This is a genomic window from Paenibacillus oryzae (assembly GCF_001675045.1).
GTDB classification, from domain to species: domain Bacteria; phylum Bacillota; class Bacilli; order Paenibacillales; family Paenibacillaceae; genus Pristimantibacillus; species Pristimantibacillus oryzae.
In genome coordinates this window covers 1-115,343 of sequence record NZ_LYPA01000080.1, presented here as the reverse complement: position 1 = coordinate 115,343, position 115,343 = coordinate 1, and the positions used below count along the sequence as shown (strand labels likewise).

Below are 115,343 nucleotides of genomic sequence, written 5' to 3'. Positions count from 1 at the left end.
CAACCACACCAACAATCTGGATCTGTTTGTTTTTGGCCATCAGGACCAAGCTCTTCTCATAGCCAGATTCGACAATCTTGGGAAAGGCGCATCAGGCGCCGCCATTCAAAATATGAACATCATGCTCGGTTTTGATGAAGGTGCGGGATTGGAGTAAGGGAGAGCGAGGAGGCATAAAGTGAGCAAGGTGAGCGATGTGAGCAAGGTGAGTAATTTGAGTAATTTGAGTAATGGAGTAATTTGAGTAATTTGAGTCTGTGAAACCTGCAATGAACGCTAACTCCTATAATGAACACCACTAATCTAAACAGCCGCTGCTTTATGCAACTAGCCAAGGGGCTTGCTGAATAGTTCCGGCCAATGGATCGACTATGTTGGAAAAGAAACAGCCCAAGAATGCTGATTTTATAGCACTCTTGGGCCTTTATTATAGGTCCAATGAACTCGATAGAACTGTTTGGACAGCTCTTTTGTATGATTTTATGAACAAAATAAAGCCTCATGAGCGCTAATTTGCTCGTTTTGTACGATTTATCGTACAAACTACCATAACTAAAGCAAGTTGGCTCTTGTTTTGTACGATTTATCGTACAAGCTACCAAAACTAAAACAAATTGGCTCTTGTTTTGTACGATTTATCGTACAAGCTACCATAATTAAAGCAAATTGGCTCTTGTTTTGTACGTTTCATCGTACAAAATCAAAATCACTTTAGCCCCTACCCGACAGAATAATGTCAAAGGTATGGCGGTACGGCGTCACCAGATTAACGAGAAGGGTTTGACAGCCCGCAGGATGCGGGGCGTTGCTGATTCCCTTCACATTATGCTGCTGCACGCCTCCTGTAACCTCAATCCAGTCCTCGCCAGCCGTATACCTGACGGAGCCTTCGCTCCAGAGCTGCACAGGAGAAAACTCCTTCCCTGCCGGTGAAGCTCCATTCTGTGTCTGTGAAGCTTCTTTCCGTGTCGATGAAGCTTCTTTCCGTGTCGATGAAGCCCCATTTTGTGCCTGGGAAGCTCCATTCCCTGCTTGTGAAGCTCCTCTCTGAGCAGGAGAAAGGCCTGCCCCCAAATGGCCAGCCTCCTGCTGAAGATCTTCATCGGACAACGTGCCTTCAGAACCAAACACAAAGGACACCGAGGTCAGAATCGGTGCGGCATATTCACTGGCAACCGTAATGCGCCAGCCGCGATCCATTTCCTTCAGCTGCACCTCCACATGATGACTCTGCTCATGCGTTACTTCCCTATGCTGATGAGGCAGCAAGTACCACGGACTGACAGACCCGCCTGCCGTCTCTGGCAGCTGTTCGCGCGAAACCGGTCCGTAATATCCCTTTTTCTCAACAGCGTTCAGTCGGTAACTTCCGTCGCCTTGCTCCTCCAGCTGCTGCATCCTTACATAACCCGGCCCAAAAAGGGAGGCAACCTGTACCGCAAGCAGCGAGGCCGCTCCGTTCCGCACCGCAAAAAAGGAGGTGTTTTCCGTCATCACCGTTGCGCTGACGGCTCCCGAGCGAATGCGAGCCACCGGCGCGCCAAAGTCGGGATGCAGCTTGCTGTGGTAAATAACGCCGTGATGCCCCGCATCCGCCATCCGGCTGACGTAGGCGCTGCGGTCAAAATTGGCGTTCAGCATGACCCGATAGTGTTCCGGCAGCGGCTCCGGCTCCACGGACAGCTCGCGCAGCTCGGGGTAACGGAGCAGCGCAATCGGCACATGGGTCGGCAAGCCGCCCGGCTGCTGCAGCTGACTGCCCGCCAGCTCCGACAGCGCAGCCAGCAGCGGGTCCTTGTCATGATGAGCCATCCAGCGCAGCGCCACAAAGTAAGAGCCCAGATTATGCCTGTCGCCAAAGTCCTGGCGGCCGGAATAGTCCGTCACGACATCGCCGTCGGGATGAACCAGATAAGCCATCATCCGCAAATTGCGGCGAACCGGCACCAGCAGCTCCGGCAGCTCCAATTGCTCTGCCGCGTAGATCAGCGCAATGTCGCTGACAGAGTTGTAAATGCCGTTGCTCCGCTCTGTCCACTCGCCGTCCGGCGTACAATCCATTCCTTCCGCCAGCCATGCCATAGCCCGCTCCTTCAGCTCCGGCTTTCCCGTCAGCTTGTACAGGAACCCGATTGCGGAGGTCAGAATCCACCGATGATTGGGCGTATGACAGCCGCCAGATAGCATCGCAGGAACGGCCTGCTCAAGGAATTGCCGCAGCAAACCCAGAGCTTCCCGGAACGGCTCCCACTCCCGCGCGGCGCCCTCCAGCACCTCGTAAGCCTGGGCCAGGCCGCCCACCACAAACGCCGTATCCGGCGGCGAATGCATGTTGGTCCAATGCGGCGAAATTGTGCCGTCGGGATGCTGGGAGCGAAGCATAAAACGAAGCCCCAGCTCCAAACCGCGCAGCAGTTCCACGTTGCGGTAAGAGGGAGAATCCGGATTGCAAAGCGCCGCAATCCAATGGGAGATATACATTGCCGTCCCCCAATGGCTTGGCGTTGCAATGCCAAGGCCTGGCTCAATTACCCCTCCGAAAAACCGGTTATCTTCGTCCTTGCTTTGCCGCGCCAGGCTTTCCAGGGCGAAGGCTTCATTTATTTGAATTAGCTTTTCGTAAATACCCGTTCCTCTATAATTGCTCATCTCCGCCACGCCTCCCGTCTAGGCTTCCAAAGCCTGCAGCTTCGACAGCATAATGTCGTGGCTGGCATGAATTTCGTCAGGCAAGCAAGCCGCTTTCAGCTCGTATACCTTAACTGGCGCTTCTGCGATCACCGGCAGAAAACGGTCGAAATAATTCATATCACCGCTATGAATATAAGGACAATAATGATCGGACAAACCTACCGTTTCATGGATGTGAATACCGGCTATTTTGCCCCGGATATACTCCATATCGGCCAAGGTGTCGTACAGTCCCATCCGCTCCATCATGGTGGCATGTCCAAAATCATACCACAGGCCAACCGGCGCTCCCTTCAGCCGGTCAATAATGCCGCTTGCCTCCCGCAGCGTCGGCAGCTGGTAGCAGCGCGAGCGGGTTTCAATGCCCAGGCTAACCTTCCAGCCCTTCGCCGCGATGGCCTCGCAAGCCTCCTCCAGACTTTGCTCGATACGCGCGATATAGCGCGGAGCCTGATCCTCTCTGCGATCCAGCATTTCCTTCCACAGCTTCTGATAAGCTTCGCTTTCCCGGCCTTGCTCATGGTAGATTTTTTTCAGCTCGTTATCAATATTGTAGTCAAAGGGAACCTCGCCGGGATGAACCACAACAGCTTGTGCGCCATAACGATGTGCGTAAGCCGCCGAATTGACCAACAGCTCGATCGCACGTTTACGCTTCACCTCATCTTCAAAGCCAAGCAGCACGGAGTCCGTCCCGTAATCGGGATCGGGGTCATGGGGAAACGTATTGTGGACGCTGGATACTCCGATGTCCCCTCTTTCGATCATCGGTTCAATGGTGGACAGCAGCTCCTGCGTGACGTTGTAGTTCAGCTCGACCCGTCTAAAGCCAAGGCTGGCTATCTCCTCGATCATGCCGTTGCCTGTCGTGTGGCGCCGTATATTCCAGCAGGTTGAAAATGAATATTCTCCTTTGTCTATCCTCGCGTCTGTCATCCTGTCCATCCTTTCTTCATTCAAAAAGTTTATAACACTCCAGTAAGCAGCACTACAGCCCATTAACCTAAAAAAGCAGACTCCAGGACCATAAGGCCTTCCTGGAGTTTGCTTTTAGTGAAAACAGCTCAAAAGAGCAATAAAGGTTATTCAAAGGTTCGTCTGGAACAGCAGCTTCTTTGGAAAGGAAGCTTCTCAATCCCTTGTAGGAAAGAGGACTACCAATCCGTTTAGCAAAGGCGCTTTTCAGCACCTTTCGGAGAAGCGCCTTCCAGCGCCTCTATTCCTGACTCAAGTATTTAGCGGAAATAGCGTCATATTGGCTTTTGGTTACAGGAATAACCGTACCATGGCGGGGACTGGCCGGCAAATCATAGTTGGCCGAAAGCGTCCATTTGCCGGAGTCCAGATTCTTCGTTTCAAGCGGCACATATCCTCGTCCGCCGAACTCGTCAACGAACAGGTACCATTTTTCCTCCGTGTTGGATTTAAAAATGGTGGGCCCCTCCACTCCCTTTATATCGCCTACGCCTTCCTTGTTCAGAACGGCATCCTTATCAAAAACGGATTTTAGCGTCTCCTGAAAAATCATTTTGCCAAAAGGCGAATTCGGCTCATTTTCCCGCTCATCCTTCGTAAACCGGTAGATCTTTCCGTTGTGGGCAAGCATCGTGGTGTCGATGGTGGAATAGCCCAAATCCATATACAGCTCCGGTTCGGTGAAGGTATGGAAATCGCGGGTTTTACTGTATAAAATCCGCTGATACCATTCTCCGCCAGAGCGTGTGCCTTTGTCAAACAGCCTGGATGCCCAGAAAACGACATAGCTTCCGCTTTCCTCATCATAAAATGCCTCTGGAGCCCACGTATTTCCAGCTTCGTATGGCGCAACCTCCACCATTCTCGGCTCGGACCATGTCAGCAAATCGTCGGATTCCCATACGATGATGGAACGGCTTCCGTCGGATTGCGCCTTGCCCCAGTCCCAATTGCCGTTGATTTTCAAGTCAGTGGCAATCAGGTAGAAGCGGTCACCGGCAGGCGAAGCAATGAGGAAGGGGTCGCGAACCCCTTTTTCGCCCATTGTCGACGTAAGGACGGGTTTTCCGCCGTTCAGCTCCCTCCAGCGCAGCGGGTCGTTGCCTTCGCTAAGCGCGAAATAGACCTGCTCGCCGTCCGGCGTTCCTTCTCCCGTAAAGTAGGAGAAGAGATAGCCGGCGTAGTCCTCCTTGACGGGCAGCTCGACAACGCGCGCGTCAAAAGCCTTGGTCGCCGATACCCCGTTTTTGGACACAAAAGCCGTCAGCTTAACTTCGGCATCGCCGGAGCCGTTGGCAGGACGCGCCACCTCGCCCGAAGCTGTAATAACAAGCGGGCTTCCTGTTTGCCAGGCAATTGAGGTTCCGTTTTGTCCCTGTACCGGCAGCGTCAAATTGCCCCGCACATTGTCGATATTCGGAATAGACAGCGACTCCAGATCGGAGGCAACCGCCTTTTCATCGCCGCTTTTTTCGTTTGCCTCCAGCGTGTCTGCCGCTGTTCCGCTCGTCAAGGTTACAACCGACTTGGCCGGAATAACCGCCTGGAACGAACCGTCCTCAAGAACGGATGCATCTTCGCCGCGCTCAAGATCATGCTCGGACGTTGTAACGTAGGATTGCAGCACGGAAACTCCTTTTTCAAGCCCGATTCCGTTCAGCGACAGCTTCACAACCTTGTCCTGATCGCTGTCGTTAACGAATACCGCAGAGAGGCTTTGTTCGCCTTGATGCACATAAGCAGAACCAAGCAGGCCGCTATTGGCATCCTCGGACAAGCCGCTCAGCTCGATTCGTTCAGCTCCCGGACGAATGAACTTACTGTAGTTGCCCAGCACCCACAATATTTTGGAGGTCAAAATATTTTGCTCGTTGCCCGGATTGTGGAAATCGGTATAAATCAGGCCGTCCTTATAGTCCACCTTGGACACGGCCGTCCACCATTGCCACGCGGCGGCGTTGGCCTCCGTCAGGTCAAAATGGATTGTGCGCGCCACATGCAGCGCAGGCTCGATGCCCAGATCGCGGCCAGGACCGTAATCGCCCATGATGCAATATTCGGTAACCCAATATTTCACATCGTCGCCGTAATGCTTCAGGTTTTCATGGAGCAGCTCTCTCAGCTTAACCAGGCGGTCGTCGCCGGGATTGCTGTAATCCGACCAGTAGGAGTGAGAAGCGATTTTGCTCCCTACCGCCTTCTTAAGCTCGGGATCGCCAAGCAGCTCCTTGATGTATTCCTTGTATTTGCCCGTTCCCAGGCTGTTGGCGCCGCTGGAGTACGTGCCTCCACCCGAAAATTTTTGGAAATATTCATCGTCCAGCAGGGACGTAATCTCCACGCCGTCCGGCGCGCTGATTTGCGCAGCAACACCGTTTTCTTGAAGCTGACGATACAGCTCGAGAATGACTTTCTTAAGATCGTCGTTGTTGTACCGATTGGCTTCCTGATAGGCATTATTCCAATCCCAGGTTGGCTCGTTGATCGGGCTGATGTAGTCAAATTCAAGCCCTTGCTCCTTGAAATGCTCCAATACATCGACCAGAAAAGTCGCAAATTGAACCTCATAACCATCCTTCAGGTTCGTGGAGCCACTTTCAGGGCCAGGCCTGGCCCTGCCGTCTTTGGTCATCCAGACGGGAGGGCTGTTCACAAAAGCGATCAGCGTATCCACGCCGCGATCCTTCGCCGCTTGCAGGAACCATTGCTGGCCGCTCTGCTTGCTCCAGTCGTAGTCGCCGTCTTCGGTCAGCTTAAATGCTTCGGCCCGGCGCCAAGGATCAGGGATGGATGGATCAGTTTCCGTTGACCCCGCGCCGATATTAAAGCGCCAGGCAGACAAGCCGATCCCTTTTTCTCTGGAAAAAAGCAGGTCTGCCACTTTATTTTTATTTTCTTCACTCCAATGCTTGCCCAGGGGGTCCATCGACCAGGCATCGGACGCGCCAAAGTTATCTATGGTTTGATAACGGACCGTTCCGTCAATCGACACCACAGCATCCGGCGGTGTCTGCTGCTGCACGGGGATTTCCTCCTCTTTCATGCTGTTTGCGCTATTGGTGCTATCGGAACCTCGGGTTAACATCGCAATTAATGCAACCAAAAGCAACACAAAAACAACAATGATAACAACCAGCCATTTTTTTCTCATGTCACACTCCTAACCGACAAGTCCGGAGCGCTCGACGCTCTCTACGAAATGCCTTTGAACAAACAGGTATAAAATAATAAGCGGCAAAATCGCCATCAGTACGCTTGTGTTCATCATCATGGACATAAAGAACGGATCTTGCGTCAAGGAAAGCGCCGCTGCTCCGCCGCCGCTGAGATGAGTAGCGATGGCGTAACCGGATGAGGACATCATGGACGACATAACCTTCGGTTCGTTCAGGTACATGTTCGTAAAGAACGAATCGTTCCACTGCCAGACAAACGAAAACAGCATAACCGTAACCATGGAAGGAATCGCATTGGGCAGGATAACCTTCCTGAACGTCGTAAAGTAGCCCGCTCCATCCACGTATGCAGCCTCTTCAATCTCCCGCGGAATCCCTCTGAAGAACTGACGGAAGATGTAGACATACAGACCTGTTTTGACGCCCATGCCAAGCATGGAGGAAATAATAAACGGCCAATACGTATTAATCAAATTGATTGGCGAGCCGCGGAACAGCTCGATGATGCCAAACAAATCGAAGTTTTTGAAATTGAGATACAGCGGAATCATAATCGTTTGCGATGGTACCAGGATGGTAAAAACAACGCCGGCAAACAACAGATTACTGCCTCTGAACTTGATCCGGGCAAAGCCGTATCCCGCCAGCACGCACGTGATGGTTTGCAGAATCATAACAACCGACGACAGGAACATCGTGTTCATGAGTATGCTTGGATAGTTCATCGCCGTAAAAACGAGCTTGAAGTTCTCCAGCGTTAACGTCCTCGGAACCCAGATCACGGTTGGATCGTACAGGTCATTCATGTTTTTGAACGAGATGGACAGCTTCAACAAAATCGGATACAAAATAACAAATGATATACCAAAAATGAGTACAAACCGGACAATGATCCAGAGCCATTTTTTCACAGCTTCAACCCAATAGGCAGACGAAGCAAGACGATGCTGTCTTTCCCCTTTTGCGGGATGCTGCTCTGCTGCGGTTTCCGTCTTCACAAAAGTTCCTCCTTCAAACCGCTAATCTTGGTAAAAGACTTTGCGCGATACAAGTGCGGTCGTTACCCATAGCACCAGCGCAATGACGGCAAAATACATCCACGACATCGCGGCGCTGAGGCCAAAGTTAAAGCTCTTGAATGCCGTATCGACAACCAGACGGCTTGTTTGGTCGCTGATGAAGCTGTCGATGATGGTGTAGACCAGATTGGTTAAAATCAACGGGCTGATCATCGGGAATGTAATTTTCCAGAACGCCTCGTAGCCTGTCGAGCCTTCGATTTTGGCAGCTTCGTACAGAGAAGGCGAAATGGATTGAAGACCTGCCAGGAAGATCAGAATCTGGACGCCGGATTGGCTGACAATCTCATAGATCCGGCTAACTGCTCCCATCAAATATTCAACGAGGATAGGACTCATGCCGGATTCGATAAGCATGATGGTCAGCTCCAGGTTTTTCATGACGGACAAGCCGCCGCCCGTTGTATCATTCGCGCTTTTGACAACGGATTGCATCAAGTCGCCGCTTTCGATGCTGGCGATAATGCCGGAGGCGAGAATGACCGGAAGGAAAAAGATGGCTCTGGCCAATACCCGCCCGCGGAACTTCTGATTCAGAATAACCGCAAAAAACAGACTGAATATAATAATAAGCGGCGTGTTTACGGCAATATCCATCACCGATTCGGTCAACGTTCTGACGTAGGACTCATGCGAGAATAACGCCTCGCGAAAGTTGGCGAACCCGATAAAATCCAGGGTAAAGCCTTCGTTGGTAACCTCAAGCTTGCTCATGCTGTACCGGAACGAAGCAATTAGCGGAACAAGGAAGAGAAGCAGGAAGCCTGCAAACCAGGGCAGGATAAAGTACAAGCCGTAATATCTGTTTTTTTGCTCAAGCGATAGCTTCTTGATTTTCATGGCTTCGCGTTCCCCCCCACCCAGTAGTCCTTGGCGCCTACCGTTACGCCATTTACGTTAGCCGCTTTTTCGTTATAGTTCACGATGATCGTTTTGCCTTTTTCGAAGGTCGTTTGATAAACGCCCGCTGCCAGCTTTGTATGCTCTTTGATGACCTGATTCTGCACATCATGCAAAATACCGTTCAGCTTCACATGCTGCTGTGCCGCTTCATCGATCCAGCGGCGATAATCGGCAGAATACAGATTATCGAATTCCGTCATTTTGATTGCAGACGGATCCGCATAGAACCAGGTATAATGAACGGCTGAACCTGTTTCCAGCGCCTTCAGGAAGTTGATTTCGGAATCCTGATCGTCCGCCATATTCCAGGCTGCTCCGGCATATTGGACATAGCCGTGGTAGACCAGCTGAAAAAACGGAACGCTTTCGTCGGTAATATTAAAGCCGCTATTAGTCATTGGCGCATCAACAATATGCCGGGCGTAAGGAGCAGCATAGGCGTTGCCGCCTTCCAGCATCAAATCAGACACGGATTCGCTCATTTGCTTCATCTGCTCAAGCGCAATCTCTTTGGCTTCCTCACGGTCGATAACGTTCGTCCGATTGAAGTCGGAATTAAGCTTATCGCCCATATCTCTCAAGGAAAGGCCGGAAAGGCCGAGCTTGCTGTAATCCTTCATAAAGCCGTCTACGATGCCTGGCAAAGCGCCAGGGCTGAGAACATAACCCGGATCCGCCTCATCGTCTTGTCTGAACGTGGAGATCCGGTAAGGATAAATGGCAGCCAGCTTGTTTGTAATCAGGCGGGAAGCCTGAGATTTTTTGAACCCTTTAGCGTTGGCATACACTTCCAGGAAGGTTGCGTCGGGATACAAGCCAACTCCGCTATTATCCGCATACTCCTGCAGCGCCCGCAACCCTTTGGCTCCGCCAAGCTTTTTGTCCACCGAAACAGACTTCGGCAAATTATGCTTGATTCCGTCGTTAAACCAGCCGGTATATCGAAGCTGAATGCCTTCAACGCCCATATCCTTCATCTGGCCCAAAATATCCTCGGCTTGCTGGAAGGTGGTGAGCGGCTGATAAGCGTTATAAGGGATTCCTAAGAAAAATTTCTTTTTTGGAATGCCGCCAATCAGCTCCACGTAAAATGGAATGCTGTCGGCCTCCTCCAGTTTGGCCATAGCGTTTTTCTCCGTCAGGAAATCACGGTAATGAGCGGCCATGCCGGAATAGCTGGCTTCGTCCGCCGCCAAAAATCCGTATGCAACGGCAATATCGCTCTGGAAGGGCTGTGCCTGGAACTTCTTGACCGTGCTGGAGCGCCATCCGTTGGATAACGTAACTTCCTCCATGTTATTCAGCGTAAAGCTTGGATACACGGTATTGTACTGGTTCAGCCTGCCGCTGACATCAGCCTCGATGGCTGACGCTGCATCTCCCTGCTCAATAATACCGAGAAAGCCGCGATCATCGTATTTCATGCCGAATACGGGCAGTCTGGCCGATTCTTCCTTCTGAATTTGCATCAATTGGTTAATGGCTGTATCCGAGCCGTACATAACGGCGCGGTATGGAGCCGCATATGTTTTTTCATTATTAAAATGAATTAGCGAGCCCGAACCATCAGGAACGAGGGTATATCCTTCGTCCTTCATTCCGCTTGCACCGAAGAAAGGCAGCAGCGACAACGTTTGAATTTTCATGGTATCGGGATATTCCAGACCGCCTGCCGGGATGCTTACCTTGAGATATTCGCCGTCCAGCCGGTAGTGAAGAGGAATGACAACGCTGGCGGCTCCTCCGCCTTCATCGCCGTATGCCGCCTTGTCGATAGCAACTTGCTCCTCGTCGTATCCGATCTCCTTGAAAATCCCCGTTACTTTGGAAAGGCCAACACCCTTTAGGGAGGAGTCTCTTCGCTCATATTGCTTCGTTTCTTCGTTAAACTTGAATCGTTTTTCAATTTCCTTTTTATCCGCATCGCTGGCGATTTTGCCGATAATCAGATTTTGAAAACGTTCTTCGCTAATATATTTCGGAATCGCCTCGATATCGCTTTTGACTTCGCCGAGGGTATACACAATATTCAAGCCGCCATCGGCCTTTTCGATCACAAACTGACCGTTCTGAATGCTGTGCGTATAATTGTCATATTTCAACGAGTTGCCCGCGCTGTCGTAGTAGGATAACTCCACCTGTACGTTCAGCTTGGATTTGTTATAGCCGGTGGCGATGGCATCGTCTTCCCGATCCTGAGGATTGGAATACCAGATGGCCCCGTTCCGTTTGTCCTTAACAGCAATTTCAGTCGTTGCCTCATTGACGTATAAAATCAGATGCTCGTTTTCAGCAGCTGCTTCCATGCCCTCGGACAAGCTTTGCGCCTGACGACCTGCCTCTGCATTAACCGGCTCACTCGCCGCTGTTTCCTCTTCCGTGCTGGCTGGCTGCTCGGCGGAATCGTCCGCCTGGCCAATCTGCTCTATTGGCTGCTCAGCCGACTGGTCGTCGGAAGCATTGGCAGCCGTTGCCGAAACCGGAGTTGGTCCGGCATAGTTAGGCATGCCTGAAACGAGCAAGCTGCCGATCATAACCGCAATTGCAATGATAGTAAGCTTCTTCAAGCCTGGCTCCTCCTTTCTCATCCGCGCAATGAAAGCTCCTGGTAGACGGTGTACGCAAAACTGACAATCTGCTGAATCAGACTGAAAAACAGCAGTCCCAGAAAAATAATGACGCCTATGACTAAAAGGGTCAGCAGCATTGTCGTTATCGTTTTGGTAACCGTGTACTGATGAACCGTCATTGTCCCGATAAACAGCAGCCAGATGAACCATAATAAGGCCAGGGTATCCAGCAAATAATAGAATGAAGATTCACGCAGCGTAATGACGTTGCTAAGCAAAATGTTAGGGATGTTCACCAGAATAAGCGGAAGCATCGCATAACCTGTCGCAATAACGATTTCGGTAAATTTGCCTTCGCCGTCCATTAGCGTCGTAAGGGACCAGTTCGCAATACACCAGAGCAGGAACGGAAGAACGATATATTTCAGCTCGTCAATACTGTTCAGGTCCAGCGGGAAATTGAAGTTGACGACATAACCGGCGAATTGCCGTTTTAGAATCATGGTCACGGTTACGGCGAACAACATCAGCACCGCAACGCGCAGCTTTCCTTTGTTCTCGTATTTCAGGTCCCAGAATCCGTCGAAGGGATGCATGGCTACATGCAGCGAGTATTTAATATCTTTAAGAAACTGCATCCTGTACCCTCCCTCCTTTTCTTGATCTGGCAAACCTGCGAATTCCAAAAATCAGGACAAGAAGCGCAATAACCCCGGTCATATACATGCCGAAATATTCACGCATGTATTCTCTGCGGTATTTGCCAAGCGCTTTGGAATAATACTCTCTGTCATTGCCCAGCTTCAGGTAGGTCATGGCATCCTTGTATTCGCCTTGGCGAAGCAAGGATTTGCCGATGCCAACGTAGGCCATCTCGTAGTTGGCGTCAAGTCTCAGCACTTCCTGCCACAGCCTGGCTGCTTCATCATGCTTGCCGGAGCTGTACAATTGGTTGGCGTGGTTCACAAGACTGCCAAACTGGGTAGCTTTGAACTCGGTAATCCGGCCAAGGTCGCGGTCCAGCACGTAAATTGCATCACCGTAGCTTTCAACGGCAACCGGGTTTTTGAACGTGCCGAGCTGATTGCCCAGCTGTCCGATTACATAAAGCAAATTGCCGTCCTCGTTGTAGGTGAATATGCGCCCGCGCGTGGAATCCAGCGCCCGGTATACGCCGCTGTCAACCACATCAATGTCGATGAAGGAGGAACGGTTAATGCTCAAATCGCCGATTGGCGGAATGTCCGCATTCATGCTAAGAACATCGATGCCGGACGGATTTAATTTTTTGACTGCCGACAATGTCGATTTGTCCATGGTAGTCGTGTAAATAAATCCATCTTCATCCACATCCGCGTTATTGAACTCCAGCGGGATAAAACGGATCAGCTTTTCGCGCTGCTCTTTGGTGGCCACCGTTTTCCAGAACAGGTCGATGGGATCGAACTGGACTCGGTTGGTGCCCATAAAGCCTGTAAAACGGCCGTCAATGTCGAACTCGATAAGCCCTTCGTATACGCCTCTGCCAACAACGTAGATGCGTCCGGCTTTGTCGACGATTACCTTGCGCGGAAAATATTCAAAGCTTTCGCTGATGACATCCGCCTTGGGAGCGCCCAGCTCTCTCACAAAGGAGCCGTCTCGGTTCAACTCGACTACGCGCCGGTTTTCAGTATCGGCTACGTAAATTTGTCCTTTTTTTGTAACGAAGATGCCCTCCGGATTTTTGAAGCCGTCTTCTTTGCCATTATTGTTGAAACCTTTAATTTCCTGAACGGTTTCCCATTGGCTGTTCAAAACGACGATGCGGCCGTTACCGGAGTCGAGAACATAAACAAGACCCTCGTCTGAGATAAAGATATCGGTTGGCGCATTCCATGCGCCTGTCCCCGCTTCTTGTCCCGTTATTGCTCTGGAGGGAAGAAACGCGATCGGCGATTTAACGGCTTGGCCCCAGTAGTTATAGGTATAGCCTTCGTACGGCGAAGCCTGGGCCGCGCTCGGGCTAAGACCGGCAAACAACAGAACAGCTGCCAGGATCAGTAGTAGTGACTTTATTTTCAAACCTAACGCCTCCATCGCTTTAGTCCTTCATGCCGGACGAAGCCATCGTTTGAATGACATTGCTCTGAGACAATACAAATGTCACAATCGGCACCGTCATCATGATGACCGCCACGGCGGCCCCGACCCCCGCACGCGCTATGCCGCCTGATACGATCTGGCTCATCGCGTAGTGCATGGTCTTGAGCTGCTCGCTGTAGATAAAGCTGCCGCCATCGGTGCCCCACAGCATTTGCATCATCAGAATCAGGAGCGTCAGCCATGCCGGCTTAACGAGCGGCATAACGATTTGCATGAAAATGCGATATTCGCTTGCGCCGTCAATCTTCGCCGCCTCCAGCAGCGCATCCGGAATCTGCTCCATAAACTGCTTCATCAGATACAGGCCAAGCGGATAGGCAAATGCTGGAACAATAACCGCCTGATAGGAGTCCATCCAGCCCAGAGCGGACATGATAATGTAGTTCGGTATTGCCGTTACATGAGGCGAAAACATCAGGGACAGGACAATAATCGTAAAGAGCACCTTGTGGCCGCGAAACTTGTGCTTGGCCAGCGGGTATGCCGCTGCGGATGCCAGAACGATATGGCCGAAGGTACCTGCCGCCGTAATAAATACCGTGTTAAAAATATATCTTGAAAACGGAACCCATGAGTTCTTCATAACCTGAAACAGATCCCCGAAGTTTTCGAACGTCGGGTTTCTTACAAATAGCGTTGGCGGGAAAACAAACAGCTCATCCAGCGGCTTGAACGCATTATTGATCACATAGATCAACGGAACCGCCATAAAGGCTCCGAATCCGCCGAGCACCAGGAAAAGCATGATATCGACCTGCCAGGAGCGATTCACTCTTTTTTTGAGTCGTATGGCCAGTTTCATCCGCTTATTCCCCCACTCTCTTCAGCAACTTTTGAACGATCAGGTTGGAGCCCAGCATCAGCATAAACAATACTGTTGCGATAGCCGATGCATAACCCATTTCAAACCGGATTGTACCGTAGTCCATCAAGTGGGTTACGATGGTATGCGCTCCGTACTGCACGCTCGGGAAGCCCGCCAGAGCCGTTGCAACATCCGCAACCGCAAGCGAGGACGTAATCTGAATAACGGCGCCAAACATCAATTGCGGTCTCATGGACGGCAAGGTAATGTACCACAGCTCCTGCCAGCGATTTTTGACGCCGTCCATCGCACCCGCTTCATATAGCGTGCGATCAACCGTCTGCAAGCCTGCGATAAAAGCCAGGAAGCTGGTGCCAAGACTGAGCCACAATTGAACCAGCATAATAATGGCCAGCATGTACTTCGGATTTTGCAGCCACAGAATCGGCTCGTAGATAATGCCAATTTTCATCAAAAATCCGTTCATGATGCCGTATGAATCGCCCGAGAATATAATTTGCCAAATAAAGAACACGTTGCCCGAAATGGACGGGGCGAAAAATACCAATGTCATAATCGCCCTGACCTTCGGATTCAGCTCGTTAATCAGCCAGGCAAACACAAAACAGGCAATGTAGCTGACCGGCCCCGTTACGACGGAGAAAATCAGCGTATTTTTAACACCAATCAAAAAAACATCATCGTTCCAGAGCAGCTTGGAGTAGTTCTCCCAGCCAACCCACCTTGGAAACTCCAGCATGTTGAAATGTGTAAAGCTGAAGAAGATGGAGATGACGACCGGAAGCACAGTAAACAGCGAGAACAACAACATATAAGGCGCCAGCAGGACGTACAAATGTTTATCCCGCTTCACATCTCTGGCGAACAGGCCCCACTTTCCCTGCAGTCCGGCAGGGCTGCCCGCGGGCTTGGTCGTGGTTTCGGCCGCAATTTTAGCTTTCTGCAAAAGAGTCCCTCCCTAGTGCCTTCAGTCCAAATTAAACTCTTTTCGCTTTTGTTCGATTTCGTAATCGATTTCCTGAACGTAATCGTAAAGGGCGTCGGTAGAGTTGGTACCGTTGTTGACAACTTCACGAAGCGCATTGTCCAGATGGCGACCCGTAAAGTAGCCGCCCGGCACTTCTGGAACTCCCCGTACCCATTCCCATTGAGATTCCAGGCTGCGATAGTCGCGTGTCGGCCAAGGCAGCTCCTTCAGCGCCTCAACGTTTGCGGTTGGATAACGGGCGGCAGCGCCCATCAGGCCTTCCATTTCACGGCCAAAACGAACCTGGGCATCCTTGCTGACCCACCATTTCATAAATTCCCAAGAAGCCTCTTTGTTTTTGGCTTCCTTAAGCATGATGGTTGCCGTTCCGCCGCTTGCTACATCCCGGCGAATCGTGCCGTCAGGCTGTTCCATTCCCGGAACCGGTATGAATTCCCACAGCCCCTTGATTTCAGGAGCCGAAACCGACAAATAGTTATAGAACGTATAATCCTGAACGCCTACCGGCATTTCGCCCGTTCTAAACCGCATCGGGAAGTCGAAGATAAGCGGCAGCTTGTAGCTGGTATAGAAGTTGGTCCATTGCTTAAATGCCGCAAGTCCCGTCTCCGTATCCATTCCGCTTTTTGCCCCATTGTTCAAGTAGAAGGCGCCATCCATCTGATAAAGCAGCAGTGCATAAGCCCGGTTAACCTCCAGCACCGGCACGCCGGTTGTTTGAGCCAGCGGCAGTGCAAAGTCCATATTATGCTTTTGCAAAACCGGAATCATCGCGTAGACATCTTCCCAGGTTTGCGGCGGCTCCACATTCAGCTGCTCCAAAATATCCTTCCGGTAAAACAGCATGTTGAAAATTTGCTGTTCTGGCAGGGCAAACACTTTATTATCGTACCGGTAAGGAACAAGCGCGCTGTCCCTGAATTGCTTGATTACTTCGTCATAGCCCGGATAACCGGACAGATCCTCGGCAGCTTGACGCATTCCGAAGTTAACTGGCACGTCATTACCGACCTGCATAGCTACATCGGGCCCTTCGCCAGCCAATGATGCGCGCAGCAGCACGTCCGCATTGACCAGCTTCAGATTTACGTTAATGCCGGTGAGCGGCGTAAACGTGTCGTCAATCATCGCTTTCAGCACTTGTGCCTGGTCACGGCCCGTACCGATCCATACGGTAACGGTTTGATCACTATCCTCCGAGCTTCCGATCGTGTTGTAATCCTCGAAGAAAGAGTGGAAGAAAGAAGAAATTTCATGTCCAATTTTTCTAAAGGTTGAGGAATTTGCTTTCGGAAGCTTCACATCCGTTGATGCAAGCATCAAATAATCAATTTCAAGCGGCTGCTCGCGCACCTCAAGAATCCACGATCCTACACTGCCCACGTTTGTTTTAAATTGGGACAACCGCTTCTGCACCGTTTCCGGCTTGGCCGCCAAGTCTTCCAGCTGATAAGCGGTTTTGTTCAAAACGGCAGTTTTATCGCTTTTTTCTCCCGTCAGCCGCACCAGTTCTTCAGAAACTGCGTATAAAATATCGCTTTGCTCCTTGAATACGGCGGACATATCAGGAATCTGTTTATCTAATTGATAATCCCGGTAAGGGTCTGGCACATTGCCGGTAATCATCAAGATTTTTCGATACATGGCGTTGATTTCAAGCACGCTGGCTTCCACCTGGCGGATAAGAGGCGCGATCGCTCCCAAACTTACCTCCATTTTCAGCTCGTGCTTGCCTTTGGTTAGGTAGAACAAATAAGGCTCGTCGTTGCTGCCAAGCACGTTCATTTGCCAATCCGAGTCGTAATAAAACGGAATTTGCATCATTTCCTGAAACGGAATTTCACCGTCAATTTGTAATGAGCGTGTAGAATAAATGCCCCGCAGCAGTTCTTGTCTGCCCTTGATGGCAATTCTGTACAGTCCGTCCTCCGGCGCATCCATTTCCCATGCAATCCATTGGCCCGGCACCCGCCAGTTGTTGCCTCCGATTGTATTCATCTTGATTTTGGAAACGTCATAAGGCTCAGTCGACGGGCTTGAACGATCCGTGATCGGGTACAGGGTTGGCGATGATTTGTAGACTGCATCTTCACCCTGGACTTTAATCAGATGGCCGCTCGTTTCCTTATAGCCTTTTGCTTCGTATTCTTTCTTGACTTCCTCATAGCTTGCCGGCGCATCATATTGATAAACCTTCAAATAGTCGATTGCCATTGGTTCCCTGGAAGACACCATGGTCAATGTATGTTTGCCAGCCGGCAAATAAAAGAGATACGGCTCCTCATAATAGCCCTCTGTGTCTCTCAGCAGCGTCTCTTGCCAGATTGGAGATTCCACCTGACGGGGACGCAGGTCATTGCCGCGGTTATCCAGTTCAATCTCGTCTTTCTCATTGACCCAAACGCGATGGAAGGAAAGATTGCGCGCGCTGCTGAACGGAAGTTTCCCGTCAATTAACAGCTCCCGCTCGATAGCAGAGCTTTTACCCTCAATTGGAAAATAACGAACCATGATATGGTACATTCCTGTCTTGGGTACTTCCATCTCCCAGCTTATGGAGCCGCTTTCTTCCGTTCTGACGAACTTGCCTGTTTCGCCGCCAAGCTCGGTAATCACTTCCGGGCTCATCTCTTCGGCGTTCACATAATCCGCCGCATGGATGACGACTTCCTCGCGAGGCCGCTCCTCATCTTTATACTGCTGCAAATAAAACTCGTAATTGTTTTCCGAGGATTGTCCGGAAGTCGTCTCGACGTCTGCTTGATTAGATGGTTGAGCCGCGTCTTGAGTACCGGTCGCACCGGAATGAGATGTAGGGAAAACCAATATAGAGACCAGCATGACGATTACTACTGTCCAGGTGACCGTCATTCGGGATAATGCGATTTTCACCCAATTCCCTCCTTTACCAGGCTAGCGAAGTTATGATGATTACGGCAGCCAGCCAGTTCCTCCGGTTAAGAAGGAACGGCTGGCTGCCGCTTGAGAGGTTGTTCAAACAGTCAATTCCAAAAGCCGGCTGTTTGAACTCGAACTTTTAGGTACAGTGGAAGATTGTGCTATTCCTTGTCTTGCTCGCCGCTCAATACTTTGTCGGCTGCGGCTTGCGCAGGCCCGATGACTTGTGCAACGCCGGTAGAAGGAGTAACCTCGCCCTTCACGAATTTTTCGGTAACGGAATCCAGCTGGTCTTTAATGCCCAGACCGCCGAAGCGTCCGCCGAACAAGCGTTGAACCTTGCCGTCGTCGTTCATAGCGTTAGCAATGGAAGTTTCGTCAGGCAATACGTTTTCCAGCCACAGTCGTTGGTTTTCTTTATAGTTGTCGAAGTCTTGCAGCTCTTCCCAAATTTTCACGATAACGTCGGCGTCTTTAACGCCTTTAGGAATAACATAAGCTGCTGTTTGGCCTACCGGATCGAAGTAGCTGGATGCTTGAGGACCCTTCGGCAGGTACACATAACCCCACTCGTCTTTCAGCTTGTCTTGGATACGGCCTTCGATTTCCCACTGACCGCCGGGATACATGGCGATTGTGCCTTCGGAAAAATATTTTGCAGGGTCTTCCCAGTCGTTGCCTTCGTTTGCTTTGATAACCTTATGCTCGTTGTACAAGCCGTACAGGAAATTGAGCGCTTCCATAGCTTCCGGAGAATCAAAGCTCACTTTTTTGTTTGCTTCATCGTAAATTTTGCCGCCGTTGCTTGCGATCAGCAATTCGGACAAAACATAATGCGCGCCGGCCAGACCGTATTGATCCATTTTGCCGTCGCCGTTATTGTCAACGGTCAGCTTTTTCGCTGCATCAAGCATCGAATTCCAGTTCCAGTTGTCCTCGTCCATCAATTGCTGCGGGTCCTTCAGACCTGCTTCCTTGAAAATGCGTTTGTTATAGAACAAGCCTGTATCATTAGCGTTGAACCAGCCCTCAAGGCCATATACTTCTTTGCCGCCGAAGCGCATGGAATCGATTACATCAGGCGCTATACGGGAGTTTTTCAGATAATCGTCAAGCGGCGTCAGGAAACCGCCTTGCATCAGGCCCCAGATAAAGCCATCGGGCAAACGAACGATTTCAGCGAAGGGCTCGTTGGCCAAAACAGAGGAGGACAGCTTCTCGGAAGTGGACCAATACTCTGTATTCAAATACGAAATTTTGACATTGTATTTTTCTTCGACCTTCTTAATGCGCTCGCGTGCCAGCTCATCCGCTTCGGAATCCCCGACTGGCGTTGCATCCCACCAGTGCGAAATTCGAATTTCGCGACCGTTCAGGTCAACGGCCAGCGGCTCTTCGGCAGCCTCCGTTTGCGCCGGAGCCTCCTCTGACGCTGTCGGCGACGGGCTTACCGATGCGCTTGGCGCATTGTTGCCGCCGCTGCATGCCGATAACATTGTAGCTACTGCGGTAAGCAAAATTAGTAAAGTCGATTTCTTGTGTTTCATTTCTCTCATTGCTCAACACCCTTTCCTGATCATTAATAAAAATTCATTATCCATAACACAAACCTATGCACCTTGTGAAGTCGCAATTCCCGCGCACCGTTTGTGAAAGAGCGCTTTCTAAATATTGACCTCAATAAGTGTAAAGGTTTTCATGAAACCCATTTCATTATATATCTTGCGCCTTTTCCGGTCAATACTAAAAGTGGGCTGTCTCTCGAAAAGATTACGTTTTCAAGACAGCCCATTTTTTTGTTTTTATAGTATGACTTGCAGCTCGTTATTCTTTTTTATCCGGCTCGCCTCTCAGCACCTTTTGAATGCCGGCTTGCGCGGAATCAATAACCTGGGCAACGCCTGTCGAAGGAGTAACCTCACCCTTAACAAATTTCTCGGTAACGCTTCCCAGAATGTTTTTGACGCCCAGTCCGCCTGCGCGGGCATCCGTAACTCTGATTACTTTTCCATTATCGTCCATAGCATTGGCGATCGAAGCTTCATCCGGCAATATGGTTTCCAGCCACAGTCTGTGGTTTTGCTTCCAATTGTCGAAATCCTGAAGCTCTTCCCAAATCTTCACAACGATATCCGCATCCTTAACCCCTTTTGGAATAACAAAGCTTTCTGTGCTGTTCACTGCATCATAATAAGCAGTAGCTTGAGGGCCTTTAGGCATGTAAACGTAGCCCCAATCATCCTTCAGCTTGCCTTGAATACGACCTTCAACTTCCCATAAGCCGCCGGGATACATAGCGATGTTGCCTTCCGAGAAGTACTTGGAAGGGTCCTCCCAGTCGTTGCCTTCGTTTGCCTTGATAACCTTATGCTCGTTATACAGGCTATACAGGAAGTTAAGCGCTTCCATAGCTTGCGGAGAGTCAAAAGCCGCTTTCTGGGTCGCTTCATCATAAAGCTTACCGCCATTGCTTGGGATCAGCATCTCATGGAATACATAATAAGCTCCTGAAAGTCCGTATTGATCCATTTTGCCATCGCCATTTGTGTCTACCGTCAGCTTTTTCGCTGCATCAAGCATGGTGTTCCAATTCCAGTTGTCTTCTTCCATAAGCTGCTGAGGGTCTTTAATGCCGGCTTCCTTAAAGATCCGCTTGTTATAGAACATGCCGTTGTCGTTTGGCGTATACCAGCCCATCAAGCCGTAAATTTTGTCTCCGCCAAAACGCATGGAGTCAATAACCTCCGGGGCAATTTTGGTATTTTTCAAATAATCGTCAAGCGGTGTCAAAAATCCGCCTTGCATCAAGCCCCAGATATCGCCGTCAGGCACTCGCACAATTTCAGCGAAGGGATCGTTGGCCAAAACGGTGGATGAAATTTTTTCGGAGGTGACGCCGTATTCTGTATTTACATAAGATATTTTTACATTATATTTTTCTTCGACGGCTTTAATGCGTTCACGGGCCAATTCATCCGCCTCGGAATCGCTGGCAGGAGTGGCGTCCCACCAGTTGGAGATCCGAATTTCCCGTCCGTTCAAATTCACTTCCTTGGGCTCCTCGGCCGCTTCTGTCGGCGCCGGAGTTTCCTCATTTGCCGCGGGCTGGCTGGCCGTTGGACTTGGCGCGCTGTTGCCCCCGCTGCAAGCTGCCAGAATGGTGGCGATTGCTGTTACCATAACGAGTAAAGTTGACTTCTTTTTCTGCATCTCATTCACTGTTAGACACGCTCCCCTAAGTAAGTATAAACCACGTGATCAAGCACAAAAGCTTTATTTGTTTCCGCCTATTTGCGCCCTCCTTTTATAATTGTAAGGGCTTTCATGAAACCCTTTTCATTATAGCCTGTAACGACTTTGCGGTCAATAACAAATTCAGGATAAATAAAAACGGGTTACGCTCGGCGATAGCGTAAACCCGTCATTTTAAGGAAAGCGGTACAAATGGCTTATGGCTGTACAGGAGCCGATGTGCTTTGCCGGACTACCAGGTGGGGCTCCAGTGTGGTCAGTTTTTTGACCTTTTCTTTATTCATCATAGCCTGAAGCACCTTAATCGCCGTCCGTCCCAGCTCATGCGCCTTCTGGGACACGGTGGTTAACTCAGGAATAAAGTGATGGGATAATGGGATGTCGTCAAATCCAACTATCGATATGTCGTCAGGCACGGAAAGCCTGGATTCCGTCGCCGCCTTAATGGCGCCGATCGCGGTATAGTCGTTGACGCAAAAGATGGCGGTTGGTTTTTCCTTCATGGAAAGCAGCTTCAGCATCTGCCGTTTGCCGGATTCGATAGAAAAGCTGTCCGGCAGAATCCAATCCTCGCAAACCTCCAGCCCTTCCTCCTTCATTGTTTTGCGGAAGGCCCGCAGCTTGATGGAGGTTGTTGTCATGTGGTTTTCGCCGCCGATAAAACCGATTTTCTTGTGCCCCAATTGCGCCAAATGGCGCACAGCCAGAGCAGTTCCGAACGATTCATCCGTTGCAACCCGAATCAGGCCCGAGTTTTTCAGCTCGCCGTTCACAAGCACTGTCGGAATGACACTAGCATGCTGAACAAGCTCCTGAACCAGATGCTCGTCGCAGTGCTTCAAGTTAATGCGCCCGCCTAAAAACATAATGCCGTCCACGCGCTTCTCGCGCATAATGCTGAGATATTCCGATTCTTTTCGCGTATCGCCGATTGAATTACTGAGCAGAAAGGTATGACCGGACGATTGCGCCTCCTCCTCCGCCCCGGCAAAAACCTCTGGGAAAAAGGGATTCGTCAAGTCAGGCACGATAACGCCAATGATACCGGTTTCTTTCTTTAGCAGACTTCTGGCCATGGCATTGGGCTGGAAGTTGTACTTGCTAATCAGCTCTTCAATTTTGGCGCGGGTACTTCCTTTAACTGGAGCGGTATCGTTGATTACGCGCGAAACAGTTGCGACCGATACTTTAGCCTCCTTGGCAATATCATATATCGTGACCTCTCTCAAGCTGAACGCTTCCTTCCTGCGACCAATTCTCGTATCATTATAACAAAATTACCCAAGCTATGACACAGGCTGATAGAGGCATATGACGGGCAGGTCCGCCAATCGGCTAAAATCCTGCCCTCAATCGCAACTGTTTAATTCCTCGTTAGAGAGCGCTCCAGCGCCAGTCCGACTGATCATCGAACAACAGGCGCACATGGCTTGGCTTTTTGCCTTGCTCATCAAACAGAGTCAGTTCATTGCCGCTTTCCTTCAGCCAGTCCATCGGAAGCTTGTAATCCTCTTGAGGCCCGATTTGCCAGTACCGGCCCAAATCGTGGCCGTTCAGCAGCACATAACCCTTGCTCATGCCTGTCAGCCTCAGCTTGAGCTTGGGATGAATGCATTTCGGAATTGCCGGCATGTCGAAGGTTGTGCTGAACCAGGCCGGAGCCGCTTCTACGGTCACGTTTTCCAAAGCTGCAGGAGATGCGCTTGGTTCCTCCAGCGGCAGTATCGACCAGCCAGTCACTTCCTTTTGCTTGCTGTATGTCAATAGGTCAAGTCGATTCATTGGCGTTTTAAAGCCCGGCATTTCAATCTTGTTGACGCCTTCTGCAACAAAATCGGAAATATCAACATAATGGAATGCAAACCAGTTATGGTAAGCCTCAAGCTGTACTTCCTTGCCGTTAATTTTCAAGCCGCTTGCAATTGCGCCAACCAGAATCGCGCCTTCATTTCCTTCGAGCTTGAAGGTCCGTGTAAGCGGAGCGGAAAAGCTGCCGTCCTGTACTTCATCCAAGTCGAAGCTTTCCCCGTTGCATAACCAGCCGCTTCTCAGATCAAGCGCAGCGCCATCCAGATAGACGGGGCCAAAAACGCCCTTTTCCTCACCCAGATAAGGGGAGAAGTTAAGGCTTCCCATATGCTGGACAAGCAATTGGAGCTTGCTTCGGCCTTGAGGGAGCTTGATTGTTGCATATGCGGCTCCAACCTGGCGGACCATGGCTTGCTCGACGCCGTTGACATATATACGCGTGGAGTCCTGAACCGCGGAAAATACAAGCGTGCTTTCCTGCTCCTGCGGCACATTGACTTCACTGCTGTAGATCAGATAGCCAAATTCTCTATCCAGCTCTGCGAAGCCGCGCGGCTGCGGCGAAATTTCTCCCGCCTTCAGCTCGTTCAGGTTCAGGCTTTTTATTTTCCAGTCCGAAAGAACCGGCGCCTGGATTGGCGGTTGCTCATACAAGGCAAGGTCAGCCGCAAGTGTGCCGGACTCTTTGCCGCCCCAATCGCCCAGAAGCAGCTTATCTCCATCGGGACGTCCCGAAACTCCGTCCACTCCGCCTTGTCCATTCAGGTCAAGGTCATCCCAGCCGATTGCCCAGGCTATGCTGTCGCCCGCGATTCTCCAGGCGCGGTCCGACATATAACCGTTCAGTACAATAACCTCTACCTGTTCGCCGCCGCTTTTTACTGTTATGCGCTGCGGGGTTTGGAAATGGAAAACATCCAGCGTCAGGCTGCGTCCCTCTGCACTGCTTTCTGCCAGCACTATGCCGTTACTGTTGTATTGTATGCTTTGATCCGATTCGAACTGGATATGGCTGCGTTGTCCATCGTCTCCGGCGAGAATGAGCGTACGGACGCCGCCGATCATATCGTTTCCAATCAGGAAGCCGCCGCAGGTTAGGCGAAGGCCGGAGCCGACTTCCAGCCGGTCGATAACGGGAACAATTTGTCCCGGCTTGATCGAAACCGGTATCGTACGGTCTTTTTCCAGCGTAATGGAGAAGCCTTCCTTCTCCTCTTTCTGGCTTTCCGCGAACCAAATCTTCTGGCCGTTCCACTCTCTGCCCTGAAGGCGGAGCCCCGAGCCGCCGCGAGCCTCGCCATTTTCAATCGGCTCCGACTCCAGCAGCAATTGCCCAAGCGCTGTAGCAAACAGCGAGATTTTTTTGGACATCCGGTATTTTGGCGTTACCCGGCCGTATTCGGATAGCGGAGCGTCATAATCGTAGGAGGTCACCATAAAGATGTCGCTGCTTCCTACCGTGCGTCCGCCGTATCCGCCAAAATTGGTGCCGCCAAAAAACATGTAGTGGCTGATTCCGTCAAAGCCGGCGCGAATGATTTCCATCATTCTTTTTTCATACAGCTCAGGCGTTTTCTGGGTGGCCGACGGCGCTCCCCAATGCTCGAACCAGCCCGTCCAGAACTCTGTCACGATCTTGGGCGCATCCGGCTGCTTAAGCATCAGCTTTTCGTAGTGCCCGTTGGCGCCCGACCAGAAGTTAGCGCCTTCAATAGTGCCCTCGGCTCCGCCCTCGCATGTAATGAGCGGGACGTCGATGCCGCGGTCCAGCAGACCGTCGCGAAGGCTGTTCATATATAGTTTGCCGGATGCGTCATCCGCCAAATAGCCATATTCATTTTCAACCTGCACCAGAATGACGCTTCCGCCCTTTGTAATCTGACGCGCGGAAATGATTGCACCAATCTGGTCAAAATAACGGTTGACGTAGTGCAGATACACCTCGTCGTTTATGCGGAAGCGGATATTCTCCTTTGTTTTGAGCCAATACGGGAAACCGCCGAAGTCCCATTCCGCACAAATAAACGGACCCGGACGGGCAATGACCCACAACCCCAGCTCTGCGCACAAATCCAGGAAAGCTCCGCAGTCGTTATCGCCTTCGAAGTTCCACTGGCCCTCCTGAGGCTCATGCACGTTCCATGCAAAATAAGTATCGATGCAGTTCATGCCTGCAAGCTTGGCCTTGACCAGCACTTCCCGCCATTCCTGCTTCGGCATGCGGAAATAATGAATCGAAGCAATATTTAAAAATACGCGTTTTTCTCCAATCGTAAAGCTTTTGGCGTCGTAGCTGATGTAAGCCTCATGACGCGATTGATCGGCCAACGTCAGATCTCTTTTTTTCTCCACCGTTTGAGTCATCCATCTCTTTCCTTTCTTTATAAAAAACAATAGTTGGTCGAGGCAGACGCGAATCTGTGAAATACTGTGATTTTGTCATTTATGAAATGGGTTTCATTAATTGCATATAAATTATAGAACTGTTTTGTAAACGTTGTCAACCATTTAACCTAAATCCCTTTGACTTGTTTGGAACATAACTCGTTTGGGCATATCCGCAGCGTTGTTTTTTGTTGTATGATGAAGGGGAAAACATCATTTATACGGATAATTGAGGGGTCCAATTGAACATAAACAAGCACGGTAAAAGAATCCTTTTTCTCCTGGCGGCGCTTATGGTTTTATTGGCCGGTCTGGCTTTTTTTATTCAGGATTTCGGCAAGGCGCAAAGTCCGCCAGCCCGGGATGGAAGCCTGGACCTGTCGAACTGGGATTTTCGCAAGGACGGACTTGTCAAGCTAAACGGCGAATGGGACTTCTATCCCGGCGTACTCGTTAAGCCAGCTTCTCTGGATGCGCTATCCGGCAAACAGACCATACAAGTGCCGGGTCGCTGGAGCGAAACGGCCAATGGCGGCGTCATGGGAGATCAGGGGGCAGGCACCTACCGTCTGCGCATAGGGGTTAATGAGCATACCTCCACCTTCGGCCTCAAAACCAAAAATATCCGCTCAGCTGCAAGGATTTTTGTAAACGGCATTGAAGTCGGCAACAGCGGCTCGCCCGCATTAAGCGCTAGCGAGGGACATGTCACCAACGTCGTTCCTTTAGTAGCCTTTTTTAACGATGAGGATAACCAGCTCGATCTGGTTATCCAGGTTGCCAATCCGGATTACTACAACGGCGGAATCATTCAGCCCATACTGCTGGGCAGCCAGAATGAAATCAACACCTACACCTTCCGGGTCAATACGCTGGAGATATTGGGAATTGCCTCGCTCCTGTTGTCCGGCATTTATTATTTCGGTATCTTCCTGAACAGACGGAAAGACCGGTTTATTCTCTATATCAGCCTGTTCTGCTTGACCTACGCCGGCATTACTTCAATGGATAATGAAAAAATATTTAACCGCTTATTCGACTCCTTGCCGTTTATGTGGATTCTGAAAGTCAAAGGCTCCATTATCTGCTTAAGCATCATTGTTACAGCCCTGCTGCTCAAAGAGATGGGCAAGGTTTTTATGCCGGCCGCCGCTTTGCGCGGAATCGCCGTTACCATGGGTCTGGTTGCCGTGACGCTTGTTTTCACTCCTACCCCCATGATCGCTGCGTTAGAGCAGCTGACCGGTCCGCTGTATCTGCTGGCTTATGCCGCTATGGCGTTTTTAGTGCTCAGGGCGCTCCGGTTAAAGCAATACGGCCGGATGAACAGACGGCAGACCATGCTGCTGCTCTGCGGAATATTGCTTATCATTTGCTCGTATATAAGCGCGTTTCTTTACTTTTTTTCTATTGTGCAGACCTACATCGTTCCTCTGTGGGTGCTCGTTGTTATGCTGCTCGGCATGGGCGCCACGTTCGCCAAGCAGTTCTCCAAAGCCTATGACGATCTGGAAAACGCCAGCCGTGAGCTGATCAAGGCGGACAAGCTGAAGGATGAATTCCTGATTCATACCTCTCATGAGTTCAAAACACCGCTGCACGGTATTATGAATATGGCTCAAAGCGCATTGGAGCGGCAAGGCGGGAGCAAAAGGGACCAGTCCGAAACGTTGGCCTATATTGTCTCTATCGCATCCAGATTATCCAGTCTTGTTAATGACATCATGGATGTGGAAAGCATGCGCAATGGACAATTGAGGCTAAATCCCGTTACGTTTGACATCAACGGGACTGTCCATGCTGTATTGCACATGTTGAAGGATATGCGAAAGGGTGATGGGATAACGCTGGTCAACCGGATTTCTCCCGGTCGTTTTTTTGTTTACGCCGACGAAAATCGTTTTCGCCAAATCATCGTCAATCTGGTTGGAAACGGACTTAAATATACGGAAAAGGGCAGCGTGGAGGTGCAAGCCCAAACCGACGGCAATCATGTCATCATTACAGTATCGGATACAGGTATTGGAATGGACGAAAACTTGAAGGCATCGTTGTTCCAGGGAGCGACGCAAGCCGGGGAGGTCAATTTCACCGGCACTCACTCGTCGGGCCTTGGCCTGGCCATCTCCAGAATGCTGGCAAACAGTATGAACGGAGAGCTTCGCCTGCGATATTCGGAGCCTAGGGCAGGCTCCTGCTTTGAGCTTGTTCTCCCCTGCTCTGCCGAAGCCGGAAGCTCTCAGGGCGGCTCCCGCCATACATCCCTTCAGGACAACGCAGCGATCCCGGACAACCTCGCCAGCGCTTCCCTGCTTGAGGGTGGAACGTATAAGGGCAGACCGCCTTATGAAGCTTATCGCGATGACGATGCAGCCTATGCATCCTTGCCGAAAACTGACGCTGATCTGGCGGTTTCGGGGCAAGAGGCTTCAAGCTGGGGCGGCACGGCCGTTAAGCGCCACAAAATACTCATCGTTGACGACGAGCCCTCCAACATCAGAGTTTTAAAGGAAGTGTTTCGCAACGAGCCCTACGAGCTTCTGGTCGCTTACAATGGCTATCAGGCGCTGGAATGGATCCAAGCCTCGCGCGATTTGTCCATCGTGCTGCTGGATGTGATGATGCCCGGCTTGTCCGGCTATGAGGTATGCCAAAAAATACGAGAGCAATACGAATGGTTCCAGCTGCCCGTTCTATTGCTGACGGTTCGCAATACGCCGGAGGACATTGCCGCCGGACTGGAGGCAGGCGCAAATGATTTTGTCGTCAAGCCGTTTGACGGCAAGGAGCTGAGGGCAAGGGTCCACACGCTGCAAAAAATGAAAGAAGCGGTGGAGCAGGCGATTCGCATGGAAAGCGTCTTTTTGCAATCGCAAATCAAGCCGCATTTTCTGTACAATGCCCTTAACATCATCATTTCCTTGTGCTACAGCAATCCAGAACGGGCGGGAGAGCTGCTTGAGGAGTTAAGCTATTACCTGCGCGGCAGCTTTAACATCGACCCGCACCAATCCATGGTCTCCCTTCAAAAGGAGCTGACGCTGGTGGACTCCTATCTGGCCCTGGAAAAGGCCCGCTTCGAGAAGCGTCTTGCCGTGGAGTTTGACATAGCCGAGGAGGCGCTGGACCTGCAAATACCGGCGCTGATCATTCAGCCGCTGGTCGAAAATGCGATTATTCACGGTTTGATGAAGCGCCTTTCGGGAGGTACGGTCGCAATTAAGGCGGAGCTTGAGAATGGCGGGCTGCTGCTGACTGTAGCAGATAACGGCCTTGGTATCCCCCCGGAAAAGCTGGAATCGCTGCTGGATCACCGCCAGCAAACGGACAGCATCGGACTGAAAAATGTCCACAAGAGGTTAACAAATGTATACGGACAAGGCCTTGTGATAGACAGCTCGCCGGGAGAAGGCACCAGAATCACCATGCGAATTCCAGTTTAAGAGGTGACAGGACATGACGATAAAGGCGCTTGTAGTTGACGATGAAGCATTAACGGCAGAGCATACCTGCAGGCTGCTTTCCGGCCTGGGGGTCGATGTTTTGGGGTTTGACGTCAATCCTTATGCAGCTCTGGACAACATTACGCTGAAGAAACCCGACGTTCTGTTTCTGGATGTGGAAATGCCGGAATTAAACGGCATGGCAGTAGCGGAAAAGGCGCAGGAGCTTGGTTATGAAGGTGAAATCGTGTTCGTGACAGCGTACAAGGAATACGCCGTTGAGGCGTTTACGGTTAATGCGCTGGATTATTTGCTGAAGCCCATGAAGAGATCGGAGCTTGAACGCGCCGTAGAGCGGGTCAAACGAAGAATTTGCGAAAAACGGGCGCTGCTGCCGCAGGCTGAAGCCAAGACGCTGCACGTTACGCTGCTTGGTCCGCTCGCCGTGCTGGTTGGCGAATCGAAAACGCCGATCCGATGGATGACGGCAAAATGCGCCGAAACCTTCGCCTATCTCCTGCTGCACGGCAGAGAGCGCAGCATCTCCAAGGATAGGCTGCTGGAGGCTATCTGGCCGGACAAAACAAGGGAAAAAGGGGATATCAACCTCAGAAGCACCTTAAGCCGTTTAAACAAAACGCTAAGAGAAGCCGGAGCCGGAGTATCCGCCGTATCCACAGGGAACGGCTACAAGCTTATTGGAAAATCAACAGAAATAAAAGCTGATGCGATCGAGCTGGAAAAGGCGGCTGATGGCAGCATGCCTCTTCACAGCGGCAATAGGGAAGTCATCCACGCCATTGTGGCGGGCTACAGCAACCTGCTGCTTGAGGATATGGACAGCGAATGGTGCCACACGTCCCGCTCAGCTTACCATAGCTATTTTGTCAGCGCCGCCAGTCGGTTGATCGCTTTTTATGAGGACAATGCATACGACGCCGCCCTGCCGCTTATCATTATACAGCAGCTGCTGACTCATGATCCTTATAACGACGGAGCCAGAGCGAAGGCGATGAAGCTTCACTATGAGCTTATGGGTCCCTTTCATGCCCAAAAATACTACAATGACTACGCACAGCTGCTTTACGCCGACCTTGGCCTGACGCCCGGCGAAAGCTTGAAGCAGGCGTATGAATCCCTTGGACTTGTCCAGCATGTTTATAAACAAGTATAAGGCGCATTCAGGCGGAAGTGTTCCCTTCCCCAAATGCGCCTTTTACCATATATCTTTAACAATTGTCCAACAACAACTAAGCTGGTTGTCCCGCCCCAGGCTTGCGTTTACGGAACAGGAAGTAGAAGCCGGCAATAATGCCAAGCGCTACAACAACGTCAATAATGATGGTGATGATCACCCATTGCGGCAGATCCGTGCTCAGACCGTTTTCCATGCCGTTGCTGTTCGCTACGGTGTATAGCACGTTATGCGCATTTTCTCTCATCGCCAATTGTGTATCAATGCTCTTGCTGTCGATTTCCGGCACGCCATACGGCGCAACGCCGGTAAGAAGAATGTCGTTCCCCGCACGGAAAGCCAGATCGGCAATCATGTACGGATAAGAAGCTTCGATGAAGAAGTCTGTATTGACCACGCCTTTGAAGCCCCACTCCTTGCGAAGCACTTCCTTCAGCAAGGCCGGACTTGCACCAGCCCATGTATTGCCGATGCTGTTGAAGCTGGACATAACGCCGTGAGCGTCACCCTCTTTTACCGCATATTCAAAGCCTTTCAAATAAATCTCGCGAATCGCCTGCTCGTTGCTCCAGGTCAAAACGCCTTTTACCCTGTTGTTTTCCTGATCGTTAAGCGCAAAATGCTTCATGTAGACGAAGCCGCCATGGCTTTGGTAGCCCTTGGTTGTCTCAGCCGCAAATTGGCCGGAGAGCAGAGCATCCTCGGAATAATATTCAAAGTTTCTGCCGCCAAATGCGCTGCGGTGAGTGTTAACGCCCGGCGCGTACCAGCCGGATACGCCATAGGCTACAGCCTCGGCGCCTACCGCGTCGCCCATTGCTGCCGCAAGCTCTACGTTCCACGTTTGAGCAAGCATAACCTCGGACGGGAAAGCAACGCCGGACATTGGGTCCTTGGAAAGAAGCGCGCTGATGCCCGCTGGTCCATCATAGTCAACCGTGGCAGGCTTGCCTACGGATTGCACTTCAAGCGTGCGATATCCGCCCAATGTGCCGATCGAAACCAGATCAGAAAGCGAAAGCTGATCCAACAGCTCGTTCCAGCTAGCGTCGTTGTAGTCTACGCCAACATAGTCGCTCAGCTTTTTGCCGTTATCTTTGCCCATCGTTGGGCCATTTTGCTCCACATCGGCAGGAATGTCGTAACGTTTTCCATTGACGAAATCGACGAATGCGTTATCCACAAGCATACCTCTTACTTGCTTTTTGGCACCATCGGCATCCGTTACTTCATAGTTGCTGCTGCGGTTAATAACATCGATATTAGCAAAGCCGTTTGCCCGGGAAAGATACTCCTCAATGCTTCCCAAGCCGGTTACGAGATCATCAAACTGATTAACGGCAACCTGATCGTCGCTTGGACGTCCAGTTTCGTTATATACCACTTCGGCAAGCGTTTTGGAGCTTACGTCAGCGATTTTGTCATGTGAATTGTTCATCAGGTACAGTTGATAGTCGCCTGGCTCCAGCACATAGGAGCCCGCGCTGCTGTATGCACCCTTGTAATCGTAAGCGGCCATGTCTTCCACTTTAAACGAAAGAGTAACCGTCTCCGATTCTCCCGCTTTGAGAAGCCCGGTTTTGGCGAATGCCGCAAGCTCGATCGAGGACTTCTCAATTTTGCCCGTGTATGGCGCGGAATAGTAGAGCTGAACCACTTCTTTGCCGTCTGTTTTACCGGTATTCGTAACCTTTACATCCACCTTAATCTCGGTATCGTTCCATACCAGGCTGTCTGCTACAACCTCTTGACTAAACGTCGTGTAGCTAAGGCCATAACCAAACGGGAAGGAAACCTTTTCGTCGTAGTTGATAGCGCCTTCCGCTGCCGCTGTTTCATAGTAACGGTAGCCTACATAAATGCCTTCCGCGTAATCGACGTAAGTCAATGCAACCTTGTTTTTGTCGGCAGCTACGGAATATGAGCCGTCTCCATTATCCAGAACGTAGCTGAAGTCGCCAAAGTTTTTGGCGGCTGGCGCATCCAGAAGATCGGTCGCAAACACGTCAACGGTTCTGCCGGATGGATTAAGGTCGCCCGAAAGCACCTTGCCCAAGGAAGCAAAGCCGGTTTGACCCGGTCCAGCAACCGTCACAATACCTTTAATTTGATTGTAGTTATTCACCCAATCCAGTTCGAACGTGTTGGATGCATTAACGATCAAAACAATGTTGTCAAAGTTTTTCGTAACCGCGTCAATCATGCCAAGCTCGCGCGTGCTCAGCTCCAGGTAATGCTTGTCAGAGTTCAAATCATCCGCATTACCGAAGCGCTCGCCGCTTGGTCCCATTGTCGAGCCGTTAGGATCATACGTATCTTCGCCGTCCAGTACGGTTGGCAGGTCTCTGCCTTCGCCGCCTGCGCGAGCGATAAAAATAATGGCAGTATCCGAAAATTCGGTAGCTTGCTTCATTCTTTCATCTGTGTAGAAATCAGCTGCTACAGGCTCAGGAATCGTCCAGTCGTAGCCTTCAATTCCCGATACCGGTCTTTGAATGCCAGTTGCCACGTAGTCATCATACAATTGCTGGTTAACCTCGAAGCCGGCTGCTTCAAGACCCGATTTTGGCGTTACAGCCGTGGAAGCATCCGCTGCGCCGGAGCCGGAGCCCAGGTATACTGGCGCCGTAAAGCTCCAGCCGAACACGTTAACCTTCTTGTTGTCCGTCATCGGCAGCATGTTGTCTTTGTTCTGAAGAAGGACGATGCCTTCGTCCGTAATCAGCTGTGATACATTGATCGACTTTGCGCGAGCATCCTTTGCTTCAGGCGTCGTAATGTCGATTTTGCTGAAATAGGATGTAATGACATCCGAGTAATAAGCAAGCGCTATGTTTGTCCCTACGCCAAGAAGCAGCAAGAGAGACAACAATGAGCTTATTATAATCTTAAATTTCTTTCCTTTTTTCCCCGCCATCTTTGTTCCCCCAGTAAACATAATTTTGAATCGCTTTCATGTCGGTACAATGAAAAGTTTTGCGCGCGTTTTCAATTGCACTGTAAGTTTAACGCATAAGGTGCCCAAGTTAAATCAACCAAAAGTTAAGGGGGGTAACTTTTAGTTTAGTGGCATAAACTAGGCGTGAGAATGTAGCAGAAAATGCCAGCCTGGCCACTTCTCCAAAGGCTGCCGGCTATCCCAAAACGAATGATCGAAAATCCAGCTTGCCCGACCCTTTGAAGCAAAAATATAGAGCCTGCTTGCCGCTTTTGCTGCCCGACATGCTCGTCGTCCTGTCTTTCATCGTTCTATCTTGCGTCGTTCTATAATAGGTAAAATCTTTGCTTGGCTCTATTTGTATTTGGGCAAAAGGAGCTTCCCCCAAGGCATTGGATACATTCATTATTCCGCTTGCGCTGCCGCGTACGCAAACCGCGATTTCCTTAACATCCTCTATCCAAAAATATTTATACCCCGCAACTGCCCCATCTCTCATGTTGGCTATATACTGGTCCGGCTTGTCCTCTCTGTCCCTACCGCTTTGAGTGAAATAGGGATGTGTGCGGAAGGAGACGCCGCCAAAATAGACGCCATACCTGCCCGCGCCCTGGCCCGACATGAGATGGCAGGCGATATGAGATGAATATTCCCCTTTTCCCTGAAGCGGACCATCGTTCAGGCCGCAGCTTGTCAGTTCAGCCTGGGGAATGCTTCCGTCCTCCCGAATGGTGATCTTTTCCGCTAGTCCCTGCCTGGAATAATGATGCCGGTTCGTTTGCCGATGATAGAACACATACCACTGCTCCTTAACCTGGACGAGACTGCCGTGGTTGTTGCCGATATAATTCAAGGCGTCCCGGTCGGAGACGGCTCCGTTTAGAAACAAATCTCCGTTGCTGACCAGCGTTCCGCCATAAGTGAAATCACCCATGGGACTATTGCTTGTAGCGTAACAAAGCTCATGTCCGTTAACCGACGAATAAATGAAATAATAGGTTAGCCCTATTTTTCGCATGGAGCTGGCTTCAAAAAACTCATGTCCTTCAAACCCGGTCCCCTCTGCTTCCCCCGCTGTTGGAAAAAGCAGCTTTGGTTCGCCAATAACCGTTACCATGTCCCGCTCCAGCCGAATGACATATCCGCCTTTGTTGGTGCGTCTCCTCCATCCCGTCAGCGGAAATGGGACGCTGCGTTTGGGGGCAAAACCGGAATAGAGATAGACGCAGCCGTCATCATCGACAAAAATGCCGGGATCAAACAACATGGGGTCCCCGCTTTTATTCCAGAGCAGCTCGCCGTCCGGGCGGCTTACATATCCGTAGAACTGGTATTGGCCAGCCGGCGTGTCGCAAACGGCGACCGACATCACGCTGCTGAACGCTACGGTGTAATACAGATAATATCTGCCGTCCGCCCCTCTCGCCACATCCGGCGCAAACATCTGCTGTAGTCCCATCTTGTTTCGGGGGTCCTGTTTCTTCCTATAAATAACGCCCTCGTATCTCCAATCGCTAAGATCATCAACCGGCGCGGACCAGCATACGTAATCGTTCATGCAAAAAAGCTTGCCGTTAAACCGGTCATGCGAGCCGAAAACATACAGCCTGTCCCCAAAAACATACGGCTCTCCGTCCGGTATATACTCGTAGCTTGGTAAATACGGATTATAGGCTTGGTTTTTCATCGCGCTTAAATCACCCCGTGTCCACAATATCAACGCATCAACGCAAAAAGATACTACCCGTTCATCGAGAACTCATTTGACAATCTCTAGCACTCCGTTATCTTCAGTTTACTTAAAAGATGAGCTTGGGTGATATCAATGAAACGCAGGATGTGTCAACTTTTAGTTTAGGGGCTATACACACTAATTTTCAGTTTTGCAGCTTGGTGTTTCCATTCACCCACTACTTGCGTCGGAGATGTCATGTCCAAGCCATCGCTCTCGTAGAATAGAAGAAGGAAAAACGCGGGCAGGTCAAATCGTTGTGGAGGGATTACAATGAAAATTACGTCAGGAAGCTTCGAGGTCGTCTATCACGGCAGAGTATTCGCCTATGAGATGAACCCGATCGAAATCGTGTTATCGGAGGAAAACGATCCTCTTGTGTTTGTTTTTTGTATCGAATACGATCAGGAGAGAAATGATTTCACGACAGATATCAGTCTCGTTAAACATAATGAAGTACGCATTACATGCATCAACTTCCCGAGAGGCAAGCCGATCGGCAGCTCAGACATGATTCATCTTGGGGTTATGAACAACCGGAAACTTTCGCTTCGTTACGAGATTACCGTTAATTCCGATGCCTCTTCCTGGGCTCTGGTCTTTACCTTTTATGCGGGAGAGGGGGTTCCGTCTCATGAATAAACTCGAAATCCAGGACCCAAAGGTCGCAAGCAAAATTATAGCGGCAAATGCCGAAAGCGAGAAACGAAGAGCAGAACTCGGTTTTCTCGGCAAATTTTTCGGATCGGGCGACAATGTTCGCCTATATATCGTAGGCACGATCGCATTATTCGTCCTTCTCATTGCGCTTATCTATACATTGACGCCGGAGACATACCGTTCCCCCAGCTTCGGCTTAAAGGAGATGTGGACGTTAGTCGTGCTTCCAGTCGAATCAACCATTATCGGCTACTTGATCGGATCGAGATCGAAGGAGAACGGCGGTTAGTTCGGGCATGAAAGCAACAAATTCCCAACAGGTGGTATTTCCCCGCTTATTCCTTTACAGCGAAGAAAACTATCGCGGACGCAGGTTCGTATGGCGTGGCAACGTAGGCATTCGCAATTTAGAGAGGCTTTACGATGACCATTTAATTCCGCTATTTTTGAACGTGTACAGACGGATGTTGTAAAAACAAGTGGGCTAGTTCGCCGATATCCTGATGGAATCGCCAACTAGCCCATTTGCTGGTTCAGCATTATGAAAGAAGTATTATCCCCGGCGGCGATCATCGTCATGCCAATGATCATCGTCATGGTCGTCGTCATAGTCATCATCGTCAAAATCGTCATCATCATCGTCGTCGAAATCGTCGTAATCAATATCAAGCACCTTGCCGGTTGCTGCCGCTATCTCCACCTCGGCATAGCCGCTGGCCAATTTCAGCTTGACTTCATACTCCAGTATGCCGTCATCCCGATCAGTCGAGACACGGATAACCTCGCCGCCCTTCACAGCCTCCTGTGCCAGCTTCGCGGCCTGCTCCTTGGTTATCCCTTTTGCCGCTGCCGAGGAAGTGCCAGCGGACGCCGCTGTTGGCGACGGTTTTACCGTCGATGGCTTAGCGCTGGATGGCTTGGCATTGCTTGTGCCTGACGCCGAAGATGCCGATGGAGCAGCAGTTGACGACGGCGAATTAGCTGCTGAAGGCGCGCTCGTTGGCTGAGCGGCTGTTGCAGACGGGGATGCCTTTGAAGGCGAAGCTGGAGCGGCCGCCGATGCTGCAGACGAAACATTCCGTGGAGCGTCGTCATCGTCGTTGACCACTCTCAGCACCTTGCCGGTGTAGGCATCGACATATACATCCGCCTCCTGATAGCTATTCTCGCGATCAATGTCCACCTCATAATAAACACCGTCCCGATGGCGCTCCAACTCAATGTCGGTTACGGTTCCCGGAACCTCCTTCAAGGCAATTTGCTTGGCCTTTGCTTTGCCTATATAGGAGCCTGCCGCATCCGCAGCCACCGCCGCGCTTGTCCCTCCCAATGCAACAACTAATCCCAAGCCGATAATCCAGCCCTTTTTTTTGCTTATCATCTTCATCATCTCCTGTTTTTATGATTCATCTTACGAGCTGCGTTTGCTTCTGTTCTTTTCCATACCTCTACTTTAGCTCCGCATTCTAAGAGAACCATTACAGAAAGATTAGAATTTGATGATAAAATGCTTCATCCCTTAATCGTCGTCATCGTCATCATCCCAGGTTACGGATACAATGGCCCCGGACGCTGCATTTACCTGCACATCTGCTTCGCGTCCGTCCTTCGTTTCAATCTCCACAAAATAATACCATCGTCCGCCCTCGTTCTCCTTGTCCACATCCTTGACGGTGCCCGGAACTTTCTTCAACGCCAAAGCAACGGCCTTCTCCTCCGAAATGAGAATTGCGGGATTGGAGGTAGGCTTGGCTGACGGCGAAGACGGTTCAGGCGTTGCGGAAGGTTTTGCGGTTGCGGCCTGAGATGGAACCGGCGGCGAAGAAGGCGGGCTGGAGACAGGTGTTTCCGTACCGCTATCCGGTGTCGGGGACGGCGCCGCCGTTGGGCTTGCCGTACCCGGCACTTCATCGGTAGGCTGCGGCGGTTGACTGCCTGCCGGTTCCTTTGAAGGATACGTCTCCAGTGAGCGAATGCCGGTAATTTGGGCCGGCGTTCCTTCAACGGTCAGCTCGTACAGCCCTTGCTCCGATTTAAGCTGGAGGATATAAGCTGAGCCTTTTGGAGTCATTTCCACAATACTTCCGTCATATTGACTCAGCACCTTGCGCTCGGCCTCAACAAGCGTAAGCCGGGTCCCGGGTCCCGGCTGCAGGATTGCAAGCGCCGCCCACAAAGCTAAACCAGCCGCAGCTATTAAAACAGCCAGCAGCCTGCCTCTCCTTAACCTCATGTCCCCATCACCCCCTGTCAGCTTTATGCTTAAGCCAGTCCTTAATTCTCCTTGCCAGCTTTACGTTAAAGTCGGTTTTCAAGCGATTTTCAAGCCTCCCGGCTGTTATGGCGTTCGGGCAGCTCTCCCGCCTGTCCCAGAATAATCGTAGCGGCTGTACCTGCGCCAAGCTCGCTTTCCAACACAAGCCTTGCTCCAAAAGCATCAGCCAGAACCTTGCCAAGCGACAGTCCCAGCCCCGCTCCGCCTTCTTGTTCTCCATCTCGGCCGCGCGCCTTGTCAACCCGGTAAAAGCGCTGGAACACCTTGGGCAATTCCTCCGCCGATATGCCAACGCCCTTGTCCTTCACGGACAAATAGCTTTCGCCCCGAAGCTCGCCAACCTCCAAGATGATTGTTTCCCGACTATACTTGCGGGCATTATCCAGCAGGATGAAGAGCACCTGCTTCAGCATATCTACATCGGCCATGCCTTCACAGCGCTCATCGGGCGGACCTTCTACGATAACCTCCCGATCATATACATTGGAAAATACAGCGGCGGCCTGCCGCGCAAAGGGCAGCAGCTCCACCACCTCCATATTCGCCTTCCATTCCCTTCTGGATGTAGCAAGCAAAAGCAGCTGCTCCGTCATCGTCTTCATTCGGACGGCCTCGGAATGAATCGCCTCGATGGATTCCTGAAGCAGCTCAGGCCGTTCTCCTCCTCTGCGCTTCAACAGGCTGGAATAGCTTTCGATAATCGTGAGCGGCGTCTTCAACTCATGCGAGGCATTGGATACAAACTGCTCCTGCCGGACAAAGCTGTCCTCCAGCAAAGCAATCATTTCGTTGAAGGTTTCCCCCATAGCCGCCAGCTCATCGCGCGATTTACCCTTATTTTGGAGCTGTACGAACTCTCCGCTGCGAATAATACGGCGCATCGTGCCCGTCATATCTCTAATTGGCCGCATTAGCACCCTGCCCAGCACCCCGCTAGATATGACCACCGGCACCAGCACGGCAACGGATACGCTGATCAGCACCAGCCGGAGAATATGCAGCAGCTCCATCAGCTCCTCCAGGCTGGATGTGGCCTGCACATTGGCTACCGCTCCATCTGAGGCGATAACGGGAATCGATACAAAACCGTACCGGCTGCCGTCGATGCTGACCTGCTCCTTGAGGCGTTCATTGTAAAAGGCCTCCTTATGCAGGCTTAATTCAGTTTCGCTCCCCGATGTCACGAACACTCCTGAGCCCCCGCCAGCTTTGACCCAGCCCAACATCCCATTCAGCGGCACGTATGCCCGAAGCAATTCGTTGACGGCAACGTTGTTGTTCGCCGACCTTAACGCTTCCGCCGCTTGCTCCGTCTCCGCCAGGAGCTGGTTCATTTCGCGGCTCAGCATCATGCTGGAAAAAACCATATAAACCGTGACGTTTGCAGCCAGCAGGAGCGCGGCAAACAGCACCGATGAATATAAATGAATTTTGCTGCCCAGCTTCATGTGGCCTCCCGCAGCACGTAGCCGATCCCGCGTACCGTATGAATTAATTCAGCGGCATGGCCTTCATCCACCTTTTTGCGAACATAACGAATGTATACGTCCACGACGTTAGTATTCCCGGCATAATCGTAGCCCCACACTTCCGCAAGCAGCTGATCCCGGCTTAATACAAGACGTTTGTGACGGAGAAGGTACGCCAGCAAATCGAATTCGCGCTGGGTTAGCTCAATGGCTTTCCCCGCCCGCTCGACTTCGCGCGTGCTTGGGTTCAGTCTAAGATCCGACGCTGTCAGCCACTCTCCGGGCTCTCCCTCAACGCCAGCCGGCGCTGCTGCGGGCTGCTTGCGCAGCAAAACCCGAATCCGGGCGAGCAGCTCCTCCATTTCAAACGGCTTGGTCACATAATCGTTGGCGCCTAAATCAAGTCCGTTCACTTTATCGGACAGCGAGCTTTTGGCTGTCAGCATAATAATCGGCGTTGCGCCATCCACAGCCCGTATGCGCTCCAGCAGCTCCAGCCCTGTGATGCCCGGCAGCATGACATCCAGGAGCGCAAGCGAAACGCCGCCTTCCCGGTAGGCGGCCCAGCCCTCTACTCCGTCCGGCGCAAGCCTGACCTCGTAGCCTTCGCTTTCCAGCTCGATTTGCAGGAGCCTGGCAATTTTCCGTTCATCCTCGACCACCAATATCGTTTCGTTCATGCCTGATCCGCCTCCCGCAAAAAGCCCTTTTGTTTTATATTTAGCATAACGCAAGAAATAAACAGAGTCTAATTTCGGTTGCCCTACTTGAAGGCAGCATATGAAATGTTTTGAATACGGGATCATTTTTCTGGTGAAACTGCTACATATTAGAATGTGCGGAATCCACCGATTGTTACTAAATGAAACAGTATAACGCCTCATTTGTTGAATATAGGCTTTTATCAATGAAAGCGTTTCAAAATGAAACAAAATTAAACATTGATTTTCTTATTTAGTGGATCAAAAACGATTATTATTTTGAATATAAAGCGCTTTCATTTTGTAGCTACCTAAGCCCATACAGAGAGGATAATCTAAAATGACACTGGAAATGATTCTGGCCCTTGGTATTTTGGTCTTGATGATTGTCATGATCATGTCAGACAAATTCGCCTTTGGCGCACCGCCATTGCTCGCTTGCCTTTTATTGGTTGTCACTGGTTTGTCTTCTGTTCAAGAGGCTTTTGCCGGTTTCGTTAATTCAAGCGTTATCATGATTGCCGGCTTCATGGTTGTTATGGCAAGCCTTATGAAAACAAATTTTATCGGCAAGGTTCAGTCGGCTATGGTTACTTTGGCAAATAAGGGCGGCTATAAGAGCTATGTTCTTTTAGTTGTAGTCGTTATGCTCGGAGCGAGCTTGGCAGGTGCGGGTTCTACCGGTTACTACGTACTTATTTTGTCCATCGTAGCCGCTATGCCTTACAATAAAAAAATGCCTACATCCAAGCTGATGCTGCCTTTGGGATTTGCAACGAATCACCCCTTAGTTCCATTTAACGTAGCTTTCTTTTACGGGCTTACGGTAAGCGTACTTGAGACATCTGGATTTACTGGCGGGCTTTCTATGTCCAAATTTGCGATTGTGAATTTTATCCTGGCACTTGGATTTTTAGCCTGGGCCTTGATCGCTTATCGTCTTCTGCCAGATTATCCTGCTGCAAAAGAGGATTTGGATGGACTGAAAGAGACAGCCGCTGCGGCTACGGTTGAAACTATGCCCGCATGGAAAGAATATGCCACCATCGCTGCTTTTGTCATAAGCGTTGCAGGTATGATGCTGATGAATGTATTAGGAGATGCTGCTTATGTTATTCCTGGTCTTGCAGGCGCATTTTTATTATTCATCAATGTACTTGGTTTTAAGGAAGTACGAGATAATATGGGAGCGCCCGTCATTCTTCTGATGGCTGGTGTAATCGGTGTAGCCAATGCTTTGGCCGAAACTGGTTTTACCGCTATGGTCGGCGACTATGTAGCCAATTCATTTGGCACAAATATCAGCCCGTTTTTCCTTATTCTGATTTTCGCGCTTTTAACGAGTACTTGCGCTACATTTACCGGAGCATCAATAGGTTCTGTATTTATTTTTGCGCCTATTGCCATAGCGACCAGCATAAGCCTGGGACTTGATCCTACTGCAGCGGCAATTGTAGTTGTGGTATCTGCATGGAACGGCGGGTATATGCCAGTTGACGGAATGCCGGCAATGATTTTGGGAATGGGCAAATACAAGCTTTCGCATTTCTGGATGTTTTCGATTCCGATGTATTTCATTCGACTGTTGGCGCTCACGATCGGTGCGATGTTATTGTTCCCTGTAAGTTAATAAAGCGATAGCAAAAACGGATGAAGTAATAGGAACATGTGCGATAGGAAGAACTTTTCACACGCTGGCCCGCACCGCTGAAACTCCTTTGTTCAGCTTATATAGACAGGAGATGAAATTACAATGAAGCAGACCCCAAAAAAGCCATTATGTCCACCGGGACGCCCGCCGCGATTCAAAGATGTTCCCTTTGCGGATGTGACCCTGGACAATGGAGAAACCTACACGCTGAGGATGGATATTTATCAGGATCTTAATCAAACTAAGCCCGGCCCCTGCATCGTTTATTATTTTGGAGGCGGCTGGATGTATGGAGAATATCAGCAGGTCACTCAAAAAGCCGTCTATTTTAGAGAGCTTGTAAAATTAGTAGAGCAAGGATATACAGTCGTATCGCCATCCTACCGGTTGTCCACTCAGTCTGCTTTCCCAGCTTGTATCCATGATTGCAAGGGCGTCATACGGTATTTGAAAGCGAATTCAGAAAAATATCATATTGATCCCGAACGGATTGGCGTATTGGGGAACTCCGCAGGCGGACATTTGGCCGCAATGGTCGCTATGAGCGCAAACTGCAGCGAAATGGAGGGCGACGTAGGCGGCAATCTCGACTACACGAGCGCGGTAAAGGCAGCAACGATTTTTTACGCTCCAACTGATCTGATCGAGTTCATCAAAAGCAATGTACATGCAGCCGCAAATAATCTGTCTGGAACAGAGGTAGACAATACCAGCCAATCTGCCGATGATGTATTATCCAGCATTTTGGGGTTGTCTAAATCGAAAAAGTCAATAAAAGAGCTGTATCAATTACTTGAAAGCGGCAATGCAGATGACGAGGATTGGAAATACGTGGAGCTGGCGAAAAAATGCAGTCCTATCACCTACGTAGATCGCAATTGTCCGCCAATCCTGATCCTGCATGGGGGACAAGACCCGCTTGTGCCTATGGAGCAAAGTGAAATACTGTATAAAGCTTTACTGTCTGCCGATGCTGAAGCAATGTATATATCGGTTTCCCAAGCTAACCATGGGCCAACTATGGGAAGCGAAGCCGACCAAATGGCTTACCGGTTTTTATTAAACAGACTGTAAAAAACGAAACAAGCTGGAGCCTGCATTAGCGGGGCCAGCTTGTTTTTTTGAGGGTATTCATTTGAGATAACGCCATAGGGTGGTTCTGCTGATCCCTAGCTGCGCAGCCGTTTTTGTCTGATTGCCCTTGTTCTGATCAAGGATGGCCAAAACAATTTCCCTTGTATAGTCAAACAGCGTTTTGTCTTCAACCAGATTTTGCGTCAGATTCGTTGAAATATTGACGGACGGCAATTCGGCCCTTTCATGCTTCAACAATTCCAGCACTTGATGCTCCGAAATGTAATAGGAATTTGAATACAGGACCAGCTTTTTAATGCATTGCTCTAATTGATTAAGATTTCCCGGCCAATCAAAGCTAAGCAATTCCTTGATCGCTTTAGGATCAAAGCCGATTACTTTTTTGTTGCATTCAATATTGGTTTTGTTGAGCAGAAGGGTGATAATACCGGACAGCTCGTTTTTTCGTTCGTTAATGGACGGTGAATAAATAGTGCCGCAATCTACATTTGTTTTAATAAGATTAAAAATGTGTTTCGTTTTATCCGCGCCTTTTACACTGTACGTAAATAAAATATTGTTCTTTTGCAGCAGCTTGGTATTGCTAATAATGGCAAGCAGCTTTTCTACATCGTGAATACTCATTTGTTCGATATCTTTAAACAGCAAGGTATTTCCCATCTCCACTAAAGGGCCGTTTGAGGAGTTGAGCAAATATTTCCAGGTCCGTTCATTAACCAGCTCGGATTGAACCACAATCAAATTATTCGTATGGTTTTTTTGCTCCAGATAGGCTTTATAGGCCAAGCTCGTTTTAGCGGTGCCGCTTTCTCCAAAAATCAACATGGCATTGTAGTAGGAGCCTAATTTCTCGATCTGGCTTTTGGAGGATTCCTGTATAAATGATGTGAACAAAAGCTTTTTATTTATAATTTCTTCGATTTCAGCTTTATTGTAGTATTTCACTCCAAAGCTATTGTTGATAAGCGGAGGCGTCGAATTTTTCACCTCGCAAAGATAATAGTCCTCCTCTAGTAGGAGTTGTTTTATTTTCAGCTGATAAACCTGGGTATTATGCGTGTGATAAAATTGCTGCTCTCCGTTAAAGTCTTTTTTTGTTGTAAGAAAATGACTAATGGATTGCTCTAATTTGGGATCAATGTTCGAAAAAACGCAGCTTCGCTGATTATCAAAAATGGCTATTTTTTGCGATTGGGCTTGAAAGCCTGCCGTTAAAAGCTCGTTTTTTTGTTTGATTTTTTTCCTGTCATTCACCAATGAAATAGCTTGCTGATAGGCATTTTTAATGCTTTCGATTCCGGAAGTAATCAATATGGCATTTATTGATTTGCTCAGCGCCATTTTATGAGTAACGGCATCGCATAACACCATCTCGCAGCCTTCGTACTTTAATTGGCTGATCAATTCTCCGGCGTCCGAGGAATTATCCATAGTTATAATTTTAATATTGTATTGCAAAATATCGCAGATTAGGTGAGCCGTTTCCGTAATGCTTGGATAGCCTATAATGGCAAAATTGTCCGTATAGTTATTGGCAAGCTTGATGGCGCCCAATATGTCATAAACCGAGATGGAGACGTCAATGACAGGGATGGAGACGGATTTATGAATCAAACTAGCCGTGCCGCCTCTGGATATAATGGCATCGTAGTTCTCTAGCGGTAATTCAGATACTAATTGCCGGCCTTCTTCCAAATCGGCCGTATAAATTATAACATCAATTTCATCCGCGAATTGATTGCCAACAATCGTCATGGAATGATTCAGTTCTTCATAAGGCGCTATACCAAGCAGCTTCATTTTTTTACCCATATCCCTGCTCCCCTTTCCCAAAACTGTTTCATATATGAACAATTATAATGCACGGCTGAATTTAAAGATATTATTTTTAATGATTGTTTCAAAAAGAAACATATTGTTTTTGTATATGGTTAATTAATTTTTGGTATGGCTATACAATAAAAGCAAGAGGTAGAGGGGGTGAGTGGATGCTCAAACTGCTGATCATCGCTGATGATTTCACTGGAGCTTTAGATACGGGCGTTCAGTTTGCAAATCTTGGCGTAAAAACCTTAGTCACAGCAGAGCTTGATATGGACTACAAATCGCTAGAGGACGATTTGGAAGTTTTGGTGATGGATACGGAAAGCCGATATCTGTCATTTGATGCTTCCCGGCAAACCATCCGATTGATTCTGGAACAAGCCAAAAGCATTCAAGTGCCGTTCATTTATAAAAAAGTTGATTCTGCTTTAAGAGGAAATATCAGCAGTGAAATCAAGGCGGTTCTGGATCACTTTCCTAATCAGAAAATTCCTTTTATCCCTGCCTTTCCGGAAATCCATCGCATCGTCCGAGATGGCAATCTTTATATCGACGGACAATTGGTTTCCGAAAGCGTGTTTGGCCATGATCCCTATGAGCCGGTTACAGAAAGCCATATTCCAAAAAGGCTTAAGGCCGAAGCGAACATAGAGGTTCAACTAACTCATTATGCCGGAATCGACAAAGCAACCGATGGATTGTTGCTGTTTGATAGCGAATCAGACCAAAGCTTGCTTCAAATTAGAAATGCCCTGAAGGAAAGGAATCTTTTAAACATAACGATTGGATGCGCCGGGTTTGCAAAGGTGCTGGCAAGTGCCATTTTTCCGCAAACAAGGCCTCAAAAAGAGTCCGTTTACGCACCGTTAATTGTGATTAGCGGATCTGTTAACCCTATTACCAGACAGCAAATCGAATATGCCGAATCACATAAATGTAAGCGCTTTTCCTTGACTCCCCGCCAGCTGCTGGAATCCGGTTATTGGGAGAGCGAAGAAGGCCAGCAATGTCTTAACGCCTATCTTGGGGCGGTTTCGGGAAATGAAGTAATCATTTTTGAAACGCTGAGCCATTATACAATGAATAATTTAACGGACTACGGACAATCCAAGGACATTCCGCCTTCCGAATTTCGTGTTAGAATCGCGCAATCCCTTGGCAATTTGTCCAAGCAGCTGCTAATCCGACAGGTTAACCGGACCTTGCTGTTTACAGGCGGCGATACTTTGTTTCAATCCATGCAAGTATTAGAGATTAATCAAATTAAACCCATCTGCGAGATACGGCAAGGCGTCGTTTTGTCGGAAATGCTGTGGAAGGATAAACCCATTCAGGTCATAACAAAATCGGGCGGATTCGGAAACAAGGAATTATTTGTCGATATGAATAAAAACCTACTAGAGCAGGAGGAACAACGATGCTGATAGATTATAGCTTGAGAATGCCCAAAAACATTTTTGCAGGTGAAAATGCGTTGGAGCAATTGGACTCCATTCTTGCAGGTTCTATTAAAAAGGTTGTTATTTTTACGGACAAGGGCGTTTTGAATGCCGGCTTGACCGAAATCCCTAAACAAATTCTTGCCCATAAAGGTATTGAATATACGATTATTTCCGAAATACCCGCAGAGCCTAACTACCATCAGGCTCAGGAAATTGTCAATCAGTTTAAAGAAGAAAAAGCTGATTTCATCATTGCAGTTGGCGGCGGCAGTGTGATGGATGTTGCTAAATTGGCCTCTATCCTGGCAACCGATGACTACACGGTAAAGGATTTGCTGGACTCCCCGCTGCTTGCCAAAAAGCAGGTCGCAACCTTGATGATCCCAACGACCGCCGGAACAGGCGCGGAGGCAACGCCAAACAGCATAGTTGCAATCCCGGAAAAGGAGCTTAAGGTCGGAATCGTTAACCCGGAGATGATTGCGGATTACGTTATTTTGGACGGCCGTTTAATTAAAAAATTGCCAAAGCCGATTGCAGCAGCAACAGGAGTAGATGCCTTATGCCACGCTATTGAATGCTATACGTCCACAAAAGCAAATCCTTTTAGCAATACGTTTGCCTTGGAAGCCCTTGATTTAATTATGAACAATATTATAGAGGCTTGTACGAATCCGGAGGCGCTTAAAGCTAAAAACAATATGCTGCTTGGCTCTTTCTACGCAGGCGTAGCCATCACTTCCTCCGGCACAACAGCCGTCCACGCTCTTTCTTATCCGCTTGGGGGCAAATATCATATTCCGCACGGCGTTTCAAATGCCATCTTGCTGACCCCGGTTATGCGCTTTAATGAGCCGGTCATCAAGGAGCAGCTTGCCGTTGTATACGATCGTGTTGTAAGGGGCGGAAATCCCCAATTGGCGGCGGATGAAAAATCTAAAGCAATCCTTGCCGAGCTCGAACGAATCGTTGAGGTGCTTGAAATTCCAACAAGCCTGAAATCCTTTAATGTGCCGGAGCATGATCTTGAGGGCCTCGTAGAAGCCGGCATGCAGGTGACTCGTCTTTTGGTTAACAATAGGCGCGAGGTAACGCCGGAGGACGCAAGAAATATTTATTTAGAGGTATTGTAGACAGGAGGAACTGCATATGGCCGATATTAAAGGCATTATTGCCCCCATCATTACGCCAATGAATGACGATGAAAGCGTTAATTACGATGAGTTAAAGGTACAAATTGAACGTTTGATTCAAAATGGCGTTCACGGGATTTTTGTTTTTGGCACAAACGGCGAAGGCTATATTTTATCGGAGGATGAAAAATGTGCCATTATGAAAACAGCCGTTGATCAAGTGGCCGGCCGTATTCCTGTTTATGCTTCAACAGGCTTAAACGGCACACGGGATACTATTCGTCTTTCGGCTAAGGCTAAGGAAATCGGCGTTGACGTCTTGTCCATTATTACGCCCGGATTTGCGGCTGCTTCACAGGATGAGCTTTACACTCATTTCAAAACCGTGGCTGATCAAGTGGACCTGCCTATCGTTTTATACAATATTCCGGCGCGAACGGGCAATGCCATAGCTCCGGCGACAGCGGGCAAGCTGAGCAAACTAAACAACATTGTCGGCATTAAGGACTCAAGCGGCAATTTTGACAACATCCTTCAATATATCGAGCAAACACGGAATCAGGAAGGGTTTGCGGTATTGTCAGGCAATGATTCTCTCATTTTGTGGACCTTGCTGGCTGGCGGAACGGGCGGTGTTGCGGGCTGCTCCAATGTCTATCCGTTCACCATGTCGCAAATTTACGAGCAGTTTGTTGCAGGCGATCTTTCATCGTCGCGGCTTTATCAAGACTCCATCCGTTCCTTTAGAGACTGCTTCAAATACGGCAATCCAAATACGATCGTTAAATATGCCGTTGCCGAATTAGGATATCCCGTTGGAGCATGCCGCGCGCCATTCAATCAGCTTTCCGGGCAAGGCTTTGAAGCGCTTCGCCAGGTGATTGCACAAAACAAAACCAATGGCATGAAATAAAGGAGGCAAGCCCATGAAAAAAATAATCGGGATTACTATGGGAGATCCGGCTGGCATCGGCCCTGAACTATCGCTCAAGGCCTTTTCCAAGCCCGAATTGTACAACCAATGCAGACCGCTTCTCGTAGGCGATCAATCGGTCATCGACTTTTATCTTGCCAAACATCCTGAATTGAATTTGAAAATAAACGTAATTCAACAACCCGGAGACGGTCTCTATCAATACGGCACCATTGATTTAATTGACCTCGGCATTGTCGATATGGAGCATTTCCAAATTGCTGAAGTTTCGGTGACGGGCGGCGACGCTGCCTTCCACTATGTCAAAAAAGTAATTGAGCTTGCGCTTGCGAAGGAAATTGATGCTACCGTTACAAATCCGCTAAATAAAGAAGCAATGAATGCTGCGGGTCATCACTATGCGGGCCACACCGAAATTTATGGCGATCTGACCAATACGGAGAAATATACGATGATGCTGGCTGACGGCAATTTGCGCGTCGTCCATGTTTCAACTCATGTATCCTTGCGCGAAGCCTGTGACAGGGCAACAAAAGAACGGGTATTGGATGTCATTCGCATTGCCGACAAAGCCTGCAAAAACCTGGGGATCAGCAAGCCGCGAATTGCAGTAGCCGGACTTAACCCTCATTGCGGCGAAAACGGTCTTTTTGGCACGGAGGAAATTGAACATATCAATCCGGCGGTTGAAGCAGCTAAAGCAGAAGGCATTCATGCGTTTGGTTCATTGCCTGCGGACACCTTGTTTTCCAAAGCTAGAGGCGGAATGTTCGATATTGTTGTTGCCATGTATCACGATCAGGGCCATATCCCCTTGAAATTGCTAGGATTTATCTATGATCAAGAAACGAGCTCATGGAAGGCGGTCGAGGGTGTAAATATTACATTGGGCCTGCCTATCATCCGTACATCTGTAGACCATGGCACAGCCTTTGACCAGGCGGGCAAATGGACGGCAAGCGAGCTGAGTCTGGAAAATGCCATTGATTACGCCGTCAGGCTTGCCGAAAATACCCGATAGCCTTTACGAAAACCATCCATACCTTGGAAGTCCTATCATGTCTAAAAGTCGGAGGAGATTATAAAATGACAAGCTTGCCAAGTGTAAGAGCTTCTGAACCCAATGGCGTTGTTTATCGTGATGAGTTTCTGATGGTTGATTTTGGCTTAATCCCGACAGGCGGCAATAAAACGGCGCATGCCCCCTCTTTAATTGAAACGGCAGACGGAGGCTTGCTCTGCGCATGGTTTGCGGGCAGCTTTGAAGGCAGCGGAGATATTTCGGTCGTTGTGTCCAAGCTTGATCCGGTAGAGCAAGTATGGTCCGTTCCTGAAACCGTATCAAAGGGCGTGGATCGCAGCGAGCAAAATCCGGCGTTTTTCAGATCGCCTGAAGGCTCCATCTGGCTAATTTACACCTCGCAGCTAAGCCGCCAGGAAGGCAAGGACAACATGCAGTTTACGTCCATCATTATGGTTCAGAAATCGAATGACGAAGGCCGGACATGGGGAGAGCCCGAGGTGCTTTTTTCAGAGGAAGGTACGTTTTCACGCCAGGAAATTCAAATTTTGAGCAATGGGCGTTGGTTATTTGCAACCTGGCTATGCGAGGATTCGGCCGAAGGGTTAACCAATGATCCTACTGAATTCCGCATCTCCGACGACCAGGGGCAAACATGGAAAAAGGTAAGAATGCCCGAAAGCAACGGACGCGTTCATGCCAATGTAATCGAAGTGCAGCCAGGCCATCTGGTCGCATTTATGCGCAGCCGTTTCGCAGACTATATCTATTCAAGCAAATCGCTTGATTATGGCGATACGTGGTCCGTGCCGCAAAAAACCGTTTTGCCCAATAATAACGCAAGCATCAGTGCAATCAAGCTTCAAACCGGCGAAATTGCGCTTGCCTACAATGTAAACGCGGCACGTAATCCGGAGTTTGGCAAAGTGGCCTGGCCTGGCTTGAGAAATCCGGTGGCCGTTTCGATTTCCGAGGATTTTGGGCAAACATGGCCGATTGGCCGTGTATTTGAAGCAGCCGAAGGATTTATCGGCGCGGAAAACAAAACAAACAATGCCCAATACGAATACCCGACGCTGTATCAGACGAAGGATGGACTCTTGCATCTTGTTTATGCTTACAAAAATAGAATTTGCGTCAAATATGTACGCTTTTCGGTAAGTGACGTATTTGGCGAAAAGCGCGAGGCGGACGGTCTGTACAATCCAACGTCCGGCGAAGGGGTCGAAGCTTCAGAGTAAGCGTCAGCCCGATTATGCTATGACTGGGCATGTGCCGCTTGCTGCGCTCCGCAAAAGGTCAAGGGGTTGTCCCTCAGGTCTATTTAGACCTTTTTGGGACAACCCCTTTTTGTTACAAAACAGCAGCGGAGCCGCCGTCGATGTTGACGGAGGTGCCGGTAACAAAGGAAGCCGCATCCGATACAAGAAAGCCGATTACATTGGCGGCTTCTCGGGCTTCGCCGATACGGCCAAGCGGAATGTTGTGCCGCGGATCGCGGGCGAATTCCTCCCACGTTTTGTCCGGCGCGGTATTGCGCCATTTGTTCTCAATCTGGTCGCTGCGAATCAAGCCAATGCAAACCGCATTGACGCGAATGCCATTGGCCGCCAGGTCCTTGCTCATCGCTTTGGTCAAGGCCAAGCCCGCTGCGCGGCTGACTGAAGTAGGCAGCGAGGAAGCCGATGGCGTTTTGCCGCCTACTGCTGTTACGTTAACGATTGCGCCCCCGCCAGCCTCCCGCATATGCGGCAAGGCTTCCCTTGTAAAATGTATGGCACCGTACAGCTTCAGGTCCAGATCGGCATCCCAGGCTTCGCTGCTTACCTCCGCAAAAGGCTTCGCAGCCGACGTACCGGCATTATTGACCAGAATGTCCAAACCACCCATATGTTGAACGGCTTCCGCGACGGCCCGCTTGACATCAGCTTCCTTCGAGACATCGGCGGTTATCGCCAGGGGCAATTGGCCCGTTTCCGACTCGATACGGACCGACGCCTCCCGCAAATGCTCCTCATTACGGGCAACAATGGCAACCTGAGCGCCCTCCTTGGCCAGCAGCAAAGCTGTAGCAAACCCGATGCCTTTGCTTCCGCCCGTTATAATCGCTCTTTTGTTCCGCAAGCCCAATTCCATGTTTATTCCGCCTCCCTGAATGGATTACGTTCATTTCCACAGCCGATATATGCACGTCCAACTCTTTCAAGGCTATTTTACCATAGATGCTTCCCCGGCTCATGAATCAGACCTGCCCAATGCAACATAAAAGCAAAATTTTGCAACAAAACGACGATTTGTAGAAATGTGAAATAAAACAGAGAGGGGCGCTTACCGTATCAGGGCAAGCTGCCGCCTCTCTTGGGCTTTGTTTCTATTATTATTTGCCAGTATGGAAAGCGATCAGCTTAAGCTGCGTCATTTCATGAACGGCATACATGACGCCTTCTGTTCCTTTGCCGCTGTCCTTCACGCCGCCGTAAGGCATCTGGTCAATGCGGAAGGTCGGGATGTCGTTGATGACGACGCCCCCGGCATGCAGACAACGCGCCGCCTCCAGCGCATGGTGGATGTTCGGCGTGTAGATGCCCGCCAATAACCCGTAACGGGATTCATTCACGATAGCTACTGCCTCGTCCAGCGTATCAAAAGGCAAAACGGACACAACAGGCCCAAACACTTCTTCGCTCCACACGTTGGAGGACGGCGAAACCTCCGCCAAAACCGTCGGCGCATACACATTGCGCCCTCCGGCCTCTGCATCAAGCCGTTTCCCGCCTGTTACAATACGGGCACCCTCGGCAGCGGCCTGCTCCACCCATGACGTTACCCGCTCCGCTGCTTTATCGGATATAAGCGAGGTAATCGCCGTGTTTTCTTTGTCTGGAGCTCCAACCGGCAAAGCGGCGGCAGCAGCGCTTAACCGCTCCACAAAAGCGCTGTACAAGGAGCGATGCACCACTACGCGCTGAAGCGAAATGCAGATTTGTCCGTTATACCCGAATGCGCCTGCCGCGCAGCGGTCTATGACGGCGTCCAGATCGGTGCCTTCATCTACAATAAGAGCCGCATTGGAGCCCAGCTCCAGCGTCGTGCGCCGCAAACCGGCTTGCCGCTGAATGATTTCGCCTATGGCATGGCTGCCTGTAAAGCTCACCTTCTGCACAAGGGGATGTGACGTCAATGTCTCGCCCAGCACAGCCCCGCTGCCGGTTACCACATTCAAAACGCCGTCCGGCAAGCCCGCCTCCCGAAACAGCTCGCCAAGCAGCAGCGCGCTCAGAGGCGTGTATTCAGAGGGCTTGACGACAATGGTATTGCCTGCCGCTATAGCTGGCCCAACCTTATGCGCTACCAGATTAAACGGAAAATTAAATGGAGTAATGGCCGTGACAACGCCTATCGGCTCGCGGATCGTAAACCCGAGCCGGTTCTGACCGCCCTCCGCCGCATCCATGACCACCTGCTCGCCGGTAATCGCCTTTGCCGCTTCGGCAGAGAAGCGGTACGTTTCAATCGTCCGGTTAATTTCCGCGCGGGCTGCCTGAATCGGCTTGGCCGCTTCCAGCTCCACAACGGCCGCTAGCTCCTCGCGTCTTTCCGCTATAAGCTCCGCCACGCGATACAAAATAGCACTGCGGCGAAACGCCGGCAAACGCCGGTACTCCTGGAAAGCGGCATGCGCCGCCTTGATCGCGGCAGCAGCCTCTTCGGGAGAAGCCTCCGCAATGATTGCTATTTCTTCCCCGCTGTAGGGCGAATACAAGGCTGCGTGCTGTTGAGCCGCAGCCCATTGACCGTTAATCCATAGCTCCCGCCTTGTTGTCGTCATGTGTCCATCCCTCCTGTACCTTTACCCCATCGTACTACAGATTCCACCGTTTCCAAATATCTTCGATATCCTCAGCCGTAACCGCCTCGACCCCCAGCCCGGCCGCCAGCTTGTGAACCTCCTGCTTGCGGTTCCACCGGAGCGACGGCGGCAGCTCCTGCAGCAGCACGGCCAATGCATCGCTGGCTTCAGGCGTAAAGCGGCGTTCGTACCGCTCGCGCGCTTCTCCAAACTGCCAAAGCGGCTGTACAATCCCTGCTATTTGCCGATGCCGGTCCGCGCGAAGCTCCTCCGTCGCCAGACGATCCCACGTAAACAGATTGCCGGCGGGATCGTTGGCAAGCTCGGCAATGACGACCCCGTATTGTTCAGCAGCTTGCGCCGCGCTGAGCAGGCCGTCGGCAACCTCTCGCACAACCAGCTCAGGCGAGCGGTCCAGCGGATTGCCCCAGCCGCCGCCTCCAGGCGATCTAATGCTGATGATATCTCCCCGCTCCGGCTTCAGAACGCTGATTTTGGATATCGGCTTGCTTTCGCCGTCCGGATTAAGCACGATATGGCCCAGCGCACCCGCCTTGCCGCCAGTCAAGCCCCAAGGCTGAAAGCTCATCCGCTCCAGGCCCCTTGCGGTCACGATGGACTCCGCTTTCCTGATCTCAAAATCCAGACCGATAGCATGGCCTCCGCGATGCAGGCCCGCGCCGCCGGTATCCGGCAGAAGCTCATAGCGGTGAACCAGCACATCGATATGCTGCTCCAGACTTTCGATTGGCGTATTTTGCAGGAAGCCGGAGGCATGGTCGATGCCGTCGACGCCGTCCATATCGCTTTGGCCGCCGCCTCCTCCGCCCATGGGCTCAACAACCGCCATGTCGCGGGATTTGCCGTCTTCGCCCGGCGTGGACAAAACGACGATTGCGGCTTGTCCCGCTCCCGCCGCAGGCACCAGCTCCGGCACGGCCTGCGACAATGCGCCCAGCACGGCGCTGTACAGCCGCATCGTAATAGCATGGCGCACCCCGACAGAGGCGGGATACTCCGGGTTAACTATGCTGCCGCACGGAGCGATAACGCTGATCGGCGCAATGATGCCCCCGTTGACGGGGATGTAGGGATCGGAGCTGATAATATAGTTGATCAGCCCTTGCAGCATAAAGGAATGCGGCTTGCCGTTTGTCACCAGATTAAAAGCGGTGCTGACCTGAGAATCGCATTTGGTGAAGTCCAGCACCATCTCCGAACCTTCCACCGTCAACGTTAACGCAAGCCGAATCGGCACATCGGACACCATATCATCGTCCAGATAATCCGCGAATGCATAGCTGCCGTCCGGAATGGCGGAGATGACCTGGCGCGAGCGCTGCTCTCCCTGCTCCAGCAAATCCAGCATGGCGTCCTTCACCGCTTGACTGCCAAATTTGCGGGCCATAGTATGAAGCCGGGTTTCTGCCGTATTAACCGCAGCCACCATTGCGTTGATGTCGCCCATATTGAGGCCGGGCACACGGCTGTTATTGTCCAGAAACGACAACACGTCCCGGTTTGGGTTACCTGCCCGGAAAAGCTTGACCGGCGGAATGCGCAGGCCTTCCTGGTGGATATCGGTAGCCAGCGGCGATATACTCGCCGGAACCAGACCCCCGACGTCGCTGCAATGAACGAAGGACCAGGCATAGCTAATTAATTCTCCGTCCACAAAAATCGGCTTGAACACATGCACATCGGGAAGATGCGTAGCAAGTCCGTCGGTGCTGTAGGGATCGTTCGTAATAATAATGTCGCCCGGCTCCAGCTCCTCCCGGCAGGACTGGATCGCCTGTTGCAGACTAAGGCCCATAAAGATAGTTACCCCGATGGATTGCGGATAAACAAAAAACTGCCCGGAAGGAGCCGCAAGAGCGGTCGCAAAATCCGCCGATTCCTTAACGAAAGTAGTCATGGAGGTTCTTTCGATAATATGGCCCATTCCGCTTGCTATGGCATTAAAATAACTCCGCATAATTTCCAGTGTTACCGGGTCCGTTCTCATGCCGTCTCCTCCCCTCTGCGAAGAACCAGATTGCCGTGACCGTCTATCCGGCCTTGCCATCCATCCAGCACCAGCACAGTCGTATCGTCCTGCTCCACAATGGCCGGACCACAAATGACATGGCCCTCAAGCAGCTCCGAACGCCAATATATAGACGCTTCATAAGAGCGTCCGTTGCAAATAATGCGTCGTTGCCCCTTCACCTCTGCCGGCACTTCCGCCTTTCCGATTTTCCTGATTCCAGGCTTGATCGTGTGTCCCAAAATACGGACGCGCAGTTGAATAACCTCCAGCGACGCATTTTCGTCATGATGGCCGTATTGCCGCTGATGCAGCTCGTGGAACGCCTTGATGATGCTGCGGTGATCCTTGCGACGAAGCTGCTTCTCTTCGATGGGCAGCTCCAGCTCGAAGGCCTGTCCCGCATACCGGATGTCCATAAAATAAAGGATGCTATGGCCCTCAAGGCCGTTGATTTGCTGCTCGTTCAGCCAAGCCTCCGCTTGTGCCGAAAGCTTGCGGAACTCGCCCCGCAGCAGGGACAGCGGAATTTGCTCCAGCTGCTCGTAACGGGCTTGCACCGCGTCGTAAGCAAAGTCGGCCAGCAGCGAGCCAAGCGCGCAGAGCGTGCCGGGACTAGGGGGAATCAACACTGAATCTGCTCCAATTTCCTCGGCCAAAAAGCTGACGACGACCGGACCGGCGCCGCCAAAGCCCATCAGGCTAAAATCTCGCGGGTCCAGCCCATGCTGCTCGATAATGCCGCTAAGCTCGGCGTACATATTGGCGACCGCGACCTGAATCATTTTGTCCGCCGTTTCCCAAATGTCGCATTCCAGATAGTCGGCAATCGGCTGAAGCGCCTTGGCCGACAGCTCGGGATGCAGTCTGACGTGGCCCGCCGCAAACCGGTCGGGATTAATATAGCCGCAGAGCAGAAACGCGTCCGTCATCGCCGCTTTATCGCCGGAGCCGTAGCAGGCCGGACCGGGGTTTGAGCCAACGGACTCGGGACCTACCTTCAGCAAGCCTCCCTTGTCGATCCAGGCGAAGGAGCCGCCGCCCGCGCCTACCGAAAAAATCGACACCGCAGGCAAAATAATCGGAAAACCGGCGAGATGATTGCTCTGTACAAAAGACGGCTGCAAATTTTCGATGATGGATATATCCGCGCTGGTGCCGCCCATATCCAGCGTAATGACATTGCGCAAGCCAGCGGACTCCGCCGCCCGAACCGCGCCGACAATGCCTCCGGCCGGACCCGAAAACAGCGTCCGTACCGGTGCTTCCGCAGCCGTTCCAATATCCATCAGTCCGCCGTTGGACTGCGTAATAAAAGGCTTCGCCGTCACGCCTTCCAGCAGCAAGCGTTCCGCCAAGGTTTGAAAATACCGTTTGCAAGTCGGCAATATATATAAATTTACGGCAGCCATGACGGCGCGTTCGTATTCGCGCATCTGCGGCCACAGCTCGGCGGACGTCGTTACTTCCAGACGGCCTCCCGAACGTTCCTTGACCCGTCTCGCTGCCGCAAGCTCATGTTCAGCGTTTTTATAGCTATGAAGAAAACATACAACAATCCCTTCGACCTTGGCCGCGATTGCGGAGTCAATTGCTTCATCGAGCTGCTCAAGATCGAGCGCCCGGGCAACGGTGCCGTCCTGGCGCATCCGCTCCGCGATGGGGTAGACGAGACTCCGGGGAACCAGCGGCTCCGGCAGTCTGGAACGAAAATCATAAGGCACGGGCAGTCGTAAACGCTGCAGGTGCAAAATATCCCTGAAACCTTCCGTTACGAACAGCGCTGTTTTGGCGCCTTTTCTTTGCAGCAATGTATTTAAACCAATGGTTGTTCCGTGTACGAAATAATGGATTTGATCCGCCGTCAATCCCTTTTCTCTCAGAAGAAGCAGACCGTTTGCGATTCCCTGCACAGGGTCACCCGCCACTGTCGGCGTTTTGAGGCTGACGGTTGCTCCGCTTTCTTCTTCATATACGGTGAGATCCGTAAAGGTCCCCCCGATATCGATACCTAGGCGGATTTTGGATGTGCTCAAGTACATTTGCCCCCTTTTTTTGTCGTATGGAAAGAAAAGAGGCCGCCCGGGCAGAGAACTCAGGCAGCCTCCCTTTAACTGTTACGCACCGTCACAGCAAAAGCAGCTTTCCACTTATAAAACGGCCGTCCTTCACCACCTGCTTGTCTCCCCTAAGAACATTCAAGTTCTGAAGAGGATTATCCTGCACGATCAGCAAATCGGCTTTTTTGCCGGCTTCGATTGTGCCGCGGTCATGAAGATCAATACAATCCGCGGCTACCCGCGTGGAAGCATGGATAACCTCCATCGGCGTCATGCCCGCTTCTTGCATAATGATCAGCTCGTCAAAATAAAACCTGGGCGGCGTGGCGGGAGAGCCGCAGTCGGTTCCCGTCGCGATCTTGACCTTCAGCGACACGGCCTGCTCCAGCATGCTGCGATGCGGCTCCAGCACATGCTGCACCTTTTTGTGCGCCCACGGCGGAATGCCGCTGTCCGATGCTAGATTGCGGAATACAATCATGGTCGGCACAAGATATGCTCCTTGGTCCTTCATGCGGATAAGCGTTTCGCGGTCCGCGTAAATGCCATGCTCGATCGTTTCGATGCCGGCATCGAGACAATTGATGATGCCCTGCAAGCCTTGCGCGTGAGCTGCGGTTTTTTTGTTCTTTTTGACCGCTTCCTCGCGGGCTGCCTTCAGCTCGGGCAGCGTCATCTGGACCGAGCCCGGCTCTTCGCCGTTTGTATAGATGCCGCCTGTCGCCATCACCTTGATGACGTCGGCGCCTTGCTTCAGCAAACCCCGCGCCGCCTTGCGAACCTCGTCCTCGCCGTCGGCTTCCACGCCGATATAGTGGATATGCCCGCCCGTCATGCTGATTGACGGACCGGACGCCACAATAGTTGGGCCAACAAGAAGATTGGCGTTAATGGCGTTGCGGAGCTGCAGCACCGTTTTGAACGGAGAAGCAAGATCGCGAACGGATGTAATGCCCAGAGACAACGTCTGCAGCGCATGACGATAGGCATAAAGCGTGACGGTTTCGGGGTCGGCCCCGGAAATCAGCGTCTGCGGATGGGACGAGCCGTTCCAGATCAGATGGACATGCGTGTCGATCAAGCCAGGTAATACATAAGCGCCCTGGCAGTCGATTACTTCGCCAGAGGCCGCGGGATAGTCTCCCCGTCCTACGCTTGCGATTGAATCGCCGTCAATGACGACGTAAGCATTATCCAGTGGCTCTTGGGACAGGCCGTCGATCAAGATGCAATTTTTCAGTATTTTCATGCTGCTGCCTCCTGTCAGGTAGTCGTTATCGGTTGACCAAAACGGCTTAGCAGCAAGGCGATATGGGCGATGCCTTGCTTCAAGTCGCCGATCCGAACATTTTCGTTCGGCGCGTGGTAGCGTGAGCCGATCCAGCCGATGCCTGTGCTCACAATCGGCAGCTCAAGCACCGAGCCGAGATCATACATAGGCCCACAGCCCGGATGGCTTGGCGTTAACGTAACGCCGTCCGGGTACAATTCCTCCGCTGTGCGCTGGACCAGCTTAACGAAGGGGTCCGACAAATTCGAACGAAAGCCCCGCTGCCGGTCGTTCAGCACGTTGATATGGATGTCGCCGAAACCGTGCCTGTCCAGATGGGCGCGGAGCAGGCGAAGGATAGTTTGCGGCTCCTGCCCCGCAGCAAGCCTTACCTCTACCTTGGCAATGGCTTCGCTTGGTATAAGCGTTTTGGCCCCGCTGCCGGTATATCCGCCATGGATGCCGCAGACGGTGAGCAGCGATTCAAAGGCAGTGACGACGCGCGGGTCCTTGCCGGAACGCTCCGTCAGCAAGGGAAGGCGCAAGCCATACAGCTTCTTGATTGCTTCGCCGTCAAACGGAAGCTTCCTGACCGCTTCCAGTTCCTCGGGGGTTGGCTCCTTTGCATCGTCGTGAAAGCCTTCCACCGTCACTTCGCCATTCTGATCCTTCAGGCTCGACAACGCATGCGCCAGACGGAGCGCAGGATTGTCTATGTAGCCGCTGGACAGCGAGTGCTGGTCCTGATCGGCCCCCTTGCAGATCAGCTCCATATAGAGCAGCCCTCTTAAACCCGCAACCAGGCCCTGGCGCTCGCCTTCATCCTTATAGCCAAATTCCCAGATACAAGCGTCTGCCGCAAAATAATCACTGTATTTGGCCACATAAGGAGCCAAATTCGGACTGCCGATTTCCTCCTCGCCCTCCACCATAAACTTGACGTTGCAGGGCAAGCCGCCCGGCTGCCGCCGGAGCAGGTCAACCGCCGCAAGACGCGCGGCGATATCGCCTTTGTTGTCGCCAACGCCGCGGCCAAACAGCTTCCCTTCCCGCTCTGTCAGCGCAAAAGGCGGCGTTTCCCACTCCTCTGCCGGCTCCTCCGGCTGCACGTCGTAATGGTTGTAGAACAACAGCGTCTTGCCGGAATCGCCGCCCGTGCCTGCAGGGAAAAAGCCGTACACGACGGGATTGCCGGGAAGGTCGTCGAAGATCAACGCCTCGCCGCCCAATTCCTCCACGCTCCGCAACACACAGGATGCCGCCTCCGGGATGCCCCGGTGCTGCGCCGCAACGGAAGGGATGGACACCATCTCCCCGAGCAGCCTGACCGCAAGAGGATACGCCTCTTCTGCACCTTGCAGCCAGCGGTCCGCTTCTTTTTTGGACATGTTATTCTCCTCCTTCCGCTGCATCAGCAGGCCGGCCAATAAACGACGAAACCTGCATAAATCAGCATATTAATGAATCATCAAGTTATCGAATGCTCAAGTTGTCGGAGCTTATTCGGCAATATCCCAGTTTTGCAGCTCTGCGAAGGTGCCGAATACTTTAGGTCCGCCTTTGATGACTTTTTTGGATACCGGGATAAAGTCCGGGTCTGAATACAGCGTGATCAGCGGCAGATCCTTCTGCCAAAGCTCTTGCAGCTGGTTGTAAATCTCTTTGCGCTTGGCCGGATCGGCTTCGTTTTTGCCTGCCAGCAGCAAACGGTCGTTTTCCGCGCTTTCGTATTTCATAAAGTTGTACGGCTCATTGCTGCCGTAAAGCGACGTATAGTCAGGGTCCATCGTAAAGGTGAAGCCCATCAGCAGCAGGTCGTATTCGCCCGCGCGCGCTTTTTGCATAACGGTCGGGAAGTCGAAGGTGGAGATTTGGGCCTTCACGCCGACTTGACGCAAATTTTCGACGATAATGTTGGCTACCTGCTCCCGGATCTGGTTGCCCGTCGGCACGATCAGCTCCAGCGTGTCGTCAAAGTTCCATCCCGCTTGCTGGAACAGCGCTTTGGATTTCTCCGGATCGTAGTCATACGATTGGACGTCTGGATTACTGTACGCATGCAGAGAGGTATAAGGGCTGTTGATGATTTCTCCAGTGCCCGCCAGCAGCTCGTCCACGATAAATTGGCGGTTGATGCCGTATGCAATCGCTTGGCGCAATTCCACATTAGTGAGCTTGGCTTGATTGATCAGCACAGTCTGGAAGTTCAGCGTTGGTTCGATGCTGCTTGTTACATCCGGCAGGTTTTGAATCGTTTCATAATCCTGAACCGGAATTTTGGCAGGGGAGCCGCCGGAGGTCATATGAATCTCTCCGCTCTGCAGCTGAGCCACCAGATTCGGCACGGTCAAAATTTTGATATAGACATTGCCCAGCTTAGGCGCGCCTTGATAGTAGTCGGTATTGGCAGCAAGCTGCACGTATTGATCCTTTTCGTACTTCACGAATTTGAATGCCCCGCTTGTCACGGTCGGGTTTAGCATAAACGGGTCTTGCGCTAGTTGATCTTTGGCGACATTTTCAAGAATATGCTTCGGCAGGATCAAAATTTTGGAGCCGATTTGCTCCTTCACCAGATTGGGGTCAACCGGCTGCTTCGTCGTCAACGTGACGGTATGGTCATCGACCTTTTTGACGGACGGAATTTCGCTTTGTCCCTCCGGCAGCTTGCCTGTCGCTTCCACGCCTTCCAGAATGGAAACGTAAGCGCCGTAAACGGAATTTACTTGCGGATCAGCCGCACGGTTCAGCGTAAAGATTACATCGTCAGCCGTAAGCGGAGTGCCGTCGGACCAGGCCGCTTTTTCGTCCAGCTTGATCGTATAATTCTGGTTGTCCTCCGACTCGATCGATGCAGCCAGCTTGGGCACGAAGCTTAGCGGACCATCCATAACGAGCAGCGGATCAAACAGGAAGCCTTGTACATAGGTGGATGCGATATCGCCGTTCGCCAGCGGATTAAACGCAACAGGCGGAATGGACATGCCGATAAATAGCGTTTTGTCGGCGGCAGACTTGTCCCCGCCCTCCGATGCGTTGCTCGCGGCTGGAGAAGCCGTACCGGAGGTGCCGGCGTTATTGTTGCTGCTGCAAGCCGCAATGACCGTAATAGCCAAAACGATAACGAGCAGGCGAAGCAGAGATGTAGATTTTTTCAACATGCGTGAAACCCTCCATATTCGTGTTTGTAGGTGATGCTCTTTTCTGATTCCGTCTCTAACGCCGGCTGCCTCGCAGCGTCACCAGCAGCTTGCATTCCATCGCCAATTGCGACGGCTCGCCGAGCTTGCGCAAAACCTGTGAAAGACTTTTATCCGGCTTTATCCATCGCCGCTATTCAGCGCCTGCCTTTGGGGTCCATTACGTCGCGCAATCCGTCGCCCATAAAGTTAATGGAAATAACCGCGATAATGATCATGCAGGACGGCGGTACCCACAGCCATGGGCGGCCGGAAAGCGTAGAGAAGGACTGAGCCTCGATCAGCATATTTCCCCAGCTCGCGGTCGGAGGCTGGACGCCCATGCCAAGAAAGCTGAGCGATGCTTCCGTAATGATCGCCACGGCAATGCCGAAGGTGGCATTGACGAGAACGGGCGCAAGCACATTGGGCAAAATGTGCAAAAACAGAAGTCTGGGCGTACTATAGCCAAGCGCAATCCCGGCCTTGACGTATTCCTTTTCCTTTACTGACAGCACCCCGCCCCTGATCAGGCGTGCCACAGACGGCCAGCCAAGAAGGCCTAGCGCCAAAATAATGTTGCCCAGACTTGGTCCCAGCACGCTGACCATGACCAGAATGACCATCAGATAGGGGAAGGACATAAACACATCCGTAGCCCGCATCGCCAGACTGTCGATCCAGCCGCCGAAATATCCCGCCACAGCGCCAACCAACGTGCCGATAGCGACATAGATGGCTACTGCCCCCACTCCGACCGACAGCGAAACCCGCGAAGCATAAATCAGCCGGCTGAGCACATCGCGGCCGCTCTGATCCGTGCCTAGCAAATGTCCGCCCGTCCACGAAGGCGGCTGGTAAGAGCGTCCGATGGCATAAGGATCAAAGGGAGCGATCAGCGGCGCAAACAGCGCCATTAACGCCAGCAAAGCGAACAGGATCAACCCCGCCCCGGCCAGCCTGTGGCGAAAAAAACGTCTGGCCAGCTGCTTCCACCCGCCGTCCAGCTCTGCCGGAGCGGCCGGCGATGACGAGCTCCGGCTGTTCTCGCCGTCCGTCAGAACCGTTTTGTCACTCATGATCTGTCTCCCTTCATCGTTTGCCGTATTTGATCGCAGGGTCCGCCGCCGCATAAGCGATATCCGTCAAAAGATTAGCGGCCAGCACGGCGACCGCCGCAATCAGATTAATTGCCATCAACGTCGGATAATCGCGCGAGCCAATGGATTGAATCATCAATTGCCCCATGCCCGGCCAGCCGAATACCTGCTCCGTAATGACCGCCCCGCCGAACAGAAGCGGCACGTCGAGTCCCACCACCGTTATGATCGGGATCATCGCGTTCCGAAGCGCGTGTTTGTTGATGACGACGAATTCCGATAGTCCTTTTGCCCTCGCCGTCCGCAGGTAATCCTGCCCCAGCACCTCCAGCACGCTGGAACGAACGTACCGCACCATGCTTCCCGCCGAAGCGGTAGCCAGAATCAGCGCCGGCATGATCAGATGATGAAGAAGATCGCCAAATGTCTTTTCCTTGCCTAGCGTGTACATCCCGCCTGTCGGGAACAGCTTCCAGGTGAGCGCAAACAAATAAATGCCGCCTAGTCCCAGAATAAAGTTGGGGATGGATACGCCGAGAAAGGAAAAGGATGTTGCGGAATAATCCAGCCATGAATATTGCTTTCTTGCGCTGAGAATGCCGATTGGAACGGCAATGATATAGGCCAGCAGCAGAGACGAGCCCATCAATATAAGCGTAGGCCCGATCCGCGCGCCAACTACCTTGGCTACCGGCTCGTAGCTGGAATAGGAATAGCCGAAGTCTCCCTGCAGCATATTGCCCAACCAGCGAAAATATTGAATAAACACCGGGTCGTCGATGCCGAGCTGCTCCTTCCGCAAATCAATATCCGCCTGGCTCATGGAGGGGTTGATAAACATTTCCACAGGATTGCCCGGCGCCATATTGATAATGAGAAAATTGAACAGCGTTATCCCCGCAAGGACCGGAATCGCGATCAGGATGCGGCGCAGCAAATAATTAAGCATGCTCTTCCTCCTAGTCAGGTCTTGTCAGGGAGCTTGGTCAATGCAGCGGATAATGGCATGCAACCTTATGGCTGCCCTCGCCAGTCAATACTGGCTCCTCCGTGCCACAGCGCTTCTGCGCATAGGGGCATCGCGTATGGAAACGGCAGCCTGCGGGGGGATGAAGAGGGCTTGGAATATCTCCCTGCAGCACGCTTTCTTCGCGGCGCCGGTCATGCGGACTTCCCGGCGGATTGGAAGCCAGCAAGGCGGCGGTATAGGGATGTCTGGGGGAACCGAACAGCCTCGCGCTGTCCCCGATTTCAACCAGCTTGCCCAAATACATAACCCCGATCTCATCGCTGATGTAATCCACAGCTCCTAATCCATGCGCGATGAACAGGTAGGTCAAACCAAGCTCTCCCTGTAAATCCTTGAGCAAGTTTAAAATTTGCGCCTGAATGGAAACATCCAGCGCCGATACCGGCTCGTCGCATACGATCAGCTTGGGATTCAGCGCCAAGGCTCGAGCAATGCCGATACGCTGGCGCTGGCCTCCCGAAAACTCATGGGGAAACCGATTCCGATAGTGTCCGGACAAACCAACAATCTCCAGCAATTCTTGTACCCGCTTCTCCACCGCCGCGCCTTCCAGCAGCCGATGAACCCGAATGGGCTCGCCAAGCTGGTCGCCAACCCGTTTGCGGGGATTCAACGAGGAATAGGGGTCCTGGAATACAATTTGCATATCGGTCCGCATGGGACGAAGCTGCCGCTCAGTCATTCCCGTCAGCTCCCGGCCCTGGAAGGTCACGCCGCCTTCAGTCGGCTTCTCCAGTTGCAGGATAAGCCTTCCCATCGTCGACTTTCCGCTTCCCGACTCTCCGATGATGCCAAGTGTACGGCCTTGCTCAAGACGAAACGAAACGCCGTCTACCGCCTTGACTTGTCCGGTATTTCTGCCAAACAAGCCGGAACGGACGGGATAATGCTTTTTTAGTCCATCAACCTTCAGCAAAGGGCCGCCATTGCGTTCGCTGTCATGGTGTCCCCCCATTTTCCTCCCCCTCCTTTCCTTCACAGGTCAGCCAGCAGCGCACCTTATGCCCTTTGCCGGCATCCTTTAGCGGCGGATGCTGCTCTCTGCATTTGTCCATCACATGGGCGCAGCGATCCTGAAAGCGGCAGCCCCGGGGCATATGCTGCGGCAGCGGCACTGATCCCGGAATCGCTGCCAGTCGTTCTCCTTTTCCGCTGCCAATCTGGGGAATGCATTCCAGAAGCCCTTTTGTATAGGGATGCCGATGATGATCGAACAACTGGAACACATCCGCCTCCTCCACCACTTCTCCTCCATACATAACAATGACCCGATCAGCCATCTCGGCTACGACGTTCATATCATGAGTGATCAGCAGAATAGAGGTGCCAAACTCCTTCTTCAGCTCCTTCATCAGCCGCAGAATTTGCGCTTGTATGGTGACATCAAGCGCCGTAGTAGGCTCGTCGGCAATCAGCACCTTGGGATTGCAGGACATAGCCATTGCAATCATGACCCGCTGCAGCATGCCTCCGGAGAGGGCAAAAGGATACTCCCGCATAATGGACTCCGCCCGTGCTATGCCAACCCTCCTCAGCATCGCCTCTCCTTCAGCGCGGGCCTCCTTGCGACCTAGCCCCCTATGCTTGCGGATTTGCTCGGAAAGCTGATGCCCGATGGTCAATACCGGATTCAGTGCGCTCATCGGCTCCTGAAAAATCATGGAAATGTCATTGCCGCGTATCCGGTTCAGCTCTTTTGCCGAAAGCCCCGTAAGCTCCCGTCCATGTAATGAAATATAACCGCGGCTTACTCTGCCCGCTTTTCCAAGCAGGCCCATAATGGACAAGGTGGTTACGCTTTTGCCGCTGCCAGATTCGCCGACAATGGCAATCGTTTCCCCTTTGCCCAATTGAAAGTCGACATTTTCAACAGGCGCGATCTCGCCTTTTTCCGTTTTGAATGTGACTTGAACCTGTCGAACCTCAAGCACCGCTTCCAAAGCGCCTCCCCCTTTCCTGTCGCCATTCCCTCTACCCGCTTACTGTCGTCTGGAGAGGGGCTAAGCCTGTCCGTTTTGCAAGCTTTCCTTTTTTACGCTTTCTCCACTGCCGCCCTCAGCGCCCGCAGCGACTCTGCATCCGATTTCAGAGGCAAGCCGCAGCCCGGCGCCAGCACAAAGGGCCGTCCGGCCAAGCTCTGAATCGCCTTCTTGGCCTGTCTCGCCACTTCCTCCGCCGATCCCGCAGACGCAAACAACCGCTCGTCCACTCCACCCACCGCAACAGGACTATCCGGCCAAATAAAGCTTTCCGTCAAAGCCGGGTTGCCAGGTGCGGTATCTGCCCAATGAAGCGCCGATATCGGATAGTCCGCAAACCGTTCGGGATGCGCCTCCGGTCCGCAGGTATGCAGAATAACGGGTGCAGGTGCAATTTCCTTAAGCAGAAGCAGGTCATACGGACGTCCAAACTCTTCGTATTCCTCCTCTGTCAAATAACCGTCGCGCGCCAAACCCAGCACCGCGTAAAAGATGCCGTCCGCCCCTGCTTGCAGCGCTGCTTTGGCATAACCCGCCAGCGTTTCGGTGATGTTTCGCAAAGCGGCATGGACCTCGTCCGGATTGGCCGCCAGCAATCCCGGCAGAGGCGATGCCTCGCGGATCGCGGGCCGATAGGATGCCAGCGTGCGATGACCGCCCAAATATTCCAGCACGGCTAGCGGCGAAAATAAGGTCTGAACAATCGGCACCTCCGGTCCAAGCTCGCGGCGCACGCCTGCAATCGTATGAAGCTGCTCCAGAAACGGCTTTGCGTCTGCCGGGCGGGTTGTAATCCGGCGCAGATCGTCAATCGTCGCAAGCTGCGCCTTGGCTACAGCCGGCACCACGCCGTCATAGCTGTCATAGTCGTATTCGTTGCCCCAAACCTCTGCATAATACGTCGTCCGGGGATTGATTTTGACAAAATCCCAATCGTGCTCCCGTTGAAAAGCAACCGTGGCCGCAGCCAGCAATTCGCTGTCCCGCTCGGCTTCGATAAAATGCCGCCAAGCCGACACCAGCGGACGGTCCGCAGCCTGACCGTCTCTCAAAATATGAAGAAAACGCGCTTTTTTTGTCCATTCGATTGTCATTTCGAGCATCCTTCCTATATTTCGGAATGGTTTTTTTAAACCGCTCATACTATAATTCTTAATATCCGATAGGCTAACTATGATATCTTATACTTGTATTATAAACGACATTTTTTTCATTTCTTCATACGAAATGTCCAATCTATTGCCGATTTGATTTTACGTTTTGTATGACGATTTTGATAAAAAAGGCTTTCAGAATGAGGAGAGGAGGGATTCATCATGGAGATAGAGCATAATCTGGGCAAGCTTGCCGACTTTTCGCATCGCCTGCAGCAAGCCGTTATAAAAACGGCAGAGGTCCATACGATTGTCGAGTGCCTGAGATCCTTCACTTCCCTAACGTCGCTGTACAGCTCCATAACGGAACCCTCCTTCTGTCTTCCTGCAGTGGGAGAGCACGGCAAGGACATGCTGAAGGAAGCCGAGGAGCTGCTGGAACGCCAGCCTCCAACCGGCAGAAAGCAAATCCGCCTGACGCTGTCGGGAGGACATACCGTTTTTCTTCAGCCTGTGTCGGGTCTTGGACATGTGTTGTCCTATATCGGCATTGCGGCAAAGAAGAACGAAACCTGCGGAGAAAATGAAATTTTTATCGGCCTTCTGCTGGATTATGCGGGCAAAACCGCAGAGCAGCTGCTGCTGCGCAAGCTGGTGCTGGACGACCGGACAAGTGATGTCCATGCTTCGTTAGTCCATGGCATCCTGTTCGGCGAAATTCCACATGAGGATCAAATGCTGGCCCAGATTGGTTTGCCTTCCTTGTCGGCGGGTCATTATTTGTTTGTTTCCGGCGCCGTTATTTTGGACCGCTCGGGGCAGCAGGATGAAGGATTTTCTTCTAAAGGACCCAATCAGGATATCGCGATGCTCCTTCGTACGCTTCTATCCACACACGGCATCTATAATTTGCTGCTTTTGCACAATAACGTCATCCATTTGCTATGTATCCGGGAAACCTTCGGCAACAGGCAGGCACAATGGGAAAAGGTAAAGCAGTCGCTGCGCAAAGTAACGGAGCTGCTTATGAAATCCGGCCAGCTCCGTCCCCAGGAATCTCTGCGTATCCAGGCGGGCTTTGGTCATATGAAAGCTTCGCTTCGCGATGCTGCCCAAAGCTACCGGGAAGCGCTGGACGCTGTGGCGATTACGCGCATGCTGCAGGAACGGCCTGCGGGGAGTGTTTTTTACGAGGATATGGGAATTTATCAAATACTGAAAAGCATAGGCGATACCGCCCGGTTGATCCAGTTCGTTCAGAGCCACCTTGGCCCGCTGCTCGCTTATGAGCAAGCTGGAGGGACATCGCTGCTCCAAACACTGGATCACTATTTATCCTGCATGGGCTCCAAGCAGGAAACCGCCGAACGCCTGTTCATCCACAGGCAAACGCTCTATCATCGGCTGGACAAGCTGGATGAGCTGCTTGGCAGCGATTATTTAAAACCGGAACGGAGGTTATGCCTGGAGGTCGCTATTCGGGCATATGATTTGGTGAAGGAGGAAATGCAGACGGAGCAAGCGATGTAAAAGGCTCCGCCCTTCAATTTCCGGCTTTATTCCAGCTTCCGGATATTGAGGCCAGGACGCTTTGAGCATGAAGCTCAAGCAAAACCGACCTTCCGTGTTTGGTCGGCGCTCATCCAGTCATTGCTGCGCTCCTTGCTGCGGTCGGCTTTCATTTCCGCGATCAGGCTATCCAGATCCGCCTTGCCTTCATAATGCATCTGAAGCGCCGCCGAGGCGTACAGCTCGCCCAGTTGAGCCAGCGAAAAGCCTTCCGAATTGCGGGCCGCTCTCTCTACCGCAGCCTCATCCGCCAAACGAGGCAGTCCCTTGTACTTCATGTAGGAAAGACGCAAAGCGGCGTCGGGCGGCTTGACCTCGTAAGCGCGATCGAAGCGGCCGGCCCGGTTAATAAGCGCGGGGTCTATTTTTTCCGGATAGTTGGTTGTGCCGATCAGATAAACGCCTTCCTTCGACGTTGCGCCGTCCAGCGTGTTCAGAAAGTAGGAGCGGCAGGATTCCGGCATGGAGTCGATGTCCTCGATCACCAGCACCATCGGAGCCATCTGGGTCGCCGCCGCAAATACCTCCTGAATGGAGCCGCTGCTCGTATATTCGGTAATTTGCCAATAAGCCACCGGCGCTTTTGTGGAGGTGGAGATGGATTTGACCAAGGTCGTTTTTCCGTTGCCTGGTTTGCCGTAGAGCAAAATCCCTCTTTTGTAAGGAATGCCGTAGGTTTGGAAGAATGAACGATCCTTGGAAAAAAACTCGTCCAGCGAACGGTAAATTTGCGTTTTCAGCTCATCCTCCATAAACACATCATCCCGGCTGACCACCTGGGAAATCGGCTCGCGGCTATGCTCCAGGCCATCCCTTGTATCCGTGAACACCTTCACCGTCGGGTCGGACAGCTGCCGTTCCCTCATCTCCGCCAAAAAGTCCATCAAACATTCGTCCGACTCGCAAAAGATCAAATCCTCAAACCCGATTCCATGCTGAACCAGCTTGGGCACACGCGCAAGCGCGATCCAGTGCCTTGGATAAATAAACAGGTTGTTGCGGATCGCAGGACGAATCGTATAAGCGCCATGCTCCGTCGTAGTATCAGCATCGTATTGGAATACGTTCGTTTCCACCAGATCGTAAAGGCCCGCCGCATGCTCCACGCCTTCATACCCGCGATTTACGTCCTCCTCGAGCCCGTTCCAGATTTCATTTCCGTCATCCTGGTAATACAGCCGCAGCCCGCTTCCAAGCCGCCGCTCCAAATAATCACGAATGCGCTGAACAGCTTCTATATAGTCAAAATAATGCCGCTCCCCCTGCACGCGATCCCCTGCTTCGCCTCCCCGCACAATAAAGGGCGGTGCGCTAGCTGCAGCCGCGAATGGCTTGATGTCTGCCTCCGATACAAAGTCCACCTGTAAACCAGCGTCCAAGTGGGGTAGGGCATACAGGTCAGGCTGGTGCTGGTCAGGTAGATCAGGTTGGTCAGCTAGGTCAGGCAAGTCAGGTTGGTCAGGCTGGTCAGGCAGGGCAAGTTGGTCAGGTTGGCCGGGTTGGTCAGGCAAGTCAGGCTGGTCAGGTAGATCAGGTTGGTCAGGTTGGTCGGTTGTCGGTATCCCTACCAGTTGATTCATTTCTACTTTGCTCTTCATCCTATCATCCATTCTGTTTTCTCTTGTCATAGTATCCTTTGTATTTTCTCTCGTCATAGTATCCATTCCATCTTCTCTTATCCTATTATTCTCAGGATTGCTATCTATTTTAATTACTTTCATAGGTTAAACTCCTTTTACTGCCGCCAACGGGCGGCATTTTGCCACAACATCGGCAAGCCTTGCCTGCACCACGCTGTCTATAATTTGATCCACATCCTTGTAGGCCTGCGGCGACTCGTCCACCAGCGCCTCCAGAGCGCGGGTATTCAACACTATTTCATCCTCCTGCCCAATCCGCATGGAGGACGCAAACTCATCCACCGTCACCAGTTGCTTGGTCGCATTGCGGGAACGGACTCTGCCTGCCCCGTGGCAGATGGAATGATAGTTGGCAGCCCCCTCCGGCACGCCGACCATCAAATACGACGCCGTTCCCATGGAGCCGGGAATAAGCGCGGGATGCCCCGTTTCGCGGTAAGGGGCCGGGTTGCCGGAATGACCGGCCGGAAGCGCCCGGGTTGTGCCCTTGTGGTGGATGAGCAGTTCCTCTCCTCCATGGGTTTCCTCGCTGCAATAATTGTGCATGAGGTCGTACAGAGTAGTTAGCTCCGTTTTGGAGCCCATCACTTCCTTGAAGGCGTCTCGCACCGCATAAGCCATCAAATGACGGTTGACGACCGCATAGTTCAGCGCGGAATACATCAGGTTGGCGTAGCTTTGGCCCGCATCGCTTTGCAGCGGCGCAAATGCCAGCTTGGGATCAGCCGTGCCAAGGCCCAGCTTGCTCATCGTTTTGGCCACCTGGGAACCTCCGTATTGATTGACGGCCCCGCCCCAGGAGCGCGAGCCGGAATGAATCATAACGGCGATTTGACCATCCTTCAGTCCCCATTGCCCGGCAAGATCACGTTTATTTTCTTCTATCGCAATTTCCTGAATCTCGATAAAATGATTGCCGTTGCCCAGCGTTCCAAGCTGACGATGGGCGCGGTGATACAGATTTTCCGGTATCCGGTCCAGCTCGGTTTCCCTGAAGCTGAAGCGGCTGTTTTCGACATGCGTCAGAGAGGTCGCTTTTCGCGGGGTGTAGGAATCCGGCACATATTTGCCCGGCAGCCCGTGCAGCCCCTTGCGCAGCACATCCTCCAGCCAAATGTCGGAGAAATAACCCCTTGCGTGATTCTCCACCGGAATTCTTTTTTCAATCGCTTTGACGAGCCTGCGGCGCAAACGGACGTCCTTGAGGTCGCTCCCCTGCAAGTTGGTCAGATGCATTCTCATGCCGCAGCCGATGTCGCTGCCTACGATGGAGGGTGAGATATAACCGTCCTCCGTCCCCCACACCGCCGTTGTGCCGATGCAGGTGCCCACGCCCACATGGGCGTCAGGCGTATAGCTCATATGGCGAATGCCGGGAATTTGCAAGTTATTGTTCGCCATCTCCAGCACCTTGTTCCCCATTGCGTAGAAGAGATCGTCATGCGCATACACATGCAGTTCTCCCGCCGGGAGATCGATCACCCTGTAATAACTGTTTTGCTTATTCATCTCTTTTGTTCAATCCTCTCTGTTTGTAAACAATGAATGGTCAAGCCTGCTGCAAGCCGAGTACAGTATTAGCCAGATTAGTTGCTTGTTGTTTATTGCTTGCTGTTTATTGCTTGTTGTTTGTTGCCTGGAGTTAAAAATCTCAAACGAAAATACAGATTGTACGATATTTCGTATAAAAGCTGGGATTACTAATGCCATATTAGCCTTTTTGTACGATTTATCGTACAAACTGCAAGTTTTTCTGGGAACTAATTGGTATTTTGTACGATCTATCATATAAAACACCTTTCTTTTACTTTAAATCACATTTTTTTGTGTGAAAAATCGTACAAAATCGCTCTTTTTGCTCTGGATACTCTCTATGTCTTCTTGTTGCTCTCTACATACTTGTTACTCTCTGCTTCCTTGTTGCTCTTTTCATTCTTGTTGCTCTCTCTCTGCTTCCTTGTTGTTCTTTACATTCTTGTTGCTCTCTCTGTTTCCTTGTTGTTCTTTACATTCTTGTTACTCTCTACATTCTTGTTGCTCTCTACATTCTTGTTACTCTCTATATTCTTGTTGCTCTATGCGTTTTAGCTTTTTGCGTTTCTGGTGCTTCAATCCTTGGGATGTCACCTACATTAATTTCATGAAAAACCGCTTCATGCGAGGCTCCGCCTCTTAAAAAACACAAAAACCGCAAGTCCATGGACTTACGGTTTTTGTGCAAACAGCTTTCTCCAACACATATTTGCATATATGTTGTCACGTACATGGTATCACGTACAATGTTGTTCCATACATATTGCCTATGTACAAAATAGTCTTTTACAAACTGAACTAAACTGAAAACCGTTTTAGTTCGGCCGTTTTATTGACTGTTTTGTACAAGACAAGCTGATTTAATCCCGTGATTAGGATCATGCAGAAACGTAAATGCTTGCGCAGGCCCGTAGAGGCCGATGAACAATTAAAACGATATGTTGTTGAACCCCTGCGTCGTTGCGGCAACTAGCGGTCATGTCACGTCGGCCTCCTTTTCTTTAAGATAGTCCTATCATACAGATAACCGTAAACCAAGATCAAGGTAATAAACACTTATAGTCATTGTAGGTTTGCGTCACTTTACAGCCGCGGGTCAATCTTCGCTTTCCTCGCTACCTCGAACAGCAGGTCAGCCGCGATCTGGTTGTAGCTTTCGTTGTCCGGGCCAATATCCTCCAGCTTCATCGCCATCAATTGGCAATATGCCCCCCTTGCCTGCACGCCCTAATTGACGGACCAAACCTCCTGAAGCGCAGACCGGAACAATGCGTCCAGCTTTTCATCTATGCTTTCAGGGGCAGGAGGGACAGCTGCGGCTTTATGCTCCAATTGTGCAAGCTGCTCCTCCAAGTAACGGTTGATGACCGTAAGCTGCGGTTCTTCATCCAGCTCATCGCCGCGTTTTTTGCGTACAAGCAAATCCTCCACCGTCTCGCGCAGCTCCCCTGTTTGCGGCAGCAGCGTTTTTACCAGCACATCAAACTGGATCGGAGGCATGGTGCCGCGCTCCATAATCCATTGACAGGCCAGAACGGGGCGCAATACGTAAAAGTATTTTTTGAGGCGAACCCGCTCCCCCTGGAGGTACGTACGAAAGTTGCCACGCGCCATGTTCAGATAGTGATACAGGCATGATTTTGGCGCAAAAGCCAGCGGGGACATGTCTCGGAGCGATTGCGCCACGCTGAAGCTTTCCAGGTAGGACATCGGCGATTGCAGCCACTCCAGCAGCGGCGGGTTCGATTTGCGGTACAGCATCAGCGCCTTGCGCAAATCCCATCCGCTATAATCCAGCTTGCCGGTTATGGGGCGTTCGATCACATCCCGCTTGTCAAAAATGGACAAGTACCACTCCGGCCGCCGGATATAGATAAATCGCACATCGTAGTCGCTATCCTGCGACGGAAACCCCCAAGCCCGGCTGCCGGATTCGCATGCGTACAAAATCCTTATATCCTCCTCCTGCTCCAGCCTCTTCAGCTCGCTGCGGATGATTTCGGGCATTTCTTTAGCATCCCGTGCATTCCTTGCATCCATGGCTTTGCTTGCCTCTGCCATTTCATTTCGTTCTTTGTGCTGTATTTGTTCTTTGTGCTGTATTCGTTCTTTTGATTGTCTTAGTTCTTTTTGTTGTTCCATTGGTTTCACTTCTCTCTTTTCTCTCATGCCAACCGGCATTGCCGAGATTGCTGTTGGTTTCATTTTGACGCATGGCATCCTGTCTGAACATGGTGAAAGTATAGCGAAGAGCACATGAACTCACTTAATGTTTATGTTCTAGGCTCCGATAGCCAAAATCGGTTACCTAACTGGCAGGGTGGCGTGGGGGCCACGTAAGTATGGTTTTGGCCACAAGACGTTCTACCGCAAAAAGGCATCTCGCAAGGTTCACGAGATGCCTTTAACGCGATCTAGCCGGAACAAGCTGGCCCCTCCCGCGAGCGGTTAGCTGGAGAGCGTGGTATGAACCCGCTTCTCTCTGCGGTATGGGCTTTTTGTAAACCGGTTGGAGACGGCGGACGCCACTACGGCTTCCGGCTTCACTCGGGCCTCCATGCCCATCGCCTCTACCCGGCCCACCATCTCGCTGACATACGCCGCGGTTCGGTTGCGCTTGGCATCCGTGCCCGCGTCAATATCAATAAACAGCTGAAGACCGGCGCCGAGATACACATGCGGCAAAACAATGTCCTCCAGCTCCGCCCTTTTTTCATGGTCAAAATACATGGCGATTTCCTGACTAAAGGTTGTTTCCAGCCCAAGCTTCTCCTGGATAGAGGCAATCTCGCGAGGCATAATGACCTGCCGGTAGCAGAACCAGGCCCCTTTGCCCGGCCTGAATATGACGATGGAGGTTATAAATTTGGTGTGGCCGGCATGCACCTGCGCATCGGTTCCAATGACTAGCTGGTAAGCCGCTCTTGGGTCAGCCTTCATAAATGCCGCGATGCGGCGGAATACCTCATCCAGTGTCAGCTCCTGTTCGGATACGTTTCGGAATACATTTTCATGAATCATGGGAATATTCTGATTTTTCATGGTAGTCACCTGCAAGGCCTGCCGGCTTCCTTTCCTTCGATTTAGAGTGTGCATACACACCTTAGTTAACGCTCGGAACTAAAAAAGACTTCTCGCTGCCTCGCTCTTTCCCTACTCCCAGTCAACAGGACATTAGCCTGCTTCGGGCATAGAAAAAGACCGCTTGGCAACAAGCAGTCTTTACAAAAACGCATATCAAGATGATCGCTCCGGCAATCAGGCGTTGTTAAGAATGACTCGCCTGCGGAGTCCTAAATTGCGCTTGTAAAGATTGCAGCTATGCAATTGAGATACGGATTCGGAGCGACCCTCCCATGGCGAAACAACGGGCAGGAGCTGTGTTTCGTTAAAAAGTGCATGGTAATTGAGCTCGCTATGGCTAAACGTTGCCTCGTACATGTCAGTCTCTCCTTTCACTGGAATAATATTGTTCCCCATCCTAGCACTTTCTTATTGCCTTTGTCAACTGGCGAACAAACCAATTAAAGCAAAAAAATAATCATGCAGGCAGCTATACAAGTTGAACAACACAATGTCACCACCAAAGAAACCGCCATGTAAAACGTTCTTCCTATTGCAATTGTTCCCCGTTCCCCCTGAATCATATGCTGATTTTTTACAGTAAATAACATGAATTTAGCTGCAGAACAACATGGGTGATGACAGGAAATAACTGTAATATGTAAGGTTGTTTCCTTATGATTGACACAATACTATTTAAATTGTAATAAATACATCATTTATCCAATTACTGCAGTTTACGGAATCTCATAAAAAGAGAGGGTTGTGATTCGTGATTGTATCGTACTTTGTATTTATGTTGGCGGGCATTTTTATGGCTGCGGCCGTACAGAAATTGCTTTCGCCAGCCGAATTTATGAAAACGCTTTACGGGATTGGCATCCCGCGTCGTTACCGCCGATTCACGGCTGCAGCCATTCCGGTTGCCGAAGCGGCAAGCGTGATTTTGCTCCTTATTCCGAAGTCGCGATTTGTCGGGGGAGCATCCCTTTTAGCCCTTCTATTTTCTTTTACGATTATAACAATACGGGCCATCGTTCAAAAGAAAAGGATCGACTGCAACTGCTTTGGAAGCATCATGCCCGGCACATTGGGCTGGAGCGGGCTTGCCCGATTAATCGTGCTCATTGCAATGACTAGTTATGGAATGATCGGTTCGGACGCTGGTTTATATTCAAGGCCGTCTACGGAAATTTTTTATCAAATTGTTGCCTCGGTCGGTATTCTTGTCCTTTACGTAGTCGTCGCCAGAGTCATTGCCAACTGGAATGCCATAAGGAAAGGGGAGGTCTAGCATGAATGATCCGCAATTGATAGCACAAATCGTTTTATGGCTGCTGGTGCTTGCGTTGACGGCCGCGTTTTTTACATCACACGGCCAGCAGAAAAACGACAAACGGCTGGTCATGCAAAAATTCGGACTGCCCCTTATGGAAGCCTTCCCCGATTTTCACGCTGCTCCGATTCAGGGCGGGGACTGGAGAGAGTCAAACGAGCAAAAAGGGAACATTTTGTTGTTTACATCGGCCACCTGTCAATCCTGCCAGGGCATTTATCCTATCGTTACTGAATATGCCAAAAGGAATGATGTCAGCATCGCCTTGTATATGGATGGAGACCCGGAGCTTATCCGCAAGAAGATAGACGAAAATAACGTGCAGGTGCCCGTGTATCATTTTACGCCGGATTTGTTTCCCATTTCCAAGGTTCCCGCTTTCCCTTACGCTTATTATTTATCGCCATCCGGAATCGTGTTCAACAAAGGCGGCACGCAAAAGGAAGAGGATCTCGATATTTTGCTTAACGAGGGAAGGTATATGGAGAACGCTATGGGTAAAGCGGGCTAATGCCAACTTTTGAAAGGAGGTGAAAACGATGGGATGTGTAATTGTTAGCGCGTACTGCAGCGCCAATTCTTGCGGAACGTCAAAATGGCTGGTCTATTACGATAGTCTTGATAGGGTATGCAGAAAAGAATGTGTTTGTTAATTAAGAAACAACGGGGCTGTCCAAAAAGTCTGTGACGGTAAATAATTAATCAGCAAAACCGGTCCCTTCCGGAAAAGGGTGTCTTGGAAGCTCAAACATTTTTGTCCGCTTTATTTTAATCCTGTTTGTAGTGGATAAAAGCAGACAAAAAAACTCGCCCTCAAGACACCCTTTCCCCTCCGGTCCCTCTGCTGAATAATTATTCGTTTCACTTGACTTTTCAGACAGTCCCTCTGTTTATGGAGGTTTAAGATGAACGGGGCGTCTTCCGGTAAACTAAATTTGATTATTTCAGTCATTGGCAAAATCCTCCCGCTGCTGATCAGGATTGCGCCGTTCCTTCTTGCAGCGATTGTTCTCATCAAGATTATAGTGGCTTTTATTCCGGCAGGGCAGGCCTTCTTATTATTAAAATCAACCGATTCGGCGGCGGCAGCGCTAACAGGCTCCGCTCCCTGGATTGATCCAGTGAAATGGTTATTGTTGATTGCGGTATTAAGCGCTGTCCGGATCGGACTGGAGGCTGTTTCTGAATATATGAGCGTGCTGCTCAAACAACGGTTCGAATATCGTCTGGAGGAGATGCTGGCTCATAAAGCCGCAAACATCCCATTGATTTTATTCGATCAGGCGGACTATTACGATACGTTGCAACGGGCAAAGTCGAACATTTCCGTTCGCGGCTTCCGGCTATTGGAGCTTATACTTACGATAGTGGAATGCCTCTTTACACTGGCTGGTTACATCGTTCTTCTTACACAGTTTAGCTGGTTGTTAATTATTGCTTTAATTGCCGGCACAATCCCGACCTTGCTTGTTCATTTGAAAATCGGCGAGTGGAATTTTTGGCTTCAGCGTTATCAAACGCCGTATGTAAGACGGCTTGTCTATTTGTTCGAGCTGCTCACCCAACGTTTTGCGGCCAAGGAGCTTCGCATTTATCGTTTGGCGCCTGCTTTTCTGAAGGAATGGGGCGACTATTATTGGAAAAACGCGCGCGAGCAAAGAAAGGTAGACAAAAAGTCGATTAGCACTCGCTCGGGTATCGACGGCTGGAATACGGTGACTTTGCTTGCTTACTCCGTTTACGTGCTCTGGGTGTGCTTCTCCAGGAAGCTGTCGCTCGGCACTTTTGTGGCCGTATCACAAATTCTTTCGTCGACGCAAGCGCAAATGAAAAATGTAGCCTACAGCTTATCGCAATTTTACGAGGAAAGCATGATTATTCAAGAGTTTTTTACATTCATGGATACAGAAGAAGAGCATAAAAATGAGGATAAGCCGGCGTTTACCGGGAAGGTGCAGGAGGGTATTTCGGTGAATAACCTCAGCTTTACCTATCCTGGCAGCACAAAGCCTGCACTAAACAATATTTCGTTTCGCATCAACAAAAACGAGACCGTTGCAATCGTCGGGGAAAACGGGGCAGGTAAAAGCACGCTTATTCATTGCCTGATCGGTCTTCATCAAAGCTACGAGGGCAGCATTACCTATGATCATACCGATTTAAAGGATATAAATGTTGCATCATTCCGAAATCACGTATCCGCGGTTTTTCAAGATTATGTCCATTATCACGGAAGCGTTAAAGAAAATATCGGGTTTGGCAACGTGGAGCGTATTGATAATCTAGCCGCAATTGAGGCGGCTGCAGGCTTATCGGGCGCGGCGGAATTTATAGATCGTTTGCCAAATAGCTACAATACGCAGGTAGGGGCGGGCTTTCAGAATGCGCAGGAGCTGTCGATTGGCCAATGGCAGAAGCTTGCGCTCGGCAGGGCTTATTTTAATGACGGCTCCATTGTCGTATTGGATGAACCGACGGCATCGCTGGACCCCACTACCGAATCGGAGCTATATCGCCAGTTTCATCAATTGTCCGAAGGGAAGGTTACGTTTCTCGTATCCCATAGGTTAGGCAGCTGCCGTATAGCAGACCGGATTGTGGTATTAAAGCAAGGAGAGCTGGTTGAGCAGGGCACACATGATGAGCTTATGAAGCTAGGCGGCGAATATAAGCAGATGTATGAATCTCAGGCCGAATGGTATTTACAAGAAGCAAGCTATAAGGGGGCGTAATCCTGATGAGAAGAATAAGAAGAACCATTGTCAGTATGTTGATTGTCTCTCTCCTCTTCCTCCTCTCGGCATGCCAAAATAGAATAGACCCGCTGAAGGAGGATGAGGAGGAGCTTTCAGGAAAGCTGCGGATTGCGATAGGCCAGCCATTTGCATCTGGGCGTGTGCATCCTCTTGACTCATCCGTAAAAGGACCGATTTACGATAAATTGAAGGCTTTTGAAAATCAGCATCCTGACCTCGAGATCGAGCTGATTGATATTAGCTTCACAACAGGAGAGCCTTCTACGATTCCTCAAGACCCATTACCCGACCTTATGGAGGTGGCGCCGTATCAGATTCGTTGGGTTGCCAACGGGAACGACTTCGAGGATCTTGATCCTTTTGTCCAGATATCAAGGTGGAAGGATGGGTTTGCAAAGCTGGTTGACGGGACGAGGTTGAATGGAGTCGCCTACATGCTTCCCATCAAAAGCGAGCCTATGATTATGTATTATGATGCAAAGGTATTTGGCGAGCTGTATATAACAGCGCCTACAGAAGAGTGGACATGGGACGATTTCATCATGGCGTCGCAGCAGTTGAAAGCGGAAGGTTATGTTGTGAATATCCCTGATAAATTCGATGCTATCGAGCCTATCATTAAGGGTCTTGGAGGTACTTATACATCGGAGGACGGCATGCAGTTTATCAACTATTTGGATAACGATTCGACGATAGCCGCTTTTGATCAATATAGCTCCGATATGCGGCTTCATACCTCAGGCGAGGCAAACAAGGCCGGACATAAAGCGCTTGGAATGGGAAGGCCCTCCGATTTATATTCCTTGCTGGATGAAAACACCAATCTTCGAATCGCCCGCATGCCGATTTTCCCAGATGGAAATCGGCATAATACGGCGCTGACGACAGGACTCGCAATTGCGGCCAACTCGCCGAACAAAACAGCGGCAATGGAGCTGCTGAAGACGCTGACCAGCGAGGGTGAAGAGGAGACTGTGCGCTTTGCCAATTTTAACGCGCTGGCGATGAAAAACGACAAGTTTAGCACCAAGCCGCTGGCGCAGCAGGATGAGCTGCTAACCGTTATGAAGCTGGAATCAGAGATTTCCGCGCCTGCAACGTTCCAATTGAATCCAGGGATGATTAATCACTATGGCATTCTTAACGAACGGTCTGAAGAGTTCGCAAACCTATTGCCGACGTTGTTCCAGCAAGATTCCCCCGAGACTGCGCTTAAGCAGCTTGCAGGCATGGTAGAAACGCTGTTTTCTACTCAAAGAGGGATGTGGTAATAATATCTGACTATTTTTATCGGAAAAGAATTATTAATAAAGAAGGAAATGCGGCCCGGGATAGCGAATGACAGATGTAAGTCATCTAAAATTCATTCCAGTTCCTTAAGGAGGCAGCAATTATGGCAGTAGAGGGCGGACGTTATATTGCAGTAGAGCCAGGGGTTGAGCTGTTTATTCAAGATGTAGGGCAAGGAGAGCCCCTTGTATTGATCCCCGGATGGACGTTTACAACGGAGGTTTTTGCGAAGCAGGTAGAGTTTTTCAAGCAGACAAATCGCGTTATCGTGATTGATCCCCGCAGCCAGGGCCGTTCTTCCGTGACCCTTCATGGAAACAATTATAGTACGCACGGCTCCGACCTGGCGAAGGTGCTGGATGCGCTTGAGCTGGGCAAAGTAACATTGGCGGCATGGTCGTTTGGAGCGCTCACCGCTTGGGAATATATTCGACAGCATGGGACCGATCGGGTGAAGTCGCTGATCACCATCGATTTGTCGCCAAAGCCGCTATCCCTCAATCATGAAACGGACTGGGTGGAAGGACCGCTTGACGATATTGCCGGAGCGTATCTCTTTGCTACGCAGGATGCCGAAAAACAGCGCGAATTTGTAAAGGAATACGTAACCGGCGTCATGTTCCAGGGCGAGGTCCCGGCCGACGAGTTAACCTGGCTCATCGAGCAATCCGCTCGCACGCCACATTATATTGCTTCCAACCTGTTTGCGGCAGGCATGTTCTCCGATTATCGGGCGGAAGCCAAGCTAGCCAGCGAATCCATCCCTACGCTCACTATCATATCGGAGCATTGGGCTGAAACCGCCGCTGCATTTACCAAAAGTTTAACGCCAAAAACCAAAGTGGAAGTGCTTGGCGGACATTTGTCGTTCTGGGAGCATCCAGAGAAATTTAATGAAATTGTGACCCGCTTCCTTGGCGGAAGCAAAGGCGAGGCCGAGGTTGCTGCCAGCTCTGAAGGCTAGGGTCTAGACCGCACAGGCGAAATAAACCATTTTACCGAAGAAATAGTCGGCCTAGAAAAGGCAAGGAGAGGAGTCGTGAGAGCGGCCCCTCTACTTGTTTTGTCTTTTTTTTACACCCAAAATCATTGCCTATGGTCAATAAAATCACATGATCTTTAAAATTCGGACGCTGCCACTATCAGAATATGCGGGTCATCTGTCCGAAAGGTTCCAATAACGGCCATAGGGGGCCGTAATCTCCTGCTCCCCTTTGTGCATTCTGTTCGGTCACCAGCTTTTATTCTTCACAAATCACTTGTAAGTCCCTGATCCCAACCCATTCGATATTGTTTCAGATCATTCTTACTCACATAAATGATTGATTGCTCATCAAAATAAAACTCGAGAACGGGCACATCCGTAATTTTTCGAAATGTCAAATTACTTAAATTCATTGCATAGATTTTTTGCCGATCCTTTCGGTTTAAAAAATATATTTCGTTATAAGTCAGTATAAAGTATTGTGTAACCATGTCATGAATGACTTCTTCTGTATCCGTTCTTGTATCATACTTAACCACTTGCGACTTCTCATCGATGTAATAGATTGTTTGGCCGTCGAATGCGAGATGTCTTAGTATCGAAAATCGAATAATGACGCTCATCTTCCCTGTCGATTGATGAACTCGTCGGATTTCGTTATGTCCTACAAAATAAATGTTTTCCTCATCTAGAAAAAAGCCGCTTATGCTATGAAAGAATGCCATATCCTTATTAGTATTTTTCAATAAATTTATTGAAGTCTTTGCCGTATTTAAGTTTTTTTCGAAAATGATTTTTTCGTCAAAGGTGATCGAATTTACTTCGATAATTGAGAGACGATTCATTTGCTCACGAATTTCCGACTTATCTAAGTCATACTTCATAAAGTACACATATATTCCGTTCCCGAAGACCGTCTTCTCCACTCTCGTCAAGGCAGACAAAGGGTCTCGGACAAAATTTTGCTTTTCTCCTGTTTGTTTATCCAAAAACACAATCTGAGTTTCAATCGTTTCCGATTCTTCCACATAAAAATGATAGTATTCATTTTCATAGGATTGGTTAAAGGAATAGTTGTAGATATTTCTTTCTCCGGTCCTTGTACTCGATGTGCAGGCGGATAGAAAGGATAAACTAATAACGAGCATCAAATGTAACGGCCTGAGCCTATATCTTGGTGCTATTTCGCACCATTTATTTGTATTCCTGATTAAAATAACGAGGAACATTCCGATACCAAGGCAAAGCGTGGTAACAAACAGATATAACCATAACCTGTTTGAGACTTCCTTAAACACGAATATCATTTGACCATTCATCATGTTGCGAACGTATTCATTCCCTCTAAAATAGCCCGATGAAACCATAAAGCCGAGGGGACCCGACAAAAAATATTTCGATGACTCCAGAGGCAGTCCGTAATAAGGAAGAAGAATGAGCGTGGTACAAGTAAATAGAGTAAATGCATATTTTTTAATTAGGACGGATACAAACATGATCAAAATCGCAAAACATACACTCCCAAAAATCTTACTGGCAGTTAACCACAAAAAAGTTTCAAACAAAGTGCTACTCTTATTTGACGTTGCAAAATAGGGTAGGCTTTGCAGTGGATAGTTCCCATTCTCCAACCCGTATTTAAGCCAATAGAATCCATATTTTGATCCAGCATTGAGTAAACAGAGCATAACAATGGTTATACAAGTCAAGCCTACTTTACAAACAGCCTGATTTCTGGCCCCCTTTTTTACAGTAAGGTTCAGTGAAGTCATCTTGCTATCAAATTCAAAACAAAACACTGGTGTAACGAGGACCAGCAACAATAATATATACAAGAAGTCCAAATTATCATTTGATATCAAGCCGTCCCAGCCATTGGTATACAAAAAATATCGATGCTCCGGTTCTTCCCGAATATATATAAATTGATCATAAATAATCTTATAGCCTATTTCATATTGCAAAATTTCCCCGAGTGGAGTTGAAATCGAAATATATTCCGATTCATTAATATTCCCATCGTAATAATCATCACTCGCTTCTTTTAGTTTGACCTTGGCTTCGGAAATCTTTGCAGATTCATTCGCAAAGAACTGTTGCGTTTCCTCAGAATATGCGCCTTTTACTTGATTAAGATAAGACGCATATTGCGAAGCATTCAATTCTATATCTGGGTTCGCTGGTTTATCGAATAGGACCATAGACGAAATGCTGAAGATAAAAAACAGACCAATATAGAGCAATCCCTTTTGATATAAGAGCATTTTTTTCAATTCACAGATCCATAATGGCATGCCTTTTTGCCCCTTTACTCAAACCATTCTTCTTTACGAACACAGTTATGCCGAGAGTAAGCAGCAATCCCCATGCAACCGCTAGTAAAATCGCAGCCATATAGTGAATCATTGGATATCCAAATAAATCAACAAACTCCATTTTGCGAAACAATTCCCGATTCACGACAAGTACAAACGGATTAATAATTTTTAGCAATGTGCGTCCTGACCCCATATACACTTCATTCATAAAAATTAGGCTAATCATAAAAGATAAGCTTACAATAAAAGCAACTAAAGCATTTTTAAAAAAACAGGATACTAGTAAAAACAGCAAGCTAAACACGAATATCCCAAATGTTTTAATTAGGCCGGATAGAAGCGCATATTGACTTAAGCTAACATTGATCGAGGAATTCACAAAATCCTCAAGCGCGTATAACGGAGTAGAAGCAGATTCAAAAGACCCGAATAGCAAGGAAAAAGCAACAAAATCAACGATCCAGAACCACGAGCAGAGCATGTAGACAAATACGGCAGAGGCTATGAGTTTAGCAAAAACCGTCTTGTTATTTCCTGATTTCGTTGTTAATAGCAACATTTCCATATCTGTTTCTTTTTCGGATATAAAAACATGCATTAAGCTGTATAAACAAATCAATAACACCAAAAACGCAGAAAAATCGTACTGAACATAGTAATGATACATTTCCTTATAAGAGAAAATAGTTATCGATCTTTCTTGAAATCGCTCTTTAATAACAGCATTCTTCTTGTATTCATAGGTATTTCCAATCGATTCAAAGAAATCCATATTGCTCTCTGCCGCGGATACGACTTGATTAGCATATATTTTATAATCGTAAGCATATTTCATAGGATTCACATAATTCCACATGAAAAAGTTGCGATCCATGTATATGTTCCCACCGGTATAGGAGTCCGGGTTATGGTCTGAACTTGCGGTACGATCGGCTGTTTGATTTTCAAGCGGGCGATAAATGGCCATCAACTTCTCGATTTTTTCGTTAGTAATCGGGCCTCCGAATTCCTCATATAGATTCCAATAAAGTCCCTTCCAAGTCGGGGTGGTATTGCTGCTCGAAAACAAAGAATTCGCATTCTGAATGCTGTGTATTTTAGCTATGCTCAATATGGAGAAGAGCAGCACAGCCACAATTATTGACGGTTTAAGAAAGTGTTTTTGAAATTCAAAAACAATTAACTTAATCACTGTTCTCCTCCTCAGAAATAATACAAAAATACATCTTCTAAGTTCGCTTGTACATTAACAGCGTGCGCATCAGGTTTTTCTTCATGAATGACTCTTATATGAATCTTGCCATGATCCCGCATCATATTGCTTATTTTATACTGCTGTAACGTTTCAACCATTTTTTCATTTGTAGCGGTGACCATCCACACCTTCTCTTTCAAACCATCAATGAGAACTTGGGGCGAGCCCTGTTTCATGAGCCTCCCTTCTTTTAGCAAAAGGACCTGGTTTGCAATATATTCAATATCAGAAACAATATGTGTGGCTAATAATACGATACGATTTTCAGAAAATTGGGCTATTAGATTACGAAAACGGATTCGTTCTTGCGGATCAAGTCCGGCTGTCGGTTCATCCAAAATAAGGATGTTTGGATCATTGAGCATTGCTTGTACGATGCCGACGCGCTGGCGCATTCCTCCCGATAGCGCACCAATCTTTTTGTTGCATGCATCGCTTAAATTGACAACTTCCAATAATTCTTTCGCCCTTTTTTCTCCTTGTTTTTTGGGTATATCCTTAAGGACGCACATATATCTTAAAAAATCTATCACTTCAAAATTTTTATAGAATTGCGGGTATTGGGGTAAGTAACCAATGTGGGATAAAAAATGTTTTCCCATACTCTTGGTATCCTTATCATTTATATAGACATGTCCATTATCGCTTTTCAAAATGCCGACAAAGATATTAATTAATGTTGTTTTCCCCGCGCCGTTCGCCCCCAAAATTCCACAAACGCCGTTTTCTAGTTTTGCAGAAAAATCTTTTAATGCATACTTCCCTTTATATTGCTTTGAAATATTGCTAAACATTACTTTCACAATCAGTTTCCTCTCTCTTCGTGAAGTTTATAAAATGATTCCTGTCATTTATAAAGCAAGAGAGAGGGCGTTTTGCTCAACAGGATAGCATCATTCGGAAAATCGTCCGCATTCAGTGGGACAGAAACAACATAAAACGTACTGAAATCCTTCAAGTTATCTAGTTTGATTTCTGCTTTGACTACAGACACATTTCCTTCAGTTATTGCGGTTTCAAAGGAAGAACTATCACTATGGGTCAATGCATTATGGTTTATATATAACGTATTTTTATACTGGACACCAGGATGGCCAAACATTTTAAAAGTTACATGGAGAACTCCATTTTTGTTCACCTGAAAATTTTGATATCTTACTTCATTATCCACAAGCAGCTCAGTAAATACATTTTTCCCTAAAGCAGTTGTATCCAGCCCCTTTGAGGAACTATACTTCTCCAATAACTCATTCGTGACCGGCTCTGTAGATATCTCTACCTTGCTTATAACTTCTTGTTGTACGATCGATGTAAAATCGGTTTCCTCTGCATCTTGATTAAAGATCAACGATATTCCGGATTCTAAGGTCTCATGGTAACCGCCATACGAGCTTGATTCTTTCATATCCGGTCTAAAGCCTGGATTGTAAATACTTGAAACGCTTACGTGCAATGTCTCTCCTTTTTTTCCCGCTACAGGAGTAAACACGAATGTAAAAGGCATTTCTTTATCATCCTCTATTAATTCAAAGATATGCATATATTCATAGGGAGCGTCGGTTGTATTTAATTTGTACGGCTGCGGGATTCCGTCAACAAAAATAAAGAAACCAACATTCTTTGCTTTTCCTGAAGCAGTGACAGAATAATCGACGCTTAATTCTCCGCCGTTATACTGTAAAGGCTGTACCTGTCCTTTTTCATTAAAATGAACATTCTTAAAACTATGGCTCATGGTGCCCATTACTACGGTATTCTTTTCATCTGTTTTAAATGGGCTATGATCATCAGTATCTGTTGCAATATCGATAGAATCATCTACATTAATAGAATGATTCGTAACGGAGCAACCTGCCGCCAATGCAACTACGACTATAAACGCAAGTATTTTATGAACCCAAAATTTCCCCACTCTGCTATCCCCTTTTTTTAGAATAAACAAAACAATTTATACCCAAACAGAAAGAGCCAGTGCAAAGCCCTATCTGTTGGGTATAGATGTGTTTAAGCACTAGTATTGGTATAACTTTTGCTCCGTTTTAAAGGACTGTGAAAGTAAAAGCTGCAGCTGATTGATGAGTGTTCCCGCCTTGTACGCCATGCGTCCCAAACGCTTGGTGGGGTAAAGAACCATAAAACGTCCAAAATTCAAATAGTTTTTTCTCCCCTCTTTTACTAGGCTCAAAAGTTACAGTACCTGTGGTTTGTCCCAGTTTGTTTTGCCATTCAACTTTTCCTGTTAAATACGCATTGTCATTGTTTTTTTCTACGGTGGTAGTAAGATAAAAGTCCCCAAGACTATAGTTCATTGATATAGCTCCAATAAGTTTTCCATAGCCAGTTGTATTTTCGGTGGAGGAAGCTGCAAATGCGCCTGTAGATACCATTGAAACAGAAAGGGCCGCAACGACTAAAGAACTAAAGAGTTTCTTACCAAACTTCATTTTCACAAAAACCACTCCTTCAATAATTTGTTTTGAGTTTAAGAATAGTACCTAGCATTCTCACCACCTCTTTCTAGTATCCTCAAACTCATTTCCAAATATATATCAAATAGAACATTTTAAAAATAAATATGACATAAATTTTCCATAAAAACTTTTTTGTGAATCCGTTAATGTTACTACTTATATTACTTGTATAAGATTAAGAAAACCTTATTATAGGACAAAAATTTTTTTTTGGATTTTATTGAAACTAAAACCTCAATTTATACGTTTAGTCTTTTATAAACATAAATAAGATAAGAGAGGTAATATTTATGAAACAAAATAGAAAGAGAACTAAAACGATAGGGAAAAAGAAGAAGATAATTATACGCTTAATAATTGTCTTAATGAGTGTTATAGCACTCTCAACAGCCGTGTTTATTTATCAACTAAAATCGAACCTTGATAACATGATTTTACCGGGCACAAATATTGCCACAGAACATCAATCAGGAGATGACAGCGAAATTGATCAAAATCATTTAGATGCAAATGAAGATTTCTATGCTTTGGTGATTGGCTTGGATTATCGCGGAAACCATAACGCTCTTCTGACTGATACACTGATGGTGTTGCATGTTATCCCTAAAGAATCAGTCGTTAACATGCTTTCGGTACCTAGGGATCTACTGGTCGAAAATAGACGGGGAAACACAGTAAAAATTAACTCCTTATTTAGTGAAGGGTATTCACTCTATCGACAAAAGACTAAGGAAGATCCTTCGATCTTAACGGGAGATAACGTTCAATTGGGATCAATAAAACTTGATAAAGCCATACTTAGCGGTTCAATGTCCACCACTCGAAATAAAATTGAGGAAATATTGGAGATTGATATCGATTACATGGTTTTAGCCAATTTCAGTACTGTAACATCTTTGGTCGATGAAGTTGGAGGAATAGAAATTGATGTTAAAAGATCTATGAAATACAGAGCAACGAATCTCTATTTAGAGCCAGGGTTGCAAGTATTAAACGGAGAGAATGCCTTAGGATACGCTCGTTTCAGAGAGGACGACCGCGGAAATCGATATTACGCCAGCGATTTTGAACGCGGACAGCACCAACAGGAAGTCGTAAAAGCGTTGGCTGAAAAGATTCTATCCTGGGGAAATATCACAAAAGCCCATAAACTGCTAGATATCGTTTCTGACAACGTGAAGACAGATATTAATTACACGGATATGTACATGATGATTACGAAATACTATGACAAATTTAAGGGCGATTCCTTTAAATCGCTTTCATTTCCAGAGTACTATTCTCCAGAGGGGGATGTTATCCTTAATGAAGTAGCATTAGAAAAATTAAAAGTTGATTTTCACGCTTTAGAGAATATAGAAGTGATTGAATCGGAAGTAGATACTGACTGATTAGGACGTCGACATAAATTGATTTACAATGGTAGTGGATTTTATGAAAATGGAGGTAAGCATGAATATACTATTACTCTCTCAATGTTTGACCTCATCATGTAATTTATTATCAGAATTATTACATAGAAAGAATCATGTTATCACAATAACAGATAAAAGTTGTTTACAACATATCTCCACAGAATTAATCGACCTAATCTTGTTGTACTATCCCAAATTTGGAGAAAAGGAACTAGAAATGAGCTTATCAATCCGTGAACAGTGTAAGGCACCAATTCATATTATTAATAAGTACTGCGATAACGTAAATGTATCTATTTTAATTCAAAAGAATATTACAATAAATCTTGATCCAATCGCCTACCTTATGCAATTTCTTCCACTGCAAAAATCTAAAGCAGAAGAAGAGGTCATCCATTTTCAATTAGATCCTCCTAATAGAATTGTAATTATTAATAATAGAGAAATCGAATTAAGCCCTAGAGAATGTGAAGTTTTACAGTTTTTGTATGATTTTAAAGGGGGAATCGTTAAACGAGAAGATCTGATTAATTCGATTTGGGGAGGGATTTGCTCTGATGCCAACGTTTATATCACTATTCAGAAATTACGTGAAAAGATCGAAGATAATCCACAAAAGCCAGAGTACATTGTAACAAAAAAAGGCGGGGGGTATTTACTGTCAATTTAAAGACTGTAGGGCTCTTTTATACAATGAGGCTAGCCAGTAGGGGAGGACAATAAAATTCGGGTAAAAACCATGATTAAGTTGGTTCGTAGTATCCTGAAAAGAATATCATGAATCTATTAATTTCCTATTTGTAAAAGAGGATGCCTAGCAGTTGAAATCAACATGCCGGCATCCTTATGTGTTACAACAGATTTACTTTGTAAAAATACCAAACGGCTTGCCCACCGGCAAAAAGACGCGGCCGAAGTGAGCGTTAAGCACTGATGCGCCGGAGCCGTAGAGGCTGAGGAGCGCAATACACAATTCCGAAACAGCGGCAACGTTATGCATGTAATGCTCCGCAATGCCGAAATTGCTGAGGGTCAGTCCCAGGAACAAAAAGTCGATACATACAAAAATGAGAAACAAAACTTTATGTGTCTCCATTGCGCCAATTGTCATAAACAGGGTGAAAATCAGGTATCCTGCAAAAGCAAAGCCCAGCTGGTGCGTATCTGCGCCTGCCTCCAGCGATTCACCAAAAACGCCGTGCTGAATCAGCCAGGAAGCCGCAACGCCAAACCAGAAAAAGGCGTATGCGCCAAAGGCCGTTGTGCCAAAGGTATTTCCCTTCTTGGCATCGTGGATGCAAGCGAACAATTGAGCAAATGCGCCCAGAAAAATCGCCCAAGGAATAACAAATGCCGTTCCTTCTGTCCAGCCAAGCTTCTGCGACGAAGCGACGAGCGTTACAATCGCCAGGCCAAACAAACCAATTGCGCTAGGGTCTGCTGTTGAAATCTTCATATACTGCGGTTCTGTCTTCACGTTACTCCAAACACTCCCTCTAGGTGTATCCTGCTGCTTGAAACGCCGCTATAAGCACGTCTTAATAGTCTGCTTTGAGCAAACGTCGGCTCCTATCGTATCACGGTTGAAGGGGGAGATGTTTGTCCATTTCATGAATTTTTACAGCCTTTTATATAACAAATAACCTTTTCCAAGCATTGCTTTGTCATACATAACCATGCCTCTGTATTCACATAACCATACCTCTGTATTCATTAATGATGTTTTGTCCCTCGCAGCTCCATAATCCTCAACACAACATCATCCAGCTTGTCCTTGATCAATATTTTCTCCGAATAAGCCTTCGGTATTCCGTTGTAGCCATAGTGAATACCGGCCAAGCCGCCTGCAATTGCCGCAATGGTATCAGAGTCGCCGCCTTGATTCGCCGCTCTCTGCACAACCTCTTCATAGGATTCCGAGGTTAACAGAAGATGCAGCACCCATCTCGTTGTATGCACTATGTAACCGCTTGGCTCGCAGCCTGGCTCTCCGTTCAGCAGAAACTCATATTCCGTGCCTGTAATTTCTCGCTGTATCGCATCTCGAAGCGCTACATTTTCATTCAGTATAGCAAAAGCAATCCGATTATACATCAGGCAATCGCGGTCGCAGCGCTGGTCATAATGCGTCATGCGGGACTGTATCACCGTTACTTTAGCCATTTCTTCCGGCTCCGTATAACACAACGCAACCGGAAGACAGCGCATCAAGGAGCCGTTGCCCGCGCTTTGCCCCATCGACATATGGGCGATATACGCCGCTTCAAACCAGTGGCCGTCATAGCCGCCCAGCACATGGCGAATAATATTTCCGATATCCTTGGGATCGGACTTGTACCAGGCCAAAAACCGCTCTCCGATTGCTTCCATGGGAGAGTCCGAGGAGTCCAAAATCCCTTCCGCCACGCACAACGTCATCATTGTATCGTCCGTGACTTCTCCCGGCTCCAGCCTCCAAACGCCGCCGCCAATAATGTCCGTCAAATATCCATAAGCAGCGGAAACCTCGCCGGCGCTCATAAATTCCGTCGTGCCCCCAAGCGCGTCTCCTACCGCGACCCCATATAAAGCGCCTTTTATTTGGTCCAGCTTTATTTTGTCCAGCATCATGTGAACCTCCTCCGTTCTATTCGGCCTTCCGCCGCCTGCCTCCACTACAGCGAGCTCATCTATCCCAATGGCAGACAATCCAACATGCCCATTTTGCACCGTATACGCAAATCGCCGTTTGCGTTAATTCCGTCTTAACAAAACCTCTATATACTGATGCTTATCCACACTATAATGACAAAGGAAAGGAAAACGCACAATGGGAATTCATACTTATTTTCAGTCGCTTAACGATCTGGAACGGATCATTCGCTGCCCCGGCAAATTCAAATTCGAGGAGCACAGCGTGTCGGCCCACTCCTGGAAGGTCGTGCAATATGCCAAGACGCTGGCGGATATCGAGGAGCAGCACGGCGTCACCGTAGATTGGAAAAAGCTTTATGAAATTACGAGCAGCCATGATTATGGCGAAATTTTTATCGGGGACATCAAAACGCCCGTCAAGCATTATTCACTGGAGCTGCGCTCCATGCTGCAAAAGGTCGAAGAGGGCATGGTGGAGCATTTTATCGAGGAGCATATTCCCGAGGAGCTGCAGCCGATCTTTCGCAGACAGCTGCGCGAGGGAAAGGATGATTCCATTGAAGGCTTGATTCTTGAAGTCGCGGACAAAATGGACCAGGTTTATGAAGCGTTCGCCGAGCTGCGCCGAGGCAACACGGAAAAAGAGTTTATTACGATGTACCGCGAAGCGCTTATTAAAATCAAAAAAATCCGGTTGCATTGCGTCGATTATTTCCTAAACAACATCCTGCCCGACATCGTAATCGAAGGCGCTCAAAGCCCCATCGATATCCGCAAAATTACCAATGAAGCGTTGGCGCTGTAGCTAAACGCTTCGTTTTGCGTTATTCCCCCATTCACTTCATTTCGCTCCATTTCCCTCTTACATCAGAACACCCCAGGATGAATATCCTAGCGAGCCAGCATAATGCTGTTAAATGCAGAGCGTGTATGCAAACGCGCTTACGCTTAGAGCAGCTAACACAGCCCTTTTTGCTCCCTGCGCAGTTTACATACACACCCTGATTGAAATTAAGCTGAATTGGTTTGGCTATTGTAGAGCTCGTTATAAAATCCTCCTTGCTCCAGCAATTCCTCATGTGTCCCCTGCTCACGGATTTCTCCGTCCACAATACACAATATTTGATCCGCCTCACGAATGGTACTGAGCCGATGAGCGATAATGAAGCTGGTCCGCCCCTTCATCAGCTCACGCATTGCTGCTTGAATCTGCATTTCGGTTACCGTATCAATGCTGCTTGTCGCTTCATCAAGAATAAGAATAGAAGGATTGGCAAGAATAGCGCGTGCGATTGTAAGCAGCTGGCGCTGTCCATGACTCAGATTGGTTCCGCCTGCGCTTAATACCGTATCATAGCCGTTCTGAAGCTTGCTGATGAAGGAATGGGCATTAGCCAGCTTTGCTGCCTGCTCGACCTCTGCATCAGTAGCGTCGGCGCGGCCATACCTCAGATTCTCCCTGATGGTATCCGAAAAGACGTAAGCGTCCTGCAAAACAATGCCGAGCTGACGGCGCACGCTATTGCGATCCAGCTCCCGCAAATCAAAACCATCAATCGTTATTTTCCCTTGCTCGATATCGTAGAATCGGGTCAACAGATTAATAATCGTTGTTTTGCCGGCACCGGTTGGCCCAACCAAAGCAAAGGTTTGGCCTGGTTTCGCTTCCAGCGATACATCCTTCAATATCGGCTGGTCTTTGCGATAGCCGAACGTTACCCCGTGAAAGCGGACATGACCCGAGCATTCCGTAAGCGGCTTCCTTCCATCTCCTTCATATTCCGTTTCGGTATCTATAATCTCGAATACGCGCTCCGCGCTGGCGACAGCGGACTGCAGCAGGTTGAACTGGTTGGCCAGCTCGTTTAGAGGCCGCTGAAATTGCTTGGAATAGTTGAGAAAGCTGACGATAACGCCAACCGTCGTGAAACCGTTAAAAGCCATCCATCCGCCAATGGCTGCAATCAGGGCAAAGCTAAGGTTGTTGAACACATTCATAAACGGGCCGGTAACGCCGGAATAGATTTGAGCCTTGATGCTTGTATCCGTCAAACGTTTGTTCATGACGTCGAACTCTTCCGTCGAACGCTTCTCCCTGCGGTAAACGCGAATGACCTTTTGACCGGATACCGTCTCTTCGATAAACCCGTTCAGTTCTCCCAAATGCTGCTGCTGGCTAGAAAAAAAACGACGGGTGAAGCCTGCTACCTTTTTGGTGAACAGCAAGACAAGCGGGATCGTAACCATGCTGAGCAGCGTCAGCCATACGTTAAGCGACAGCATAATTGCCAATGAGCCTATCAGCATAATGACGCTGGACAGCAGCTGCGTCACGCTTTGATTCAGCGTACCGGATACGTTTTCTACATCGTTTGTTGTCCGGCTCATAAGCTCCCCGTTTGTTTTGCTGTCAAAAAAACGAATAGGCAGCATTTGAAGCCGGGCAAACAAATCGCTCCGCATCTCCTTTACCGTAAGCTGAGATACGCTGACAACCAGTCGTTGCTGGAGCCAGGTCAGCACTGCGCTCCCGGCATAAGCAATAAACAATAACATGCAAACGGTCAAAAGCCCCCTGTGACTTCCGCTCGTCATGAATTTATCAATGGCAACCCCGATCAAATAAGGCGCGGCCAGCGTGAGCAGAGAGGCGCCCGCCGTTGCCAGCAAAACGTTGATCAGCTTCCCGCGAAAGCGGAGCAGGTATTGCCCGATGCGCCTTAACGTCAAGCCGATATTTTTTGGCTTCTCTTTCTTTGTAGGCGCAGGCTGCGGGCCGCCTCTCATGCCCATGCCGACATTAGGCATTGCGGATGGCGCGGCTGTTCCGCCGCTTGCTGCCGCTTTAGACGATCCCATGGGCTGCTCCCTCCTTGCCTGCTTGAGATTGGTAAATTTGCTGGTATAACGGCGAGGAACGAAGCAGCTCATCATGGGTTCCGGCGGCTTCTATTTTGCCGTCCTCCAGCACCAGAATTTGATCCGCATCCCTGACGGAATGAATCCTTTGCGCGATGATGATGCTTGTGCAATCCAGCATGAGCTCCCGCAATGAGGCTTGAATGCGGGCTTCCGTCTTGGCGTCAACGGCGCTGGTGCTGTCATCCATAACAAGCACGGCAGGCTTTAGCAACAGCGCGCGGGCAATAGATAAACGCTGCTTCTGCCCGCCAGACAAATTAATGCCGCGTTGCCCAAGCCGCGTATTGTACCCTTCCGGCAGCTTCACGATAAAATCATGGGCGGCGGCAGCCTTGGCAGCGGCGATGATTTCCGCCTCCGTTGCATCGGCTTTCCCAAACGTAATATTTTCGGAAATGGTGCCGCTAAATAAAATGGCTTCCTGAAGCACAATCCCGACATGACCGCGCAGGGTATGCAGGTCCATATTGCGAATGTCGATCCCATCCAAAGTCACGCGTCCCTTGGCCGGTTCGTACAACCGCGAAATCAAATGGACGAGAGTAGACTTTCCGGCTCCGGTAGCTCCAATGATGGCGAGCTTTTGCCCAGGCTTCGCTGTAAAATGAATATCCTTCAATACATTGGCCGAATCTGCCGCATTCTCCGCATATGCAAAGGAAACATGATCAAAGGTTATCTCGCCTTTTACATCACGGCTTCGCAAAACCGGCTTAGCACTGTTCATTTCGTTGTATGACTCATGATGGTTCAGCTCCAGCACTTCCTGCACGCGCTCAGCGGAAACCTTTGCGGTAGAAAAACGAACAAGCATCATACCAATCATCGACAGGGAAAACATAACCTGCGTAACATAATTAATAAAAGCAATCAATTCCCCAACGGGCAACCTTCCATTTTGCACATCCAGCCCCCCGTACCACAAAACGGCCACGATAGCGGCATTCAGAATAAAAGTAAGAATCGGCATATTGAGCGCCACAAATTGCAAAGCCTTCAAGGACGACTCCGTAAAGCTCCCGTTTGCCCTTCCAAAGCGGCTGTTCTCGTAAGCAGAACGTACAAAAGCTTTGACGACCCGGATACCCGCAAAATTTTCCTGCAGCACCGTATTCACATCATCCAGCTTGGCTTGCATAATCGAAAATAAAGGCAGTGTTCTTCTGATCAGCCAAAACATGATGACAAACAGTATGGGGACGACTATTGCCAGCACCAGCGCCAGCTTCGGGCTGATCGTAATGGTCATGACGATACTGCCGATCGCAAGCATAGGAGAACGTACAAATATGCGCAGCAGCATTTGCACCATCGTCTGCAGCTGGACAATGTCGCTTGTTAAGCGGGTAATCAGAGAACCGGTCTTCAGCTCATCCAGCTGCCGAAAGGACAAGCTCTGCACTTTGCGGAATAAATCGCCGCGCAAATCCGCGCCGAATTTTTGCGAGGCAATACTGGAATAGACCGAACACCCCACGCCTCCAACAAGGCCGATAAGCGCCGTGCCAAGCATCCATAATCCCGTCGTTTGGATATGTGCCAAATCCCGGTTCATAATACCTTGATCCACAATGCTGGCCATCAGCTTCGGCTGAAGCAGGTCCATGCATACCTCCAGAATCATAAGCAGAGGGGCCAGCGCAACAGCAACCCAATGCGGTTTTAAATAACGAGCAAGTTTTAGCATCTGCGTCTTCCTCTATTCTTTAGCTTCCTTTAACGCTTTCAGGTTTTTTTCGATTCGGGCCAGCAGCTCTGTCATCACCTGTTTTTCCTCTTCGCTAAAACCCTTCATGGCTTGTTCCTCCAAAACATCCAGGGTACGCTGCAGCCTGACAAGCAGCCCTTTCCCCTTGTCCGTCAAAAAAATACGGGATATCCGCTGATCCCTGGCATCGGATTCTCTGCGAACAAGTCCGGTTTTCTCCATCCGGTTAAGCATAACTGTCAAAGTCGCTTTTTGAATGCTCAGCTCCTTAGCCAGCTCGTTTTGGCTTCTGCCCGGCTCGCGCTCCAGGGAAAACATCAGCGGGGGCTGACCGGGGTACAATTCATAATCCTGCAATAGCTCCTGCAACAGGTTCTGATGCTGCCGATTCAAGCCGCGTATTCTTCTGGAAATATGATCTTGCCCGCTCCAGGACGTCATGCGAACCCTCCTTTTGAAAGGCATCACTCTTTTGATTCCTTAATTAGTTTGCCGACTAACTATATTGTAGTGCCAAATTTCAATAGCTGTCAAACCAAAAATCGGGGAGGCATCGCATTTAAAAAGCCGACCCTCCTTATAAAAGGAGCATCGGCTGCATAGTTGAACCTTTTCAAAACCTGGCCAAGCTTTTTCAGTTGAGGCCAATACGTCGTCTTTTCAATCAGCCCGCTAACCCAGCTTTTGACCACATTCCGGACAAAATTTGGCGCCTTCGTTTTTGGTGCCGCAATTGGGGCAGAACTTGGGAGGATTGCCGCTCGCAGCGGAACCGCCGGCATTTCCGCCTTGTGAGCCTCCGCCCGCTGACGCATTGCCCCCTTGCTGGCCGCCCTGTCCTTGTCCGCCGTTTTGTCCTTGCGAATTCATATTTTTCATCATTTCATTGGCAATATTCATGCCCATCATCATACCCGCCATGTCCGCAGCCGCGCCGCCGCCCGCCATTTTGCCGGATGCCATGCCGTCCGTCATGGAAATTTGCTGATATTTCTGCAGGTTGCCCACCATCTCATGCGATGCCGTTTTGGTGATCATATCCTGGATCTCTTTTGGATAGTTGAAGCTCATTACGTTAAAGCCCGTAATCGTCATGCCGCTGTCCATCACCTGCATATCCAGATCCTCGCGGATGCCCTTGGAAATGTCGAACGCATTGGCCTGCAGGTTAAACAGGTCCTTGCCTTCCCGGCTGATCCATTTCATCAAAAGCTGGTCAAGAATGGAAGTAATCCGGATTTTGACGTCCTCCACCAGGTAGCTGTCCTTCATGCCCGCGATTTTGTCGATCAGCATCACGTAGTCGTTCACCTTGAAGTTGAAGGTTCCGTTTGCGCGGATTGGCATGCCCCCCGGCAGCTGCGGCGTCGGAATCATAATCGGGTTTTGCGTGCCCCAGCGAACCGTAAACTCCTTCGTGTTCACAAACAGCACTTCTACCCGCATGCCGCTGTTAAAGCCAAACTTGAAGCCCTTGAGCGTAGACAGAAACGGGATAATTTGCGAATCGATATTGTATTCCCCGTCGGCTTCAAACACGCCTTCGATTTTGCCGTTGTTGACAAATATAGCGTCTTGTCCGGGGCGAATGATGAGCTTGCTTCCTTTTTTAATTTCCCGGTTGCTCCATTTCCAGAAAATCATATCATCTCTGAATTCTTCCCACTCCACTACGTTAGCAAATTGATTTTTGAAAAATACCATATCTATTCAACATCCTTTCACGATATATTTGCCTGAACGGCAGGAACGCTGAGTTTACTGTCATTATTTGCTTAAAAAGACCCGCGGCTGCCGCTATGGGAATGTCCTCCGCCAGTTGTTCCGCCTCCGCCAAAGCCGCCGCCTCCCCCACCGCCGCTGGAAGGTTTTTCTATTTTTCGCTTGGTGACGGTTGTATTAACATGATGGTCATAATGCTCCAGAAGGCCCGACGAGTTGGAATCCTCGTACGTTTGGGAGCCAACCGTCACCCGGCCGCCTGAATTGCGAAGCATTGCGCCAACGATTAAAGCTCCGATTGCAGCAGACACCACTAATTGAAAGCCGACGTTAAAAAAGATATTGTCAGGGTTAACACCCGGCTCAAATTTCATATAACGATGAGCCGTTTCAATATACATTTTAAAGGCTCTACTATACATACCGTCTGTCAGGCTAGGGGTGATACGATCGCGTATTTTGTCCAGTCTGCCGTCGTCCAGATAGGTTTTGGCCTTGTAGAAGCCTGCCAGGTAAATTTCCCTGTTTTTCATATCCACGGTTAAAATCACCGCATTGCCATGCTGCTTGTCATAGCCTGGTCCTTTGTCATCGTAAAAGTCCTGCGTCAGCTTTTTGACGTCCCCGCCTTCGGGATTGCTTGTAGTCCAGACAATCATATCCGTTTCCTGCTCTGCGCCAAGCTTGTTTGCCAGAGCGTTCAGCTCCGCAATTTCCTCATCCGTGAGCAGGCCCGCTTCGTCATAAATCAGCTTTTTCCCCTCTACTGCTGCATACGCCCTCTGTTCGGGCGAAACAAGCAGCAACGCTCCAGAAATTGCGGCAAGCGTCAAAATGAAAGCCAGAAGCAAAGGCAGAAGCCTTGCAGGGAAAGAGGGCCTAGACGACAAAAGTATTTTTCTTATCACAGAAAATCTCCTCCCATCGCCAAGGAGATCAGCTTCATCCCAATAAGCGATATCCCGAAAATTCCTGCAAACCAGGCCACAACCTTGCCCTTGCTGATTGGAGGTTTACCAACAACCTTGCCCGTTTGACCGTTCATGGCAAAGGTGTGCTCTTGTTTGTTGTAGTCGTAATGCACGACCCATACCGGGAGCAACGCATAATTGGCGCGCCTCATCTCGGTATGAATATCCTTGCTCGCAAAGCTCATGGTCGTGTAGGACCCTACGGTCGCGCGAAGCGACGATTCGATATAGGGACTGACTTTATGCTTGGCGCGCGGAAGCAGCTGATGCTCGTCGTAGCTGTATTTTTCCGCCAGATAACCCGCCAGGTACGGAGTTTTGAAGGTTTGCAGCCTCTGATAAGGAAATGGCTCCAGCCGGTCCATCAGCTCGTCATTCATCTTCTCCGCCGCGTCAATCGGTACGCCGACATAGTTCAGGCGCATTTTCCGATAAATCTCGTAATGCTTGGTTTCGGTGTACTGATAATCTCCTTGGGTATACACCCGCACTCGGGTTCCATGACCATGCGCCTCTACATGATTGTTCAGATCGTACAGCCAGAAGGGAACGTACATGCCGGTTATGCTTTTGACACGATTGGCCGTCATAAAGCCGGCTGGCGTCAGCCTGCCGTTTTTGCACCACTTGCGGAACGCCCTCATAGCCTCCTCCTTGCTGATAGCAAAAGGAAGCACCAGCGCCGGCGCCTTGCGTCCGGAAAGGCGGTCCGCCAGCACAACGGCAGAGCCGCAAAAGCTGCAAACGGTAGCGGAGGTAGCAGGCTCAGTAATAAGAACCGCACCGCAGCTCTTGCAATGATATTCAACGGTTTCCCTCTCAAAGGCAACATTTTGTCTAATGGGATCATTCATTTGCTGAATATTATCCTGTCGCCCGCAGCTCTTGCATGTAAGCATTCCCGTTTGGCTGTCAAAAACCATGCCGCTGCCACAATTTTCACATTTATAATCAATTACCGGCATTTATGCACCCTCTCCCGCAACTGCTGTCAATTGTTCTTATCAAGCGACTTCTTAAGTCTGGCCAATTCATCCTCCGCGCTGGAGGCTCCGGCATCCAGTCCAAGCCGGGCAAACTTCTCATCCAGCTCGTCCTTCTTCTGGTCAATGCCCCTAAGCTCGGCCAACGCCTGGGCTTCATCGGCAGCTTGATTAATACGCTCCTGCGCCTCATGAAGCAGGGAACCCTCCGCACCATCCAGCTTGTTTATCTTTCCTTGCGCCTTAGCCGCATTCCATTTTCCTTGCAGCTCGGACCTAAGCGATTCCAGCCGCTCCATATCAGACACCAGCTTGTCGTTCATTCTTTTTATATTGGCGGCATTGGCCGATGCTGTCTCGAAAGCTTGCTTAAGCTCCGGCAGCTTTCGGGCCTGCTCCGCCTTCCTGCCCAGAAACTTCAGGGCGTCATCGTCATTGCCTGCTTCAACGGATTTAACCGCGTATTGCTGAAGCTTCTTCACTTCGGCTTCGCATTCCTCCAGCGCCCGCCTTGCGCGCCTTTCCTCCATTTGCACCGTAGACGTTTCCGCGCGCACCTGATTCAAATCGACATTCAAGCTGCGCATATGGTCATTGATCGCATTTACCGGATCATCGTTCCCGCTTGACAGCGCATTGATATTACTTGCCATAATGGTTTTGAAGCGCGACAAAATACCCAAACTGACCGCCTCCTCGTTTTCCTTAACTTCTTCCCTAATAATACATTACTTTGGGCCAAAAGGATTCATTTCCTTTATTTCGACATCTTTAACGGCTGGTGGATGGGCGTGAACGTACCGAGGGGATACATGTGAATGTTATACGTTGGAAGGGTGTAGAACATACTGGGGGACATGTAAATGCTATACGGTGGATGGGCGTGAACATACTAGGGGGATACGTGAACATACAGCGTCTTAAATTGCTTACGGTCATTTATGTCCGCCAGAAGCACAAAAAAGCAAAATCCTCATTTGTAACGGAAGTTTTTGACCATTAGAGGTCAAAAATCAATGGAATATAGGCTAATTTTTGATGTAACGGACACTTATGTCCGTCCCATCAAGCAAAAGCTTAAAAGCTTGCCTCTAACGGACATTTCCGACCGCCATTGTGCCGGTTCGACCAACCGCCATTGTGCTGGTCCTACCAACCGCCATTGTACTGGTGCTACCAACCGGCATTGTACTGGTGCTACCAACCGCCACCGCGCTGCTGCGTCCGACCAGTTGATTGAACATGCGTTCGGCCAGTTGATTAAAATAGGGCTGCATTTACATGCAGCCCCGTTTAAAGCAAGTTTGGCTTTTAACTAATCTGACACTTTGACTTCACACTATCGTCCGGCTCTCATATGAGTTATGACTGTCACCGAGCACTCTGGGCGTCAGTTAGCACTCTGGGCGTCAGCTAGCACTCTGAGCGTCAGCTAGCGCTTTAGCTATCAGCCGCGATTAAGCAAAATTGGCGGTGTCAATCGTTACTCGATTTTTCATTAACAGTTTAGCTGTTAGAGGCGCTTCCGTCTGTGCTGCCGCTTTGGCTGTCGGGAGCGATGCCAGCGCCGCCATTGCCGTCTTGGCCCTCGGGCCTTCCCATACGGCCTGAGCCTGCTCCTTCCGGCATGCTTCCCATTTCACCAGGCTGACCCTCCGGCATGGCTCCCCATTCTCCGGACTGTCCTTCCGGTCTTCCGCCCATGCCGCCGCGTTGACCTCCCGGTCCTCCGCCAAAGCCGCCGCTATTGGCTGTTGTGACGCCGGACTCGTTCAGCCAGATGACGCTGCCCGTCATTTCAAACGATGTAATCTCTGTCCCTCCGGCATATTCGCCGTCTCCGTAATAACCGGAAACCTCTGTTCCGCTTGCAGTGCCACCCGAAAACAACGTATAGGTTTCGCCATCCTTCAGTTCCGGCGAGCTGATAACGACCGACTGATAGGCTTTTCCAGGTGCAAAAGTCACGATCGCGTTGCCCTTGCTGTCTTCCAGACGTACCAGGGTGCCTGCCTGCTGGGCTTGCGTAAAGGTCATGCTGACCGTCCGTTGGCTGGACGATTCGGAGGTTGCCTGAGCCATGCCGGAGCTGCCCGCAGCAATCAAGGTGCCGCCGCTGATTTCAAAGTTGCCGTCATAGTCCAACGCGCCGTTGCCATTGTTGGTAGGGCCGTTTACGATGACGGTTCCGCCCGTCATGTAGATATGACCGTTGGAGTCCAGACCGTCGCCTCCGGAATTTACCGTTACCGTACCTCCGCTGAACGTCAGCTGGTTATTCAAGCCGTCATTGCCCGCCGCATTGATGCCGTCATCCGAAGCCACGATATTTAACTCTCCGCCGGAGATTAAAATTTCCGTACCTTCCACGCCCTCGTAGCTGTTTGTAATAGAGATAATGCCGCCGCTGATTGCTACCGACGCATCAGCATGAATGCCGTCGTCCCCTGATGCCAGTGTAAAGGCTCCTCCGCCAATGGCTACAAAGCCGTTGCTGTGAATAGTGTCATCTGCGGAGTTAAGCTCAAACTGTCCGCCGTTCACAACAAGCGCCGTTCCAGCTTTGATGCCTTTCATGCTAGGCGTATCATCCTCAGCAGCATCGGTATATGTTGCTGTTGAGGATCCTGCTGCTGTTCCTGTTCCTGTTGATGATCCTGCTCCTGCTGCTGACGTATTTTGACCGCCCGGCCGGCCGCCACCAAATCCGCCGCCGAATTCCTCCGTTTTCACCTCGCCGTTGGTATACCCTCCGCCTGTTACGATGGTAAAGCTGCCGTCCTCGATAAGAAGCGCCGTTTCGGCCTGAATGCCGTCATTATCAGCCTTGATGTCAAAGGTTCCGCCCGTAATCGCGATATACCCCTTTGCCTCGTCGCTGTCATTGTTGGACTTGATGCCGTCCGCTCCTGCCTGAATGGAAAAATCGCCTCCGGCGATAGCCGTCATATCCTTCCCGACGATGCCGTCCTCCACTGCTTTTACCGTAATTGTGCCGCTTGCGATTTTCAAGTTATCCTTGCTTTTGATGCCATCCTTGTAATTGCCCGCTACAGTCAACGCGCCGCTGCCGTTAATGGACAAATCGCCTTTGCTGAAAATAGCGGCATTGGGCTCGTTGGTCTCCGAATCGGCGTATACATATTCCGTTGCGTCAGAGACGCTGTTTGTTGTGCCGTCAGCCAGTGTAATTGTGACCTTGTCGGCTTCTTTTACGTAGATCGCCGCGCTGCTGGAGCTAGTAATGGCTGCGCCGTTCAGCACCAGCTGGACCTTCTGGTCGTCCGCAACCTCCACGATAATTTGCCCGTCATTCAGCGTTCCGCTGAGCACGTATACGCCCGCTTCTGATATGGTCACGATACCGCCGCTGACAGCAGCGCCGGAGCCGTTCACCGCCGCAGAATCCCCGTTCAGAGAAATGCCGGTTGAGGTCTCCTCGCTCCATTCCGTTGCTAGATCCGCTTGTTTGAATTCCACGCTCTGCGCGGCAGCCAATGCGGCTCCTCCGTCCACTTGAGCTGCGCCAGCAGCGCTTGCTGCTCCTTGAGCGGTTGAAGCCGACGAGCCCTCCTCTGTCACTGCCGTTTGATTGCCCGCCGTCGTGGAAGCTTCCGTTGAGCTACATGCCGTCACAATTGCCATACACAATATCGCCAGCCAGACTCTGCTTTTTTTCCATGTTTTTTTCATAACCATCATCCTCTCCAAAAGGGTTTATTCGTGCTTAAGGTTTACTTAGCAGTCCTCAAAAGTTCTCAAGAGACTTAGTTTAAAGCTTGATCAATAGTATATTGCTGGCGTAGGCGTCATCGTAAGCGTCAAGTCCAGGTTGCCGTTCCGGCACCGTATATCGTCAAGAAATGCCTTCTGATCCGTTTCAGACCCAATGTCCACCAGATATACCAGCTCGTACAGACTGCCCAGCTCCGTTGTGCGGATTTTTTGCAGCTGATAGTTGACCTTATGAGTGCTGAATACTTCTTCAAACGCTTCTTCGTAGCTTAAATTTTCGGGAATGGTTACTTTCAGCGTTTTTTGCTCCGACTTTGCCGTGCCGAATTTGACAACGCTCAGCACAACCATCAATGCACATAAGATCAGGGTAAACAACACGCCGTATGCAAATGCGCCAACTCCACATGCAAGCCCCGCAGCCATCGAGAACAGGACAAAGGTAATATCCTTGGGACTGCCGGCGGCACTGCGGAAACGAATGATTGAGAACGCCCCGGCGAGACTGAATGCTCTAGCAATGTTGCTTCCGATCAGTAAAATGATGATGGACACAACAACCGGCAGCAGTACCATAGTTAGGACAAAGCCTTGCGAATAACCGGGATTGGTTTTCATATAGGTGTAGCTGATCACAAGGCCGATAACGATCGATAAAGCTATGGTCAAAATAACATTGGTAAAGGTCAGCTCAGCGCTTTCCAGACTGACGTTAAACAACGAATCAAGCATAAACGGCACTCTCCTTCTCAAGACGATTGGTTCTGATCATTTTTTTGTACTCGTTTCCGTATTTGGAAAACCCCGTCCGGAACATTCCGTTTTCGGAAAGAAGCCGGGACAGCCAGAGCGGAATCGTATTTTCTGCTTTAACCTCCATCAGCCACTGTCCGGGCTCCAGCAATTGCTCACCATAGCTGCCGTTCTCCAATTGGAGCTCATGCCGCCTGCAAACGATGTTGGTGTCGAAGGTAATCCTCAAATCGCGGTTTTCCTTGCTGAACAGCGCTTTCCGGTCGTAGGACAGATAAACCGCCGGCTGAAGATCGTATTGGCTCATCAGATACGAAATTTCACGAAGCACCTGCTGGTTCATGTAGCTCTGAAGCTCAGGCTGAACGCCTGTCCTTACAAAATCGTACGCTTCATTCAGCTTCAAGGCTGTACGGCGTTTATTCACCAAGCCAAATACTTTTTTCTTGATTTCCAGGTAGACCTTTGCATCCGCCGAAGGCGTGCCGTACGCTCTGAGTCTCAGCTTCTCCTTGTATTTGGGCTTGGACAAGCTGTGCCGGATGATTGTATTGGAGGGTGTATCGTAATAAAGATTGGTAATGGAATAAAACTCATGCTGTTTGTTGTAATCATCCAGTTCCATATATTCCAGCAGCTGCAGGAGCAATTTGCGATAGGCCGCATCCGTAAGCAGATATTTGTTTTCGTAGCGGTTGAATACTTCAATTGCCATAAGGGGCAACTCCTCTCTATTTATCTGTGCCGCGAGGCTATGTCTGTATAATAGGGCCGCAACCTTTAATGAATCTTAAAGAAGCTGCTCAAAGAATCGGGACTTTACTTTTCGATCAAAACCCACTATTTTTAAGGCAATTGAAGCAAAATGAAAACGGGGGAGCCATATGAGGACCGAACGGGATATAATGGGGTTGCTGATTGATTGCCTTGCGCTGTTTCGCCGCTATTCCAGAACGGTGTCAGAGGGTCCGGGTTACTTTTATCCGAATTGCGATGAAGCCATCTCCGGCTATTATTGAAGGAATACGAAGAAGAGGCCCGGCGCCTCATATCGGCTGATACAATGAGGTTATGACAGAAGGGGCATCGCATAGCGGAGCGCAACACAAATAGGAGCAAAAGAGAAGCCGCTTAAGATTGGCTAAAGGTTTTCCGGCTATCCTGATGAAACAACCACGAAAGTAATGTAAAGACGGGAATCTATTTAAAGGATGCGACATAGATGAGAATATTAATTGTAGAGGACGAGCTTCATCTGGCGGAGGCCTTGACCCAAATTTTAAAAAAGCAGAACTATTCCGTCGATGCTGTCCATGATGGAAGCGCAGGACTGGATTATGCCATGAGCGGCATCTACGATCTTATCCTGCTGGATATTATGATGCCGGAGCTGGATGGAATCAGCGTGCTCAAAAAGCTGCGCAGCGAGGGCAATGCAACGCCCGTTATTATGCTGACCGCAAAGGGCGAGCTGCCGGATAAGGTGGCCGGTCTGGATTACGGCGCCGATGACTATATAGCCAAGCCGTTTGCATCCGAAGAGCTGCTTGCCCGCATGCGGGCGGCGCTGCGCCGCAAAGGCGAGGTGATGCCGGAGGATGCCCTCAAGCTTGGCGATGTCGAGCTGAACACCTCCATGCTCAAGCTGTCCGTCAAGGGAAAAGAAATCAAGCTGAACCTGAAGGAAAGCGAGCTGCTGGAGCTGCTGATTACGCGCAAGCAGGCCGTGACCTCCAAGGAGCTTATTATTGAGAAGCTTTGGGGCTTTGACTCGGAAGCCGAATACAACAATGTCGAGGTTTACATCTCCTTCCTGCGCAAAAAGCTGAGCTTCCTTGGCTCCTCGGTCCGAATTACGACCATCCGCAGCGTCGGGTATGTATTAGAGGTGACTAGCTGATGTTTATCAAACTGAGGAACCGGTTTCTTCTGCTCAATCTGATTACGATATCCGTTATTATGTTAGTGGCATTTGGCTCAATTTATACGATCACCTACCGCAATGCGCAGCATGACATCAAAATGGACCTTCATCGCATTGCGGATTCGAATCAACGTCCACAGATGGGCGTACCCCGAACCGATGGAGCAAGGAATCCGGATGATCAATTTCCAACGCAGGGCAGCGAAATGCCGGAGGGCCGCTTTGGCGAAAAAAACGGCGAAGGCTTTGGAGGGCAATACGGAGGAATGGCGCCGGAAAGAACCGTTTCATTTACGCTAAGAACGGACAGCAACGGCGCCTTGATCAGCAGCACCTCCCAATTTGACATGGATGAGGAATTATTTGCTCAAGCACTGGAAAAGGTATCTCCCGTCGGCCAAAAAACGTCTGGCCAATTCAAGCTGGACGGCAGCCATTGGGCCTATACGATACAGCAAGCCGGTGAAGAGTTTATTCTTGTTTTTCTGGATGTGTCCGCGCGCCAGGACATTTTGACGAATCTTATCTACACGTTTGCAATTGTCGGGATTGTGATGCTTGGTGTTATCTTTTTTACAAGCCGCTACTTCGCCAATCGTTCCATTGCTCCTGTCAAGGAAAGCTTCGATAAGCAAAAGCAGTTTATTGCCGATGCGTCTCACGAGCTAAAAACGCCGCTGACGATTATTCACACCAATGCGGATGTGCTGTTATCCAACGGCCATGAAACGATTAACAGTCAAGCCAAGTGGCTGCATTATATCAAGTCGGAGACGGAGCGCATGACGCGTTTGACAAACGACTTGCTATATTTGACGGAAATGGACGATGCCAGAGCAAGCATGATGTATTCAAAATTTCATATAAGCGATTCGGTGGAAACCATATTGCTGACGATGGAGGCTGTATTTTTCGAAAAAAATGTGGGGCTGCATTACAAAATCGAACCGGGGCTGAAGGTTAACGGCAATCAGGAGCAGATCAAGCAGGTTATTATGATTTTGCTGGATAATGCGATCAAGTATACGCAAGCCGGAGGAAAGGTTGAGCTTGTGCTGAAAAAGCAGCAGCAGGAAGCGGTGCTTGCCATCACCAATACAGGGGAAGGCATCGCGCCGGAGCATCTAACCCGTATTTTCGACCGCTTCTATCGGACAGACGCGTCACGCGCACGCAAGCAAGGCGGATACGGCCTGGGGCTCGCCATCGCCAAATCCATTATTGATCAGCATAAAGGGCGAATTTATGCCAAAAGCGCTCAGGGGGAATCTACTACCTTTTATGTTCACCTCCCTCTGGAAAATTAGTTAGCAGCTTACGGATTATAGGTTTGCCAGGTGATCGCCGCATGGGCCGCTCCAAAGATGACCGTCGGCAGCAGGGCAGGGAAGTTGTGCAACCATAGAGCCGCCAGCATGAAATAAATAACGGGTAAAATGGCAAGGGCCATCCACGCCATTTTACCCGCCATTCCAGCAAAAAATAGCCCCCATAACACATAATACGCAAGCAGCAGAAGGCCCATCCCGTAAAGGTAAGGGCTTTGCAGCGGCGATACTTTTGTGCTAGTCAGGAATAGCAACAGCACCACAAAAAGGGCCTGACTGCCATGCTCGACAATGGTCAGAGCAAGGAAGCCAGGTCCCTCTATTTTTTTGGCAACGGGCGCAGGAATCCAGATATAAAGCAAATTAGGCAGCATGACCAGCATAAACAACAGGAGCCCCTTCCAGGAAAATCCCCACGCATAATGCAGCATCCAATGCAGCCCCTCTCGACTCGCGCCTTTTTACCGCATTATACCAGATTGGACAACCCTGCGTCTGTGAGTTACGTTACTCCTGTTTCCACTGGCTTTATGCAAGATCGGCCATATGCAAGAGACAAACCCAAATATATCCCGCTTAGCCCTGCCGCAATCCCATGGAAACCGCGCCATTGATGCCGGGTTTGTACATATCCGGCTTGATGCCGACGAGCACGGACAAAACCGTTTCTTCGCCTAGCTCCACGCCGTCCAGTGAAACCTCCACCGTCATTGGCCATGGCGACGCTTGCTTCGCAAGCAGCTTCCCGTCCACATAAATTTCGGAGTCGCCGCTGACCGCATGGAAATAGAGATATGGATTGCTGCTTCTCTCCCGCTCCGTAAGGGCGATAGAGCTGCGGTAAATGACATAGCCCTCTGCTCCTTGCAGCATTTGCTGCGGGCCAAAGCTGACATCGACCTTCTCCCAGGAATTCATATCCGTCGGGTGAATCTCCACATTGGGATCGGGACGCTGAAGCGCTATATCCTGTGTCAGCAGCCAGTTGTTGATGTAGCGTTCGTGGACGGACGGCACATAAGGAGGCTCTTCGACAGACTCAACCGGTATAGCATGAGCGACCGCTTGCAAGCCTTCACCCTGAAGAGTCAGAGTGATAGTGTCAGAACCGGCATTGCTGCCAACAATCAATTGAAGACAGCCATTAAACAAACGGCGCTCCTGGAGATGATCCGGCTCCTGCGAATTGGGATTGCCATTGCCCGCTCCCAGTATGACCCCGCTGCCCTCAATCGAAAAGGCAACAAGGCTGTTCGCCGTTTCCACAAACCGCCCTTCGGCGTCAATCGCATAAACATTAACAACAACTGCATCCCGTCCGTCTCCAAGCAAGGCCGGTTTGCTGGCTTCAACGCGCAGGGAGCAAGGCGCGCCCGGAGTGATTTTTTCATCCACGCCAACCAGCTTTCCGTTCCGGTAACCCTCCAGCCTTAACGTTCCCGGCTCATAAAGAATTTCCCATTGACGCTGCTCGTAGATATCCACATTTTCCCGATAGCGCAGCTCTCCGTTGACATACAACGCTACCTCCTCACAGTTGGTATGCGCCATAACCGTGACAAGCTCCCCCTCCTTGCCCGGCCAATTCCAGCCACCCGCGATATGGACAACCGGCTCGTCCAGCCAAAAGGCCTGGTACAGATAATAGGAATCCTTCGGAAAGCCACATGTATCCAGAATGCCAAAATGAGTGCTGACGCTAGGCCATTCATAAGGCGTGGGCTCGCCCCTATAATCAAAGCCCGTCCAAACAAAGGTGCCCATCATAAAATCGCGCGTATTAATGGCCTGCCAGGACTCTCTTGCCGTATTGCCCCAATTGGCCTTTTCCCGGTCGAAGCTGTCAAAAAACTGCAATCCGGTATCGCTGATGTAATTTCCTCTTGTTGCAAAAGCGCTGACCGTCTCGGAGCCAATCATCGGCTGACCGGGATGCTTCTCATGGAAACGGTCATAGCCGCCATGCATGTAGTTGAACCCCGCAATATCCATCACGTCGACAGTGCCTTCATCCTCCATAACGCCGCCATTCATAGCGCCAAGAATCGGCCGGGTATTGTCCAGGCGAAGCACGGCTTCCTTCATTCTTTTGAACATGTTGCGGCCAATCGGCGTTCCCTGTAGCGGCTCTTCGTTGTAAAGACTGTAGAAAACGACCGACGGATGATTCCGGTCGCGGGTCACCATATTTTCAACCTGACGAAGCCCTTCCGGCGAGCTGTCAAAATTGCGATTTTCGTCCATGACGAGCATCCCCAGCCGATCGCAGGCGTCCAGCAGCTCCGGCGCCGGATTGTGATGGGCGCAGCGGTAGGCGTTGCTTCCCATTTGCTTAAGCCGCAAAATACGGTATTCATGGACGTGATCCGGCAGCGCCACGCCAATTCCGGCATGGTCCTGGTGGTTGCAGGTTCCTTTAATTTTGAGTCTGCGGCCGTTGAGATAAAAGCCCTTGTCGGGGCAAATGGTGATTGTGCGGTAGCCAAAGCTGGTATTAGCCCCGTCGCAGCGCTCGTCGTCCTCCAGCAGGATGGACTCCAGCCTGTATAGATGAGGAGAATCCACATCCCACAGCAGCGGCGAAACCAGGGGCAGCTCCTGCTTCAGAACGATGGCTTCTCCCGCTTTGGCCACCCCCGCTGAAATCTCCTCCGCCACAACCTCGCCATCGGCGCGAACAACTCGCGACAGCAGCTCAAAGCGAGCTTCCTCCTCGCGCTCGTTGGTGATCGTTGTTTCGACGTTGGTCAGCCAGCTCTCCCCGTCCAGCTTGACGGGATTCACCCAAACGCCCCGGTGGGCGATGGATAAAGCATTCTTTTTGGTAAGCCAGACATGGCGGTAAATGCCCGCGCCTTCATACCACCAGCCCTCCGACACGGAAGCATCGGCCTTGACCACCAGCAGATTTGGACGGTCGCCGTAGAAAACCCGGTCCGTTATATCCACAACAAAGCTTGTATAGCCGCAGAAGCTGCGCTCCAGAATGCTGCCGTTCAAATAAACCGTTGCATGAGTCGCTATGCCGTCAAATTCCAGCAGCAGCTGCTTTCCATTGTCGGAGGGCGACAGCTTGAACTTTTTGCGATACCAGCCGATTCCCCGAGGCTTGTAACCAAAATCCGGCACTCCGCCTTCCCGGTCAAACGGCTGGCGATAGGACCAGTCATGGGGAAGGTTTACCGTCTCCCACTCATTGTCGTTCCATTCAACGCTGGCCGCTCCCGTCAAGCCTCCCGCCTTGGCATTGCCATATACGGCTTTATGGCTGTTCTGGGCCGGGATGGCGATGTCGCCAAGATGAAACAGCCAATCTTTATCCATGCTCAATCGTTCTCTCATTTAGGTCAAAACCTTTCTCCGATGTAATACCTCCATTGTAAAAAAGCCAATCCCGATGACGTTAGCACAAAAGCAGGGATAAAATCGTACAAAATGAACATTTCACTCCTGAAGCATTGTCCTTTTGAGCGTAAGCGTTCATAGTAGAAAGCGATGAAGACAGCGGCCAAAGCCGATTTTGGAGCAAGCTCCTGTCATTTGTCCCTTATTCTTTTGAGACTGGAGAATCAACATGCTGCTTCCCTTTCGATTATGCCCTAACCGGTTCGGCCATCGGCTGCCGTTGTCCGTTTATAATTGCGGTCTGCATGAGCAGACCCATCAATATCGTCCCGAGGGATATCCCGCGCTACAGTGCTTTATCAATTTTGGCGGCTATGGCACGTTTCATTTCCATGGCATTCAAGACTTTCAAGATTTTCAAGGCGGTCAAGAGCGGCCCTTCCCGCCCGGACATGCCTTGCTGCTGCCTGCTGGAGCTCCCCATGAATACGCGCCCGCTTTGGGCCAGAGCTGGCAGCTTGGCTTTATCGGCATACGGGGAGACTCGGCGGAAAGCTTGATTCAGAGCTGCAGCCTGCCCCTGTTCTCGATTTTGCCGCTGGCGGCGTCGTCAATGAACGAGCTTCAGGAGAAATTGAAGGGAATCTGGGACAAATCCGACATGGATGCGGAGGATGCAGAGGAACGGCTATCCGTGGAGCTTTACAGCTTCCTGCTTGCTCTGTCCAGAGCGGCTCTGCGTCATAGCGGGACGCTTGCGCCCGGGACATACAGCTCCGCGCAGCGCGCGCTCAAAACGGCAGCCCTTTATATGAAGCAGCATTACAGCGAGGACGTGCAAATTGCCAATATCGCACATGCGGTTGGTTATTCGGTCCAGCATTTTCAGCGCATTTTCCGGGAGGCCTACGGGATGAATCCCCATGCCTACCTGCAGCGCCTCAGAATGCAGCATGCGGCAACGTGGCTTGAAAACAGTCCGGATATCGGCATACAGGAAATCGCCAGCCGGCTCGGGATGGAAGCGAGTTATTTTATCCGCATGTTCAGAAAGCAATATGGGCTGACTCCCGGCAAATTCAGAAAAGCATACGGCCACCGGCTTCACGAGCCCGTTTGACCAATATAGAGGGTGAATACGATGACGTTATGGAAAAAACGAAACAGCATTATGGTCAAAATGATTGTGCTCTATTCCATCCCCTTTATTCTGCTCTCCGTGCTGCTGGTGTGGAATAGCCATCGTACAACGCAAAATATACGGGACAGCTTTATCACCAACATGTCCCACGCCTTTGATCAGTCCTACCGGGAGGTTGAAGGGCGCATTCGGATGGCCTCGGATTTGACCTCCATGGTCAGCCGCAACAACAAAATGCTGGAGTTTATAAGCGATCCCTATCTGGGCGACCAGTCGGAGTTTCTGAAGCAATATCTGGATGCTGTCATTCCCATTATTAAATATGCTACGGCTTTTTCGGAAAGCGACGATTATTCTATTCGGATTTATATGAATAATGATTACATTCCGGAATCCTGGCCTTATTTTTTTCACCTGAGCAGCTATTCCTCGCACCATAAGCTTCATGCGTTTCTGGAGGCGGAATCGGAAACCTCCATGTGGCTGCTGCCGGGGGACGACGAGCTTGGCCCACGAAGCCTGCAGACGGACCGCAGCAAATATACACTCCTGACGAAGCTCTATTCGCCGGCCCGCCAAATGCTGGGGCTGGTTGTGGTGACGATGGCGGAGGACAGCCTGTTCAGCATCGAGGACGAGCCTGCCGCTTCCCATAACGCGCAATTCATCTATTCTGCCGGGAACATAGGGTTATCGACGGCGGAGCTGGATGAGGAAGAAGAAAGCGGCATTTTGCAGGAGCATCTGGGAAATGACGGGGCTTATTTTATTCAGGAGCCCTATTTGTACCTGCACAAAGGTCTGGACGCCATCGGCCAAAGCCTGGTGTACAAGGTGTCGCTGGAGCAGCTCAACCAGTCCGTCCGCAAAAACGTGCTGAATCAGGTGCTTATGATTGTATTCAGTATTTTGCTGCTCATTATTATTTGTTACTTCATGTTCAAAATGATATTTCTGCGTCTGAACAAAATTGTATCCATCATGCGCCAGGTGATGACGGGCAGCTCTTATATGCGCATACCCGATACCAGACCGGATGAGCTGGGACAGCTTGCGCATGATTTTAACGATCTCATTGAGCGTAATAATGATCTGATTCACCGGATTGTCATGAAGGAGCGGCTTCGGAAGGAAGCGCAAATCAAGGCGCTGCAATATCAGATCAACCCTCATTTTATATATAACACGCTGGACATTTTCAGAATGCAGCTGATCAAGGAAAAAATTTTCGATACAGCTGATCGGCTGGCGGATTTCGGTAAAATATTGCGTTACAACTTAAGCGACAATACGCTGCATACCACGCTGAATGAGGAAATTAGCCTGGTTCGCAAATATGTCCATTTGCAATCGATGAGCAGCAGCAAGGAAATCAGGCTGGAGGTAGAGGTGCAGGATTCGCTCAAAATGTTTCCGGTCATCAAGTTTCTGCTTCAGCCGATCGTCGAAAACAGCTTGAAATATGGACAAGCTGCAGAGCGGGAGGTACTGCGTATTGAAGTACAAGCCTATGTAGAGAAGCAGGATGTGGTTATTTGTATAACGGACAACGGACGAGGAATGGATGCCGAACGGATAGCCGCCCTCAACGAGCAATTCCGCGCTCCTCTCCATTACGAGGATGCAACAGACGAACCGCAGAGACCAAGCCGCTCTATTGGTTTGCATAATATCAACTCCCGGCTTCGGCTGTATTACGGCGATGACTACCCCATTACGGTTGAGGGGAAGGACTATGCCTACACCAAGGTTCAGATCAGAATTCCCTATGAATGAGAGGTATGCCGGATGTATAAGCTTTTGATTGTGGACGATGAAAAAATGGTGCGCGAGGGCCTTCAGGACATAATCGCCTACCTGAACATAGACGGTATTGGCCCGCTGTTGTGCGCAGGCGATGGAGCGGAGGCCCTGAAGGTGATGGAGGCGGAGGAGCCCCCCATCCTATTAACGGATCTAAACATGCCCGTCATGGGCGGACTGGACCTGATCCGTGAGCTGCGCGACCGTCACCTGGTGGTAAAAATCATCGTGATCAGCGGCTACGACGATTTTCATCTGGTAAAGGAAAGCTTTAAGCTGGGCGTTCGCGACTATTTGCTTAAGCCGGTGCATTCCGGCGATCTGGCGGAGGTGCTTAACAAAACGGTACAGGAGCTGCGGCAGGAAAAACAGCAGGATATGGCCGGACAATTGCAGAAAAAGCTTGCCTTGCTGGAGAAGGCGAGCCGTAGTCTGAATCCGTTGCTGCAGTCAGCACCCCACGATAACGAAGCCATCCGGTCGGCGCTCAACGAGCTTGGTTACAGCTTCCCGCATTCCGCAACGGTTGCGGCTATTTTATCTGTGAGCAACCCTGCTTCGCACGAGCCCTCCGGCATCGGCAGCTTGGAGCGCAAGCTGCTTGCGACGGAATGGGAGCAGTCCAGTTTGTTGCTGTACCCGTTCTATAACCGCCACAATGATCTTGTGATGTGGATTAATTTTAATGACCAGATTTGCAATGTTGACAATATCCGCGAGCTGCTGGAGTCCTTTCTGGCCGATAGCTCCGGGGCTGCTGCAGCCGTCTCCGTCTGTACTATGGAAGGCGAGATTTCGCAGGTTTATCAGAGCGCGCTCTCCGTGCTTCAATATAAGCTGATTGCTCCGCGTCAACGCGTTATTTTGCACGAGGACACACTTAACAAGGAAGACATTTCAATCAAAGCGGAGCATCTGAAAACGCTGGTGGAAATGATTGATATGGGCCGCAGGGAGCAGGTGCTTCCGCTGATTCAGACTTATTTTGGCGAAGAAACGCTTAAAAAAAGCTCAATGGAGAGCATCCGCCACAACTACGATATGATCATGCAAACGATCGGGTGGATTCCTGGGCAAAAGCGCGATTTTGCCTCTTTTGATCAAAGCGAAACATTAAGGCTGTACCTTAAATCCTGCATGCTGCAAATGATTGAGGCGCGAGGCAGCTTGATACGGAGCAACGATGTGGTGGACATTGCCAAAAAGTATGTGCAGGAGCAGCTGCTAAGTGGCGTCAATATGGCCTTTATCGCCAATTATTGCAACATGAGCTACAACTATTTCAGCAAAGTATTCAAGGAAAGCACCGGCGTCAGCTTCCAGGATTATGTGACCATGAAGCGTATGGAATATGCCAGAAGCGCCCTAACCGGCATCAATGTGAAAATCCATGATGTAGCAGAGACGCTAGGCTACAGCAACCCCAAAAACTTTACCCGCGTGTTCAAAAGCTATTTTGGAGTCAGCCCGAAGGAATTTCAAAATCAAGCGTAGGCTGCTCCTCTCTCTCACTCGCATGAATGCAGGCGCTGATTATTTACCAGAATGCAGCGGCAACAGCGCCTGCCTCATTTTCACACGCCTAATCAATTTAATGATATCAACCGTGTATTCCCCAATGATATCAATCGTATATTCCACTCGGGCCTCATGTCTGCAAAAATGTCCTCCTTCCTCCACGTTCCATCCCCCTTCCTCCTTCCTCCTTCCTACACTATCCTACAGGCTCCACTCCCCATCCTGTATCCTGCTAATAATAAATGAAACCTGCTAATGTTGAGAGGCTCCCTTATGGCTGTAGCGGTCATTTATGACCGTCAGAGCCTCAAATGGCTGCATGAACTTCATTCAACGGTCACATGTGTCTATGCTTGACCCACAATGCTTCCAAAAAACTGGATGTTGAAAACATAGCTACCCAACGAAGGTTCTCTCCGTTATG

85 protein-coding genes (1 of these 85 running past the window's edge) are annotated in these 115,343 nt (G+C 49.9%); 28 read left to right on the top strand and 57 right to left on the bottom strand.

Annotated elements, in window-relative coordinates; all coding sequences use genetic code 11:
* Positions 1-157, top strand: partial view of an N-acetyl-gamma-glutamyl-phosphate reductase gene (gene argC, locus A7K91_RS24490; protein ID WP_068687117.1) — the 3' end only. It extends 788 nt beyond the left edge of the window; the window shows 157 of its 945 coding nt (coding positions 789-945); its start codon lies off the left edge, out of view; the stop codon is at positions 155-157.
* A gap of 554 nt (positions 158-711) precedes the next feature.
* Here argC and A7K91_RS24485 read toward each other — a convergent pair.
* The 15 genes from A7K91_RS24485 to A7K91_RS24415 form a co-directional block, all read right to left on the bottom strand.
* Positions 712-2,649, bottom strand: coding sequence for a hypothetical protein (locus A7K91_RS24485; RefSeq protein WP_068687116.1), 1,938 nt, complete (start codon positions 2,647-2,649; stop codon positions 712-714).
* A gap of 18 nt (positions 2,650-2,667) precedes the next feature.
* Positions 2,668-3,627 carry a sugar phosphate isomerase/epimerase family protein gene (locus A7K91_RS24480; RefSeq protein WP_068687115.1) on the bottom strand — a complete coding sequence of 320 codons (960 nt, stop codon included), beginning with the start codon at positions 3,625-3,627 and terminating at the stop codon, positions 2,668-2,670.
* A gap of 280 nt (positions 3,628-3,907) precedes the next feature.
* A complete protein-coding gene (locus A7K91_RS27195; RefSeq protein WP_245697805.1) occupies positions 3,908-6,817 on the bottom strand; it encodes a glycoside hydrolase in 2,910 nt (969 codons plus the stop codon).
* Between the two features lie 9 nt (positions 6,818-6,826).
* Positions 6,827-7,840, bottom strand: coding sequence for a carbohydrate ABC transporter permease (locus A7K91_RS24470; RefSeq protein ID WP_082967729.1), 1,014 nt, complete (start codon positions 7,838-7,840; stop codon positions 6,827-6,829).
* Positions 7,841-7,861: 21 nt separating this feature from the next.
* A complete protein-coding gene (locus A7K91_RS24465) occupies positions 7,862-8,761 on the bottom strand; it encodes a carbohydrate ABC transporter permease (protein ID WP_068687114.1) in 900 nt (299 codons plus the stop codon).
* Positions 8,758-11,391 (bottom strand): DUF5696 domain-containing protein, encoded by a 2,634-nt coding sequence (locus tag A7K91_RS24460; protein WP_156739798.1) that lies wholly within the window; start codon positions 11,389-11,391, stop codon positions 8,758-8,760. Before A7K91_RS24460 ends, A7K91_RS24465 begins: the two co-directional genes overlap by 4 nt.
* A 17-nt stretch (positions 11,392-11,408) precedes the next feature.
* Positions 11,409-12,032 (bottom strand): Yip1 family protein, encoded by a 624-nt coding sequence (locus A7K91_RS24455; protein WP_068687112.1) that lies wholly within the window; start codon positions 12,030-12,032, stop codon positions 11,409-11,411.
* The gene (locus tag A7K91_RS24450) at positions 12,019-13,458 is read right to left on the bottom strand and encodes an SMP-30/gluconolactonase/LRE family protein (protein WP_082967728.1); all 1,440 of its coding nucleotides are present in this window, start codon (positions 13,456-13,458) and stop codon (positions 12,019-12,021) included. Before A7K91_RS24450 ends, A7K91_RS24455 begins: the two co-directional genes overlap by 14 nt.
* A 19-nt stretch (positions 13,459-13,477) precedes the next feature.
* Entirely contained in the window at positions 13,478-14,341 is an 864-nt protein-coding gene (locus A7K91_RS24445) for a carbohydrate ABC transporter permease (protein ID WP_068687110.1), read from the bottom strand.
* Positions 14,342-14,345: 4 nt separating this feature from the next.
* Positions 14,346-15,251 carry a carbohydrate ABC transporter permease gene (locus A7K91_RS24440; protein ID WP_068687373.1) on the bottom strand — a complete coding sequence of 302 codons (906 nt, stop codon included), beginning with the start codon at positions 15,249-15,251 and terminating at the stop codon, positions 14,346-14,348.
* An 81-nt stretch (positions 15,252-15,332) separates the two neighbouring features.
* Positions 15,333-18,224, bottom strand: a complete 2,892-nt coding sequence (locus tag A7K91_RS24435) for an extracellular solute-binding protein (protein WP_068687372.1) — start codon at positions 18,222-18,224, stop codon at positions 15,333-15,335.
* Between the two features lie 188 nt (positions 18,225-18,412).
* Positions 18,413-19,807: an ABC transporter substrate-binding protein gene (locus A7K91_RS24430; protein WP_068687109.1), complete on the bottom strand. Its 1,395-nt coding sequence runs from the start codon at positions 19,805-19,807 to the stop codon at positions 18,413-18,415.
* Positions 19,808-20,075: 268 nt separating this feature from the next.
* Positions 20,076-21,461, bottom strand: a complete 1,386-nt coding sequence (locus A7K91_RS24425) for an ABC transporter substrate-binding protein (protein WP_245697831.1) — start codon at positions 21,459-21,461, stop codon at positions 20,076-20,078.
* Between the two features lie 239 nt (positions 21,462-21,700).
* Positions 21,701-22,732 (bottom strand): LacI family DNA-binding transcriptional regulator, encoded by a 1,032-nt coding sequence (locus A7K91_RS24420; RefSeq protein ID WP_068687107.1) that lies wholly within the window; start codon positions 22,730-22,732, stop codon positions 21,701-21,703.
* Positions 22,733-22,877: 145 nt separating this feature from the next.
* Positions 22,878-25,664, bottom strand: a complete 2,787-nt coding sequence (locus tag A7K91_RS24415; protein ID WP_245697804.1) for a beta-galactosidase — start codon at positions 25,662-25,664, stop codon at positions 22,878-22,880.
* A gap of 275 nt (positions 25,665-25,939) precedes the next feature.
* Here A7K91_RS24415 and A7K91_RS24410 point away from each other — a divergent pair, with 275 nt between their 5' ends.
* On the top strand, positions 25,940-29,140 hold the full coding sequence (locus A7K91_RS24410; protein WP_068687106.1) for a hybrid sensor histidine kinase/response regulator: 3,201 nt from the start codon (positions 25,940-25,942) through the stop codon (positions 29,138-29,140).
* Positions 29,141-29,153: 13 nt separating this feature from the next.
* A complete protein-coding gene (locus A7K91_RS24405; protein ID WP_068687105.1) occupies positions 29,154-30,314 on the top strand; it encodes a response regulator in 1,161 nt (386 codons plus the stop codon).
* A 76-nt stretch (positions 30,315-30,390) separates the two neighbouring features.
* On the opposite strand, the gene A7K91_RS24400 is transcribed toward A7K91_RS24405, so the two are convergent.
* Both A7K91_RS24400 and A7K91_RS24395 read right to left on the bottom strand, forming a co-directional pair.
* The gene (locus A7K91_RS24400) at positions 30,391-33,252 is read right to left on the bottom strand and encodes a glycoside hydrolase family 3 protein (RefSeq protein WP_068687104.1); all 2,862 of its coding nucleotides are present in this window, start codon (positions 33,250-33,252) and stop codon (positions 30,391-30,393) included.
* Between the two features lie 217 nt (positions 33,253-33,469).
* Positions 33,470-34,960, bottom strand: coding sequence for a family 43 glycosylhydrolase (locus A7K91_RS24395; protein WP_068687103.1), 1,491 nt, complete (start codon positions 34,958-34,960; stop codon positions 33,470-33,472).
* A gap of 318 nt (positions 34,961-35,278) precedes the next feature.
* On the opposite strand from A7K91_RS24395, the gene A7K91_RS24390 reads away from it, so the two are divergent.
* Both A7K91_RS24390 and A7K91_RS24385 read left to right on the top strand, forming a co-directional pair.
* Positions 35,279-35,647, top strand: a complete 369-nt coding sequence (locus tag A7K91_RS24390) for a DUF6864 domain-containing function (RefSeq protein WP_068687102.1) — start codon at positions 35,279-35,281, stop codon at positions 35,645-35,647.
* Positions 35,640-35,954, top strand: coding sequence for a hypothetical protein (locus A7K91_RS24385; protein ID WP_068687101.1), 315 nt, complete (start codon positions 35,640-35,642; stop codon positions 35,952-35,954). The genes A7K91_RS24390 and A7K91_RS24385 overlap by 8 nt, the downstream gene beginning before the upstream one ends.
* 264 nt (positions 35,955-36,218) lie before the next feature.
* On the opposite strand, the gene A7K91_RS24380 is transcribed toward A7K91_RS24385, so the two are convergent.
* From A7K91_RS24380 to A7K91_RS24365, 4 genes are all read right to left on the bottom strand, one after another.
* A complete protein-coding gene (locus A7K91_RS24380; protein ID WP_068687100.1) occupies positions 36,219-37,046 on the bottom strand; it encodes a PepSY domain-containing protein in 828 nt (275 codons plus the stop codon).
* Positions 37,047-37,184: 138 nt separating this feature from the next.
* Positions 37,185-37,898, bottom strand: coding sequence for a PepSY domain-containing protein (locus tag A7K91_RS24375; protein ID WP_068687099.1), 714 nt, complete (start codon positions 37,896-37,898; stop codon positions 37,185-37,187).
* Positions 37,899-37,987: 89 nt separating this feature from the next.
* Positions 37,988-39,388, bottom strand: a complete 1,401-nt coding sequence (locus A7K91_RS24370; protein WP_068687098.1) for a sensor histidine kinase — start codon at positions 39,386-39,388, stop codon at positions 37,988-37,990.
* Entirely contained in the window at positions 39,385-40,089 is a 705-nt protein-coding gene (locus A7K91_RS24365) for a response regulator transcription factor (protein ID WP_068687097.1), read from the bottom strand. Before A7K91_RS24365 ends, A7K91_RS24370 begins: the two co-directional genes overlap by 4 nt.
* A 361-nt stretch (positions 40,090-40,450) precedes the next feature.
* Between A7K91_RS24365 and A7K91_RS24360 the strand changes: the two genes are divergently transcribed.
* Entirely contained in the window at positions 40,451-41,740 is a 1,290-nt protein-coding gene (locus tag A7K91_RS24360; protein ID WP_068687096.1) for an SLC13 family permease, read from the top strand.
* A 123-nt stretch (positions 41,741-41,863) separates the two neighbouring features.
* On the top strand, positions 41,864-42,835 hold the full coding sequence (locus tag A7K91_RS24355) for an alpha/beta hydrolase (protein ID WP_068687095.1): 972 nt from the start codon (positions 41,864-41,866) through the stop codon (positions 42,833-42,835).
* 57 nt (positions 42,836-42,892) lie between these two features.
* Here A7K91_RS24355 and A7K91_RS24350 read toward each other — a convergent pair whose 3' ends face one another.
* On the bottom strand, positions 42,893-44,668 hold the full coding sequence (locus A7K91_RS24350; RefSeq protein ID WP_068687094.1) for a sigma-54-dependent Fis family transcriptional regulator: 1,776 nt from the start codon (positions 44,666-44,668) through the stop codon (positions 42,893-42,895).
* 176 nt (positions 44,669-44,844) lie between these two features.
* Between A7K91_RS24350 and A7K91_RS24345 the strand changes: the two genes are divergently transcribed.
* The 5 genes from A7K91_RS24345 to A7K91_RS24325 all read left to right on the top strand — a co-directional run bounded on the left by A7K91_RS24345 (position 44,845) and on the right by A7K91_RS24325 (position 50,451).
* A complete protein-coding gene (locus tag A7K91_RS24345; RefSeq protein ID WP_068687093.1) occupies positions 44,845-46,104 on the top strand; it encodes a four-carbon acid sugar kinase family protein in 1,260 nt (419 codons plus the stop codon).
* Entirely contained in the window at positions 46,098-47,255 is a 1,158-nt protein-coding gene (locus A7K91_RS24340; protein WP_068687092.1) for an iron-containing alcohol dehydrogenase, read from the top strand. Before A7K91_RS24345 ends, A7K91_RS24340 begins: the two co-directional genes overlap by 7 nt.
* Before the next feature lie 16 nt (positions 47,256-47,271).
* Complete coding sequence (dapA, locus tag A7K91_RS24335; protein WP_068687091.1) at positions 47,272-48,168, top strand: 4-hydroxy-tetrahydrodipicolinate synthase; 897 nt, start codon at positions 47,272-47,274, stop codon at positions 48,166-48,168.
* 13 nt (positions 48,169-48,181) lie between these two features.
* A complete protein-coding gene (gene pdxA, locus A7K91_RS24330) occupies positions 48,182-49,210 on the top strand; it encodes a 4-hydroxythreonine-4-phosphate dehydrogenase PdxA (RefSeq protein ID WP_068687090.1) in 1,029 nt (342 codons plus the stop codon).
* 65 nt (positions 49,211-49,275) lie between these two features.
* A complete protein-coding gene (locus tag A7K91_RS24325) occupies positions 49,276-50,451 on the top strand; it encodes a sialidase family protein (protein ID WP_068687089.1) in 1,176 nt (391 codons plus the stop codon).
* 112 nt (positions 50,452-50,563) lie between these two features.
* On the opposite strand, the gene A7K91_RS24320 is transcribed toward A7K91_RS24325, so the two are convergent.
* From A7K91_RS24320 to A7K91_RS24265, 12 genes are all read right to left on the bottom strand, one after another.
* Positions 50,564-51,346, bottom strand: coding sequence for an SDR family NAD(P)-dependent oxidoreductase (locus A7K91_RS24320; RefSeq protein WP_068687088.1), 783 nt, complete (start codon positions 51,344-51,346; stop codon positions 50,564-50,566).
* Positions 51,347-51,587: 241 nt separating this feature from the next.
* Positions 51,588-53,039: an aldehyde dehydrogenase family protein gene (locus A7K91_RS24315; protein ID WP_068687087.1), complete on the bottom strand. Its 1,452-nt coding sequence runs from the start codon at positions 53,037-53,039 to the stop codon at positions 51,588-51,590.
* A 34-nt stretch (positions 53,040-53,073) separates the two neighbouring features.
* Positions 53,074-55,068 (bottom strand): hydantoinase B/oxoprolinase family protein, encoded by a 1,995-nt coding sequence (locus A7K91_RS24310; RefSeq protein ID WP_068687086.1) that lies wholly within the window; start codon positions 55,066-55,068, stop codon positions 53,074-53,076.
* Positions 55,065-57,125: a hydantoinase/oxoprolinase family protein gene (locus A7K91_RS24305; protein WP_245697802.1), complete on the bottom strand. Its 2,061-nt coding sequence runs from the start codon at positions 57,123-57,125 to the stop codon at positions 55,065-55,067. Before A7K91_RS24305 ends, A7K91_RS24310 begins: the two co-directional genes overlap by 4 nt.
* A gap of 91 nt (positions 57,126-57,216) precedes the next feature.
* Positions 57,217-58,398, bottom strand: a complete 1,182-nt coding sequence (locus A7K91_RS24300) for a metal-dependent hydrolase family protein (protein ID WP_068687084.1) — start codon at positions 58,396-58,398, stop codon at positions 57,217-57,219.
* 14 nt (positions 58,399-58,412) lie between these two features.
* Positions 58,413-59,807: a M20/M25/M40 family metallo-hydrolase gene (locus A7K91_RS24295; protein ID WP_068687083.1), complete on the bottom strand. Its 1,395-nt coding sequence runs from the start codon at positions 59,805-59,807 to the stop codon at positions 58,413-58,415.
* Positions 59,808-59,918: 111 nt separating this feature from the next.
* On the bottom strand, positions 59,919-61,580 hold the full coding sequence (locus tag A7K91_RS24290; protein WP_082967723.1) for an ABC transporter substrate-binding protein: 1,662 nt from the start codon (positions 61,578-61,580) through the stop codon (positions 59,919-59,921).
* A gap of 176 nt (positions 61,581-61,756) precedes the next feature.
* Positions 61,757-62,677, bottom strand: a complete 921-nt coding sequence (opp4C, locus tag A7K91_RS24285) for an oligopeptide ABC transporter permease (RefSeq protein ID WP_068687082.1) — start codon at positions 62,675-62,677, stop codon at positions 61,757-61,759.
* 13 nt (positions 62,678-62,690) lie between these two features.
* Positions 62,691-63,647 (bottom strand): ABC transporter permease, encoded by a 957-nt coding sequence (locus A7K91_RS24280; protein ID WP_068687081.1) that lies wholly within the window; start codon positions 63,645-63,647, stop codon positions 62,691-62,693.
* A gap of 37 nt (positions 63,648-63,684) precedes the next feature.
* Positions 63,685-64,683, bottom strand: coding sequence for an ABC transporter ATP-binding protein (locus A7K91_RS24275; protein WP_068687080.1), 999 nt, complete (start codon positions 64,681-64,683; stop codon positions 63,685-63,687).
* Positions 64,667-65,668 carry an ABC transporter ATP-binding protein gene (locus A7K91_RS24270; RefSeq protein WP_068687079.1) on the bottom strand — a complete coding sequence of 334 codons (1,002 nt, stop codon included), beginning with the start codon at positions 65,666-65,668 and terminating at the stop codon, positions 64,667-64,669. Before A7K91_RS24270 ends, A7K91_RS24275 begins: the two co-directional genes overlap by 17 nt.
* A gap of 92 nt (positions 65,669-65,760) precedes the next feature.
* Complete coding sequence (locus tag A7K91_RS24265; protein ID WP_068687078.1) at positions 65,761-66,801, bottom strand: uroporphyrinogen decarboxylase family protein; 1,041 nt, start codon at positions 66,799-66,801, stop codon at positions 65,761-65,763.
* A 222-nt stretch (positions 66,802-67,023) separates the two neighbouring features.
* On the opposite strand from A7K91_RS24265, the gene A7K91_RS24260 reads away from it, so the two are divergent.
* The gene (locus A7K91_RS24260) at positions 67,024-68,331 is read left to right on the top strand and encodes a PucR family transcriptional regulator (RefSeq protein WP_068687077.1); all 1,308 of its coding nucleotides are present in this window, start codon (positions 67,024-67,026) and stop codon (positions 68,329-68,331) included.
* A 74-nt stretch (positions 68,332-68,405) separates the two neighbouring features.
* On the opposite strand, the gene A7K91_RS24255 is transcribed toward A7K91_RS24260, so the two are convergent.
* From A7K91_RS24255 to A7K91_RS24240, 4 genes are all read right to left on the bottom strand, one after another.
* Positions 68,406-69,731 (bottom strand): ATP-binding protein, encoded by a 1,326-nt coding sequence (locus A7K91_RS24255; RefSeq protein WP_156739797.1) that lies wholly within the window; start codon positions 69,729-69,731, stop codon positions 68,406-68,408.
* 363 nt (positions 69,732-70,094) lie between these two features.
* Entirely contained in the window at positions 70,095-71,519 is a 1,425-nt protein-coding gene (locus tag A7K91_RS24250) for an RtcB family protein (RefSeq protein ID WP_068687075.1), read from the bottom strand.
* Between the two features lie 1,251 nt (positions 71,520-72,770).
* The gene (locus tag A7K91_RS24245; RefSeq protein ID WP_068687369.1) at positions 72,771-73,583 is read right to left on the bottom strand and encodes a nucleotidyltransferase domain-containing protein; all 813 of its coding nucleotides are present in this window, start codon (positions 73,581-73,583) and stop codon (positions 72,771-72,773) included.
* A gap of 408 nt (positions 73,584-73,991) precedes the next feature.
* The gene (locus A7K91_RS24240) at positions 73,992-74,585 is read right to left on the bottom strand and encodes a ribonuclease H-like YkuK family protein (RefSeq protein WP_068687074.1); all 594 of its coding nucleotides are present in this window, start codon (positions 74,583-74,585) and stop codon (positions 73,992-73,994) included.
* Positions 74,586-75,378: 793 nt separating this feature from the next.
* Here A7K91_RS24240 and A7K91_RS24230 point away from each other — a divergent pair.
* From A7K91_RS24230 to A7K91_RS24210, 5 genes are all read left to right on the top strand, one after another.
* A complete protein-coding gene (locus tag A7K91_RS24230) occupies positions 75,379-75,900 on the top strand; it encodes a MauE/DoxX family redox-associated membrane protein (RefSeq protein ID WP_068687072.1) in 522 nt (173 codons plus the stop codon).
* Position 75,901: 1 nt separating this feature from the next.
* Complete coding sequence (locus A7K91_RS24225) at positions 75,902-76,453, top strand: thioredoxin domain-containing protein (protein ID WP_068687071.1); 552 nt, start codon at positions 75,902-75,904, stop codon at positions 76,451-76,453.
* 394 nt (positions 76,454-76,847) lie between these two features.
* The gene (locus A7K91_RS24220) at positions 76,848-78,674 is read left to right on the top strand and encodes an ABC transporter ATP-binding protein (protein WP_068687070.1); all 1,827 of its coding nucleotides are present in this window, start codon (positions 76,848-76,850) and stop codon (positions 78,672-78,674) included.
* Positions 78,675-78,679: 5 nt separating this feature from the next.
* Entirely contained in the window at positions 78,680-79,969 is a 1,290-nt protein-coding gene (locus tag A7K91_RS24215; protein WP_068687069.1) for an extracellular solute-binding protein, read from the top strand.
* Between the two features lie 122 nt (positions 79,970-80,091).
* Complete coding sequence (locus A7K91_RS24210; protein ID WP_068687068.1) at positions 80,092-80,952, top strand: alpha/beta fold hydrolase; 861 nt, start codon at positions 80,092-80,094, stop codon at positions 80,950-80,952.
* A 284-nt stretch (positions 80,953-81,236) separates the two neighbouring features.
* Here A7K91_RS24210 and A7K91_RS24205 read toward each other — a convergent pair whose 3' ends face one another.
* From A7K91_RS24205 to A7K91_RS24185, 5 genes are all read right to left on the bottom strand, one after another.
* Entirely contained in the window at positions 81,237-83,267 is a 2,031-nt protein-coding gene (locus tag A7K91_RS24205; RefSeq protein WP_068687067.1) for a DUF5050 domain-containing protein, read from the bottom strand.
* A complete protein-coding gene (locus A7K91_RS24200) occupies positions 83,248-84,483 on the bottom strand; it encodes a hypothetical protein (RefSeq protein ID WP_068687066.1) in 1,236 nt (411 codons plus the stop codon). The genes A7K91_RS24205 and A7K91_RS24200 overlap by 20 nt, the downstream gene beginning before the upstream one ends.
* A gap of 11 nt (positions 84,484-84,494) precedes the next feature.
* A complete protein-coding gene (locus tag A7K91_RS24195) occupies positions 84,495-85,340 on the bottom strand; it encodes an ABC transporter ATP-binding protein (protein WP_245697829.1) in 846 nt (281 codons plus the stop codon).
* 53 nt (positions 85,341-85,393) lie between these two features.
* Positions 85,394-86,458 (bottom strand): beta-glucanase/beta-glucan synthetase, encoded by a 1,065-nt coding sequence (locus A7K91_RS24190; RefSeq protein ID WP_068687064.1) that lies wholly within the window; start codon positions 86,456-86,458, stop codon positions 85,394-85,396.
* A gap of 127 nt (positions 86,459-86,585) precedes the next feature.
* Positions 86,586-86,996, bottom strand: a complete 411-nt coding sequence (locus A7K91_RS24185; protein WP_082967721.1) for a hypothetical protein — start codon at positions 86,994-86,996, stop codon at positions 86,586-86,588.
* Positions 86,997-87,307: 311 nt separating this feature from the next.
* On the opposite strand from A7K91_RS24185, the gene A7K91_RS24180 reads away from it, so the two are divergent.
* A complete protein-coding gene (locus tag A7K91_RS24180) occupies positions 87,308-88,408 on the top strand; it encodes an LCP family protein (protein ID WP_068687063.1) in 1,101 nt (366 codons plus the stop codon).
* Between the two features lie 61 nt (positions 88,409-88,469).
* Positions 88,470-89,102 carry a winged helix-turn-helix domain-containing protein gene (locus A7K91_RS24175; RefSeq protein ID WP_068687062.1) on the top strand — a complete coding sequence of 211 codons (633 nt, stop codon included), beginning with the start codon at positions 88,470-88,472 and terminating at the stop codon, positions 89,100-89,102.
* 192 nt (positions 89,103-89,294) lie between these two features.
* Here A7K91_RS24175 and A7K91_RS24170 read toward each other — a convergent pair whose 3' ends face one another.
* Both A7K91_RS24170 and A7K91_RS24165 read right to left on the bottom strand, forming a co-directional pair.
* Positions 89,295-89,888 (bottom strand): acetate uptake transporter, encoded by a 594-nt coding sequence (locus A7K91_RS24170; RefSeq protein ID WP_068687061.1) that lies wholly within the window; start codon positions 89,886-89,888, stop codon positions 89,295-89,297.
* A 257-nt stretch (positions 89,889-90,145) separates the two neighbouring features.
* Positions 90,146-91,042 (bottom strand): ADP-ribosylglycohydrolase family protein, encoded by an 897-nt coding sequence (locus tag A7K91_RS24165; protein ID WP_425415673.1) that lies wholly within the window; start codon positions 91,040-91,042, stop codon positions 90,146-90,148.
* Between the two features lie 199 nt (positions 91,043-91,241).
* On the opposite strand from A7K91_RS24165, the gene A7K91_RS24160 reads away from it, so the two are divergent.
* Positions 91,242-91,871, top strand: coding sequence for an HD domain-containing protein (locus A7K91_RS24160; RefSeq protein WP_068687059.1), 630 nt, complete (start codon positions 91,242-91,244; stop codon positions 91,869-91,871).
* A 206-nt stretch (positions 91,872-92,077) separates the two neighbouring features.
* Here the strand turns inward: A7K91_RS24160 and A7K91_RS24155 are convergent, their stop codons facing one another.
* The 7 genes from A7K91_RS24155 to A7K91_RS24125 all read right to left on the bottom strand — a co-directional run bounded on the left by A7K91_RS24155 (position 92,078) and on the right by A7K91_RS24125 (position 100,055).
* Positions 92,078-93,925 carry an ABC transporter ATP-binding protein gene (locus A7K91_RS24155; RefSeq protein WP_082967719.1) on the bottom strand — a complete coding sequence of 616 codons (1,848 nt, stop codon included), beginning with the start codon at positions 93,923-93,925 and terminating at the stop codon, positions 92,078-92,080.
* Complete coding sequence (locus tag A7K91_RS24150) at positions 93,912-95,675, bottom strand: ABC transporter ATP-binding protein (RefSeq protein WP_068687058.1); 1,764 nt, start codon at positions 95,673-95,675, stop codon at positions 93,912-93,914. Before A7K91_RS24150 ends, A7K91_RS24155 begins: the two co-directional genes overlap by 14 nt.
* 12 nt (positions 95,676-95,687) lie before the next feature.
* Entirely contained in the window at positions 95,688-96,137 is a 450-nt protein-coding gene (locus A7K91_RS24145) for a MarR family winged helix-turn-helix transcriptional regulator (RefSeq protein ID WP_068687057.1), read from the bottom strand.
* 231 nt (positions 96,138-96,368) lie between these two features.
* Complete coding sequence (locus tag A7K91_RS24140) at positions 96,369-97,400, bottom strand: SPFH domain-containing protein (RefSeq protein WP_068687056.1); 1,032 nt, start codon at positions 97,398-97,400, stop codon at positions 96,369-96,371.
* A 71-nt stretch (positions 97,401-97,471) separates the two neighbouring features.
* On the bottom strand, positions 97,472-98,251 hold the full coding sequence (locus A7K91_RS24135) for a TPM domain-containing protein (protein WP_425415675.1): 780 nt from the start codon (positions 98,249-98,251) through the stop codon (positions 97,472-97,474).
* 71 nt (positions 98,252-98,322) lie between these two features.
* Positions 98,323-99,354: a TFIIB-type zinc ribbon-containing protein gene (locus A7K91_RS24130; protein WP_068687055.1), complete on the bottom strand. Its 1,032-nt coding sequence runs from the start codon at positions 99,352-99,354 to the stop codon at positions 98,323-98,325.
* 26 nt (positions 99,355-99,380) lie between these two features.
* Complete coding sequence (locus A7K91_RS24125) at positions 99,381-100,055, bottom strand: PspA/IM30 family protein (RefSeq protein ID WP_068687054.1); 675 nt, start codon at positions 100,053-100,055, stop codon at positions 99,381-99,383.
* 333 nt (positions 100,056-100,388) lie between these two features.
* Here A7K91_RS24125 and A7K91_RS26620 point away from each other — a divergent pair, with 333 nt between their 5' ends.
* On the top strand, positions 100,389-100,691 hold the full coding sequence (locus A7K91_RS26620) for a hypothetical protein (RefSeq protein ID WP_156739793.1): 303 nt from the start codon (positions 100,389-100,391) through the stop codon (positions 100,689-100,691).
* A 187-nt stretch (positions 100,692-100,878) separates the two neighbouring features.
* On the opposite strand, the gene A7K91_RS24120 is transcribed toward A7K91_RS26620, so the two are convergent.
* The 3 genes from A7K91_RS24120 to A7K91_RS24110 form a co-directional block, all read right to left on the bottom strand.
* Entirely contained in the window at positions 100,879-103,065 is a 2,187-nt protein-coding gene (locus A7K91_RS24120) for a carbohydrate-binding domain-containing protein (protein ID WP_068687053.1), read from the bottom strand.
* Positions 103,066-103,155: 90 nt separating this feature from the next.
* Positions 103,156-103,839, bottom strand: coding sequence for a DUF4956 domain-containing protein (locus A7K91_RS24115; protein ID WP_068687052.1), 684 nt, complete (start codon positions 103,837-103,839; stop codon positions 103,156-103,158).
* Positions 103,832-104,575, bottom strand: a complete 744-nt coding sequence (locus A7K91_RS24110; RefSeq protein ID WP_068687051.1) for a polyphosphate polymerase domain-containing protein — start codon at positions 104,573-104,575, stop codon at positions 103,832-103,834. Before A7K91_RS24110 ends, A7K91_RS24115 begins: the two co-directional genes overlap by 8 nt.
* A 169-nt stretch (positions 104,576-104,744) precedes the next feature.
* On the opposite strand from A7K91_RS24110, the gene A7K91_RS27340 reads away from it, so the two are divergent.
* From A7K91_RS27340 to A7K91_RS24100, 3 genes are all read left to right on the top strand, one after another.
* Complete coding sequence (locus tag A7K91_RS27340) at positions 104,745-104,879, top strand: hypothetical protein (RefSeq protein ID WP_281198661.1); 135 nt, start codon at positions 104,745-104,747, stop codon at positions 104,877-104,879.
* A gap of 203 nt (positions 104,880-105,082) precedes the next feature.
* Positions 105,083-105,760: a response regulator transcription factor gene (locus A7K91_RS24105; protein ID WP_068687050.1), complete on the top strand. Its 678-nt coding sequence runs from the start codon at positions 105,083-105,085 to the stop codon at positions 105,758-105,760.
* Complete coding sequence (locus A7K91_RS24100; protein WP_068687049.1) at positions 105,760-107,091, top strand: sensor histidine kinase; 1,332 nt, start codon at positions 105,760-105,762, stop codon at positions 107,089-107,091. The genes A7K91_RS24105 and A7K91_RS24100 overlap by 1 nt, the downstream gene beginning before the upstream one ends.
* A gap of 8 nt (positions 107,092-107,099) precedes the next feature.
* On the opposite strand, the gene A7K91_RS24095 is transcribed toward A7K91_RS24100, so the two are convergent.
* Together A7K91_RS24095 and galA are read right to left on the bottom strand one after the other, a co-directional pair.
* Positions 107,100-107,543: a hypothetical protein gene (locus A7K91_RS24095; RefSeq protein ID WP_068687048.1), complete on the bottom strand. Its 444-nt coding sequence runs from the start codon at positions 107,541-107,543 to the stop codon at positions 107,100-107,102.
* Between the two features lie 145 nt (positions 107,544-107,688).
* Positions 107,689-110,436, bottom strand: coding sequence for a beta-galactosidase GalA (galA, locus tag A7K91_RS24090; RefSeq protein ID WP_169833450.1), 2,748 nt, complete (start codon positions 110,434-110,436; stop codon positions 107,689-107,691).
* 250 nt (positions 110,437-110,686) lie between these two features.
* Between galA and A7K91_RS24085 the strand changes: the two genes are divergently transcribed.
* From A7K91_RS24085 to A7K91_RS24075, 3 genes are read left to right on the top strand one after another with little or no spacing between them, the layout of a single operon-like run.
* Positions 110,687-111,577 (top strand): AraC family transcriptional regulator, encoded by an 891-nt coding sequence (locus A7K91_RS24085; RefSeq protein ID WP_068687046.1) that lies wholly within the window; start codon positions 110,687-110,689, stop codon positions 111,575-111,577.
* A gap of 21 nt (positions 111,578-111,598) precedes the next feature.
* Positions 111,599-113,374 carry a sensor histidine kinase gene (locus tag A7K91_RS24080; RefSeq protein WP_068687045.1) on the top strand — a complete coding sequence of 592 codons (1,776 nt, stop codon included), beginning with the start codon at positions 111,599-111,601 and terminating at the stop codon, positions 113,372-113,374.
* A 12-nt stretch (positions 113,375-113,386) separates the two neighbouring features.
* On the top strand, positions 113,387-114,895 hold the full coding sequence (locus A7K91_RS24075) for a response regulator (protein WP_068687044.1): 1,509 nt from the start codon (positions 113,387-113,389) through the stop codon (positions 114,893-114,895).
* Positions 114,896-115,343: the final 448 nt, after the last annotated feature.

What these genes read in the sequence shown, in the direction of transcription:
- A7K91_RS24485 (WP_068687116.1), bottom strand. Translation starts at nt 2,649, where the DNA reads ATGAGCAATTATAGAGGAACGGGTATTTACGAAAAGCTAATTCAAATA.
- A7K91_RS24480 (WP_068687115.1), bottom strand. Translation starts at nt 3,627, where the DNA reads ATGACAGACGCGAGGATAGACAAAGGAGAATATTCATTTTCAACCTGC.
- A7K91_RS27195 (WP_245697805.1), bottom strand. Translation starts at nt 6,817, where the DNA reads ATGAGAAAAAAATGGCTGGTTGTTATCATTGTTGTTTTTGTGTTGCTT.
- A7K91_RS24465 (WP_068687114.1), bottom strand. Translation starts at nt 8,761, where the DNA reads ATGAAAATCAAGAAGCTATCGCTTGAGCAAAAAAACAGATATTACGGC.
- A7K91_RS24455 (WP_068687112.1), bottom strand. Translation starts at nt 12,032, where the DNA reads ATGCAGTTTCTTAAAGATATTAAATACTCGCTGCATGTAGCCATGCAT.
- A7K91_RS24445 (WP_068687110.1), bottom strand. Translation starts at nt 14,341, where the DNA reads ATGAAACTGGCCATACGACTCAAAAAAAGAGTGAATCGCTCCTGGCAG.
- A7K91_RS24435 (WP_068687372.1), bottom strand. Translation starts at nt 18,224, where the DNA reads ATGACGGTCACCTGGACAGTAGTAATCGTCATGCTGGTCTCTATATTG.
- A7K91_RS24430 (WP_068687109.1), bottom strand. Translation starts at nt 19,807, where the DNA reads ATGAGAGAAATGAAACACAAGAAATCGACTTTACTAATTTTGCTTACC.
- A7K91_RS24425 (WP_245697831.1), bottom strand. Translation starts at nt 21,461, where the DNA reads ATGCAGAAAAAGAAGTCAACTTTACTCGTTATGGTAACAGCAATCGCC.
- A7K91_RS24405 (WP_068687105.1), top strand. Translation starts at nt 29,154, where the DNA reads ATGACGATAAAGGCGCTTGTAGTTGACGATGAAGCATTAACGGCAGAG.
- A7K91_RS24400 (WP_068687104.1), bottom strand. Translation starts at nt 33,252, where the DNA reads ATGGCGGGGAAAAAAGGAAAGAAATTTAAGATTATAATAAGCTCATTG.
- A7K91_RS24395 (WP_068687103.1), bottom strand. Translation starts at nt 34,960, where the DNA reads ATGAAAAACCAAGCCTATAATCCGTATTTACCAAGCTACGAGTATATA.
- A7K91_RS24390 (WP_068687102.1), top strand. Translation starts at nt 35,279, where the DNA reads ATGAAAATTACGTCAGGAAGCTTCGAGGTCGTCTATCACGGCAGAGTA.
- A7K91_RS24385 (WP_068687101.1), top strand. Translation starts at nt 35,640, where the DNA reads ATGAATAAACTCGAAATCCAGGACCCAAAGGTCGCAAGCAAAATTATA.
- A7K91_RS24380 (WP_068687100.1), bottom strand. Translation starts at nt 37,046, where the DNA reads ATGATAAGCAAAAAAAAGGGCTGGATTATCGGCTTGGGATTAGTTGTT.
- A7K91_RS24375 (WP_068687099.1), bottom strand. Translation starts at nt 37,898, where the DNA reads ATGAGGTTAAGGAGAGGCAGGCTGCTGGCTGTTTTAATAGCTGCGGCT.
- A7K91_RS24370 (WP_068687098.1), bottom strand. Translation starts at nt 39,388, where the DNA reads ATGAAGCTGGGCAGCAAAATTCATTTATATTCATCGGTGCTGTTTGCC.
- A7K91_RS24365 (WP_068687097.1), bottom strand. Translation starts at nt 40,089, where the DNA reads ATGAACGAAACGATATTGGTGGTCGAGGATGAACGGAAAATTGCCAGG.
- A7K91_RS24360 (WP_068687096.1), top strand. Translation starts at nt 40,451, where the DNA reads ATGACACTGGAAATGATTCTGGCCCTTGGTATTTTGGTCTTGATGATT.
- A7K91_RS24355 (WP_068687095.1), top strand. Translation starts at nt 41,864, where the DNA reads ATGAAGCAGACCCCAAAAAAGCCATTATGTCCACCGGGACGCCCGCCG.
- A7K91_RS24350 (WP_068687094.1), bottom strand. Translation starts at nt 44,668, where the DNA reads ATGGGTAAAAAAATGAAGCTGCTTGGTATAGCGCCTTATGAAGAACTG.
- A7K91_RS24345 (WP_068687093.1), top strand. Translation starts at nt 44,845, where the DNA reads ATGCTCAAACTGCTGATCATCGCTGATGATTTCACTGGAGCTTTAGAT.
- A7K91_RS24340 (WP_068687092.1), top strand. Translation starts at nt 46,098, where the DNA reads ATGCTGATAGATTATAGCTTGAGAATGCCCAAAAACATTTTTGCAGGT.
- dapA (WP_068687091.1), top strand. Translation starts at nt 47,272, where the DNA reads ATGGCCGATATTAAAGGCATTATTGCCCCCATCATTACGCCAATGAAT.
- pdxA (WP_068687090.1), top strand. Translation starts at nt 48,182, where the DNA reads ATGAAAAAAATAATCGGGATTACTATGGGAGATCCGGCTGGCATCGGC.
- A7K91_RS24325 (WP_068687089.1), top strand. Translation starts at nt 49,276, where the DNA reads ATGACAAGCTTGCCAAGTGTAAGAGCTTCTGAACCCAATGGCGTTGTT.
- A7K91_RS24320 (WP_068687088.1), bottom strand. Translation starts at nt 51,346, where the DNA reads ATGGAATTGGGCTTGCGGAACAAAAGAGCGATTATAACGGGCGGAAGC.
- A7K91_RS24315 (WP_068687087.1), bottom strand. Translation starts at nt 53,039, where the DNA reads ATGACGACAACAAGGCGGGAGCTATGGATTAACGGTCAATGGGCTGCG.
- A7K91_RS24310 (WP_068687086.1), bottom strand. Translation starts at nt 55,068, where the DNA reads ATGAGAACGGACCCGGTAACACTGGAAATTATGCGGAGTTATTTTAAT.
- A7K91_RS24300 (WP_068687084.1), bottom strand. Translation starts at nt 58,398, where the DNA reads ATGAAAATACTGAAAAATTGCATCTTGATCGACGGCCTGTCCCAAGAG.
- A7K91_RS24295 (WP_068687083.1), bottom strand. Translation starts at nt 59,807, where the DNA reads ATGTCCAAAAAAGAAGCGGACCGCTGGCTGCAAGGTGCAGAAGAGGCG.
- A7K91_RS24290 (WP_082967723.1), bottom strand. Translation starts at nt 61,580, where the DNA reads ATGTTGAAAAAATCTACATCTCTGCTTCGCCTGCTCGTTATCGTTTTG.
- opp4C (WP_068687082.1), bottom strand. Translation starts at nt 62,677, where the DNA reads ATGAGTGACAAAACGGTTCTGACGGACGGCGAGAACAGCCGGAGCTCG.
- A7K91_RS24280 (WP_068687081.1), bottom strand. Translation starts at nt 63,647, where the DNA reads ATGCTTAATTATTTGCTGCGCCGCATCCTGATCGCGATTCCGGTCCTT.
- A7K91_RS24275 (WP_068687080.1), bottom strand. Translation starts at nt 64,683, where the DNA reads ATGGGGGGACACCATGACAGCGAACGCAATGGCGGCCCTTTGCTGAAG.
- A7K91_RS24265 (WP_068687078.1), bottom strand. Translation starts at nt 66,801, where the DNA reads ATGACAATCGAATGGACAAAAAAAGCGCGTTTTCTTCATATTTTGAGA.
- A7K91_RS24260 (WP_068687077.1), top strand. Translation starts at nt 67,024, where the DNA reads ATGGAGATAGAGCATAATCTGGGCAAGCTTGCCGACTTTTCGCATCGC.
- A7K91_RS24250 (WP_068687075.1), bottom strand. Translation starts at nt 71,519, where the DNA reads ATGAATAAGCAAAACAGTTATTACAGGGTGATCGATCTCCCGGCGGGA.
- A7K91_RS24245 (WP_068687369.1), bottom strand. Translation starts at nt 73,583, where the DNA reads ATGGATGCAAGGAATGCACGGGATGCTAAAGAAATGCCCGAAATCATC.
- A7K91_RS24240 (WP_068687074.1), bottom strand. Translation starts at nt 74,585, where the DNA reads ATGAAAAATCAGAATATTCCCATGATTCATGAAAATGTATTCCGAAAC.
- A7K91_RS24225 (WP_068687071.1), top strand. Translation starts at nt 75,902, where the DNA reads ATGAATGATCCGCAATTGATAGCACAAATCGTTTTATGGCTGCTGGTG.
- A7K91_RS24220 (WP_068687070.1), top strand. Translation starts at nt 76,848, where the DNA reads ATGAACGGGGCGTCTTCCGGTAAACTAAATTTGATTATTTCAGTCATT.
- A7K91_RS24215 (WP_068687069.1), top strand. Translation starts at nt 78,680, where the DNA reads ATGAGAAGAATAAGAAGAACCATTGTCAGTATGTTGATTGTCTCTCTC.
- A7K91_RS24210 (WP_068687068.1), top strand. Translation starts at nt 80,092, where the DNA reads ATGGCAGTAGAGGGCGGACGTTATATTGCAGTAGAGCCAGGGGTTGAG.
- A7K91_RS24205 (WP_068687067.1), bottom strand. Translation starts at nt 83,267, where the DNA reads ATGCCATTATGGATCTGTGAATTGAAAAAAATGCTCTTATATCAAAAG.
- A7K91_RS24195 (WP_245697829.1), bottom strand. Translation starts at nt 85,340, where the DNA reads ATGTTTAGCAATATTTCAAAGCAATATAAAGGGAAGTATGCATTAAAA.
- A7K91_RS24180 (WP_068687063.1), top strand. Translation starts at nt 87,308, where the DNA reads ATGAAACAAAATAGAAAGAGAACTAAAACGATAGGGAAAAAGAAGAAG.
- A7K91_RS24175 (WP_068687062.1), top strand. Translation starts at nt 88,470, where the DNA reads ATGAATATACTATTACTCTCTCAATGTTTGACCTCATCATGTAATTTA.
- A7K91_RS24170 (WP_068687061.1), bottom strand. Translation starts at nt 89,888, where the DNA reads ATGAAGATTTCAACAGCAGACCCTAGCGCAATTGGTTTGTTTGGCCTG.
- A7K91_RS24165 (WP_425415673.1), bottom strand. Translation starts at nt 91,042, where the DNA reads ATGATGCTGGACAAAATAAAGCTGGACCAAATAAAAGGCGCTTTATAT.
- A7K91_RS24160 (WP_068687059.1), top strand. Translation starts at nt 91,242, where the DNA reads ATGGGAATTCATACTTATTTTCAGTCGCTTAACGATCTGGAACGGATC.
- A7K91_RS24155 (WP_082967719.1), bottom strand. Translation starts at nt 93,925, where the DNA reads ATGGGATCGTCTAAAGCGGCAGCAAGCGGCGGAACAGCCGCGCCATCC.
- A7K91_RS24150 (WP_068687058.1), bottom strand. Translation starts at nt 95,675, where the DNA reads ATGCTAAAACTTGCTCGTTATTTAAAACCGCATTGGGTTGCTGTTGCG.
- A7K91_RS24145 (WP_068687057.1), bottom strand. Translation starts at nt 96,137, where the DNA reads ATGACGTCCTGGAGCGGGCAAGATCATATTTCCAGAAGAATACGCGGC.
- A7K91_RS24140 (WP_068687056.1), bottom strand. Translation starts at nt 97,400, where the DNA reads ATGGTATTTTTCAAAAATCAATTTGCTAACGTAGTGGAGTGGGAAGAA.
- A7K91_RS24130 (WP_068687055.1), bottom strand. Translation starts at nt 99,354, where the DNA reads ATGCCGGTAATTGATTATAAATGTGAAAATTGTGGCAGCGGCATGGTT.
- A7K91_RS26620 (WP_156739793.1), top strand. Translation starts at nt 100,389, where the DNA reads ATGGAATATAGGCTAATTTTTGATGTAACGGACACTTATGTCCGTCCC.
- A7K91_RS24120 (WP_068687053.1), bottom strand. Translation starts at nt 103,065, where the DNA reads ATGAAAAAAACATGGAAAAAAAGCAGAGTCTGGCTGGCGATATTGTGT.
- A7K91_RS24115 (WP_068687052.1), bottom strand. Translation starts at nt 103,839, where the DNA reads ATGCTTGATTCGTTGTTTAACGTCAGTCTGGAAAGCGCTGAGCTGACC.
- A7K91_RS24110 (WP_068687051.1), bottom strand. Translation starts at nt 104,575, where the DNA reads ATGGCAATTGAAGTATTCAACCGCTACGAAAACAAATATCTGCTTACG.
- A7K91_RS27340 (WP_281198661.1), top strand. Translation starts at nt 104,745, where the DNA reads ATGAGGACCGAACGGGATATAATGGGGTTGCTGATTGATTGCCTTGCG.
- A7K91_RS24105 (WP_068687050.1), top strand. Translation starts at nt 105,083, where the DNA reads ATGAGAATATTAATTGTAGAGGACGAGCTTCATCTGGCGGAGGCCTTG.
- A7K91_RS24100 (WP_068687049.1), top strand. Translation starts at nt 105,760, where the DNA reads ATGTTTATCAAACTGAGGAACCGGTTTCTTCTGCTCAATCTGATTACG.
- A7K91_RS24095 (WP_068687048.1), bottom strand. Translation starts at nt 107,543, where the DNA reads ATGCTGCATTATGCGTGGGGATTTTCCTGGAAGGGGCTCCTGTTGTTT.
- galA (WP_169833450.1), bottom strand. Translation starts at nt 110,436, where the DNA reads ATGGATAAAGATTGGCTGTTTCATCTTGGCGACATCGCCATCCCGGCC.
- A7K91_RS24085 (WP_068687046.1), top strand. Translation starts at nt 110,687, where the DNA reads ATGCTGCTTCCCTTTCGATTATGCCCTAACCGGTTCGGCCATCGGCTG.
- A7K91_RS24080 (WP_068687045.1), top strand. Translation starts at nt 111,599, where the DNA reads ATGACGTTATGGAAAAAACGAAACAGCATTATGGTCAAAATGATTGTG.
- A7K91_RS24075 (WP_068687044.1), top strand. Translation starts at nt 113,387, where the DNA reads ATGTATAAGCTTTTGATTGTGGACGATGAAAAAATGGTGCGCGAGGGC.